Source organism: Nocardiopsis sp. NPDC049922, assembly GCF_040660275.1.
Taxonomy (GTDB): domain Bacteria; phylum Actinomycetota; class Actinomycetes; order Streptosporangiales; family Streptosporangiaceae; genus Nocardiopsis.
In genome coordinates this window covers 1-109,423 of the sequence record NZ_JBFAME010000007.1, presented here as the reverse complement: position 1 = coordinate 109,423, position 109,423 = coordinate 1, and the positions used below count along the sequence as shown (strand labels likewise).

The 109,423-nt window shown below is 72.6% G+C and carries 107 protein-coding genes and 1 pseudogene (1 of these 108 cut by a window edge); 37 read left to right on the top strand and 71 right to left on the bottom strand.

The annotated features are described in order from the left end of the window. On the bottom strand, positions 1-750 hold the 5' portion of the coding sequence (gene urtB / locus AB0I72_RS15125) for an urea ABC transporter permease subunit UrtB (protein ID WP_358567934.1). The gene continues 135 nt to the left of window position 1, outside the view; the window shows 750 of its 885 coding nt (coding positions 1-750); the start codon lies at positions 748-750; the stop codon falls past the left edge of the window. A 98-nt stretch (positions 751-848) separates the two neighbouring features. Next, positions 849-2,069, bottom strand: coding sequence for an urea ABC transporter substrate-binding protein (gene urtA, locus AB0I72_RS15120; RefSeq protein ID WP_358567931.1), 1,221 nt, complete (start codon positions 2,067-2,069; stop codon positions 849-851). A gap of 1,025 nt (positions 2,070-3,094) precedes the next feature. Between urtA and AB0I72_RS15115 the strand changes: the two genes are divergently transcribed. The 5 genes from AB0I72_RS15115 to AB0I72_RS15095 all read left to right on the top strand — a co-directional run bounded on the left by AB0I72_RS15115 (position 3,095) and on the right by AB0I72_RS15095 (position 9,582). Beyond that, positions 3,095-5,446: a phosphoketolase family protein gene (locus AB0I72_RS15115; RefSeq protein WP_358567928.1), complete on the top strand. Its 2,352-nt coding sequence runs from the start codon at positions 3,095-3,097 to the stop codon at positions 5,444-5,446. After that, positions 5,446-6,516 carry an acetate/propionate family kinase gene (locus tag AB0I72_RS15110; RefSeq protein WP_358568461.1) on the top strand — a complete coding sequence of 357 codons (1,071 nt, stop codon included), beginning with the start codon at positions 5,446-5,448 and terminating at the stop codon, positions 6,514-6,516. The genes AB0I72_RS15115 and AB0I72_RS15110 overlap by 1 nt, the downstream gene beginning before the upstream one ends. Positions 6,517-6,965: 449 nt before the next feature. After that, positions 6,966-7,964 carry a tyrosine-type recombinase/integrase gene (locus AB0I72_RS15105; RefSeq protein ID WP_358567925.1) on the top strand — a complete coding sequence of 333 codons (999 nt, stop codon included), beginning with the start codon at positions 6,966-6,968 and terminating at the stop codon, positions 7,962-7,964. A gap of 29 nt (positions 7,965-7,993) precedes the next feature. Continuing rightward, positions 7,994-8,806 (top strand): exodeoxyribonuclease III, encoded by an 813-nt coding sequence (locus tag AB0I72_RS15100; protein WP_358567922.1) that lies wholly within the window; start codon positions 7,994-7,996, stop codon positions 8,804-8,806. 11 nt (positions 8,807-8,817) lie between these two features. Further along, complete coding sequence (locus tag AB0I72_RS15095) at positions 8,818-9,582, top strand: alpha/beta hydrolase (protein WP_358567919.1); 765 nt, start codon at positions 8,818-8,820, stop codon at positions 9,580-9,582. Positions 9,583-9,648: 66 nt separating this feature from the next. On the opposite strand, the gene AB0I72_RS15090 is transcribed toward AB0I72_RS15095, so the two are convergent. From AB0I72_RS15090 to AB0I72_RS15080, 3 genes are all read right to left on the bottom strand, one after another. Then, positions 9,649-10,410, bottom strand: coding sequence for a class I SAM-dependent methyltransferase (locus AB0I72_RS15090; protein WP_358567916.1), 762 nt, complete (start codon positions 10,408-10,410; stop codon positions 9,649-9,651). Positions 10,411-10,518: 108 nt separating this feature from the next. Further along, positions 10,519-11,175, bottom strand: a complete 657-nt coding sequence (locus AB0I72_RS15085; protein ID WP_358567913.1) for a response regulator transcription factor — start codon at positions 11,173-11,175, stop codon at positions 10,519-10,521. Next, on the bottom strand, positions 11,172-12,443 hold the full coding sequence (locus AB0I72_RS15080) for a histidine kinase (RefSeq protein ID WP_358567910.1): 1,272 nt from the start codon (positions 12,441-12,443) through the stop codon (positions 11,172-11,174). The genes AB0I72_RS15085 and AB0I72_RS15080 overlap by 4 nt, the downstream gene beginning before the upstream one ends. Positions 12,444-12,762: 319 nt before the next feature. Between AB0I72_RS15080 and AB0I72_RS15075 the strand changes: the two genes are divergently transcribed. Continuing rightward, positions 12,763-14,223 (top strand): amino acid permease, encoded by a 1,461-nt coding sequence (locus tag AB0I72_RS15075; protein ID WP_358567907.1) that lies wholly within the window; start codon positions 12,763-12,765, stop codon positions 14,221-14,223. 83 nt (positions 14,224-14,306) lie between these two features. Here AB0I72_RS15075 and AB0I72_RS15070 read toward each other — a convergent pair whose 3' ends face one another. Continuing rightward, positions 14,307-14,708 (bottom strand): ankyrin repeat domain-containing protein, encoded by a 402-nt coding sequence (locus AB0I72_RS15070; protein ID WP_358567904.1) that lies wholly within the window; start codon positions 14,706-14,708, stop codon positions 14,307-14,309. Positions 14,709-14,840: 132 nt separating this feature from the next. Between AB0I72_RS15070 and AB0I72_RS15065 the strand changes: the two genes are divergently transcribed. Next, positions 14,841-15,383 carry a hypothetical protein gene (locus AB0I72_RS15065; protein WP_358567901.1) on the top strand — a complete coding sequence of 181 codons (543 nt, stop codon included), beginning with the start codon at positions 14,841-14,843 and terminating at the stop codon, positions 15,381-15,383. A 16-nt stretch (positions 15,384-15,399) separates the two neighbouring features. Here the strand turns inward: AB0I72_RS15065 and AB0I72_RS15060 are convergent, their stop codons facing one another. Next, positions 15,400-16,827 carry a hypothetical protein gene (locus AB0I72_RS15060; protein WP_358567898.1) on the bottom strand — a complete coding sequence of 476 codons (1,428 nt, stop codon included), beginning with the start codon at positions 16,825-16,827 and terminating at the stop codon, positions 15,400-15,402. Between the two features lie 399 nt (positions 16,828-17,226). Here AB0I72_RS15060 and AB0I72_RS15055 point away from each other — a divergent pair, with 399 nt between their 5' ends. Together AB0I72_RS15055 and AB0I72_RS15050 are read left to right on the top strand one after the other, a co-directional pair. Further along, complete coding sequence (locus AB0I72_RS15055) at positions 17,227-18,498, top strand: GAF domain-containing protein (RefSeq protein ID WP_358567895.1); 1,272 nt, start codon at positions 17,227-17,229, stop codon at positions 18,496-18,498. Positions 18,499-18,656: 158 nt separating this feature from the next. Next, on the top strand, positions 18,657-20,072 hold the full coding sequence (locus AB0I72_RS15050) for a DUF2254 domain-containing protein (protein ID WP_358567892.1): 1,416 nt from the start codon (positions 18,657-18,659) through the stop codon (positions 20,070-20,072). 9 nt (positions 20,073-20,081) lie between these two features. Here AB0I72_RS15050 and AB0I72_RS15045 read toward each other — a convergent pair whose 3' ends face one another. From AB0I72_RS15045 to AB0I72_RS15020, 6 genes are all read right to left on the bottom strand, one after another. Next, positions 20,082-21,308 (bottom strand): integrase, encoded by a 1,227-nt coding sequence (locus tag AB0I72_RS15045; protein ID WP_358567889.1) that lies wholly within the window; start codon positions 21,306-21,308, stop codon positions 20,082-20,084. 80 nt (positions 21,309-21,388) lie between these two features. Next, on the bottom strand, positions 21,389-21,886 hold the full coding sequence (locus tag AB0I72_RS15040) for a hypothetical protein (RefSeq protein ID WP_358567886.1): 498 nt from the start codon (positions 21,884-21,886) through the stop codon (positions 21,389-21,391). A 110-nt stretch (positions 21,887-21,996) separates the two neighbouring features. Next, positions 21,997-22,320, bottom strand: coding sequence for a hypothetical protein (locus AB0I72_RS15035; RefSeq protein WP_358567883.1), 324 nt, complete (start codon positions 22,318-22,320; stop codon positions 21,997-21,999). A gap of 151 nt (positions 22,321-22,471) precedes the next feature. Then, positions 22,472-26,059: a TM0106 family RecB-like putative nuclease gene (locus AB0I72_RS15030; RefSeq protein ID WP_358567880.1), complete on the bottom strand. Its 3,588-nt coding sequence runs from the start codon at positions 26,057-26,059 to the stop codon at positions 22,472-22,474. Between the two features lie 251 nt (positions 26,060-26,310). Next, positions 26,311-27,096 carry a septal ring lytic transglycosylase RlpA family protein gene (locus tag AB0I72_RS15025; protein WP_358567877.1) on the bottom strand — a complete coding sequence of 262 codons (786 nt, stop codon included), beginning with the start codon at positions 27,094-27,096 and terminating at the stop codon, positions 26,311-26,313. A 156-nt stretch (positions 27,097-27,252) separates the two neighbouring features. Further along, a complete protein-coding gene (locus tag AB0I72_RS15020; RefSeq protein WP_358567874.1) occupies positions 27,253-28,416 on the bottom strand; it encodes a protein phosphatase in 1,164 nt (387 codons plus the stop codon). A 226-nt stretch (positions 28,417-28,642) separates the two neighbouring features. On the opposite strand from AB0I72_RS15020, the gene AB0I72_RS15015 reads away from it, so the two are divergent. The 3 genes from AB0I72_RS15015 (at position 28,643) to AB0I72_RS15005 (ending at position 29,972) form a co-directional block, all read left to right on the top strand. Next, a complete protein-coding gene (locus tag AB0I72_RS15015; protein WP_358567871.1) occupies positions 28,643-29,107 on the top strand; it encodes an SRPBCC family protein in 465 nt (154 codons plus the stop codon). Next, a complete protein-coding gene (locus tag AB0I72_RS15010) occupies positions 29,104-29,442 on the top strand; it encodes a metalloregulator ArsR/SmtB family transcription factor (RefSeq protein WP_358567868.1) in 339 nt (112 codons plus the stop codon). The genes AB0I72_RS15015 and AB0I72_RS15010 overlap by 4 nt, the downstream gene beginning before the upstream one ends. 89 nt (positions 29,443-29,531) lie before the next feature. Beyond that, positions 29,532-29,972 carry an SRPBCC domain-containing protein gene (locus AB0I72_RS15005; protein ID WP_358567865.1) on the top strand — a complete coding sequence of 147 codons (441 nt, stop codon included), beginning with the start codon at positions 29,532-29,534 and terminating at the stop codon, positions 29,970-29,972. Between the two features lie 97 nt (positions 29,973-30,069). On the opposite strand, the gene AB0I72_RS15000 is transcribed toward AB0I72_RS15005, so the two are convergent. Genes AB0I72_RS15000 through nirB form a run of 4 tightly spaced genes read right to left on the bottom strand, consistent with a single transcriptional unit; the run spans position 30,070 to position 34,779 of the window. Beyond that, positions 30,070-30,762 carry a CbiX/SirB N-terminal domain-containing protein gene (locus AB0I72_RS15000; RefSeq protein WP_358567862.1) on the bottom strand — a complete coding sequence of 231 codons (693 nt, stop codon included), beginning with the start codon at positions 30,760-30,762 and terminating at the stop codon, positions 30,070-30,072. Then, entirely contained in the window at positions 30,759-31,910 is a 1,152-nt protein-coding gene (locus AB0I72_RS14995; RefSeq protein ID WP_358567859.1) for a uroporphyrinogen-III synthase, read from the bottom strand. The genes AB0I72_RS15000 and AB0I72_RS14995 overlap by 4 nt, the downstream gene beginning before the upstream one ends. Then, positions 31,907-32,275: a nitrite reductase small subunit NirD gene (nirD, locus tag AB0I72_RS14990; protein ID WP_358567856.1), complete on the bottom strand. Its 369-nt coding sequence runs from the start codon at positions 32,273-32,275 to the stop codon at positions 31,907-31,909. Before nirD ends, AB0I72_RS14995 begins: the two co-directional genes overlap by 4 nt. Continuing rightward, on the bottom strand, positions 32,272-34,779 hold the full coding sequence (gene nirB, locus AB0I72_RS14985) for a nitrite reductase large subunit NirB (RefSeq protein WP_358567853.1): 2,508 nt from the start codon (positions 34,777-34,779) through the stop codon (positions 32,272-32,274). The genes nirD and nirB overlap by 4 nt, the downstream gene beginning before the upstream one ends. A 194-nt stretch (positions 34,780-34,973) precedes the next feature. On the opposite strand from nirB, the gene AB0I72_RS14980 reads away from it, so the two are divergent. The 3 genes from AB0I72_RS14980 (at position 34,974) to AB0I72_RS14970 (ending at position 36,939) form a co-directional block, all read left to right on the top strand. After that, the gene (locus AB0I72_RS14980) at positions 34,974-35,363 is read left to right on the top strand and encodes a type II toxin-antitoxin system RelE/ParE family toxin (RefSeq protein WP_358567850.1); all 390 of its coding nucleotides are present in this window, start codon (positions 34,974-34,976) and stop codon (positions 35,361-35,363) included. After that, a complete protein-coding gene (locus tag AB0I72_RS14975) occupies positions 35,360-35,689 on the top strand; it encodes a helix-turn-helix domain-containing protein (RefSeq protein WP_358567847.1) in 330 nt (109 codons plus the stop codon). The genes AB0I72_RS14980 and AB0I72_RS14975 overlap by 4 nt, the downstream gene beginning before the upstream one ends. 119 nt (positions 35,690-35,808) lie before the next feature. Next, entirely contained in the window at positions 35,809-36,939 is a 1,131-nt protein-coding gene (locus AB0I72_RS14970) for a hypothetical protein (RefSeq protein ID WP_358567844.1), read from the top strand. Positions 36,940-37,012: 73 nt separating this feature from the next. Here the strand turns inward: AB0I72_RS14970 and AB0I72_RS14965 are convergent, their stop codons facing one another. The 3 genes from AB0I72_RS14965 to AB0I72_RS14955 all read right to left on the bottom strand — a co-directional run bounded on the left by AB0I72_RS14965 (position 37,013) and on the right by AB0I72_RS14955 (position 43,531). Beyond that, positions 37,013-38,611, bottom strand: coding sequence for an OmpA family protein (locus AB0I72_RS14965; RefSeq protein WP_358567841.1), 1,599 nt, complete (start codon positions 38,609-38,611; stop codon positions 37,013-37,015). A gap of 159 nt (positions 38,612-38,770) precedes the next feature. After that, the gene (locus tag AB0I72_RS14960) at positions 38,771-40,537 is read right to left on the bottom strand and encodes a S8 family serine peptidase (protein ID WP_358567838.1); all 1,767 of its coding nucleotides are present in this window, start codon (positions 40,535-40,537) and stop codon (positions 38,771-38,773) included. A 120-nt stretch (positions 40,538-40,657) separates the two neighbouring features. Further along, positions 40,658-43,531 carry an AAA family ATPase gene (locus AB0I72_RS14955; protein WP_358567835.1) on the bottom strand — a complete coding sequence of 958 codons (2,874 nt, stop codon included), beginning with the start codon at positions 43,529-43,531 and terminating at the stop codon, positions 40,658-40,660. Between the two features lie 199 nt (positions 43,532-43,730). Between AB0I72_RS14955 and AB0I72_RS14950 the strand changes: the two genes are divergently transcribed. Both AB0I72_RS14950 and AB0I72_RS14945 read left to right on the top strand, forming a co-directional pair. Then, positions 43,731-44,216, top strand: coding sequence for an anthrone oxygenase family protein (locus tag AB0I72_RS14950; RefSeq protein ID WP_358567832.1), 486 nt, complete (start codon positions 43,731-43,733; stop codon positions 44,214-44,216). A gap of 160 nt (positions 44,217-44,376) precedes the next feature. After that, positions 44,377-44,931, top strand: a complete 555-nt coding sequence (locus tag AB0I72_RS14945) for a DinB family protein (protein ID WP_358567829.1) — start codon at positions 44,377-44,379, stop codon at positions 44,929-44,931. A 71-nt stretch (positions 44,932-45,002) separates the two neighbouring features. Here AB0I72_RS14945 and AB0I72_RS14940 read toward each other — a convergent pair whose 3' ends face one another. The 8 genes from AB0I72_RS14940 to AB0I72_RS14905 form a co-directional block, all read right to left on the bottom strand. Then, the gene (locus AB0I72_RS14940; RefSeq protein ID WP_358567826.1) at positions 45,003-46,463 is read right to left on the bottom strand and encodes an FAD-dependent oxidoreductase; all 1,461 of its coding nucleotides are present in this window, start codon (positions 46,461-46,463) and stop codon (positions 45,003-45,005) included. Between the two features lie 67 nt (positions 46,464-46,530). After that, a complete protein-coding gene (locus AB0I72_RS14935) occupies positions 46,531-48,624 on the bottom strand; it encodes a molybdopterin oxidoreductase family protein (RefSeq protein WP_358567823.1) in 2,094 nt (697 codons plus the stop codon). Continuing rightward, positions 48,621-50,024: a nitrate/nitrite transporter gene (locus tag AB0I72_RS14930; protein ID WP_358567820.1), complete on the bottom strand. Its 1,404-nt coding sequence runs from the start codon at positions 50,022-50,024 to the stop codon at positions 48,621-48,623. The genes AB0I72_RS14935 and AB0I72_RS14930 overlap by 4 nt, the downstream gene beginning before the upstream one ends. 198 nt (positions 50,025-50,222) lie before the next feature. Next, complete coding sequence (locus AB0I72_RS14925; RefSeq protein ID WP_358567817.1) at positions 50,223-50,399, bottom strand: hypothetical protein; 177 nt, start codon at positions 50,397-50,399, stop codon at positions 50,223-50,225. A gap of 115 nt (positions 50,400-50,514) precedes the next feature. Then, a complete protein-coding gene (locus AB0I72_RS14920; protein WP_358567814.1) occupies positions 50,515-51,075 on the bottom strand; it encodes a hypothetical protein in 561 nt (186 codons plus the stop codon). A 190-nt stretch (positions 51,076-51,265) separates the two neighbouring features. Then, positions 51,266-51,892 (bottom strand): maleylpyruvate isomerase N-terminal domain-containing protein, encoded by a 627-nt coding sequence (locus tag AB0I72_RS14915; protein ID WP_358567812.1) that lies wholly within the window; start codon positions 51,890-51,892, stop codon positions 51,266-51,268. 118 nt (positions 51,893-52,010) lie between these two features. Then, the gene (locus AB0I72_RS14910; protein WP_358568458.1) at positions 52,011-52,610 is read right to left on the bottom strand and encodes a Uma2 family endonuclease; all 600 of its coding nucleotides are present in this window, start codon (positions 52,608-52,610) and stop codon (positions 52,011-52,013) included. Positions 52,611-52,811: 201 nt separating this feature from the next. Beyond that, complete coding sequence (locus AB0I72_RS14905) at positions 52,812-53,288, bottom strand: peroxiredoxin (protein ID WP_358567809.1); 477 nt, start codon at positions 53,286-53,288, stop codon at positions 52,812-52,814. A gap of 159 nt (positions 53,289-53,447) precedes the next feature. Between AB0I72_RS14905 and AB0I72_RS14900 the strand changes: the two genes are divergently transcribed. After that, on the top strand, positions 53,448-54,257 hold the full coding sequence (locus tag AB0I72_RS14900) for an NAD(P)H-binding protein (protein ID WP_358567806.1): 810 nt from the start codon (positions 53,448-53,450) through the stop codon (positions 54,255-54,257). 35 nt (positions 54,258-54,292) lie between these two features. Here the strand turns inward: AB0I72_RS14900 and AB0I72_RS14895 are convergent, their stop codons facing one another. Further along, on the bottom strand, positions 54,293-55,054 hold the full coding sequence (locus AB0I72_RS14895; RefSeq protein WP_358567803.1) for a MerR family transcriptional regulator: 762 nt from the start codon (positions 55,052-55,054) through the stop codon (positions 54,293-54,295). Between the two features lie 136 nt (positions 55,055-55,190). Here AB0I72_RS14895 and AB0I72_RS14890 point away from each other — a divergent pair, with 136 nt between their 5' ends. Beyond that, a complete protein-coding gene (locus tag AB0I72_RS14890) occupies positions 55,191-56,000 on the top strand; it encodes a thioesterase family protein (RefSeq protein WP_358567800.1) in 810 nt (269 codons plus the stop codon). A 22-nt stretch (positions 56,001-56,022) separates the two neighbouring features. Here the strand turns inward: AB0I72_RS14890 and AB0I72_RS14885 are convergent, their stop codons facing one another. From AB0I72_RS14885 to AB0I72_RS14870, 4 genes are all read right to left on the bottom strand, one after another. After that, positions 56,023-56,205 (bottom strand): hypothetical protein, encoded by a 183-nt coding sequence (locus AB0I72_RS14885; RefSeq protein ID WP_358567797.1) that lies wholly within the window; start codon positions 56,203-56,205, stop codon positions 56,023-56,025. A gap of 91 nt (positions 56,206-56,296) precedes the next feature. Further along, positions 56,297-57,184, bottom strand: coding sequence for a metal ABC transporter permease (locus AB0I72_RS14880; RefSeq protein ID WP_358567794.1), 888 nt, complete (start codon positions 57,182-57,184; stop codon positions 56,297-56,299). Next, complete coding sequence (locus AB0I72_RS14875) at positions 57,175-57,918, bottom strand: metal ABC transporter ATP-binding protein (protein WP_358567791.1); 744 nt, start codon at positions 57,916-57,918, stop codon at positions 57,175-57,177. Before AB0I72_RS14875 ends, AB0I72_RS14880 begins: the two co-directional genes overlap by 10 nt. Before the next feature lie 9 nt (positions 57,919-57,927). After that, entirely contained in the window at positions 57,928-58,872 is a 945-nt protein-coding gene (locus AB0I72_RS14870) for a metal ABC transporter substrate-binding protein (RefSeq protein WP_358567788.1), read from the bottom strand. A gap of 160 nt (positions 58,873-59,032) precedes the next feature. Here AB0I72_RS14870 and AB0I72_RS14865 point away from each other — a divergent pair, with 160 nt between their 5' ends. Continuing rightward, positions 59,033-59,992 (top strand): exonuclease domain-containing protein, encoded by a 960-nt coding sequence (locus AB0I72_RS14865; protein WP_358567785.1) that lies wholly within the window; start codon positions 59,033-59,035, stop codon positions 59,990-59,992. Between the two features lie 18 nt (positions 59,993-60,010). On the opposite strand, the gene AB0I72_RS14860 is transcribed toward AB0I72_RS14865, so the two are convergent. Beyond that, complete coding sequence (locus tag AB0I72_RS14860; protein ID WP_358567782.1) at positions 60,011-60,667, bottom strand: helix-turn-helix domain-containing protein; 657 nt, start codon at positions 60,665-60,667, stop codon at positions 60,011-60,013. Positions 60,668-60,777: 110 nt separating this feature from the next. Here AB0I72_RS14860 and AB0I72_RS14855 point away from each other — a divergent pair, with 110 nt between their 5' ends. Continuing rightward, positions 60,778-61,728, top strand: a complete 951-nt coding sequence (locus AB0I72_RS14855) for a saccharopine dehydrogenase (protein WP_358567779.1) — start codon at positions 60,778-60,780, stop codon at positions 61,726-61,728. Positions 61,729-61,768: 40 nt separating this feature from the next. Here the strand turns inward: AB0I72_RS14855 and AB0I72_RS14850 are convergent, their stop codons facing one another. The 4 genes from AB0I72_RS14850 to AB0I72_RS14835 form a co-directional block, all read right to left on the bottom strand. Beyond that, positions 61,769-62,413 (bottom strand): response regulator transcription factor, encoded by a 645-nt coding sequence (locus AB0I72_RS14850; RefSeq protein ID WP_358567776.1) that lies wholly within the window; start codon positions 62,411-62,413, stop codon positions 61,769-61,771. Then, the gene (locus AB0I72_RS14845) at positions 62,401-63,663 is read right to left on the bottom strand and encodes a histidine kinase (protein WP_358567773.1); all 1,263 of its coding nucleotides are present in this window, start codon (positions 63,661-63,663) and stop codon (positions 62,401-62,403) included. The genes AB0I72_RS14850 and AB0I72_RS14845 overlap by 13 nt, the downstream gene beginning before the upstream one ends. Before the next feature lie 190 nt (positions 63,664-63,853). Then, complete coding sequence (locus AB0I72_RS14840) at positions 63,854-64,810, bottom strand: NAD(P)/FAD-dependent oxidoreductase (protein WP_358567771.1); 957 nt, start codon at positions 64,808-64,810, stop codon at positions 63,854-63,856. A gap of 46 nt (positions 64,811-64,856) precedes the next feature. After that, positions 64,857-65,522 (bottom strand): class I SAM-dependent methyltransferase, encoded by a 666-nt coding sequence (locus AB0I72_RS14835; protein ID WP_358567769.1) that lies wholly within the window; start codon positions 65,520-65,522, stop codon positions 64,857-64,859. A 47-nt stretch (positions 65,523-65,569) separates the two neighbouring features. On the opposite strand from AB0I72_RS14835, the gene AB0I72_RS14830 reads away from it, so the two are divergent. Next, positions 65,570-66,169 carry a helix-turn-helix transcriptional regulator gene (locus AB0I72_RS14830; RefSeq protein ID WP_358567766.1) on the top strand — a complete coding sequence of 200 codons (600 nt, stop codon included), beginning with the start codon at positions 65,570-65,572 and terminating at the stop codon, positions 66,167-66,169. 74 nt (positions 66,170-66,243) lie between these two features. Here AB0I72_RS14830 and AB0I72_RS14825 read toward each other — a convergent pair whose 3' ends face one another. Then, complete coding sequence (locus AB0I72_RS14825; RefSeq protein WP_358567763.1) at positions 66,244-67,380, bottom strand: hypothetical protein; 1,137 nt, start codon at positions 67,378-67,380, stop codon at positions 66,244-66,246. A 263-nt stretch (positions 67,381-67,643) separates the two neighbouring features. Here AB0I72_RS14825 and AB0I72_RS14820 point away from each other — a divergent pair, with 263 nt between their 5' ends. Further along, on the top strand, positions 67,644-68,510 hold the full coding sequence (locus tag AB0I72_RS14820; protein ID WP_358567761.1) for a helix-turn-helix domain-containing protein: 867 nt from the start codon (positions 67,644-67,646) through the stop codon (positions 68,508-68,510). Between the two features lie 49 nt (positions 68,511-68,559). On the opposite strand, the gene AB0I72_RS14815 is transcribed toward AB0I72_RS14820, so the two are convergent. Then, a complete protein-coding gene (locus tag AB0I72_RS14815; RefSeq protein ID WP_358567758.1) occupies positions 68,560-69,003 on the bottom strand; it encodes a MarR family winged helix-turn-helix transcriptional regulator in 444 nt (147 codons plus the stop codon). 77 nt (positions 69,004-69,080) lie between these two features. Here AB0I72_RS14815 and AB0I72_RS14810 point away from each other — a divergent pair, with 77 nt between their 5' ends. Then, complete coding sequence (locus tag AB0I72_RS14810; protein ID WP_358567755.1) at positions 69,081-69,512, top strand: PaaI family thioesterase; 432 nt, start codon at positions 69,081-69,083, stop codon at positions 69,510-69,512. Between the two features lie 124 nt (positions 69,513-69,636). Beyond that, entirely contained in the window at positions 69,637-70,971 is a 1,335-nt protein-coding gene (locus AB0I72_RS14805; RefSeq protein WP_358567752.1) for a dicarboxylate/amino acid:cation symporter, read from the top strand. Between the two features lie 43 nt (positions 70,972-71,014). Here the strand turns inward: AB0I72_RS14805 and AB0I72_RS14800 are convergent, their stop codons facing one another. Together AB0I72_RS14800 and AB0I72_RS14795 are read right to left on the bottom strand one after the other, a co-directional pair. Beyond that, complete coding sequence (locus tag AB0I72_RS14800) at positions 71,015-71,863, bottom strand: alpha/beta fold hydrolase (protein ID WP_358567749.1); 849 nt, start codon at positions 71,861-71,863, stop codon at positions 71,015-71,017. 23 nt (positions 71,864-71,886) lie between these two features. Then, positions 71,887-73,161, bottom strand: a complete 1,275-nt coding sequence (locus AB0I72_RS14795; protein ID WP_358567746.1) for an MFS transporter — start codon at positions 73,159-73,161, stop codon at positions 71,887-71,889. A 501-nt stretch (positions 73,162-73,662) separates the two neighbouring features. Between AB0I72_RS14795 and AB0I72_RS14790 the strand changes: the two genes are divergently transcribed. Together AB0I72_RS14790 and AB0I72_RS14785 are read left to right on the top strand one after the other, a co-directional pair. Next, complete coding sequence (locus tag AB0I72_RS14790; protein ID WP_358567743.1) at positions 73,663-75,285, top strand: alkaline phosphatase D family protein; 1,623 nt, start codon at positions 73,663-73,665, stop codon at positions 75,283-75,285. Positions 75,286-75,491: 206 nt separating this feature from the next. After that, positions 75,492-76,667, top strand: coding sequence for an FAD-dependent monooxygenase (locus AB0I72_RS14785; protein ID WP_358567740.1), 1,176 nt, complete (start codon positions 75,492-75,494; stop codon positions 76,665-76,667). 154 nt (positions 76,668-76,821) lie between these two features. Here AB0I72_RS14785 and AB0I72_RS14780 read toward each other — a convergent pair whose 3' ends face one another. The 3 genes from AB0I72_RS14780 to AB0I72_RS14770 are packed head-to-tail and all read right to left on the bottom strand — an operon-like array spanning position 76,822 to position 77,982. Continuing rightward, the gene (locus AB0I72_RS14780) at positions 76,822-76,998 is read right to left on the bottom strand and encodes a DUF397 domain-containing protein (protein ID WP_358567737.1); all 177 of its coding nucleotides are present in this window, start codon (positions 76,996-76,998) and stop codon (positions 76,822-76,824) included. 10 nt (positions 76,999-77,008) lie between these two features. Continuing rightward, complete coding sequence (locus AB0I72_RS14775; RefSeq protein ID WP_358567734.1) at positions 77,009-77,179, bottom strand: DUF397 domain-containing protein; 171 nt, start codon at positions 77,177-77,179, stop codon at positions 77,009-77,011. After that, positions 77,176-77,982 carry a helix-turn-helix transcriptional regulator gene (locus AB0I72_RS14770; RefSeq protein WP_358567731.1) on the bottom strand — a complete coding sequence of 269 codons (807 nt, stop codon included), beginning with the start codon at positions 77,980-77,982 and terminating at the stop codon, positions 77,176-77,178. Before AB0I72_RS14770 ends, AB0I72_RS14775 begins: the two co-directional genes overlap by 4 nt. 373 nt (positions 77,983-78,355) lie before the next feature. Here AB0I72_RS14770 and AB0I72_RS14765 point away from each other — a divergent pair, with 373 nt between their 5' ends. Then, positions 78,356-78,823 (top strand): ATP-binding protein, encoded by a 468-nt coding sequence (locus tag AB0I72_RS14765; RefSeq protein WP_358567728.1) that lies wholly within the window; start codon positions 78,356-78,358, stop codon positions 78,821-78,823. A 37-nt stretch (positions 78,824-78,860) separates the two neighbouring features. On the opposite strand, the gene AB0I72_RS14760 is transcribed toward AB0I72_RS14765, so the two are convergent. Further along, a complete protein-coding gene (locus tag AB0I72_RS14760) occupies positions 78,861-80,042 on the bottom strand; it encodes a DUF418 domain-containing protein (RefSeq protein WP_358567725.1) in 1,182 nt (393 codons plus the stop codon). Positions 80,043-80,167: 125 nt separating this feature from the next. On the opposite strand from AB0I72_RS14760, the gene AB0I72_RS14755 reads away from it, so the two are divergent. Then, the gene (locus AB0I72_RS14755; protein WP_358567722.1) at positions 80,168-80,800 is read left to right on the top strand and encodes a TetR/AcrR family transcriptional regulator; all 633 of its coding nucleotides are present in this window, start codon (positions 80,168-80,170) and stop codon (positions 80,798-80,800) included. Between the two features lie 100 nt (positions 80,801-80,900). On the opposite strand, the gene AB0I72_RS14750 is transcribed toward AB0I72_RS14755, so the two are convergent. Further along, complete coding sequence (locus AB0I72_RS14750; RefSeq protein WP_358567719.1) at positions 80,901-81,599, bottom strand: metal-dependent transcriptional regulator; 699 nt, start codon at positions 81,597-81,599, stop codon at positions 80,901-80,903. A gap of 168 nt (positions 81,600-81,767) precedes the next feature. Here AB0I72_RS14750 and AB0I72_RS14745 point away from each other — a divergent pair, with 168 nt between their 5' ends. Then, positions 81,768-82,211, top strand: coding sequence for an SRPBCC family protein (locus AB0I72_RS14745; protein WP_358567716.1), 444 nt, complete (start codon positions 81,768-81,770; stop codon positions 82,209-82,211). A gap of 27 nt (positions 82,212-82,238) precedes the next feature. Here the strand turns inward: AB0I72_RS14745 and AB0I72_RS14740 are convergent, their stop codons facing one another. Continuing rightward, on the bottom strand, positions 82,239-83,168 hold the full coding sequence (locus AB0I72_RS14740) for an alpha/beta hydrolase (RefSeq protein WP_358567713.1): 930 nt from the start codon (positions 83,166-83,168) through the stop codon (positions 82,239-82,241). Between the two features lie 127 nt (positions 83,169-83,295). Between AB0I72_RS14740 and AB0I72_RS14735 the strand changes: the two genes are divergently transcribed. Further along, on the top strand, positions 83,296-83,625 hold the full coding sequence (locus AB0I72_RS14735) for a helix-turn-helix domain-containing protein (RefSeq protein WP_358567711.1): 330 nt from the start codon (positions 83,296-83,298) through the stop codon (positions 83,623-83,625). Between the two features lie 53 nt (positions 83,626-83,678). Here the strand turns inward: AB0I72_RS14735 and AB0I72_RS14730 are convergent, their stop codons facing one another. Further along, positions 83,679-83,885 carry a hypothetical protein gene (locus AB0I72_RS14730; protein WP_358567709.1) on the bottom strand — a complete coding sequence of 69 codons (207 nt, stop codon included), beginning with the start codon at positions 83,883-83,885 and terminating at the stop codon, positions 83,679-83,681. A 111-nt stretch (positions 83,886-83,996) separates the two neighbouring features. On the opposite strand from AB0I72_RS14730, the gene AB0I72_RS14725 reads away from it, so the two are divergent. Both AB0I72_RS14725 and AB0I72_RS14720 read left to right on the top strand, forming a co-directional pair. Continuing rightward, the gene (locus AB0I72_RS14725) at positions 83,997-84,908 is read left to right on the top strand and encodes a LysR family transcriptional regulator (protein WP_358567707.1); all 912 of its coding nucleotides are present in this window, start codon (positions 83,997-83,999) and stop codon (positions 84,906-84,908) included. A 282-nt stretch (positions 84,909-85,190) separates the two neighbouring features. Then, entirely contained in the window at positions 85,191-86,990 is a 1,800-nt protein-coding gene (locus AB0I72_RS14720) for a 5'-nucleotidase C-terminal domain-containing protein (RefSeq protein ID WP_358567704.1), read from the top strand. Positions 86,991-87,097: 107 nt separating this feature from the next. Here the strand turns inward: AB0I72_RS14720 and AB0I72_RS14715 are convergent, their stop codons facing one another. Further along, on the bottom strand, positions 87,098-87,718 hold the full coding sequence (locus tag AB0I72_RS14715; protein ID WP_358567701.1) for a TetR/AcrR family transcriptional regulator: 621 nt from the start codon (positions 87,716-87,718) through the stop codon (positions 87,098-87,100). A gap of 123 nt (positions 87,719-87,841) precedes the next feature. On the opposite strand from AB0I72_RS14715, the gene AB0I72_RS14710 reads away from it, so the two are divergent. Further along, positions 87,842-88,507 carry a DUF998 domain-containing protein gene (locus tag AB0I72_RS14710; protein WP_358567699.1) on the top strand — a complete coding sequence of 222 codons (666 nt, stop codon included), beginning with the start codon at positions 87,842-87,844 and terminating at the stop codon, positions 88,505-88,507. Positions 88,508-88,583: 76 nt separating this feature from the next. On the opposite strand, the pseudogene AB0I72_RS14705 reads toward AB0I72_RS14710, so the two are convergent. The 15 genes and pseudogenes from AB0I72_RS14705 to AB0I72_RS14635 all read right to left on the bottom strand — a co-directional run. Then, positions 88,584-88,916 (bottom strand): annotated as a pseudogene (locus tag AB0I72_RS14705) (VOC family protein); the annotation flags it as partial. Between the two features lie 124 nt (positions 88,917-89,040). Continuing rightward, entirely contained in the window at positions 89,041-89,646 is a 606-nt protein-coding gene (locus AB0I72_RS14700; protein ID WP_358567696.1) for a DUF4291 domain-containing protein, read from the bottom strand. A gap of 97 nt (positions 89,647-89,743) precedes the next feature. Further along, complete coding sequence (pabB, locus tag AB0I72_RS14695; RefSeq protein WP_358567693.1) at positions 89,744-91,774, bottom strand: aminodeoxychorismate synthase component I; 2,031 nt, start codon at positions 91,772-91,774, stop codon at positions 89,744-89,746. 252 nt (positions 91,775-92,026) lie between these two features. Next, on the bottom strand, positions 92,027-94,540 hold the full coding sequence (locus tag AB0I72_RS14690) for an OmpA family protein (protein WP_358567690.1): 2,514 nt from the start codon (positions 94,538-94,540) through the stop codon (positions 92,027-92,029). A gap of 18 nt (positions 94,541-94,558) precedes the next feature. Further along, the gene (locus AB0I72_RS14685; RefSeq protein ID WP_358567688.1) at positions 94,559-94,969 is read right to left on the bottom strand and encodes a pilus assembly protein TadG-related protein; all 411 of its coding nucleotides are present in this window, start codon (positions 94,967-94,969) and stop codon (positions 94,559-94,561) included. After that, positions 94,966-95,421, bottom strand: coding sequence for a TadE family protein (locus AB0I72_RS14680; protein WP_358567685.1), 456 nt, complete (start codon positions 95,419-95,421; stop codon positions 94,966-94,968). The genes AB0I72_RS14685 and AB0I72_RS14680 overlap by 4 nt, the downstream gene beginning before the upstream one ends. Next, positions 95,418-95,798, bottom strand: coding sequence for a TadE/TadG family type IV pilus assembly protein (locus AB0I72_RS14675; RefSeq protein WP_358567682.1), 381 nt, complete (start codon positions 95,796-95,798; stop codon positions 95,418-95,420). The genes AB0I72_RS14680 and AB0I72_RS14675 overlap by 4 nt, the downstream gene beginning before the upstream one ends. Before the next feature lie 4 nt (positions 95,799-95,802). After that, on the bottom strand, positions 95,803-95,985 hold the full coding sequence (locus AB0I72_RS14670; RefSeq protein WP_358567679.1) for a hypothetical protein: 183 nt from the start codon (positions 95,983-95,985) through the stop codon (positions 95,803-95,805). A gap of 30 nt (positions 95,986-96,015) precedes the next feature. After that, entirely contained in the window at positions 96,016-96,918 is a 903-nt protein-coding gene (locus AB0I72_RS14665; RefSeq protein ID WP_358567676.1) for a type II secretion system F family protein, read from the bottom strand. Further along, complete coding sequence (locus tag AB0I72_RS14660; RefSeq protein WP_358567673.1) at positions 96,915-97,799, bottom strand: type II secretion system F family protein; 885 nt, start codon at positions 97,797-97,799, stop codon at positions 96,915-96,917. The genes AB0I72_RS14665 and AB0I72_RS14660 overlap by 4 nt, the downstream gene beginning before the upstream one ends. Next, a complete protein-coding gene (locus tag AB0I72_RS14655; protein ID WP_358568455.1) occupies positions 97,787-99,106 on the bottom strand; it encodes an ATPase, T2SS/T4P/T4SS family in 1,320 nt (439 codons plus the stop codon). Before AB0I72_RS14655 ends, AB0I72_RS14660 begins: the two co-directional genes overlap by 13 nt. 41 nt (positions 99,107-99,147) lie before the next feature. Continuing rightward, complete coding sequence (locus AB0I72_RS14650; RefSeq protein ID WP_358567670.1) at positions 99,148-99,894, bottom strand: hypothetical protein; 747 nt, start codon at positions 99,892-99,894, stop codon at positions 99,148-99,150. After that, the gene (locus AB0I72_RS14645) at positions 99,894-100,571 is read right to left on the bottom strand and encodes an SAF domain-containing protein (RefSeq protein WP_358567667.1); all 678 of its coding nucleotides are present in this window, start codon (positions 100,569-100,571) and stop codon (positions 99,894-99,896) included. The genes AB0I72_RS14650 and AB0I72_RS14645 overlap by 1 nt, the downstream gene beginning before the upstream one ends. A gap of 26 nt (positions 100,572-100,597) precedes the next feature. Beyond that, positions 100,598-101,461 (bottom strand): hypothetical protein, encoded by an 864-nt coding sequence (locus AB0I72_RS14640; RefSeq protein WP_358567664.1) that lies wholly within the window; start codon positions 101,459-101,461, stop codon positions 100,598-100,600. After that, positions 101,455-101,982 (bottom strand): hypothetical protein, encoded by a 528-nt coding sequence (locus AB0I72_RS14635; RefSeq protein WP_358567661.1) that lies wholly within the window; start codon positions 101,980-101,982, stop codon positions 101,455-101,457. Before AB0I72_RS14635 ends, AB0I72_RS14640 begins: the two co-directional genes overlap by 7 nt. 271 nt (positions 101,983-102,253) lie before the next feature. On the opposite strand from AB0I72_RS14635, the gene AB0I72_RS14630 reads away from it, so the two are divergent. Continuing rightward, positions 102,254-102,676 (top strand): hypothetical protein, encoded by a 423-nt coding sequence (locus tag AB0I72_RS14630; RefSeq protein WP_358567659.1) that lies wholly within the window; start codon positions 102,254-102,256, stop codon positions 102,674-102,676. 106 nt (positions 102,677-102,782) lie between these two features. Here the strand turns inward: AB0I72_RS14630 and AB0I72_RS14625 are convergent, their stop codons facing one another. Together AB0I72_RS14625 and AB0I72_RS14620 are read right to left on the bottom strand one after the other, a co-directional pair. After that, the gene (locus AB0I72_RS14625; protein WP_358567656.1) at positions 102,783-103,043 is read right to left on the bottom strand and encodes a hypothetical protein; all 261 of its coding nucleotides are present in this window, start codon (positions 103,041-103,043) and stop codon (positions 102,783-102,785) included. Positions 103,044-103,475: 432 nt separating this feature from the next. After that, entirely contained in the window at positions 103,476-104,258 is a 783-nt protein-coding gene (locus tag AB0I72_RS14620) for an SDR family oxidoreductase (protein WP_358567653.1), read from the bottom strand. A gap of 52 nt (positions 104,259-104,310) precedes the next feature. Here AB0I72_RS14620 and AB0I72_RS14615 point away from each other — a divergent pair, with 52 nt between their 5' ends. Beyond that, positions 104,311-104,655 carry a metalloregulator ArsR/SmtB family transcription factor gene (locus AB0I72_RS14615; RefSeq protein ID WP_358567650.1) on the top strand — a complete coding sequence of 115 codons (345 nt, stop codon included), beginning with the start codon at positions 104,311-104,313 and terminating at the stop codon, positions 104,653-104,655. A 235-nt stretch (positions 104,656-104,890) separates the two neighbouring features. On the opposite strand, the gene AB0I72_RS14610 is transcribed toward AB0I72_RS14615, so the two are convergent. From AB0I72_RS14610 to AB0I72_RS14595, 4 genes are all read right to left on the bottom strand, one after another. Next, positions 104,891-105,652: a DeoR/GlpR family DNA-binding transcription regulator gene (locus tag AB0I72_RS14610; RefSeq protein WP_358567647.1), complete on the bottom strand. Its 762-nt coding sequence runs from the start codon at positions 105,650-105,652 to the stop codon at positions 104,891-104,893. A gap of 172 nt (positions 105,653-105,824) precedes the next feature. After that, complete coding sequence (locus tag AB0I72_RS14605; protein ID WP_358567644.1) at positions 105,825-106,358, bottom strand: DeoR family transcriptional regulator; 534 nt, start codon at positions 106,356-106,358, stop codon at positions 105,825-105,827. A gap of 426 nt (positions 106,359-106,784) precedes the next feature. Further along, positions 106,785-107,078 (bottom strand): hypothetical protein, encoded by a 294-nt coding sequence (locus tag AB0I72_RS14600; protein WP_358567641.1) that lies wholly within the window; start codon positions 107,076-107,078, stop codon positions 106,785-106,787. 104 nt (positions 107,079-107,182) lie between these two features. Further along, positions 107,183-108,106, bottom strand: coding sequence for an ADP-ribosylglycohydrolase family protein (locus AB0I72_RS14595; RefSeq protein ID WP_358567638.1), 924 nt, complete (start codon positions 108,104-108,106; stop codon positions 107,183-107,185). 176 nt (positions 108,107-108,282) lie between these two features. Between AB0I72_RS14595 and AB0I72_RS14590 the strand changes: the two genes are divergently transcribed. Beyond that, positions 108,283-109,320, top strand: coding sequence for an IS256 family transposase (locus tag AB0I72_RS14590; protein ID WP_358567635.1), 1,038 nt, complete (start codon positions 108,283-108,285; stop codon positions 109,318-109,320). Positions 109,321-109,423: the final 103 nt, after the last annotated feature.

Genomic DNA, 109,423 nt, shown 5'->3' with positions numbered 1-109,423 from the left:
CAGGGCGAGGGCGGCCAGGACGGTGCCGCGTAGGTGGCCGAGGCCGCCGATGACGACGACGAGGAACGCGTCGACGATGTAGTTGGTGCCCAGGGTGGGGCCGGTGGGGCCGGTGAGGGTGAGGGCCACGCCCGCGATGCCGGCGAGGCCGGAGCCGATGACGAAGGTGGTGGCGTCGACGCGGCGGGTGTTGATGCCGGAGACGGCGGCCAGGTCGCGGTTGTGCAGGACGGCGCGCATCTGTCGTCCTTGGCGGGAGTGGTGGAGGTGGTGGGTGAGGGCGGCCACGGCGATGACGGCCAGGGCGAGGATGAACAGGCGAGCGTGGTGCAGGCGGATGTCGCCGGGGAGGGTGATGCCTCCGGTGAGCCAGTCGGGTGTGGGGACGTCGACGTTGGGTGCGCCGAAGATGTCGCGGGCGGCCTGTTGGAGGATCATGCCGATGCCGAAGGTGAGCAGGAGGGTGTCGAGGGGGCGTCCGTAGAAGTGGCGGATGAGGCCGCGTTCGAGGAGCCAGCCGAGGGCGCCGGTGACGGCGAAGGCGGTGGGGAGGGCGAGGAGGAGGGCTGGGGTGGGGCCGAGCCAGGTGTTGAGGACGTAGGCGGTGTAGGCGCCGGTCATGATGAACTCGCCGTGCGCCATGTTGATGACGCCCATCTGGCCGAAGGTGAGGTTGAGGCCGAGGGCGGCCAGCAGGAGGACGGCGCCGATGGACAGGCCGACGGGGAGTTGGGTGAGCAGGGCGTCCACCGGGGCTCCTTTCGGGGGTGGTGGGGGCGGCCGGGAGGGTGCGGGTCCCGGCCGCCGGGGGAGGTGTCGCGTCGGGGCGCTCCCCGGGTGAGGGCGGGTCAGCCGGTGAGGTCGGCGGCCCAGTCGTACCCGGTCAGGTAGGGGTCGGGGGTGATGGGTTCGGGGGAGGCCCAGATCTCGTCGATGAGGCCGTCGGCGTTGATCTGGCCGATGCGCGCGGTCTTGATGACGTGTTGGGTGTCGCCGTCGAGGGTGATGGTGCCTTCGGGGGCCTGGACGGTGATGCCGTCGAGGGCGGCGCGGACGGCGTCGACCTCGAAGCTGTCCGCCTCCTCGACGGCGGCGCGCCACAGGTAGACGGCGTTGTAGGCGGACTGCATGGGGTCGGAGGTGACGCGGTCGGCGCCGTAGGTCTGGGTGAACGCCTCGACGAAGCCGGTGTTGGTGTCGGTGGTGTGGTAGTAGTTCCAGGCCGTGAGGTGTCCGGCGATGTTGTCGGCGCCGATGCCCTCGATCTCCTCCTCGGCGACGCTGACGCTCAGGACGGGGGTGTCCTGGGCGGTGACGCCGGCGGAGCGCAGCTGTTGGAAGAAGCTGACGTTGGAGTCGCCGTTGAGGGTGTTGAAGACGGCGTCGGGTTGGGTGCGGGCGATGTCGTTGGTGATGGTGGAGTACTCGGTGTGGCCGAGGGGGGTGTACTCCTCGGCGGTGATCTGCATGTCGTGGGCGTCGGCGTAGGCGTTGATGATCTGGTTGGCGGTGCGTGGGAAGACGTAGTCGCTGCCGACGAGGTAGAGGCTGGTGTGGCCCTGTTCGCGCAGGTAGTCCAGGGCGGGGATGATCTGCTGGTTGGTGGTGGCGCCGGTGTAGACGATGTTGGGGGAGGCTTCGAGGCCTTCGTACTGGACCGGGTACCAGAGCAGGCCGTTGTTGCGTTCGAAGACGGGGAGCATGGCCTTGCGGGAGGCGGAGGTCCAGCCGCCGAAGACGGTGGCGGCCTGGTCGGCCTGGAGGAGTTTTTGGGCGCGTTCGGCGAAGGTGGCCTCGTCGGAGGCGCCGTCCTCGATGACGGGTTCGATCTGGCGGCCCAGGACGCCGCCGTCGGCGTTGATCTCGTCGATGGCGAGTTGGACGGCGTCGCGGACGGTGACCTCGCTGATGGCCATGGTGCCGGACAGGGAGTGGAGCATGCCGACGGTGACGGTGTCGTCGTCGACGCCGGTGGGGTCGCCGTTGGCGCAGGCGGTGGTGGTCAGGAGCAGGGCGCAGGCGGCCGCGGTGAGGGTGGTGGGCAGGGCGCCCAGGCGTGTGCGTGCCACGCCACCTCCTTGGGGGTCGGTGTCGGGGGACACCTAGGAGGCTGGGGGCGGGGTGTTTCGCTGGGCGCGTTCGGTTGTTGCGTATACATGTCGGTATCCGGCGGGGTGTTAATTCGGGTGTGGGGTGGGGGCCGGGAATCGTTTACTTGACATAATGTGCATTATCGGTGATGCGGGATCCCTTGTGGGGTAGGGGTTTCGGGTGTGTTCGGTGGTGGGCGTCGACGGTGCGGGTGCCGCGCGGCGGCCTCTGGGCGGGGTCGTCGATCCGGGTGTGCGGGGTCGGTGCGATCGCGTCGGCGCGTCGGTCGTGGCCCGTGGAGGCGGCCGGTGGCGACCGGGCTGGGCGGCGGTGTGCGGGAGCCGCTCGCGCCTGGTGGCCTGTGGGCCGTGCCGGTGGACGGCGGGGTTTCGCCGGTGGGCGTGTGTGGATCCGCTGAGTCTGGCCGCGGGTGTCGGGGTGGGTGCGCTGGCCAGTGGTGCGGCCGGGTCACTGGCTGCTGTCGTGGCGTGGACGCGGGCTGGCTCCCCCCTGGTGCGGACGGCTCCGGTGCGGTGTCCGGCTGCGGGATCTGGGGGTGCGGTCGCAGGGCGTCCCCCGGCGGGTGGGGTTCCTCCCCTGTCGCCATGTTTGATGCATAAACGATGTTATGCATGCTTTTGTCATCTTTTGAAGTTGTATGCGTGGCTTGTGGTGGTGTGCTGGCCGGGGACCCCGCCGCGAGGACTGACCTCGCACGGTCCCCCGGGGCGTCTCCCCTGCGCGTGGGGGCCTCGGCGCTCCCCCTGTATGGCGCCGGGCCCCCACTCCCCCGGTTCGCCCCTGACCCGCCGACGACACGATCGCGAAGGGTTGTTGACCTTTTACTTAATGTGATGGTTCGGGCTCCTCCCCCGGCACGTCGTCTGGAGCTCCCCCACTCCCCCGACTACGGTGACCGGGACGGCGCCGCCTCCCTCTGACCGCCCCGGGCCGGGTCCCCTCCACCAACGCGACGGACGACGACTCCGGGAGGACCACGGCCATGGCCAGCATCGATGACGACGAACTCGCCCGTGTGGACGCCTACTGGCGCGCGGCGAACTACCTGTCGGTGGGCCAGATCTACCTGCTCGACAATCCGCTCCTGCGCGAGGAACTGCGGCCCGAGCACGTCAAACCCCGACTCCTGGGCCACTGGGGCACCACCCCCGGGCTGAACTTCTGCTACGCCCACCTGAACCGGGTGATCCGGGCCCGCGACCTGAACATGATGTACGTGCTGGGGCCCGGGCACGGCGGCCCCGCGGCCTTGGCCAACGCCTGGTTGGAGGGCACCTACAGCGAGGTGTACCCGCACGTGTCCCTGGACGGGGAGGGCATGCGGCGGCTCTTCCGGCAGTTCTCGTTTCCCGGCGGTGTGCCCAGCCACGTGGCGCCCGAGACCCCCGGGTCGATCCACGAGGGCGGTGAGCTGGGGTACTCGTTGGCGCACGCCCACGGCGCGGCCTTCGACAACCCCGACCTGGTGGTGGCGTGTGTGGTGGGCGACGGCGAGGCCGAGACGGGACCGCTGGCGGCCAGTTGGCGCGCGACCTCGTTCCTGGACCCGGAGCGCGACGGCGCGGTCCTGCCGATCCTGCACCTGAACGGGTACAAGATCGCCAATCCGACGGTGCTGGCACGGGTGCCCGAGGCGGAGCTGATCGCCTTCCTGGAGGGGGTGGGTTACCGTCCGCTGCTGGTGAGCGGTGACGATCCGGCGGTGATGCACCGGCGGATGGCGCGGGTGTTGGACGAGGCGCTGGACGCGATCGCCGACATCCAGCGCGCGGCGCGCGGTGCGGGTGTTCGGGAGCGGCCGGTGTGGCCGGTCGTCGTGCTGCGCTCCCCCAAGGGGTGGACCGGGCCCGTGGAGGTGGACGGGGTTCCGGTGGAGGGGACGTGGCGTTCCCACCAGGTGCCGTTGGGGCGGGTGCGTGAGGACGCCGAGCACCGGGGGTTGTTGGAGCGGTGGATGCGGTCGTACCGGCCGGAGGAGTTGTTCGACGGCGCGGGGGCGCCGGTGGGGGCGGTGCGGTCGGCGGCGCCCGGGGGTGGGCGGCGGATGAGCGGCAGCCCGCACGCGAACGGGGGGTTGTTGCTGCGGGATCTGGATCTGCCGGACTTTCGGGACTACGCGGTCGGCGTGGACGGGCACGGTGTGCGCACGTGTGAGGCCACCCGGGTGCTCGGGGGGTACCTGCGTGACGTGGTGCGGGCCAATCCGGACCGGTTCCGGTTGGTGGGGCCGGACGAGACGGCGTCGAACCGGTTGTCGGCGGTGTTCGAGGTCTCGGATCGGGTGTGGGAGGAGGAGGTGCTGTCGACCGATGAGCACCTGGGGCGGCACGGTCGGGTGATGGAGGTGCTCAGTGAGCATCTGTGCCAGGGGTGGTTGGAGGGGTATCTGCTGACGGGGCGGCACGGGTTGTTCGGGTGTTATGAGGCGTTCGTGCACATCGTGGATTCGATGTTCAACCAGCACGCGAAGTGGTTGAGGGTGTCGCGGCGGCTGCCGTGGCGGCGGCCGATCGCCTCGTTGAACTACCTGTTGACGTCGCATGTGTGGCGGCAGGACCACAACGGGTTCACGCACCAGGATCCGGGGTTCCTGGACGTGGTGTTGAACAAGCCCGCGGAGGTGGTGCGGGTGTATCTGCCGCCGGACGCGAACACGTTGTTGTCGGTGGTGGACCGCTGTCTGAGGTCGCGGGACCGCGTGAACGTGGTGGTGGCGGGGAAGCAGCCGGAGTTGGTGTACCTGTCGATGGACGAGGCGGTCGCGCACTGCGCGCGTGGGATCGGGATCTGGGAGTGGGCCGGTACCGAGGGTGGTGCCGATCCGGACGTGGTGTTGGCGTGTGCGGGGGACGTGCCGACGTTGGAGACGTTGGCGGCGGTGGATCTGCTGCGGGGGGAGTTTCCGTGGTTGCGTGTGCGGGTGGTGAACGTGGTGGATCTGGTGCGGTTGCTGCCGGAGGGCGAGCATCCGCGCGGGTTGCCGGACGCCGAGTACGACGCGTTGTTCACGGTCGACAAGCCGGTGATCTTCGCGTTCCACGGGTACCCGTGGTTGGTGCACCGGTTGACGTACCGGCGTCGGGGCCACGGGAACCTGCACGTGCGCGGGTACCGGGAGGAGGGCACGACGACGACGCCGTTCGACATGGTGATGCTCAACGATCTGGACCGGTACCACCTGGTGATGGACGTGATCGACCGGGTGGAGGGGTTGGCGGAGGGGGCCGCGCACGTGCGGCGGCGGATGGTGGACGCGCGGGCGCGGGATCGGGCGTACACGCGGGAGTTCGGTGAGGATCCGGCGTGGATCCGCGAGTGGACGTGGCCGTACTGATGCGGGTGCTGGTGGTGAACGCGGGGTCGAGCAGCCTGAAGTTGAGCGTGGTGGACGGTGAGGAGGTGGTGGAGGAGGTCGCGGTGCCCGCTGAGCGTGGTGTGTGGAGGCGGGGCGCGTTGGAGGAGGCGGTGGCGGGGTTGCCCGAGGCGGACGCGGTGGGGCATCGGGTGGTGCACGGTGGGCGGGAGTTCGTGGCGCCGGTGCGGTTGGACGCGGCGGTGGTGGAGCGGTTGCGGGGTTTGGTGGGGTTGGCGCCGTTGCATCAGGTCGCGTCGTTGGCGGGGATCGAGGCGGTGGGTCGGGTGTTGCCGGGGGTGGCGGCGGTGGCGTGTTTCGACACGGCCTTCCACGCGGGCTTGCCGGGGGTGGCGGCGACGTACGCGGTGCCGGAGCGGTGGCGGCGTGAGTGGGGGGTGCGTCGGTACGGGTTCCACGGGTTGTCGCACGCCTACGCGTCGCGTCGGGCGGTGGGGTGGACCGGTGGTGAGCGGGTGGTGGTGGCGCACCTGGGGTCGGGGGCGTCGTTGTCGGCGGTGCTGCGGGGGCGGTGTGTGGACACGACGATGGGGTTCACGCCGTTGGAGGGGCTGGTGATGGCGACGCGGTCGGGCAGCGTGGATCCGGGGTTGGTGGTGTGGTTGCAGGAGCATGCGGGGCTGTCGGTGCGGGAGGTGAGTGAGGCGTTGGAGGAGCGGTCGGGTTTGTTGGGGTTGGCGGGGACGGCGGATATGCGGGAGGTGGTGGGGCGGGGTGACGCTGAGGCGGAGTTGGCGTTGGGGGTGTACGTGCACCGGTTGCGTGCTGGGGTGGCGGCGATGGCGGCGGCGATGGGTGGGGTGGACACGTTGGTGTTCACCGGTGGTGTGGGTGAGAACTCGGCGCAGGTGCGGTGGCGGGCGGCTCTGGGGTTGGGGTTTGTGGGTGTGCGGGTGGATCCGGTGGTGAACGCGGGTGTGCGGGGTGAGGGTGAGGTGAGTGCGGCGGGTGCGTCGGTGCGGTCGTTGGTGGTGCGGGCGCGTGAGGACGTGGAGATCGCGCGTGGGGTGCGTGCGGTGTTGGGTGGTTGAGGGGCGCCCGGGCTCCTGCGCGGTGGTGTGACGTCGTTGGCCCTGTCGGCGCGCGGGCGGCGCACCGCTGATCGTCGGGTTGTCTGGTGGGACGCCGTCCTGGGCGGTGGCGGTGTCCTCGCGTCCTCTCCCCCTGGCGGGCCGCCCCGACGCTGTGTTCGTGGGTGCGCTGGCTGGTGGTGTGCGGTCGGGGCGGTGTCGCGGGTGGGGCCCTCCCCCGGTGTGGTGACGTCGCGGTCCCCGTGATCGGTGTGGGTGCGGCTCTTCACGTGGGCGGGCTCCCCGTCCGGTGCCGCGGCGGTGTTCGATCGCTGCTGTCTGACCGCCGTGGTGGCCCCCCGCTCCCCCGCTGGCCTGGTTCGGGTGCGGTGCTGAGTGGTGTTCGATCGTGTTCGATTCCGGGTGGGTTCCGGGTGTGGGTGTGGTGCGCGGTCGGGGATGCTGTGTGCATGAGCGGTGAACTGGCGGGGCTGGGGGCCCTGGAGGCGGTGGAGCGGTACCTGGTGGCGCGGCGGGCGGCCAAGCCGTCTCCGCACACGGTGGCGGCCTACCGGCGTGACCTGCGTGGGGTGTTGGGGTGTGTGGCGCGGGCGCGTGGGTGCGGGTTGGACGAGGTGGGGTTGGCCGAGTTGGACGCGGGGGTGTTGCGGGGGGCGTTCGCGGAGTTCGCCGGGGAGCGTGCGGCCTCCAGTGTGGTGCGGGCGTGGTCGACGTGGAACGGGTTCTTCGGGTTCTGGGTCTCGGAGCGGGTGGTGGCGGGCAATCCGATGTCGGCGGTGCCGCGGCCTCGGGTGCGGCCGTCGGGTCCCAAGCCGTTGATGGGTGAGGACACGCCGGAGCGGTTGTTGGAGGCGTTGGCGCGGGGGGCGCGTCGGGCGAGGGATCCGTGGCCGGAGCGGGATCTGGCGGTGTTGGCGTTGGCGTTGCTGACGGGGATGCGGTCGGCGGAGATGTTGGCGCTGCGGGTGGAGTCGGTGGGGGGCCGTGCGGGTGAGCGGCGGATCCGGGTGGTGGGCAAGGGCGGTGGTGAGCGGGTGTTGCCGATCGAGGCGCCGTTGGAGGCCTTGTTGGAGGCGTATCTGGTGTCGCGGCGTGGGCGGTTCGGGGTGGAGGTTCGGGGGGCGGATCCGTTGTTGGTGGACAACCGGGGGCAGGGGTTGCGGCGGGGTGGGCTGCAGTATCTGGTGCGGCAGTGTTATCGGCACGCGGGGGTGCATGACCGGGTGGCGCGGGGGACGTTGGTGCACGCGTTGCGGCACACGTTCGCGACGCGGTTGGCGGAGGACGGGGCGTCGGTGAGTGAGATCATGCACCTGTTGGGGCATGCGTCGGTGGCGTCGTCGCAGGCCTATATCGAGGTGACGGCGCGGGCGCAGCGGGAGGCCGCGGGGTCGAACCGGACGTATGGGGTGGTGCGTCGGTTGGTGGGTGAGCGTGGGGACGGGTGAGGTCGGGGGTGGCTACTCTGTGGCCTGTGATGAACGGTTTCGAGGTGTCCACGGTCAACGTCAATGGTCTGCGTGCGGCGGCGAGGAAGGATCCGGGGTTCGTGGGGTGGTTGGCGGCCACGAGCGCGGACGTGGTGTGTCTTCAGGAGACGCGGGCGGAGCGGGACCAGTTGGCGGCCGAGGTGATCGCCCCGCCGGGGTGGCACGTGGTGTTGGCTCCGGCGGCGGCGAGGGGTCGTGCCGGGGTGGCGGTGTACACGCGGGTGGAGCCGGATGAGGTCCGGGTGGGGTTCGGTGCGGCGGAGTTCGAGGATTCGGGTCGGTATGTGGAGGTGGACCTGGGTCCGGTGACGGTGGCGAGTCTGTACCTGCCGTCGGGGGATGTGGGCACGCCGCGGCAGGAGGAGAAGGAGCGGTTCATGGAGGCGTTCCTGGCGTACCTGGTGAAGCGGCGTGAGGAGGTGGAGTCGGGGGGCCGTGAGCTGGTGGTGTGCGGTGACTGGAACATCGCGCATCGGGAGGCGGATCTGAGGAACTGGCGGTCCAACCGGAAGAGCTCGGGTTTTTTGCCGCATGAGCGGGAGTGGATGTCGCGGGTCTTCGACGAGGTGGGGTACGTGGACGTGATGCGGTCGTTGATGCCGGATCGGGAGGGCCCGTACTCGTGGTGGACGTATCGGGGGCGGGCGTTCGACAACGACGCGGGGTGGCGGATCGACTACCAGGTGGCGACGCCGGGGTTGGCGGCGCGTGCGGAGTGGGCGCGTGTGGAGCGGGCTGAGGAGCACGCGGCGCGGTGGTCGGACCACGCGCCGGTGACGGTGCGGTACCGGGCGGGGTAGGAGGAGCGGTCATGGGTGTGCCGATCGTGCTGGTGCACGGGTTGCGGGTGTCGGGGAGTATGTGGCGGCCGCAGGTGGAGTGGTTGCGTGAGCGTGGCCGCACGGTGGTGACGCCGGATCTGCCGGGGCATGGGTCGCGGCGGGGTGAGGTGTTCTCGCTGGGGACGGCGGTGGACACGGTGTTGGGGGCGATCGACGGGGTGGGTGGTCGTGCCCTGTTGGTGGGGTTGAGTCTGGGGGGGTTCGTGTCGATCGCGGCGGCGGGTGCGGCGCCGGGTCGGGTGGCGGGGTTGGTGGCGGCGAGTTGTACGGCCAAGCCCGCGCAGTCGTTGGCGCAGGTGTACCGGATTCCGGCGGTGTTGATGGATCGGTTGCCGGATCGGGGGGCGGCGGTCAATGAGCGGTTCCACCGGTTGACGTTGCGTGATGGTGCGGCGGACGCGGTGTTGGACGGTGGGTTGGCGGTGGAGGCGGCCACGGCGGTGATCGACGAGATCTCGGAGATGGACGCGTTGGCGGCGTTGGGTGCGTATCCGGGGCCGGTGTGGTTGATCAACGGGTCGCGTGATCATTTCCGGATCCATGAGAAGAAGTTCTTCGACGCGTGTGTGGACGGTCGGTTGGTGAACGTGCCGCGGGCGGGGCACATGGTGAGTCTGGATCAGCCGGAGAACTTCTCGCGGATCGTGGCGGATGCCGCTGATGTGGTGTGGGTGCGTGAGCGTGGTCTGTCGGATGGGGGTGCGCCCGGTCAGGTGGGTGCTGGGGGTTCCTAGCGGGGCGGAGGCCCAAAGCAAGCACGGCCGGGGCGGTGGTGGTTCCACCGCCCCGGCCGTGTTGTGTCAGGGGGTGTGGGTGCGGTGGTGGTGGTCCAGGGGTGCGGTGGGGCGGTGTGGGGCGGGCTGGCGGAAGTAGATCATCGGGTTGCGGTGGCCGGGGCGTACGGGGGTGTGCAGGTCGAGTTCCTTCTTCAGGTCCTGGATGGCTCGGTGTGTGTGGGGTGCGCGGGCGGCGGAGGCGGTGAAGAAGGGGGTGGTGTTGTTGGCGAGCCATTTGAGGACGACGGCGCCTTCGGTGAAGGGCAGGGCGCGGCGTTGGTGGAAGACGTCGTGGACGCTGACGGGGGTGTGGGGGGCGAGGGTGGGCAGGAGGTGGTGGGTGTACCAGCGGGCGAAGCGGCCGTTGTGGGCGGCGTCGATGAACAGGTAGTCGATGTGTGGGGGCAGGTGGTCGGTGCGGGTGCGTACGTCGCCCTTGGTGAAGGTCCAGCGGTCGGCGGACAGGTGGTCGGGGACGTGGTGGGGGGCGTGGTCGACGATGTCGAAGGAGTGGAGGTGGCCGGTGCCGTTGTCGCGTAGGGCGGACAGGATCCAGGTGGTGGACCAGCCGTGGTAGGTGCCGATCTCGACGACGTGGGCGGGGGTGGTGTCGCGGAGGAGGAGGTAGGTGATCTCGGCTTCGATGTCGTCGAGTTGGGGGGTCATGGTGGGGTCGGCGTGGGTGTGGTGGTCGCGTTGGTGGTCGCGGACGCGCGCCAGGTCGTCGCGGTGGGTGCGGTACAGGTGGCTGATGTGGTCGAGGTCGATGGCTGGCGCGGTCGGCATGGTCGGTCCTGGTGGTCGGCTGCGGATGGTGGCTGCTGACCGTAGCAGTGGTGTGACTGACCGTGGGGTGGGTTGGGTGTTTGTGGTGGTGTGGGTGTGTCGTGGTGCTTAGGGGTGGGTTCCGGGGTGGATGAGGCCGGAGTCGTAGGCGGCGATGACGGCTTGGGTGCGGTCGCGGACGCCGAGTTTGGCCAGGGTGTTGGACACGTGGGTCTTGACGGTCTGCAGGCCCAGGTGCAGGTGGGTGGCGATTTCGGCGTTGGTGTGGCCCTGGGCCATGAGGGTGAGGGTTTGGGCTTCGCGTTCGGTGAGGGTGGCCACGGCGCGGGCGGCGGGTGTGGGTGCGGCGGGTTGGGTGGCGGCCAGGGCGCGCAGGGCGGTGGGGAAGAGCAGGGTCTGGCCGCGGTGGGCGATGCGGATGGCGGCGAGGATGTCCTCGGGTGGGGTGCGTTTGAGGAGGAATCCGGTGGCGCCGGCGCGTAGGGCGCCCCAGACGTGGTCGTCGTTGTCGAAGGTGGTGACGACGATGACGCGGGGTGGGTGGTCGAGGGTCTGGGTGAGGGTGTGGGTGGCCTGGATGCCGTCGAGGGCGGGCATGCGCACGTCCATGAGGATGACGTCGGGGCGGGTGCGGCGGGTCAGGTCGGGGACGTCGGCGCCGTCTTCGGCCTGGCCGACGACCTCCATGTCGTCCTCGGCGTTGATGAGGGCGGCCAGTCCGGCGCGGATGAGGGCTTCGTCGTCGACGAGGGCGATGCGGATCACGGGTGTGCTTTCCAGGTCAGGTGGAGGGTGAGGCGCCAGTGGGTGGTGGTGGGTCGGGCGGTGAGGGTGCCGCCGAGGAGGTGGGCGCGTTCGCGCATGCCGGTGATGCCGCGTCGGCCGGTGCGGCGGCGGGTGCGGCCTGGGGGCAGGGGGTTGGTGGCGGTGAGGGTCAGGGTGGTGGGGGTGATGTCGAGGGTGAGGGTGATGGGTTGGTGGGGGGCGTGGCGCAGGGCGTTGGTGAGGGCTTCTTGGGTGATGCGGTAGGTCTCGCGGGAGAGCAGGGCGGGTACGTGGGCGGGGTCGCCGGTGAGGGTGCAGGTCAGGTCGGTGCCGGTGTGGCGGGTGGCGGTGGCCAGGTGGGCCAGGCGGGTCAGGTCGGGTGGGGGTGTGCGGGGGGTGGGGGTGTCCTCGCGGAGGACGCCGAGGGCGTGGTCGAGGTCGGCGGTGGCGGTGCGGGCGGCGTCGGCGATGTGGGTGAGGGCTTGGCGGGCGAAGTCGGGGTCGGTGTCGATGAGGCGGGCGGCGGTGGCGGCTTGGACGGTGACGACGGACAGGGCGTGGCCGAGGGTGTCGTGGAGTTCGCGGGCCAGGCGGTTGCGTTCGGCGAGGGTGTCGGCGTGGGCTTGGGCGGCGGCGAGGCGTTCGGTGGGTGAGGGGCCGAGCAGGTGGGGTGCGGTGCGGGCGAGGAGGTGGCCGGTCAGGGCGATGGTGTAGGTGAGGGCGGCCAGGAGGGCGAGGCCGAGGAGGGGGCCGATGAGGCGTTGGTGGCGGGGCAGGTCGTGGATGGTGGTGAGCAGGTGGGAGCTGCGGGTGAGGGGTTGGGGGCCGTCGGGGATGAGGGGGGCGATGGCCAGGAGGAAGGCTTCGGTGAGGCCGATCATGGTGGCCAGGCAGACGAGGAGGCCCAGGACCATGTGCAGGCACAGCCACAGGCTGGTGCGGGCGGTGGTGCGGCTGGCGGTGGGGGGTGGGGTGGGGTGGTCGGTGAGGGGGCCGCGTAGGAGGGTGCGGGCGAGGTGGAGTTGGGCGGTGCGCACTCCGGGGATGTAGGCGGTGGCCGCGACGGGGGCCAGGGTGAGGGCGATGGTGGCGGCCATGGCTTGGGGGGTGGTGTCGGTGGTGTCGGTGTGGCCGGTCAGGACGCTGGTGAGGACGAGGGCGGCCATGGTGTAGGGGGTCAGCAGGGCGCCGCCGATGATGAGGTAGACCCAGCGGCGGTGGGTGTGGGCGCTGGTGAGCGGGCGGGTGAGGAGGGCGAGGGTGCGCACGGGGGTGATCGTGGCACAGGTGGGTGGGGGTGTGCCTCCCTCTGGTGGGTGAGTGGGGTGTTTCTCAGTGGTGGTGGGGATGGTGTGGGGGGTGGTGGTGTGTTGCAGGGGTGGTGCCATCTCGTGGGTCGGGGTGGGGAGTCGTCGCCGGTGTATGACTCACGTCACATTGTGCTGGTTCGGTGTGGTTTACCGGGGTCAGTGGAAAATGTGATGAACCTTTCGTCCTATGGTGGGGCAAGTGACACGTAGTTCGACGCCGCCACAAGCGGCACACACGACCGAGTCGGGGCTGGCCCACACGCTGCGCCGCCGGCACATGGCACTGATCGCGATCGGTGGTTCCGTGGGAGCGGGGCTGTTCATCGGGTCGGGGGCGGTCATCCACACCGCCGGTCCGGCCGCGGTGTTCTCCTACGCCCTGGCCGGGGCCCTGGTCTTCCTCACCCTGCGGGCGTTGGGCGAGATGGTGGTCTCCGTCCCGGCGGGCGGGTCCTTCTCCGACTACGCCCGGCTGGCCTTCGGGCCGCGCGCCGGTTTCACCATCGGCTGGATCTACTGGTGGCTGTACGCGGTGCTGGTGGCCGCCGAGTCGGTGGCCGGGGCCAGCATCCTCGGCCAGTGGGTGGATCTGCCCCAGTGGCTGCTGGCCCTGCTGGTGCTGCTGTCGATGACGGCGGCCAACCTGATCTCGGTGCGGGTGTTCGCCGAGACCGAGTCGTTCTTCTCCCTGGTCAAGGTCGGCACGATCGTGGCGTTCCTGCTCCTGGGCGGGCTGTGGGCGCTGGGGCTGTGGAGCGGCTCGGAGGGCTCGCACGTGGCCAACCTGTGGGCGCACGGCGGGTTCGCCCCCAACGGGTGGGTCGCGGTGCTGGCCGCGACCGTGGTGGTGCTGTTCGCCTTCGGCGGGGTGGAGATCATCACCATCGCCGCGGGTGAGAGTTCCGAGCCCGAGCGCGGGGTGGCCTCGGCCATCACCAACGTCCTGTGGCGGATCGGCCTGTTCTACCTGGCCTCGATCCTGGTCGTGGTGATGGTGGTGCCCTGGAACACCACCGACCTGGAGCGCAGCCCCTTCGTGGTGGTGATGGAGACCGTGGGTGTGCGCGGCGCGGCGGTGATCATGGAGGTCGTCGTGCTGGTGGCGGTGTTGAGCGTGCTCAACGCCGCGATGTACACCACCTCGCGGATGCTGTTCGCGCTCTCCCGCCAGGGGGACGCTCCCCGGGCGTTGAGCCGGACCACCAGGCGGGGCGTGCCCGCGCGCGCGATCCTGCTGGGCACCGTGGTGGGGTACGTGGCCGTGGTGGCCGAGTACCTGCTGCCCGGTCGGGTGTTCGGGTTCCTGGTGGCCTCGATCGGCGCGATCCTGCTGGTGCTGTTCGTGACGATCTGCGCCTCGCAGCTGGTGGTGGGCGCCCGTGTGCGTCGGCGCGCCCCTGAACGGCTGACCCTGCGTATGTGGGGGTTCCCGTACCTGACGTGGGTGGTGTTGGCCGGGTTGGTCGCGATCGGTGTGGCGATGGCCGCCCTGCCGGACCAGCGGCAGGCCCTGCTGGCCAGCCTGGGGTCGGTGGCGGTGGCCGTGGTGGCCTTCGAGATCCGCAGGCGGTGGGGGTCGACCCCGGTCAGTGAGACGGTGCTCGGTGTGCGGGGGCGCACCAGCCCCGAGGAGTTGGCGCGGGTGGCCGGTTCCGCCCGTGTGGCCGAGCGTGCGGCCGCCGCGAAGGACTCGGCCCGCACCGGTGAGGCGGGCGAGCGCGAGCCCGACCCCGCCTGAGGCCTCTCCCCCGCCGTGTTCCCTCGTCCGTCGTGGCGTCGTCCCCGTCTGTGGGGGCGGCGCCACGGGCGTGTTCGGGCGGGTCAGGGGGTGTCGAAGAGGGTGAGCAGGTCGCTTTGGTCGAACATCAGGGCGGTCTCGCGGGCGGTGGGCGTTCCGATGTCGGGGTCGGCGCCGTGGTCGGCCAACACGCGTGCCACCTCGGTCTCGCCCTGGAAGACCGCTCCGGCCAGCGGTGACTGTTCGTGGTCGTTGAGGCGGTCGGGGTCGGCGCCGCGGTCCAGCAGCAGGGTGACGGTGTCGGCGTGGCCGTGGTAGGCGGCGAGCATGAGCAGGGTGTCGCCCTTGTCGTTGGTGAGGTCGACGGGGACGCCGGCGTCCAGGTAGGTGGCCAGGTCCTGGGTGTGGCCGTGGCGGGCGTGGTCGAAGACGCGGCTGGCGAGGGCGACGACCTCGGGGTCGGGTTCGTGGCGTTCGTGGCTCATGGTGGCTCAGCGTAGTGGGGGCTGGTCGCGGCGTGGTGGTCGACGCGGTGTCCGCTACGCGAGTGTGGCGGTGTTCGTGCCGAATTTCCGTTATGGCGCTAGGGTGCTCCCAACCCCGAGAGGAGCATCCCCGTGCGACATCTTGTCGGCTTCCTGTCTGGTCTGGTCCTGGGTCCGGTGCTGGTGCTGTCCTGCGGGTGGGTGTGGTCCCATCTGCGCGGACTGCACGCGTCCGGTCTGGACGCGCTGTCGGGCACCGGCCCCGTGGCGTTGGCGGTCCTGGTGGGGGTGGGTCTGCTGGTGGCGATGGTCGCCGTCCCGCCCCGGCTGACGCCCCTGCTGCCGCTGGGCGCGGCGTTGGTGCTGGGCGCTGTGAGCGCTCTGGCGTGGGTGCGCGAGGGTTGGCTGGAGCGGGTGCCGGACGTGCCCGGGCTCGACGGCGCGCTGGTGCTGCTGCCGCTGGGCGTGTTCGTGCCCCTGGCGGTGGTGCTCATGGCGCCGGTGCTGGTCGGTGGGCGGTGGCGGCGCCTGGACGAGGAGGACCAGGTCACGCCCGAGGAGTACTTCGAGGGCCTGTACGAGGAGGCCGAGGAGCGTGACGGCGACGAGGACGGGCGCGGTCGCGCGTCGACGGGTGTGTTCTCCGCGCCCTCGGGTCGGCACGCGATGAGGTAGGGCCGTTCGGGTCGCGTCAGCGCCAGTTCGGGCCCCAGGAGGAGCTGCGCGAGACCCCTGGCGGCAGCGGTGGCAGCATCGCCGCGCCGGGGGCTCGACCCGTGTCGTCCTGGGGTGCGGGGGGCTCCTCGGCGGGGGTGGTCGCCGTCATCTGGGGGGTGATGATCGGGATGAGCGTGGTCGGGGCCACGGCGTCCTCGCGTGGTTCGGGTTCGGCCGGGGCGGGGTCTGGTTCGGTTGTGGGTTCCTCGGGTCGCGGTGTGGGCGCCGGTTCGGGTTCGGGGGCGGTGTCGGTGGGTGGGACGAAGCCGCGCACGCGTTCGGTCCCCTCGTCCGTCGAGGTCAGGACCACGGGTTCGGGGATCGGGGTGGGTTCGTCGTCGGGGCTGGGCAGGGCGGGCTCGGCCGGGGCGATGCGGGTCCACCACCGTTCGGCCTCCTGGGCGGTGAGTTCGGACTCCACCTCCAGCCAACCGTGGACGTGGGGGTGGCGGCGTCCGGCGTTCCAGGAGCGGGGGTAGGGCTGTTCGTCCAGGACCAGGACGCGTTCGCCGTCCAGGGTGGGGATCTCGGCGGGCATGCCCTCGTTCCACACCCAGGTGCCGTCGTGGGCGACCAGGTTCCACCAGCCGCGGACGGTCTGGGCGTGGGGGTCGACGTCGCCGTTGAGGTAGGGGGTGACCCAGCGGGGGTCGGGGCGTTCGCCGTGCAGGCCGTGGTGGTCGGGGCCGATGAGGGCGTCGGCGAGCAGGGTGTGGAGTTGGAAGTTGTCGCCGACGCCGTCGAACAGGACGCGGAAGCAGCGCTGGGAGTGGCGGTCCATGACCAGGGCGTTGGTGGCCTCGGCCATGCGCAGCAGGTTGCGGATGTCGTCGAACTCCCGCAGGTGGTCGCTGAGCTGGTTGGCGATGGCGACGAGTTCGGCGTGCAGGGTGGGGTCGCGGCGGACGTGGGCGCGCACGCTGGTGTGGCCGAGCATGGTGCGGGCGGCCAGGCCGTGTCTGCGGATGGTCCACCAGCACATGGTGGCGCCGGGGGCGTCGGCGCCCAGGTCGGCGGCGACGCGGGTCTCGTCGGCGGCGGTGACGGTGTCGGGGTCGGGGGGTGCGTCGGGTCCGGTGCGTTCCCAGGCGCGGGTGAAGACGATGGCGCCGCGGCCCATGCCGCGGGCGCGGAGCAGGACCTCGATGCCGGTGGGGCCGGGGTCGGTGCCCATCTCGACGAGGGCTCCGGCGACCACGGACAGGTCGGCGATGATGCCGGGGGCGGCCTGGTTGCCGGAGAGCAGGGGGGCCAGGGCCTCCAGGGCGAGTTCGCGTTCGGAGGCGGGGATCTGGGAGGCCAGCACGTAGACCTTGTGGACGGCTGGTGGGAACTGTTGGGGATCGGCGGCGACGGAGGCGTCGATCAGTTCCTGGAATGCGGCGCGAAACTCGTCGACCATGAGACCGTCCCCTTTCTCACGCAACCAACCTAATGTCTGGTCAGTGCTGGATCGAACGTCAACGTGTGCTTTCGGGCGTTATTTAAGGGTTTGTTGACGATTTGAGATCTGGGCACGGGCGTGCGGTCACGGTTGCGGAGGTGCGCGTGGGGTCGCGGGGCGGGCGGTGAGGACCGGGCCCCGCCGCCGCGTCGCCCCTGAAGGGTACCCGTGCTCCGATGGTGGCGGCACGATCGCGCCGGGCCTGGCGCGGGGGGCCGCCCGCCGCTGGGGACCGTCCCGTCCACGGCGTCGAACTGGAATTATGCCAAAGGTGGGGATGTACTGGAGGCAGGGACGTGAGGGGCGCGGCCCGGTGAGTGGGCCGTGCCCGGCGCCCCGCGACCGGAAGAGCCGCACATGGACCAGACCTGGAGAGCGTGGCCCGAGGGGGCCGACCCACGCGAGCTTCGGCGCGCCGTGGCCCTGGCCCGTGAGCGGTTCCTCTCCTCCGGCCGGGCCTCGCCGGAGTTGAGGAGCGTGGTCCGGGAGTCGTGGCTGCGCAGCCTGAACAGCGGGGTCGACCCCGAGGGGGTGTGCCCCCGGCTGGTGCTGCCCCGGGACGAGGTGTGCGAGCGCCGTGACTCCCACGTGCTGCGCGCGGCCCTGCCGGTGATTCGGCGTCTGCTGGTGGACAGCGCCGCCGACAGCGGCCAGATCGCGGCGGTCGGCGACGCCGAGGGGCGGCTGCTGTGGGTGGAGGGCGACCACGCCACGCGCTCCCGCGCCGAGGGGATGCGGTTCGTGGAGGGGGCGTCCTGGAGCGAGCGGGACGCGGGAACCAACGCGCCCGGGGTCGCTCTGGCCCTGGACCACGAGGTGCAGGTGTTCTCCAGCGAGCACTTCGGCCAGGGCGCGCAGGCGTGGAGCTGTTCGGCCGCGCCCGTGCACGACCCCGACACCGGGCGGGTGGTCGGCGTGGTCGACCTGACCGGTGGCGACCAGGCCGCCCAGCCCTACGCGCTGGACCTGGTGCGCGCCACGGCGTTCGCGGTCGAGTCCGAGCTGCGGCTCCAGCGGGTCAGCGGGGTGCTCTCGCGGGCGGGGGCGCCGGGCACTGGTGAGCCCACCCGGCTGCGGGTGCTGGGGCGGGGCCAGGCCCAGCTGTTCCACCGGGGCGGGGCGCGCCGGTTGAGCCTGCGGCACTCGGAGATCCTGTTCCTGTTGGCGGCGCACCCCGAGGGGCTCTACGGGGGTGAGATCGCCAGCCTGCTCCATGAGCACGGGACGCCGTCGGTGACCGTGCGGGTGGAGATGTCGCGCATCCGCAAGGCGCTGGGCGAGGTGGTGGACTCCTCCCCCTACCGGTGGTCGGTTCCGGTGGGCACCGACGTCGACCAGGTGCGCCACTTCCTGGCGGCGGGCGAGTACCGGCGCGCGTTGCGCGCCTACCGGGGGCCGGTGCTGCCGCGGTCGGCGGCGCCCGCGATCGTGGAGGCCCGGGAGGATCTGGCGCACGAGATCCGGCACGTGCTGTTCCGCAACGCCGCCCCCGAGGTGCTGTTGGAGTGGGCGCAGCGGTCCGACGGGCGCCGCGACCCGTTCGTGCTGGAGGCGGCTTTGGGGGCGGTGCCGGTGGGGTCGCCGCGGGCCGAGCAGGTGCGGGCGTGGTTGGACCAGGTCAGCGGGTGAGGTCCGCGGCCGGTCGCGGGTGGTCTGGGGTGGTGCAACGGGGTTGTTACGGGCGGGTGGTTAGCGTGACGCCAGGTTGTGGCACCGACCACAGGGATCCCTGACCCGATCCGAAACGGTGGTAGTACATGCCGGCTGCGACATTGCACAACGTGGGAATGACGGTCCGCCAACGGGTGAGCGAGTACGTCAAGGAGTCGTTCTTCCTCTTCCCCTCCCTGGGGGCGGTGGTGTTCGTCCTCCTGGCGTTGGCCGTCTCCCGTTTCGACACCCCCTTCAGCCTCGTCGACCCCGACGACCAGTCCATGGTGCGCTTCGCCGAGCGCGGGCGCGTGTTGCTCAAGTCGGCGGGGCCCACGATCCTGACCGTCATGGGCCTGATCTTCAGCATCAAGCTGTTGGCGTTGCAGAAGGCGGGCCAGCTGACCCCGCGGGTGGTGGGGCTGTTCACCCGGTGCTGGGTGACCAAGGCGACGCTGACCATCTTCGTGGGCACGTTCATCTTCACGTTCTTCGTGCCGTTCTTCGGTGAGACGCCCCGGGGCGAGGGCGGCAACCTGGTGCTGCTGCTGTCGGGGGTCATCGCGGCGGTGCTGGTGTTCTCCTGCCTGATCGCGTTCTTGCTGTTCGCGCACCGGTCGTTGGGGATGATGCGGCTCACCTCGGTGCTGGACCGGGTGGTGAGCGACTCCCTGGACCAGTTGAGCGCCTTCGACCGGGTGGCGAGCACGGTGTACATGAGCGAGCCCGGGTACACGCACTCGACGGTGCTGCGGCTGGGGCGCGGCCCCGGGATCCTGGTGGGGGCGAACGTGCGGGCGCTGGTGCGCTACGCGCGCCGCCACGACGTGCTGGTCACCCTGCTGCCCAAGATCGGGGACTTCGTCGCGGCGGGGTCGCCGGTGGTGCGGATCGACTCGCACGGGCCGATCACCCCGCCCGATGTGGACGGCATGCTGTGGACGGCCAACAACCGGTCCTCCTACCGGGACCCGGCCTTCGGGCTGCGCCAACTGGTCGACATCGCCACCCGGGCGCTCTCGCCGGGCATCAACGACCCGACAACGGCGGTGCAGGCGGTCGACCGCATCCAGATCCTGGTCACGGCGTTCGGGGTGCGGGAGCTGCGCCCGATCGTGTTCACCGACCGCCACGGGTCGGCGCGCGTGATCCAGCCGCGGCCGACCTGGCCGGACGTGATGGACCTGGCGTTCAGCGAGATCGCCCTGTACGGGGCGGAGTCGCCGCAGGTGACGCGGCGGCTGGTCGCGGCGCTGTCCGACATCGGCCAGACGGTGGGGCCCGAGCGGCGGGGCCAGACCGACCGGTATCTGGAGCACGTGCGCGCCCTGGTCAACGACCGGGTGCCCGAGGCGCTGCGGTCGATGTCGCTTCGGCCCGACCGCCAGGGCATCGGCAGCACGTGCTCCACCCACCCGGTGGCGGGTTCGGGACCGCGGACGGAGTCGGGCGAGCGGGTCTCGGGCGGGCCGGGAGCGCGGCCCGCGGGGTCGCCGCGGGGCGGGGAGCGGTCCTGGACGCAGGTCGACCGGTCCTCCTGGACGGGACGCTGAGGGGGGCGGTCACAGGCCCAGGCGTGTGACGGCGTTGTCCTCCAGGGGGTTGGCGGTGCGGATGTAGTCGTGCACGGTGCGGGGGTTGGTCCAGCGGCCCTGGCGCATGATCTCGCGGTCGGTGGCCCCGCCCAGGGCGGCCTGGGTGGCGAATCCGGCGCGCAGGGAGTGGCCGCCGAAGTCGTCGGGGTCCAGGCCGGCGCGTTCGGCGTAGCGTTTGACCAGTTCGCCCACGGCGCGCCCGGACATGGACCGCTCCCCCACCCGGCCGTGGCGGGTGACGGCGGGCAGCAGGGGGCGGCCGGTGCCGTCGGCCAGGGGGTTGGCGGTCAGGCCCTGGCAGCGGTGGGCGGTGGGAGCCACGGGGGTGCGGGCCCTCTCCAGGTGGGCGCGCACGGCCTGGTCGCCGCCCTGGCGGTGGGCGGCCAGCAGGTCGCACCAGTCGGCGAAGGCGCACACCGGGCAGGTGGTGCGGTGGCGTCCGCGGGGCAGGGCCACGGTCTGGCCGTGGCGGCCCTCCTGGTCGGTCTTGGTGGCGGCCAAAGCGATGACCAGGGCGGTGGCGCCGGTGGCGGCGTCGGTGCGGACGCTGACGTCGTCCAGGGTCAGGGCGGCCAGTTCGGCGCGGCGCAGCGCTCCGGCGAACCCGGTGAGCAGCAGCACGGCGTCGCGTCTGCGGGCGACGCCGCCGGGGTGGCCGTCGTCGGGGCGCACGGCCAGCAGGGCGTCGAGGGTGGACAGGACGATGGGGTCCTTGCGGCGGGGGCGGGCGCGGCGGGTGCGGCGGATGCCGCGCAGGGTCATGCGTACGACGTCGGCGCGGGTGGGTGAGGCCAGGCCGTGGGCGCCGTGGACGGCGGCGATGGCGGCGGCGCGGCGTTCGAGGGTGGAGGGGGCCAGGGCCCAGGCGGATCCGTCGGGGGTGCGGGCCTGGGCGCAGGCGGCCAGGTAGACGGCCACGTCGACGGGGTCGGCGGGCAGGGACTGGCGGTCCTCGGCCAGGCACCAGGCGGTGAAGCCGGTCCAGTCGGCGCGGTAGGCGCGCAGGGTGTTGGGCGACTGGGCGCTGGCCAGGTAGCGGCCCAGGGTGTGGGCCTGTTCGGTGTCGAAGCGGGCGCGGACGCGTTCCAGGGCGCGGGTGTCGACCAGGACGCTGTGGGTGGCGTGTTCCAGGCGGTCGCGGACGGTCGCGGGCAGCGCGGCGGGGTCGTCGTCGGAGGGGGTGGGTGTGCTCACGGTGTTCCATGATGGCGTACGTGGCGGGGTGGGTCCGGCAGCGGTCGTGGTGGGTCGGGTCCGCGTCTGGGGTTGCCTGGCTAGATCGTGGTGAAGTGCGTGACCAGGGCCTGCCACAGGTCGGCGGGCGGCATGACCACGAGCAGGGGGACGGCCGAGACGACGAGCGCGGTGGCGAACCCGATGGCGGCGATCCTGCGGCGCAGGCAGACGGCGGCCACGGCGGAGGCGGCGGGGACGACCAGGGCCGTGACCAGGACCCAGACCAGGGCGTTGCCGACGTCGGTGACCAGGTCGGCGGGGGTGCCGCCGGTGGCCGGGTCGGGGGTCGTGTAAGCGGCCTCCTGGGCGTCCATGACGACGAACGTCAGGTTGACCAGGGCCAGGGGGGTGCCCAGGAGCCACACGAGGGTGAGCACGACCCACAGGGCGGTGACGCGCCGGTCGGGCGGGTCGTCGATGACCACGGGGGTGCGGCTGAGGGTGCGTTTGCGTGGGAGGGCGTCCTCGCCGGTGGCGCGCTCCGCGGCGGGCGCCGGGCGCTGGGGTTTGCGGCGGGTGCGCTTCTTGGGTGACACGGGTGGGTCCTCGGTCGGTGGTGCTCGTCGTCCCTGGTGGGTTCAGGCTAGAGGCTGCGCGGGCTGTTCGCGCGCGGGCGGGACGCGGCCCCGGCCGGTCGGGGCACCGCCTATGCGCCCCACCCGGACAGGTGGATGGCGGACACGAAGACGACGGGCCAGGCCAGCAGGGCCAGCGACCACAGGGCGGCGCGGCGGTCGCCGGCGACGGTGGCCACGGCGGCGGCGAGGAAGGGCAGGCCGACGGCGGCCCCGAAGGCGAGGGTGAACCACTCGGCGGCCGAGCCGTCGTGGGCGGAGGCGCGCACGCCCATGAGGTATCCGGCGGGGCCCAGGACCAGGGCGGCCAGGGCCAGGACGGCCAGGACGACGCGGATGCCGGTGGGGTGGCGGGTGTTGTGGCCGCCGGTGGGTGCGGAAGGTCGGTCAGACACGGGGGCCGTGGTGCCTTTCGGAGCGTGTGGCGGGCCAGGGCGGTGTGGGGGCACGCCGGTGCGGAGGGGGCCCCGGTCGGGTCCGGTGTGCTGTGTAAAACGTACTCCACGTGCGGGGTGTCCGGAACCGTCGTGGATGGGCGCGTGCCGGTCAGGGGTGGGGCCAGGGGCGGGCGCCCTCGGTCAGGCGGGTGAACCCGGCCAGGAGGCGGAGTTCGTCGATGGTTCGGGGGGTGGTGGTGAGCAGGTCGGGTGAGTGGACGACGGCGGCCAGGAGCTGGGCGCGCGAGAGGGCGACGTTGAGGCGGTTGCGGTCCAGGACGAAGGCGGGGCCGCGGCTGGTGTCGGCGGCGTTGGAGGTGGTCATGGAGCAGATCACGGCGGCGGCCTCCTGTCCCTGGAACCGGTCGACGGTGCCCACGCGGATGCCGTCGAGGGCGGGTGTGGTGCGGGCGGCGTCGGCCAGGGCGCGGCGCAGGGCGCGCACCTGGAGGTTGTAGGGGGCCACGACGAGGATGTCGGCGCCGGTCAGGGGGCGTGGGTCGTGGTCGGGGCCGGGGGTGAGGCGGTGGCCGACCAGGGTGGTGGCGATGGCGACCACGGCGTCGACCTCCTCGGGGCTGTGGGTGGTGCGGCCGGTGTGGGTGACGGGGAGGGTGTACACGCCGGGTTCGGGGCCGGTGAGGGTGCGGTGGGTGGTGGTGGGGTGGGCGTGCAGGCGGCCCTGGTAGGAGAGTTCGGAGACGGTGCGGCACACGGCGGGGTGCATGCGGCGGGTCTGGTCGAGGAAGTAGCCGCGTTTGGGGTCGATGATGGGGTCGGCGCCCATGAGGTGTTGCAGGGCGGAGGCGTCGGCGCCCTCGCCGTGGGTGCCCTGGACGACCTGGGGCAGTTGTTGGGGGTCGCCGAGCAGGACGAGGTTGTGGGCGGCGGCGGACACGGCCAGGGTGTCGGCGAGGGCGAACTGTCCGGCCTCGTCGATGATGAGCACGTCCAGGGGGTCGGCGACCATGGCGGCGTTGGTCATGGCCCAGGCGGTGCCGCCGATGAGGACGGGGCGGCCCTCGTCGGTGCGCTGGGTGCGCCAGCGGGCCAGGGTCTGGGGGTTGGTGGGCTGTTCCCAGGGCAGGTCGGGGTCGGCGGCGTCCTTGCCGCGGCCCTTGGCGCGTTTGGCGGCGGGCAGGTCGACTCCGGCGGCGTCGGCGGCGGCCAGGGCGGCGCCCATGACGTTCTCGACGGCCTTGTGGCTGGTGGAGCACACGCCGATGGTGCGGCCCTGGCGGGCCAGGTGGGTGATGAGTTGGGCGGCCAGGTAGGTTTTGCCGGCGCCGGGCGGGCCCTGGACGGCCAGGTAGGAGTGGTCGAGGGCGTCCACGGCGGCGATGGTGGCGGCGATCGGGTCGCCGCCGGTGTCGGCGGCCTCGGGGAGGGGGCCGCCGTGGGTGAGGCGGGGCGGTCGGCGGCGCAGCACGTCCAGGCCGGGGTGGTGGGGCCATTCGGGGAGGTCGTCGACGGCGGTGCGGGCGATGAGTTCGAGGGCGCCGTCCTTGGGTTGGGGGTTGACGGGGGCGCCGGGCAGGACGGCGACGGGCGGGCGCGTGTAGGTGGCGTCGGGGTCGCAGGTCTCGGTGAGGGTGAGGCGGTCGGGGTCGGCGGCGGTGACGGTGGCCGTGGTGGTGGTCGCGGCCTGGCCGGGTGCGCCGGGGTAGAGCAGGTGGACGTCCTGGCCGGTGGTGAAGGGGTGGGGGTGGGCGGTGTCCAGTCGCAGGGCGAGTTCGCGGCGGGACTTGCGTTGGCGGCCGGTGGGTTCGACCCACTCCCCCGCGTGCACGCGCCAGGGCACGGCGCAGTCGGTGTCGGTCTCCAGGTCGGTCAGGGGCGCGTTGGCGCGGCGGTAGTGCTCGCGCCAGGGGGGCAGGGCCTCGCGCTGGTAGTAGCCGACCAGGGCGGCCAGGGTGGCGCGGGCGTGGTGGTGGTCGTCGCGGTCGCGGGCGGTGGTGGGGACCTCGTCGAGCAGGGGTGTGGTCAGGGCGGCGTGGCGGGCCTGTTTCTCGGCGCGTTTGCGGGCGCGTTCGGCGTCGGTCTCGGACAGTTCGGTCTGGATCAGGGGGCGGTCGGTGATGCCCTGGGCGGTGCGGTGTTCTTCGAGCCAGTCGCGCAGGCGGGCGGTGGAGTGGCAGTCGTCGCGGTTGTAGTCGGCGATGGAGGCGAGGATGTGTTCGGCCTGGTCGGTGTGGCCGGCCTCGCGGGCGGCCAGGTGGGCGGCGTAGGCGTCGATGCTGGAGGTGGCGGTGGTGACGTCGCCGCCGCGGGCGGCGGGCAGGTAGAGGGGTTCGAGGTACTTGATGGAGTAGGAGCGCTGGGACACGCGCAGGCTCTTGCGGACCACGGTGTACAGGTCGACGAGGCGGCCCTCGCGCAGGAGCCGGTTGACCTCCTCCTCGCGGGTGGCGTACTCGCTGGACAGGTGTTTGAGGCGGTCGACCTCGTAGGAGGCGTAGTGGTAGACGTGCGCCGCGTCGTCGGCGTCGATGCGGGCGGTGACGAAGTCGACGAAGTCCTCCAGTGCCTGTTTCTCCTGGGCGCGGTCGTGGGCCCAGAAGGCGTGGAAGGTCTCGGCGCCCTCGTCCTCGGTGGTGGCGCCGAAGAGGTATTCGAGGCCGCGGCCGCCGTCGGTGGAGTGGTAGGGGTAGCCCTCCATGTCGAAGAAGACGTCGCCGGGGCTGGGCGCGGGCAGGGTGGCCAGGCCGTCGGGGGCGAAGACCTCGGCGGTGACGGTGCCCTGGGGGTTGTGGCGGGTGCGGGTGGTGTCCTGGCGGACCTGGAGGGCGGCCTGGGCGCGGAGTTGGTCGAAGGTGCGGCGGGGCAGGGTGGTGGGGCGGTGGTCGTCGTCGGCGTGGGCGAGGGCGTCGATGGTGGTGATGCCGGCGTCGGTGAGTTTGGCGGCCTGGTCGGTGCGCAGTCCGGCGACGAGGGTGAGGTGGCGTGCGGCGGTGCGGCCGGTGGAGCACCAGGTCTGGTAGCCGCAGCCGTCGCAGGCGGGGCGGGGTTCGCCCCAGGTGGGGGTGGGCAGGGCGGGGGGCTCGGCGAGGCGGTCCAGGAGGCGGGCGGTGGTGGTGGCGAGGATGGGGGTGAAGTCGGCGGTGGGCAGGGTGTGGGTCTGTCCGTCGCCGGTGAGCAGGTGCATGTGCTCGGGGGCGGTGCCGGTGGCCTGGGCGACGGCGTGGGCGTAGGCGGTGAGTTGGAGGACGGCGCCGGGGCCGGGGCGGCGGGCGAGTTTGGTGTCCCAGGGTTCGTAGGCGGGGGTGGTGGGGGCGGGGGTGCGGGGCCCGCCGGTGGTCGGGTCCAGGTCGGAGCGGATGAGGAAGTCGGCGCGGCCGTGGAAGGCGACGGGGTGGGGGGTGGGGGTGAGGGTGTGGTGGAAGCAGGCCTGGTAGATGACGGGGGCGCCGTCGGCCATGGCTTGGCGGGTGGCGTCGGCGGCGCGGGCCAGGGAGGCGTCGTCGGGTTCGGGGGCCTCGATGTGGGTGACGGCGCCGAACAGGGCGGTGAGGCGGTCGAGTTCGGCCTGTTCGTGGTCGTGGCCGTGGCGGGCGACGAGGGGGTCGATGTCCTGGGGGGCGGGTGCTCCGGGGATGCGGGCGGCCAGGGCGGTCTTCAGGGCGCTGCGGTGGTCGCACTCCAGGGTGTCGACGAGGTCGGTGGGTGAGACGACCCAGCCGGTGGTGGTGCGGAACAACGCGGTGCTCCCTGTGGGTGGTGGTTGTGCTGGTGGTGGGATTGTGCCATGTGCGGGTGACGTGCGCCGGGGGTTGGCGGGCGGGGGCCGGTGGGTGTCGTGCCGATCCGCCCCGGCCCGGGGTTGGCGGGTGTGGTGTGGGACGTCGAGGGCCTCCGGTTGGCGGGGGTGGACGTGGTTGGTCCACACCGCTACCGGAGGCCCTCGTGCGTTGTCTGGGCCGGGTGCGACCGGCCTGGTGATCGGGGCGTCTAGGCCACGACCTCCCAGTTGACGTTGGCCACGCCCGCGCTGGTGCTGGCGATCTGTTCGAAGGCCGCGGTGGACAGGTCCAGGCAGCGTCCGTCGATGTAGGGGCCGCGGTCGTTGATGCGCACGGTGACCGAGGACCCGTTGGCGGTGTTGGTGACCCGGACCATGGTGCCGAAGGGCAGGGTCAGGTGCGCGGCGGTCATGGCGTTGGGGTCGAAGGTCTCCCCGTTGGCGGTGTCGCGCCCGGCGAAGTCGGCGCCGTAGAAGGAGGCCTGGCAGGTGCCGCCCTGTCCGGTGGGCTGGGCGTCGCCACCGCCACCGCTGTCGGAGGAGGAGTCCTCGGGTTCGGTGGTCTCCTCGGGCTCTTCGACGATGTCGGAGCCGGTGGCGGTGGTGCTCTGGCGTGCGCCGGAGGTGGCCTGGGCGGCGCGGTCGGCGGCCGAGGCGTCGGGTGAGGCGGCGGTGTCGTCGGCCACGAGCGGGTCGGGGTCGGCCTCGGGGACCCCGGCGGCGTTGGTGGTCACGGTGGTGTCGGCGCCGGTGACGACGACCGCGGCGGTGGCGGTTCCGGCCACGGCCACGGCCAGCACGGCGGCGGAGCCGATGAGCAGCGCGCGTCTTCTGCGGCTGCGGGCGGCCGCGACCCGGGGTCCCACGGTGGGGGTGTCCTCGGGGGCGGCGGGTGTGTTCTGGGGCTGGTGTTGGCCCACGGTGATGTCCTTCGAACGTCGCGGGATGGGAGCGGCGGCCGCCTCCTGGCGCGTGTTGCGGGTGCCGTCGGGCATGGGTGCGTCGGATGCGTGGCGTCCCGGTCGTGGAGGGGTGGGGCGCGCACGGGCGGAGCCGTGACCGCCGGCGTTGGCATCGCACGGGGTCTGGGCGCTGAGCCTAGGGGTAACGCGGGGGTCACGGTACCGGAAAGTGGTGTTTTGTGGAACTTGTCACCCGTTGACCTGCGGTTTTGGCAGCTCGGGTCGGCGTGGGGGAACCCCGTCGGGGAAGAGCGTGAGGGTCGGGTCGGGCAGGGGCTGGCCGCTGAGTTCGGCGACGGCGCGCGCCAGTGTGGGGTTGTCCAGGTGGCCGCCGACGACGCGGATCATCTGGGTCAGGGTGGGCAGGGCGGGGGCGCCCAGGGCGGTGACGGCGTAGCGGGCGGCCACGGCGGGGGTGCGTGAGGCTCCGGCCCAGCAGTGCAGCAGGACGCGTTTGCCCTCGGCGCGCAGGGTGGCCACGGCCGCGGCGGCCTCGTCGAGTGTGTAGTGCAGGTTCTGGTTGGCGCCGGGCCGGTCGTGCAGCCAGATCCGGACCCAGTCGCGGGCGGGCAGGTGGGGTGCGTCGGTGGGGTGGGTGGCGCACAGGGAGACTGCGGCGTCGGCGCTGTCGGGGTGCTCGCGCAGGTGGTCGAGGTTGGCGAGCAGGACGCCGGGGTCGAGGGGGTGGGCGACGGCGAAGGGGCGCAGGCGCTGGTGGGGTCGGGTGCGCACGGAGGTCTCGGGCCACAGGTGGGGGTGGGGGCCGCGGGCGGTGCGCAGGGCGTCGGCGACCAGGGTGTGGGGGTCGAGGGTGTCGGCCAGGTGTCGCCAGGCGTGGACGGGGATGGCCGAGGCGCCCCACAGGGCTCCGGCCAGGGCGCCGGTGTGCATGGCGGCCAGGTCTCCGGCGGCGGCGGAGGCCCACCAGATGGCGTCGACGAGGTGGGTGCAGGCGAAGGTGCCCGCGGCGGGGTCGTGGTGGGGGTGGGAGGTGCGGGTCAGGGCGCGCCAGGAGGCTCCGAGGGGGTCGTCGGTGGGGGTGTGTTCGAGGTCGGGGACGCGGGTGGGGGCGGTGCCGGTGCGGGCGGCGGTGCGCAGGGTGTGGGCCCAGGCGCGGGCGGCGGGGTCGGGTGGGGGGTCGGGGAGGTCGTCGTCGGCGGCCAGGTCGGTGAGGGCGGTGCGGATCAGGTGGGCCAGGCGGGCGGGGGCGCTGGTGGGGGTGGGGTCGGTGAACTGGGTGGTCAGGGCGGGTGGTGCGCCCACGAGGGCGGCGGCGGTGGCGGCGCCGAGGAGGGCGCCCACGGCGCGGTCGCAGAGGGGGTCGTGGACGTCGAGGGGGGTGGTGGGGGCCATGGGTCTTCCTCACGGACGGGGGTCGGGATACCACCGGTGGTGTTCCCCGTGCGCGGGGGGATGTGCGGGGTTTGCCGGTTGTGGCCACGGGGGCGTCGGTCGGGTTCGGGGTGGGTGGGGGTGGTCCGCCGTCGCACCCCATCTTTTTTGCAACCTTTGGTTGCGCATTCTGGCGGAGTGCCCTAGATTTTCATGCAACCAAAGGTTGCGAAACAAGGAGAGTGCGATGGAGTACGGCAGTATCGAGCGGGAGATCCACGTCGACGCCACGCCCGAGGTCGTCTATCAGGTCCTCAGCAGGCCCGAACACCTGCGGGAGTGGTGGCCGGACGAGGCCGAGCTGGATCCGGTGCCCGGCGCCACCGGGTTCGTCTCCTTCGGTGACGGGTCCACGTCCGAGAAGGAGGTGGCTCCGCTGACCGTGGTGGAGGCCGACCCGCCCCGACGCTTCTCCTTCCGGTGGACCCACGACGAGCACGCCACCGCGACCCCCGCCAACTCGCTCCTGGTGACCTTCGACCTCGTTCCGTCGGCAGGGGGCACGCTGCTGCGCTTCACCGAGACGGGGTTCCGGGAGAGGGGCTGGGAGGCGGCCGTGCTCGAGGAGCGCTACCGCGAGAACACCGCGGGATGGGACCACTTCCTCCCCCGCCTGGTCGACTACGCCACCCGGCTGGTGTCGACGCCGTGAACGCGTCCGTCGACGACGAGCTCTGGTCGGCGGTGGGCGACCCCGTCCGGCGGCGGATGCTCGACCTGCTCCTGGCCGGTGGCACGGGGACCGCGACCACGCTGAGCGAGCGGCTGCCGGTCACACGCCAGGCGGTCGCCAAACACCTCGGTGTGCTCGACCGGGCCGGGCTGGTCCACGCCACGCCCCGCGGACGCGAACGACGCTACGAGGTCGACCAGCTCCAGCTCGCCCGGGCGGTCGCGCAACTGTCGTCGGTCGGGGCCGCGTGGGACGCCCGGCTGCGGCGCGTCAAACGCGTGGCCGAGGCCGTCCAGCGCGCCCAGCGGGACTGAGCGCGCGCGAACCAACGCCGCCGCGCCCGCCGCGGCGGCGTGAGCGCACCCGGACCCGGGTGCCCACACGCACGACGAGAGGTGATCAGATGGCGGACATCGCGCACAGGATCGGCGTGACCTGCACGCCCGAGGCCGTCTACAGGGCCCTGACCACGGTCGACGGCCTGGCGGGCTGGTGGACGCGGGACACCGACGGCGACGGTGACGCCGGGGGTGTGCTCCGGTTCGGCTTCGAGCCCGGCGCGTGCGCCATGAAGGTGCTGGAGACCCGGCCCGCCGCACACGTGCTCTGGGAGACCGTCGAGGGCCCCCAGGAGTGGATGGGAACGCGGATTCGCTTCGACCTCAGCAAGGAGGGCGACTACACGATCGTGCTGTTCCGGCACGAGGGCTGGAGGGAACCGGTGGAGTTCATGGCCCACTGCAGCACCAAGTGGGCGATCTTCCTGATGAGCCTGAAGAGGATGGTCGAAACCGGCCAGGGCGAGCCCGCGCCCGACGACGTCAGGATCAGCGACTGGCACTGACCCGCCCGGTGCGACGGGGCCGGGCCGGGCACCACCGCCCCCGCGACACACGGTCGCGGGGGCTCGGCGTGTGCGCACGCGCCGAGCCCCCGCTCCTTCAGACCGGCAGGGGGATCGCGGCCCGCCGGTAGCGTTCGGCGACGGCGTGGGCGATCGCCGGATCCGGGCACAGCGGCGGCGCGACGACGTCGGCGCCGACGTCGGCGAGCCGGTCGTGGAACAGCCCCGGGGCGAGCAGCCAGGTGGCCACCGCGACCCGCCTGTGTCCCTGGGCGCGCAGGCGGGCGACCTGTTCGGCGACCGTGGGGCCTCCGGTGGCGATGTAGCCGGTGGCCACGGGGGTGTCCAGGCGCCCGGCCAGGGCGCGGGCGCTGTCGTGGAGTTCGGCGCGGGCGCGCGCGTCGGAGGTGCCGGCGCAGGCCAGGACGACGGCGTCGCCGTCGCGGTAGCCCGCGGTGCGCAGACGCCGGTGCGCGGTGGCCACGACGGCGGGGTGGGCGCCCAGGGCGGGGGCGAGCACGGCGTCGGCCCGACCCGCTCTGGCGAGCTGGTGCGGGATGTCCTTGCGCACGTGGTAACCGCTGGCCAGGAAGGCGGGCACGACCACCACCGGGCCCGGGACGCTGGCGGCCACGTCGCCGACGCTGGGCGTGAGCACGTCGGCGAAGGCCAGGTGGGTGGGCAGGCGGGTGATCTCGCCGACCCGCAGGGCCAGGGAGTGGGCGACGGCGGTGCCGTGCGGGTCGCGGGTGCCGTGGACGGCGAGGATGAGTGCGGGCTGGCGGTTCATGGCGTCGCCGCGCAGTCGGGGGTGTCCAGGGCCAGGCGGTAGCCGCGTTTGACGACCGTCTGGATGATGCGGGAGTCGCCCAGGGCGGTGCGCAGGCGGGCCACGGCCGTCTCCACGGCGTGGGCGTCGGCGTCCTCGCCCAGGCAGGTGAGCAGGTGGGCGCGGTCGCGGACCTGGCCGGGGCGGCGGGCGAGTTCGCGCATCAGGCGCATCAGCGTGGGTGAGAGGGTGTGGACGGTGCCGTCGACCAGGACGGCGTGGCCGCGCAGGCGCAGGCGGTGTCCGGCCACGTCCAGGGTGGGGAACCGGTTGGGGAGTTCCTCGGTGAGTTTGCGTACCTGGGCGCCGATGCGGGCGCGCCCCGGCCACACGGTGGGGATGTCCTGGGCCATGAGGGGGCGGGCGGTGACGGGTCCGACGCACATGGCCAGGACGTCGCCGCGCAGGGCCGAGACGAGGGCGTCGGCCTGGCCGTTGGTGCGGGCGCGGGCGAGCAGTCCGGCGGCGGCGGGGGCGCTGGTGAAGGTGACGGCGTCCACTCCCCCGGTGGTGACGGCTTCGATGAGCCGGTCCAGGGGGGCGGTGTCCTCGGGTGGGGTCCACCGGTAGACGGGGACCTCGACGACGTCGGCGCCGGCCAGGCGCAGGGCGGCGGTGAAGTCGGGCAGGGGTTCGCCGTGGAGTTGGATGGCCACGCGCAGCCCCTGGACGCCGGTGGCCAGCAGGTAGTCCAGGACCTCGGCGGAGGACTCGGAGGGGGGTGACCACTCCTCGGTGAGTCCGGCGGCGCGGATGGCGCCCTTGGCCTTGGGGCCGCGGGCGAGCAGGCGGGAGGTGCGCAGGGAGGCCAGGAGGGGTTCGACCGTGCCCCAGGTCTCGCAGGCCTCGACCCAGCCGCGGAAGCCGATGCCGGTGGTGGCCACGACGACGTCGGCGGGGCGGCGGGCGAGTTCGGAGGAGACGGCGGCCAGGCGCTGGTCGTCGCTGAGGGGGACGATGCGCAGTGCGGGCGCGGCCACGACCTCGGCGCCCTTGCGGCGCAGCATGGCGGCGAGTTCGTCGGCGCGTCGGGCGGCGGTGACGGCGACGGTGAACCCGGCCAGGGGCGCGGTGGTGGGTGTGGGTGGTGCGTGCACGGTTTCGGTCACGGGGTTCCCTCACTGGTGTGGATCTGGACGGTGTCGCCGTCGACGCGGACGGGCCAGGTGGTCAGGCCGGTGGTGGGGTCGTCCAGGCTGTGGCCGGTGCGGAGGGAGAAGACGTGCTTGAGCATGGGTGAGGCGACGGTGGGTTCGCCGTCGCGGTCGCCGACGATGCCGCGGGAGATGACGGCGGCCTGGGTGTAGGGGTCGATGTTGTCGACCGCGTACAGGTGGTCGTCGTGGGTGCGGAACAGGGCGGCCTGGCGGCCGTCGGGGAGCAGGACGGCCACGCCGTCCTCGGGGTGGAGGCGGTGGGCGGGGCAGGCGTTGATCCAGGTGCCGGTGCGGGTGGTGTGGGTGGCGGTGGTCATCGGGTGGCCTCCTGCGGTCGGGGGGTGGGCATGCCGAGGTTGAGGGGGGTGCCGGGGACGGGCTGGTCGCGGGTGGTGGTGAAGGTGATGGTGGGGTCGGGGGTGTCGGGGGCGTTGGCGAAGGACACGAACCGGGCGAGCTTGTCGGGGTCGGCCAGGACGTCGGCCCACTCGTCGGAGTAGGCGGCCACGTGGTGTTCCATGGCTTGTTCGAGTTCGGCGGCGATGCCCAGGCAGTCGTGGACGACGACGTCGCGCAGGTGGTCCAGGCCGCCGTCCATGGCCTCGATCCAGGGTGCGGTGCGTTGGAGGCGGTCGGCGGTGCGGATGTAGAACATCAGGAACCGGTCGATGTAGCGGATGAGGGTGTCCTCGTCCAGGTCGGAGGCGAGGAGTTCGGCGTGGCGGGGGGTGAAGCCGCCGTTGCCGCCCACGTACAGGTTCCAGCCGTTGTCGGTGGCGATGACGCCGAAGTCCTTGCCGCGGGCCTCGGCGCACTCGCGGGCGCACCCGGAGACGGCCGACTTGAGCTTGTGGGGTGAGCGCAGGCCCCGGTAGCGCTCCTCCAGGCGGATGGCCAGGCCGACCGAGTCCTGGACGCCGTAGCGGCACCAGGTGGTGCCCACGCAGGACTTGACGGTGCGCAGGGCCTTGCCGTAGGCGTGTCCGGACTCGAAGCCGGCCTGGACCAGGCGGGACCAGATGGCGGGCAGCTGTTCGAGGCGGGCGCCGAACAGGTCGATGCGCTGGCCGCCGGTGATCTTGGTGTAGAGGTTGAAGTCGCGGGCGACCTCGCCGATGACGATGAGCTTGTCGGGGGTGATCTCGCCGCCGGGGATGCGGGGGACGACCGAGTAGGTGCCGTTGCGCTGCATGTTGGCCAGGTACCGGTCGTTGGTGTCCTGGAGGGTGGCCTGTTCGCCCTGGAGGATGTGGCCGCCTCCGAGCGAGGCGAGGATCGAGGCGACGGCGGGCTTGCAGATGTCGCAGCCGCGGCCGGTGCCGTGCCGTTCGATGAGGGCGGAGAACGTGGTGAGGCCGGTGGCGCGGACGATCTCGACCAGTTCGGTGCGCGACTGGGTGAAGTGCTCGCACAGGGCGTTGGACTGGACGATCCCGGCCTGGTCCAGGAGCTGCTTGAGCATGGGCACGCACGAGCCGCAGCTGGTTCCGGCTCGGGTGCAGGCCTTCAGGGCGGGCACGTCGGTGGAGCCGGAGTCGATGGCGTCGCAGATGGCGCCCTTGGTGACGGCGTTGCACGAGCAGATCTGGGCGTCGTGGGGCAGGGCGTCGGCGCCCACGGTCGCGCCGCCGTCGGGGGTGATCAGGGCGAGCGGGTCGCCGGGCAGCGGGGAGCCGGCCAGGGGGCGCAGGGTGGCGTAGGCGGATGCGTCGCCGACCAGGACGCCGCCGAGGAGGGTGGTGGCGTCGTCGGAGAGGACGAGTTTGGCGTAGCGGCCGCTGGCGGCGTCGTTGACGACCACGTCCAGGGCGCCGGGTGTGCGGCCGTGGGCGTCGCCGAAGCTGGCCACGTCCACGCCCAGGAGCTTGAGCTTGGTGGAGGTGTCGGCGCCGGTGAAGGTGGCGTCGCCGCCGACGAGGCGGTCGGCGACGACCTCGGCCATGGCGTTGCCGGGGGCGATGAGGCCGTAGACGGTGCCGCGGTGGTTGGCGGCCTCGCCGATGGCCATGATGTGGGCGTCGCTGGTGGTGCAGGTGTCGTCGACGGCGATGCCGCCGCGGTCGCCCAGGTCCAGGCCGCAGGCGCGGGCCAGGTCGTCGCGGGGGCGGATGCCGACGGAGAAGACGACCAGGTCGGTGTCCAGGTGGCCGCCGTCGTCCAGGACCAGGCGGGCGGCGTGGCCGTCGGGGCCGGGTTCGATGGCGGTGGTGGCGGTGCCGGTGTGCACGCTCACGCCCAGGTCGGTGACGAGGTTCTTGAGCAGGGCGCCGGCGCCCTCGTCGATCTGGGCGGGCATGAGGTGGGGGGCGAGTTCGACCACGTGCGCCTTCAGGCCGAGCAGGCGTAGGGCGTTGGCGGCCTCCAGGCCGAGCAGTCCGCCGCCGATGACGACGCCGGTGCGGGCGGTGGCGGCGGAGGCGGTGATGGCGTCCAGGTCCTCGATGGTGCGGTAGACGTGGCAGCCGGGCAGGTCGTGGCCGGGGATGGGTGGGACGAAGGGGGTGGACCCGGTGGCCAGGACGAGGCGGTCGTAGGGCAGGGTGCGGCCGGTGGAGGTGGTGACGGTGCGGGCGGCGCGGTCGATGGCGGTGGCGCGTTCGCCGACGTGGACGTCGGTGCGGGGGCCGGCGGGGTCGCCGAGGGAGAGGTCGTCGGCGCTGGCGCCGTCGAAGTAGGAGGAGAGGGCGACGCGGTCGTAGGCGGTGCGCGGTTCCTCGCCCACGACGGTGGTGTGCCAGCGGTGGGCGGTGTCGCGGTCACGCAGGGCCTCGACGAGTCGGTGGCCGACCATGCCGTTGCCGATGACGACGAGTTCTTCCATGGGTGTTCGGCTCCTCCGGGCTGCGGTGCGGTCGTGTTTCAGGCAACCCGGGGGGTGTTTCCCCGGCGTCAGACGGTTGTGACGGCTATGTTTCGATGTGCTGTCGCCGCAGGTGGCGGATGAGTGATCGGTGCGGGGTGGTGAGTTCCTGGATTTCCACCACGCGCAGGTATAGCATTTCCTAGACTCCCGGCATGAGTGAACGTGACTGTGTGTGGGACATCTACCTCGTGGATGAGGTACGGGAGTGGTTGGAGAAGCTCCGGGCCGACGATGAGGGAACGTTCGATCTGGTGGAGGGCGCGCTCTTCGCACTGAGTGTCTCGGGGCCGGCCCTGAAACGGCCCTTGGTGGGTACCATCGCGGGCTCGACGATCAGGAATCTCAAGGAGCTGCGGCCGGGATCGACGGGGCGAAGCGAGGTCAGGATCCTCTTCGTGTTCGACCCATGGCGCTCGGCGATACTCCTGGTCGCAGGGGACAAGGCGGGTCACTGGAACCGCTGGTATGACCGGGCCGTCCCGGCAGCCGAACGGAGGTTCCATGACTACGTGGAGCGGCGATCCAAGGAGGAGGAACGATGAGCGGGTACAGCGAGTGGGACCGCGACGGCTACGTCGACCGGGTGGGGGGACCGCAGGAGGCGGAGAAGCGTCGGCGCGCGCTGCTGGCACGGGTGGACGCACAACGGCTCATACGGATCCGCAAGGAGCGCGGACTGACCCAGGCCGCCGTGGCGGAACGCATGGGAGTGACCAAGGGGTGGGTGAGCCAGATCGAACAGGGCGAGGTGTTCACCGTCGACGCGATCGCCCGCTACGTTCACGCGCTCGGTGGCGAGCTCAGGCTCACCGCGGACTTCGACGGGTGCAGTTACACCGTGAGCACGGACCGGTTGGAGGCGTGTTGACCGGGTGAGTACGGCTCCCCCGTGGGAGGGAGGCGGTTCACCCCTGGCGGGGAGGTCGCGGGGCGGGGCCTGGCGGGAGGGTGGAGCCAACGCTTCGGCCCTCGAAGGGAGCCCTGATCATGACCGTCTCCTCGTCCGTTCGACCCGCCGTCCCCGACCGTGGGGGGCCGCGTGCGCGTGTGGCGCCCTGGCTGACGCTGGCCTGGTCGGCGGTGGCCGTCGCCCTGGGGTTGGGGTGGTGGTCGGGTGTGCTGCCCAGGGGTGTGCCCGAGGGTGAGTCGTTCGGGTCGCTGTTCTCCGGCCAGGGGCTGGGGGTGGCCTCGGGTGCGATGGCCGTGTGCGGGCTGGCCGGGCTGGTGTGCTCGGTGCTGTTGCTGCGCCGGGGCGGTGCGGGCGGTCGGGTCGCCGAGGTGGGCGCCTGGCTGATGGCGGTCGCGGTCCTGACGGTGTTCGTCGACGGGTCGCTGCTGGCCTTGCTCGGGTACACGATGATCGTGCCGGTCGCGGGCTGGTTCGTGCCCGGGCTGCCCTCGGCCTATGTGTCCGCCATCCTGGAGCCCACGGCGTTGACGTTGCTGTTCTGCGCCGTCGGCGTGGTCCTGTGGGCGGTGGCGGCGCTCGTCCACCGCGGGGTGGTGCGCGACGCGTGCCAGCGCTGCGGGCGCGAGGAGGACTGGACCCCCGGGGAGGAACGGCGTGTCAGGGCGAGGGCCCTGCGGGTCGGGCGGTGGGCCGTGGGTGTGGGCGTGGTGCTGGCCCTGCTGTACCCGGCGCTGCGGTTCCTGTGGCTGTTCGGTGTGATGCTCGACTTCGGTGAGCAGGAGACCCGGCGGATGCTCACGGACTCCTCCATGCTGTTCACCGGTCTGGCGCTGGGGGCGGCCGGAGCGGTCGGCGCGGTGCTCATGCTGGGTCTGGTCCAGCGGTGGGGCGTGCGGTTCCCCCGGTGGATGGTCGGGCTGGCCGGGCGGCGGGTCCCGGTCGCGCTGGCGGTGGCGCCCGCGAGCCTGGTGGCCGTGGCCCTGGTGGCGATGGGCCGCAGCACCCTGGTGCAGTTGATGACCGCGATGGAGGGGTCGACCCCCGTCACCGAGCCCGTGCACGCGACGGTGTTCCTGTCGATGGGGGCCTGGGGTGTGGCGCTGGGGGTGGCCACGGCCGCCTACGCGGTGCGGCGGCGCGCGGAGTGCGGTGAGTGTGAGCGGGGCCTGCCGGAGGCCGATCCGGTGCGGACCCCGGTGGCCGGGTAGGAACCCGGGGCCCGCGGGTGCGGGCCCCTCCCCCGCCTCGCGCGGCCCCGCCCGGGAGCGGGGCCGCGCGTCGTCAGCGGACGGGCACGTCGACCTGGCCGAACGCGCCCGCGTACAGGGTCATCTCGGTGACGTCCGGGGCGGGAGCGGGGAACACGGCCAGGGCCAGGTACTGCTCGCCGGTGGCCAGCTCGTTGATCCGGTCGGCGAAGTCCTCGTACTCGCCGTCCCCGGTGCGGATGCGGACGACGTACCGGATCAGGCCGGTGTCGGGTTCCTGGACGCGGAAGCCGCCCAGGGTGCCCTGGGTGTACTGGGCGGGGCCGCCGGGGACGGCCGACGCGTCCACGTCCAGGTCCGCCTCCAGGGGTGAGAGCGTGGAGTTCTGCAAGCCCACCATCTGGAACGCGTAGGCGCCGTCGCGCACCATCGGGTAGACGTGCAGGTCGACGTCGTCGTGGATGAGGGTGGTGACGGGTTCGAGCTCGTCGAAGAAGTGGGCGGGCTCGGCGACGTGGCGGCGGGCCGAGGCCAGGCCGTCGGTGTCGGCGGAGCCGTCGGCGCCTGGGGACACCTGGTAGGTGAACTCCACCCGGCGGTTGCGGGCGCGGGCCTGCTCGTCGTCGGGCCCGCCCTCGGTGGCCAGGGGTTCGGCGCTGCCGCGCCCCTCGATGGTGAGGGTGAACTCGCCGTCCAGTTCCCGCTCCAGCAGGGCGCGTGCGGCCTCGGCGCGTTCCTGGGACAGGGTCTGGTTGTGGGTGTCGGAGCCGACGCCGTCGGTGTGGCCGACGATGGTGATCTCCTCGACCCGGGGTCCGATGTGGGAGCGCAGGGTCTGGGCGCCGGCGCGGATGGTCTGCGCGGCGTCGGCGGTGGGTTCGGAGTCGTCGAAGGCGAACATCTCGTCGGCGTGCAGGGCGATGGTCTCCTGGTCGCCGGCGCGGGTGGTGGAGGCGGTGGGGCCGTCGACGAAGCTCTCCATGGTCTGGCGCCTGTCGGCGGTGTCCAGGCCGGGGGGCGGCGGGTTGTCGGGGTACCAGATCTCGTCGGGGAGTTCGGGTTCCTGGGCGAAGGTCTCGGGGTCGATGTACTCGTGGGCGTTGGGTTCGGGGGCGGGGGTGAAGGCGTCGACGCGGGTGAGGGGGATGCCCGGGACGAGGCCGATCCCGGCGCCGGTCAGGGTCAGGTAGTCGACGTCCTGGGTGGGTGCGGGGAAGTAGCGGCGCAGGGTGGTGGGCAGCCCCTCGTGGGTGGGCATGGCGGGGTCGCCGGGGACGAAGTGGGTGCCGTAGGGTTCGTCGCCGCTTTGGGGGTCGTGCAGGAAGCGCAGGACCTCGCCGGAGACGGGGTCGACCAGGCGCACGGGCGGGTTGCGGCCGGTGACGCTTCCGGGCAGGTCCTCCAGGTAGTTGTGGGTCACCTCCAGCATGAGGTACTCGCCGTCGTGTTCGAGGCCGGTGACGGTGAGTTCGAAGGTGACGTCGTTGCCGCCCTCGATGGACATGCGTCCCTGGCGGACGAAGGGCGGTGTGGGGCGTTGTCGCTCGGAGGCCTGCGCGGAGGGCGCGTCGGTGGGGTCGCCGCCGGTGGAGCCGTCGAGAAGGGCGCAGGAGCTGAGCAGGAGGCCCAGGGTCAGGGCCGCGACGGCCGCTGCGGGGGTGCGCGTGGTCATGGTGCGGTTGGCTCCCTCACGGTGGGCGCGGGTGGGTCCGCGGTCACGCGGGTGTGCGTGGTCTTCGACGCGGGGACTGGCGCTGGGGTTCACGTGAGGGGTGTGGGCGTGGCGGCGGCCCCTCCCGGGGGGGAAGGGGCCGCGCGAGGGGGGTGGGGGTTAGGACAGGGTGACCGTCTTGGTGAGCGAGCCGGTGGCGCCGGTCTCGTCGGTGACGGTCAGGACGATGGTGTAGGTGCCCGGACCCGGGTAGAAGTGCCAGGTGGTCTCACCGGTGCCGGTGGTGCCGTCGCCGAAGTCCCAGCTGTAGGAGACGATCGGGGCGTCCCCGGCGCTGGACCCGGAGGCGTCCAGGCTGCAGTAGTAGTAGAACCACGAGTAGCAGTAACCGCTGAATTCGGCGGTCGGCGCGGTGTGGTCCGGGGCGCCCACCGTGACCTCGACGGAGTCGGAGTTGGTGGCGCCGGTGTCGTCGGTGACGGTCAGCGTGACGGTGTAGGTGTCCTCGCTGGCGTAGGTGTGGGTGGTGGTGGCGCCGGTGCCGGTGGCGCCGTCGCCGAACTCCCAGGCGTAGTCGGTGATCTCGCCGGCGGACCCGGACCCGTCGAAGGAGCAGGTCAGCGTGGTGTCGTCGCAGGAGTGCGAGATGGAGGCCACGGGGCCGTCGGGCGGGGTGGTGTCACCGCCGGGGAAGATCTCGGGGTCGCCCACGTCCAGGAGCGGCTCGTGGATCCCGTCGCCGGAGGTGTCGTTCCAGTCGTGGTTGCCCGCGTCGGTCAGGGTCTGGTACATGGCCATGACGTCGGCGCGGTCGGCGGGCTTGGCGTCGCCGGTGGCCAGCAGGGCCAGGCCGCCCGCGGCGTGCGGGGAGGCCATGGAGGTGCCGCTGATGGTGTTGTAGCCGCCGCCGGGCCAGGTGGAGGTGATGCAGGAGCCGGGGGCGGCGATCTCGATGACGGAGCCGTAGTTGGAGAACGTCGACAGGGTGTCGTCGGAGTCTCCGCGGCAGCTCAGGGTTCCGCCGTTGCCTCCGGGCCGGCCGTCGGAGTCGGCCATGGAGGAGACGGTGAGCACGTCGGGGTGGTTGGCGGGGAAGAAGTTGGCCCCGTCGACCCCGTCGTTGCCCGCGGCGACAGCCCAGGCCACACCGGCGTCGACGGCGTTGGTGATGGCCTGGCTCAGGGCCTGGTCGGTGCAGCCGTTACAGCCCAGGCTCATGTTGGCCACGGCGATCTGGTCGGCGTTGGCGGTGACGTAGTCCACGCCCGCGGTGATGCCGGCGAGGGTGCCGCTGCCGCCGGCGGTCAGGACCTGCACGTTCCAGATGTCGGCGCCCGGGGCCATGCCGACGACGCCCTCGCCGTTGTCGATGGCGGCGGCGCTGCCGGCGACGTGTGTGCCGTGGCCGTTGCCGTCGGTGGCGGTGTTGGACACGCAGGTGCCGCTGGTGCAGTTCACCGAGTCGACGACGTTGAGGTCGGGGTGGGCCCCGTCGACACCGGTGTCCAGGACGGCGATGGCCACGTCGGGGACGTAGTCGGGCTGTCCGTTGATGTCCAGGTTGGGGTTGTCGGGGGCGAAGGTGCGGGAGATGCCGTTGGGGGTCTCCTGGTCGAACGCCTCGAGGACTTGGTCCTCCTGGACGTAGGCGACGTCGGGGTCGGAGAGCAGGTCGGCGGCGTCGGCGGCGGTCATGTCCGCGGCGTAGCCGGTCAGGGCGTGCTCGTAGACGCCGTTGGGGTCGTCACCGTTGCGCTGGGCGACCTCGTCGGGGTCGGCGTTGTCGTCGAGGACGACGATGTAGGTGCGTTCGGTGGGGTCGGATGTGTCCAGGAACGCGGGGATCTCCGGTTCGGCGGCGGCCGGGGAGGCTGCCAGGAACGGCAGCACCACGGCGGCCGCGATCGCGGCGCCGATCTTGCGCATGTGGGGGAACCCTTCGATGGAGGGATGCGTGGGTCGGGTGGCCACCCATGTGTCATGCTCCGTCGCGGGGCGTGGTCGAACAATACGTATCTACTACGTAGTTAAGAAGTGATCGGGGCACTACGTAGCGGAGGGAGTCGCGGGGTCGGACAGATCGCGCCGCGAGCGCAGGCCGAGTTTGGCCAGCGCGTTGGCCACGTGGGTCTCCACCGTGCGCGGGGACAGGTGCAGCAGCGCCGCGATCTCCCGGTTGGTGCGTCCCTGGGCGGCCAGCGTCGCGATCTCGCTCTCGCGCGGCGACAGCCGTTGGTCCTTGCGACCGCGCCCGGTGCCGGGAGCCGCGCTCACCCCCTGGGCGCGCAGGGCGCGGCGCACCCGCGCGGAGTCCCAGGCGGCGCCGAGCTCGGTGTAGTCGGCCAGGGCCGCGCGCAGACCCTCCACACCGGCCGACGCGGCGCCCTGGTGGTCGGAGCGGGCCAGGTGGGTGTGGGCGGCCGCCTCGCGGGCCTGGGCGGCGTCGTAGGGGCGCGACATCGCGCGGTAGGCGGTCTCGGCCTCGGCGTACAGGTGCAGTGCCCGGTCGAGGTGGCCGCGGTGGCGGGCGAGGGCGGCCTCGAACCGGGTCAGGGACGCCTCGGCCGCCGGGGCGTGGGCGCCGCCCAACCCGGCGCGGAACCGGGCGCACAGATCCTGGGCCACGGCGCCGCGTCCGCTGTCCAGCAACGCCTCCATGCCGGGGACCAGGTCGGCGGCCCACACCCAGATCCCCTTGCTGGCCACCAGGGACACCAGCCCCTCGACCTGCTCCCAGGCGGCGGCGTGGTCGCCCTGGGCGGTGGCCAGGCGCGCCAGGAGCCCGGCGGCCAGGGCGCGCACGGGCACGGTGTGGTCGGGGGCGGGGCGCGGCCCGGTGTCGGGGTCGGGCTGGACGCGCGCCAGCAGGGCCTGGGCGGTGGCCGGGTCGCCCTGGGCCAGGGCCAGACCCGCGCGCACGACGGTGAGTTCGGCGGTGACCCCGTGCAGGTGGGCCAGGCGCGGGGAGCGCAGGTTGCGTTCGGTCTCCTCGGCCAGCCCCGACCACGTGCCGCGCACCCAGTCCAGAAGCAGGCGCAGGGTGTGGGCGCTCTCCTGTACGTAGGGGGCGTCGGCGGCGACCGACCAGTGCGTGGCGTCGTCCAGGTGGCCGTCGGCGCGTTCGTAGTGGCCGAGCATGACGGCGGCGTCGGCGAGGTTGAGGGAGCCGCGGGCGAACTCGCGGCGGCGGGCCAGGGTGTCGGGGGTGGGGTGGGCGTGGGCGGGTCCGGGGTCGGGCAGGGCGATCCGCCAGGCGCCGGGGTCGCCGATCTGGGCGAGCAGGGTGGCGTGGTTGACCGCGACGATCTGGCCGACGGCGGGGTCGCGGCTGCGGTCGGCGGCGGCCACGGCCTGCCGCATCCACCGGCGGTGGGTGTCGACGGAGTCGGAGGTGTCGCGGGGCACGGCCAGGGCGCACATGGCGCGGGCGGCCAGGTCGGGGCGGGTGGACAGTTCGGCGGTGGCGCGGACGAGTTCGCCGCGCGCGGTGCGGCCCTGGGCGGCCTGGTTGAGCAGGAGCAGTCCCAGTTCCATGCGCAGTTCGCCGCGTTCGGCGGCGCTCAGGCCGGGGGTGGTGAGCACGTCGCGCAGCAGGTCGACGGTGTGTTCGGCGCTGATGCCGGTGAGGGCGGCGCGGCCGAGTTTGAGGGCGAGTTCGCAGCGGCGGCGGGCGGGCAGGCTCTGGCGGGTCAGGGCGTCGCGGAGCAGGGTGACGGCGGTGGTGTCCTCGCCGTGGGCCAGGGCGAGGTCGGCGGCGCGTTCGGCGTGGTCGGTCCAGGCGTCCAGGAGTCCGGCCTCGCGGGAGTGGTGGGCCAGGCGGGCGTGGTCGGGTTCGGTGGCCTCGGCCAGGACGGTCAGGGCGGCCCGGTGCAGGCGGCGGCGTTTGTCGCGGGCCAGGGCGGAGTAGCACACCTGGCGCAGGAGGGGTGTGGCCAGGGCCAGGGTGGCGGGGTCGGTGGTGTGCAGCAGGCCGCGGCGGCAGGCGCGGGCCAGGGCCTTCTCGGCGCGGTGCGGGGTCAGGTCGGCGACGTGGGCCAGGTGGTCCTCGTGGGAGGGGGCGTCCAGGACGGCGGCGGCGCGCAGCAGGCGGCGGGTGTCGCGGTCGACGGTGCGCAGGTGGTGCAGCCACCAGTCGCGCAGGGGTGTGGGGACGGGGGGCGCGGCGGGGACGGGGGGTTCGGTGGGTGGGCGGGCGGCCAGGTGGCGCAGGGTCTCGACGGCGGCCAGGGGTTGGCCGCCGGTCCAGGCGTGCAGGCGGTGGGCGTCCTCGGGGGTGACCGGGGTGGGGGCCAGGATGTCCCGGGCCAGGGCGAGCAGGTCGTCGGGGGTGAGGGGGTCGAGGGTGAGTTCGTGGTGGGTGGTGCTGGAGGGGGCGTGGGCGGCCAGGGCCGCCACGGGGAAGGAGCGGGGCAGCTCCTCGGGCCGGTAGGTCAGGACGAGGGAGAGGGTGGCCGGCAGGCGGGGGGTGAGGTAGTGCAGCAGGTCGCGGGTGGAGGGGTCGATCCACTGCACGTCCTCCAGGACCAGGACGGTCGGCCCCAGGGCGTCCAGGAGTTCGGTGAAGGCGCGGTAGGTGCGGTGGTGGTCGTCGGCGGGCGTGGCGGCGGGGGGCAGGGGCTCGGGCAGGCGGTCGCCGTGTTCGGGTATGAGCGGGTGCAGGGCTCCGCACAACGGGCTGAGCCCGTCGGGGATCGGGGCGTCGCGGAGGGCTTCGATGACGGGGGCGAGCGGGAACGGTTCGGCCCGGGGCGGGCAGTGGCCGATCAGGACGGTGGTGTCGGTCGCCTCGTGGAGTTCGTGGACCAGACGGGACTTTCCCGATCCGGCGGCCCCGGCCACGAGGACGAGGTGTCCGGGGTCTGCCGCCGTGCGCATCTGCCGTCGTTCCCGGGCGCGTCCGACGAGCTGGGGGGAGCACACCTACCGAACGGTATAGCGACACGCCGCCGAGGAAAAGGGGGTGCCGTCATACGGATCCGGTGCGACGGGCGGTGGGAGTGGACAGTCTGCCAATCCCCTCGGGTGCGTCGACCTGGGACGGGAGGGGGTATGGCGGGCGCCGGGCCGATAGTCTTCGCGCGCAAGCGTGGATGGGCGGCGCAAGGGTGGGGTGAGTGGTGTGCAGACGGTGCTCGCGGTCGTGCCGGTGGTGTCGGTGGTGTTGACCGGATTGTTCGCCGGTCTGTTCTTCGCGTTCTCGGTGGCGGTGATGCCGGGGCTGCGGCGTGTGGGTGACCGGGTGATGATCGAGACGATGCAGGGCATCAACGTGGCGATCCTCAATCCCCTGTTCGCCCTGGTGTTCCTGGGGGCTCCGGTGGCGGCGCTGGTCACGGTGGTGCTGTACGCCACCGGCGGGGCGTGGGCGGCGGCCGGGTGGGCGGCGGTGGCCGCGGCGGCCCTGGTGGCGGTCCTGGTGGTGACGTTCGCGGCCAACATCCCGCGCAACAACGCGCTGGAGGAGGCGGGCCCGGCCGAGAACGTCGCCGACCCGGCGGCGGTGCGGGGCGCGTTCGAGACGGTGTGGGGGCGGTGGAACCACGTACGCAGCTGGTTGTCGGCGGTGGCGTTGGTGTGCGGGGTCGTGGCGGTGGGTGTGGGGTAGGCGGAGTACCTCCACCGGGGGCGGCGGTGAGGGGACGTCACCGGCCCGCCGTTGCTTGCGGGGCGAGCGCGCTCGCGGCGGCCGACGCCGGGACGTGGACGCCGTCCTGGGCGAGCGGGGGGCTGTCCACGGCGGGGCCCGATGGGCGAGAATCGCGCCCATGAGTGAGCTGAACAAGCGCGCGGACCTGTTCCTGGAGCCCGGGAGCGACCCACGGATGAACGGGCCGCGGCTGGGTGACGAGCGCGCCACGCTGAGGGAGTTCCTGCGGCTGCAACGGCTGACGTTGGAGATCAAGTGCGAGGGGCTGTCCGCCGGGGAGCTGGCGTGCCGGTCGGTGGAGCCCTCCACGATGTCGCTGCTGGGGCTGGTGCGGCACATGGCGGAGGTGGAGCGGATCTGGTTCCGGCGGCGGCTGTCGGGCCTGGACGCACCGCCGTTGTTCTGCACGCCCCAGGAGCCCGACGCCGAGTTCGACGGGGCGGTCGCCGACCCCGAGGTCGTCGCGCACGCCTGGCGGGTCTGGCGTGAGGAGACGGCGTTCACCGACGACTTCGTGGCCCGGACGCCGTCGCTGGACGCCACGTTCGAGATCGACCGGCACGGGCGGATGTCGCTGCGCGAGGTGCTGGTGCACATGATCGAGGAGTACGCGCGCCACAACGGGCACGCCGACCTGTTGCGCGAGCGCATCGACGGCCGGGTCGGCCAGTAGCGGCGTCGTTGCGGTGGGTCGGCGGTGGGTGTGCCCGCCGCCATGGCCTCGCGGCGGGCACACCCACCGGGTCAGCCGACGCCGGCGGTGTCGGTGTCGTTCAGACCCGACAGCAGGGCGTTGACGTCGCGCACGCACCCGCCGCACCCGGTGGTGGCCCGGGTGGCGCCGGCGATGGCCTCGCGGGTGCGGGCCCCGTCCAGCCAGGCCTGTTCGATGGTCTCGCGGGTGACGGCGTTGCACCGGCACACCAGCGTCCGCTGGCCGCCGCCCTCGGACGCCGCCTCGGGCGCGGCCGTGGGCAGGCCCTGCACCAGCGCGAGGCGGTCGGCGGGCACGGGAGCGCCGGTGTCGAACAGCTGGGACACGGTCGCCGCCGCCTCGGGAAAACCCAGCAGGACGGCGCCGACCACGCGCTCGGCGCTGACCACGAGCTTGGCGTAGCGGCCGCCGTGCGGGTCGCTGACGGTCACCGTCTCCAGGCCCTCGGAGTCCTCGTCGTCGTGGACGCGGCCGAAGGCGGTCAGCTCGATGCCCTCGGCCTTGAGGCGGGTCAGCGGGCTGGAACCGGTGTAGGTGGCGTGCGGTGCGGTCCCGGTGAGCCGTTGGGCGAGCACGGCCGCCTGTTCCCAGCCGGGTTGGACCAGTCCGGCCCCGCCGCCGGGGTGCTGGGCGCAGTCGCCGATGGCGTGCACGCGCGCGTCGGAGGTGGTGAGGGTGTCGTCGACGACGACGCCGTGCTCGACCTCGATCCCCGCGTCCTTGGCCAGTTCGGTGTTGCCGCGCACCCCGGCGGTGACCACGAGCGCGTCGCCGGGCAGGACGCGTCCGTCGTCCAGTTCCAGGCCGGTGCCGGGCACCCAGCGGGAGGCCACCCGCCAGGAGTGCACGGTGACGCCGAGGGCGGCGTACTGGGCGGCGAGGATGCGGGCCGCGGGTTGGTCGATCTGGCGGCGCATGATCCAGGGCGAGGACTCCACGACCGACACGCGCATGCCGCGGCCGACCAGTCCGCGGGCCGCCTCCAGACCCAGCACGCCGCCGCCCAGGACGACGACGGGCGCGCCGGGGCGGGCCAGGGACAGCACGCGTTGGCAGTCGGCCAGGTCGCGCAGGGCGGTGACGCCCTCGCCCGGTCGGCCGTCGGGGGCGGCCACGCCGGTGACGGGCGGGAAGGCGGCGCGGGCGCCGGTGGCCAGGACGAGTTCGTCGTAGTCCAGGTGGGTGCCGTCGTCCAGGGTGAGGCGGCGCCGTTCGGTGTCCAGGGCGGTGGCGGCCACGCCGGTGCGGACGGTGACGCCGGGGGTGTCGGGGACGGGCAGGCGGATCTGGTCGGGGGTGTAGGAGCCCGCGACCACGCCGGAGAGCAGGACCCGGTTGTAGGCGGCCTGGTCCTCCTCGCCGACGACGGTGACGTGGACGCGCTCGCCGGCCGGGTCCAGGCGGGCGGTCTCCTCGGCGAAGCGGGCGCCGACCATCCCGTTGCCGACGACCACGATCTGACGCGGGGAGGGTCCCTGCGTGGTGCTCATCTGCGGCCTCCTGGTGGTGGTGTGGTGTCCCGGGCGGCGGTGGCCGGGGTGGGCGGGTGGGAGCGGGTCACGGGGTGGGTTCGGGCTCCAGGCGGACCGCGCTGACCTTGAACTCGGGCATGCGGCTGGTGGGGTCCAGTGCGGGGTTGGTGAGGTTGTTGGCGGCCTGGGCTCCGGCGAAGTGGAAGGGCACGAACACGGTGTCCAGGCGGGCGGTGGGGGTGAGGCGTACCCGGGCGCGGGTGTGGCCGCGGCGGGAGGTCAGGCGGGCCCAGTCGCCGTGGGCGAGGCCGGCGCGGGCGGCGGTGTCGGGGTGGACCTCGACGTAGGCCTCGGGTTCGGCGTCGGTGAGTTCGGGGACGCGGCGGGTCTGGGCGCCGGACTGGTAGTGGCCCATGAGCCGTCCGGTGGTGGCGATGAGCGGGTAGTCCTCGTCGGTGGTCTCGGCGGGTGGGCGATGTGCGACGGGGACGAGGCGGGCGCGGCCGTCGGGGTGGGCGAAGCGGTCCAGGAACAGGCGGGGCGTGGGCTCGCCGTCGGCGCGCACGGGCCAGTACAGGGCCTCGCCGTCGGCCAGGCGCTCGGGGGTGGCGCCGGAGTAGTCGGAGGGCGCCCCGGCGGAGGCCCGGCCGAGTTCGGCCAGGACGGTGTCGGGGTCGGTGGGGAAGCGTTCGGCGGGCTGGCCCAGGCGGACGGCCAGGTCGGCCAGGACCTGGAGGTCGGTGCGGACGCCCTCGGGGGGTGCGGTGGCCTGGGCTCGGCGCAGGATGCGGCCTTCGAGGTTGGTCATGGTGCCCGATTCCTCGGCCCACTGGGCGACGGGCAGGACCACGTCGGCCATGGCGGCGGTCTCGGACAGGACGAAGTCGGCGGCCACGAGCAGGTCGAGGGAGGCCAGGCGGTCGCGGACGCGGTCGGCGTCGGGGGCGGACACCACCGGGTTGGAGCCGAACAGGAGCATGGCGCGGGGGCCGCCGTCGGCGCCCAGGGCGTCGAGGAGTTCGAAGGCGCTGCGGCCGGGGCCGGGCAGGGTGTGGGGGTCCACGCCCCACACGGAGGCGACGTGCGCGCGGGCGGCCGGGTCGTCGATGCGGCGGTAGCCGGGGAGCTGGTCGGCCTTCTGGCCGTGTTCGCGGCCGCCCTGGCCGTTGCCCTGGCCGGTGATGCAGCCGTACCCGGAGCCGCGGCGGCCGGGCAGGCCCAGGGCGAGGGCGAGGTTGATCCAGGCCGAGACGGTGTCGGTGCCCTTGGCGTGCTGTTCGGTGCCGCGGCCGGTCAGGATGTAGGCGGAGCGGTCGCGGGCGGCCTGGCCGAGCAGGTCGGCGGCGTGGCGGAGGCGGGCGGCGGGGACGCCGGTGACCTGTTCGGTGCGTTCGGGCCACCAGGCGGCGGCGTGCCGCCAGGCGTCGTCGAAGCCGTGGGTGCGGGCGTCGAGGTAGTCGGTGTCGGTCCAGCCCTGGACGTGGACGGCGTGCAGCAGGCCCAGGGCCAGGGCCAGGTCGGTGCCGGGGCGGGGGGCCAGGTGCACTCCCCCGTTGTCGAGGGCGGCGCGGGCGGTGCCCGACTGGCGCGGGTCGATGACGACGAGGGTCGGCGCGGACAGGTGGCCCATCATCGGCGGCATGGTCTCGGCGGGGTTGGCGCCCGCCAGGAGGACGACCTGTGCCTCGGCCACGTCGGTGAGGGGGAAGGGCATGCCCCGGTCCAGTCCGAAGGCCTTGTTGCCCCCGGCGGCGGCCGAGGACATGCAGAACCGGCCGTTGTAGTCGATCTGTGAGGTGCCCAGCGCCAGTCGGGCGAACTTGCCCAGGGTGTAGGACTTCTCGTTGGTCAGTCCACCGCTGCCGAACACCGCGACCGCGTCGGGTCCGGACTCGGCGCGCAGCGCGCTCAGGCGTGCGGCGACGAAGTCCAGTGCCGTGTCCCAGTCCACCTCGGTGAGTTCGGCGTCCCGGTCCTTGCGCATGAGGGGCCGGGTGAGGCGGTCGGGGACGGTGAGGACCTCGGTGGAGGTCCAGCCCTTGCGGCACAGCCCGCCCCGGTTGGTGGGGAAGTCCGCCGGTCGGGCGGTCAGGCGTCCGTCCGGTCCGGTGTCCAGGTGCATGGCGCACTGGAGCGCGCAGTACGGGCAGTGGGTCGTGGTGCTCGGGCCGTGGGTCATCGTGCGACGGTCTCCGTGGTGCCGGTGGCCGGGGTCGGGGCGCCGGGGCTGGCGGCCGTGGTCGGGGTGCGCATGTAGACGGTGTAGGTGACGGCGGCGCACACGGCGTAGAAGGCCAGGAAGGCGACGAGTCCGGGGGAGGCCGACTCGGTGGCGCGGAAGGACTCGCGGAAGACGAGGTTGATCGCGACGCCGCCGAAGGCTCCCATGGCGCCGATGAGGCCGAGCATGGAGCTGGCGATGCGCTTGTTGTAGGAGTGGGCTTCTTCGGCCGGGGTGCCCGCGGAGATGGCGCTCTGGGCCTTGGCGGCGTAGAGGGACGGGATCATCTTGTAGACGGAGCCGTTGCCGATGCCGGTGAGGACGAAGACGACGGCGAAGACGCCGATGAACAGGGCCAGGTTGTCGATCTGGATGGAGGCGACGGCCAGGCTGGTGGCGACCACCATCGCGATGAAGTTCCAGAAGGTGACCCGGGCGCCGCCGAGGCGGTCGGCCATCTTGCCGCCGACGGGGCGGATGAGGGAGCCGATGGCGGGGCCGAGGAAGGTGACGGAGGCCGCCTGGAGGGGTTCGAGTCCGAACTGGTTCTGGAGCAGCAGGCCGAAGGCGAACCCGAAGCCGATGAAGGATCCGAACGTGCCGACGTAGAGGAAGGACATGATCCAGAAGTGCCGGTCGCGGGTGGCGGCGATCTGGGCGGACACGTCGGTGCGGGCGCTGGTGAGGTTGTTCATGCTCCGGAAGGCGATCCAGATGGCCAGGAGGATGAACGGGGCGTAGAACAGTGGGACGACGTGGCCGGCGCTCGCGGTGAACAGGGCGATGACGGCCAGGCCGACGAGCTGGACGGTGGCGACCCCGATGTTGCCGCCGCCCGCGTTCAGGCCGAGCGCCCAGCCCTTCTCCCGCTCGGGGAAGTAGAAGTTGATGTTGGCCATGGAGGAGGAGAAGTTGCCTCCGCCGACGCCCGCGGTGGCGCCCAGGACCAGGAACAGCCAGTAGGGGGTGTCGGGGTTCTGGATCAGGTAGAAGGCCAGCGCCGTGGGGATGAGCAGCAGGGACGCGGAGATGATCGTCCAGTTGCGGCCGCCGAAGATCGGCACGGCCAGGGTGTAGGGCACGCGTAGGATCGCGCCGACCAGGGCGACGAGCGAGACGAGCAGGAACTTCTGTTCGGGCGCCCAGTCGAACCCGGTGGCGGGGGTCATGAACAGGGCGAGCACGGACCAGATGCTCCAGACGGAGAAGCCGATGTGCTCGGACAGGATCGACGCCCACAGGTTGCGCTTGGCGATGGGTCGGCCGGTCTCCCGCCAGAAGGCGGGGTCCTCGGGGTCCCAGTGGGTGATCCAGGACCGTCCGGTCCGCTGGCTGGGTGAACTGGTCTCGGGGGCCACGACCAGGCCTTCCTACTCGACGGTGGTGACGAAACCGAAGGTAGGAAGTGCGCGTTGCCTGGACGTGTCGCGTCGTAACACTCGGGAAACAGTGGGCTCACCCCAGGCCCGTGACCTCGGTGAGAACCGCGTAGTAGCAGGTGGTGCGGGGTGAGCGGGGGCGCGGTTGTGGTGTGTGCCACTTTTGCGCGGTGGGGGTCAGTCCCGGGTGTGCGACCTGCGGGTCTGGGAGGTGTTGAGCGCCAGGCCGAACGCCAGGCCGAGGGCGATGCCCAGGGCCGGGTTGTCCATGGCCACGCCGAACGCGACCCCGGTGCCGAGCCCGACGGCCAGCCACGGGCTGGTGCAGAACGTGATCGCGCGGTCCTTCGTCATGGCGTCCCCTTCGTGTGGCGTGGTCATGGATGGGACGTGTCGGGCGTGTGTCCGGTTCCCCGGCGGCCGTTGACCGGTGCGGGCGATCCGATCGGCCGCCCTCGTTCACGCGCTCCTAGGAACGCCGTTCGGCCAGGGTCGCCAGTTCCGCGAGGGAGCCCACGCGTGCGCACTCGGCCTCGGTGAGCCGGTTGACGAGGTGGCGGGTGCGTTGGGCCTGGGGTGTGGAGGGCAGCTCCCCCGCGTACAGGTGGGGCAGACACAGCTGGGAGCTGCACGCCGCCCGGAAGGTGTGCCGGTGCGGCGCGCGGCTGACCGACCAGGCCACGCGCACGGCGTGCTCGTTGCCCGGCGGGACGTCCGGGCGGTCCGGTTCCTGGGCGGCGTAGCGGTAGCCGTCGGCCAGGTCGCAGGGCCCGCATCCGCGCTCGCCCGATCCCAGGGGGTGGGCGCATTCCGGGCAGGGCTGCCGGTCCAGGGCGGCGTCGACCACCCGCCACGGGAAGCGGTGCGGCTCCTCGGTCACCATGCGGGCCAGGTCCCGCTCCTCGGGCGTCCCCGGCAGGACCTCCCACGCCTGGCACAGCCCTGACCACGCCGCCTCGACCTCGCCCGCGATCGCCGCCATGGTGCGGGCCAGCTCCGGGCTGCGCCACCGGCGCTCGTGGGTGTCCATGCCCGGCACGGTAGCCGGAGGCCGGAGAATCGGCCACGGGTTGTTCCCGACCGGTCTCCCGTGCCCTCCCGCCGGTCCCGCGCCGGTGGCGGTCGCCGCGACGCGGGGGCGTGCGGCGCCCGTGGTCGCACCGGGATCGAGCCGGATGCCGCCGCGGGTGCGGAGACAACGGACGGTCCGCTGGGTCAGGTCACGCGCTTGCACCGCCGAACACGCTGAACCCGACAGGCAGCGGGGCGCGTCCGGTGAGGGCGAGCAGTACCTCGCCCAGGCGGTCCGAGGCCAGAGCCCCGGCCAGGTGCAGCGCCGACCGCGCGGCCGGGGCGGGCGGTACGGGCCGCTCACCCAGCGCGGCCGCCAGGTCGCAGGTGTGCACGACGAGCTCGAAGGTGCGGGTGGGCAGGTACTCCGCGAGTGTCATCACCCCGAACGGCGTACCGACCAGCGCGTCGTCGGGTGCCTCGTCGATCCGGCTGAGCACGCGGTCCACCAGGTCCGCCACGGCCCCGGCCGGGTCGACGCCGAGTTCGACCCCGGCGGCCCGGCCGCGTTCGGCGATCGCCGCGGGATCGGCGGTCGACCCGGCCCGGAGGTAGTCGGCGGCCGACGCCACCTCCACCGCTCCGGTGGCGCCGAGGTAGGAGGCGACGGTCGAGAGGGCCCGGCTCGTGTGTCCGACCAGGTCGCGGACCGACCACTCACCCAGTCCCGGGGCGTCGAGGTGGTCGGCGGCGCGTACGGTGACGGACTGGTACCACCGCGCGGCCGCGGCGTGGTTCGCGCGCCACTCGGCGCTGGTTTCCTTGAGCGTGTTCACGGGGTTCACCGCCGGCGGAGTGGGCCGAGCCGCCGATCACGCGGATGGCGTGGTCGGCGGCGGGGACCAGGACATCCTGGCGCATGGCCCGGCACGGCCGTCGACGGGGGTGTTCGTGTCAGCGGGCGAACCGCTTGAGCGCGTCGGTGTCCAGGGTGATCCCGAGTCCGGGGAGTTGCACTGTCTCACCGTAGGGGTGCTCTGACCGGTCCATGTAGCGGCCGTTCACGGGGCGTGAGTGCACCACGACGGTGTTGGCGTCGCGGTCCACCATCAGGTAGACGCCGATGTCGGTCTCGGCGTAGGCGGCGGGCTTCTCGACGCGGTCGCGGGCGTGGGTGTCGGCGTCCCAGGAGGTGACTTCGACGACGGCGAGGACCCCGTCGGGGTCGGGGTAGTCGCCTTGGCCGGTGAAGTGGTCGACAGGAACGAGGACCCCGTCCGGAAGGGCGCGGCCATTGCGGTAGGCGCCGATCTTCAGCCCCTGCCCGATGGGCATGTCCAGGTCGGGGCGGTGTGCGATGAACTGGCGGAACATCCACGACAGGATCGCGGCGTGGTCGCTGTCGGTCACCGATTCGACCCAGACCTTCCCATTGATGTATTCGAGTTTGACGTTTTCCTCCCTGCCCGCGAGGTGGGCGATTGCCTCGAACAGTTCGGGGCTCATCGGAAGCGACAGGGTTTCGAGCGGTGGGTGGCGTTCGGCAACGGTCATAGGCTCCCCTGGAGGGCGTTGCTGCTGGCGTCCTGGACAGCCTGCCACGTCCCGACGACGGTCCGTGGGCGTTCGGCGTATCGGGTGGTCTTCCGGGGTGGAGTCGGGCATGGGCGGGTTCCTCGGCTGTCTGGGCGGCTCTGAGTCAAGGGTAGGTCCGACCTCCGTCCTGAGCCGGGACCCGCCCAGGGCGCGACGAGGTCAGTCGGACTGTCCGTCCTGGAGGCTCCGGACCACCTCCAACGCCTCCTCGACGTGCTTGTCGATGACCGTCATCGAGTTGAAGACGTGGCGGACCGTGCCCTGGCGGTCGATCACGTAGGTGACCCGGCCGGGGAGCAGACCGAGCACGCTCGGCACGCCGTAGCTCTTGCGGACCTTGCTCCCCTGGTCGCTGACCAGGGTGAACGGCAGCCGGTGCCGTTCGGCGAAGGCCGCGTGCCGGTCCGCGGAGTCGGAGCTGACCCCGATCACCTCGGCTCCGGCGTCGGTGAAGACCTCGTGGCTGTCGCGGAAGGCGCACGCCTCGGCGGTGCACCCGGGGGTGTCGTCCTTGGGATAGAAGTAGAGCACCACCGTCCGCTCGCCGAGCCGGTCGTACAGCCGCACCGGGTCGCCGGACTGCGACGGAAGGGTGAAGTCGGGCGCCGTGTCGCCGACCTGGATGCCTCGGGCCATGGTGTGCGCTTCCTTCGGGTGGATGGTCGGGGCGGGGAGGCCGTGACCGTCACCGGCTCCCCGCTCCAGCATCGCACCGGCCGGTCCGGGCGAACGCGCCGCGGCCCGGTTGGCGGCGCGCCTGCGGGGATTGTCGGCGTCCGGTGGTGGAGTGGTCGCATGACTCGACGACCGATTCTGGTCCTGGGCGCCACCGGCTCCACGGGACGGCGGGTGGCCGCACTGCTGGGTGAGCACGGGTATCCGGTGCGGGCGGCGTCGCGGCGCGGCCGTGTGCGCTTCGACTGGGCCGATCCCTCCTCGTGGGAGGGGGCGGTCGACGGGGCGGCGGCCGTGTACCTCATGGCGCCCGACGGGGTGCCGATCGACGCGGAGTTCGTGAAGTTGGCCGTGCGTCGGGGTGTGCGGAGGATCGTGCTGCTGTCGAGCGGGGCGATCGAGGAGATGGGCGACACGCGGCTCCTGGAGGCGGAGCGCGTGGTCAAGGGATCCGGGGCCGAGTGGACGGTGCTGCGGTGCGACTGGTTCGACCAGAACTTCGACGAGGGCTTCCTCGTGGAGGCGGTCCGGGCCGGGGAGATCGCGCTGCCGGTGGGCCAGGTGCGGCAGGCGTTCGTGGACGCCGACGACGTCGCCGCGGTGGCGGTGGCCGCGCTGACCGGGGACGGGCACGCCGGGCGGGTGTACCGGGTGACCGGTCCCGAGGCGCTGTCGTTCGGGGAGGTCGCCGGGGTGATCGGGCGTGTGGCGGGGTATCCGGTGCGCCACGAGCCCGACCCCGAGGCGTTCGTTCGGGCTCAGGTCGCGGCGGGCCTGCCCCGGCAGGCGGCCGAGGGCGCGGTGGCGGCGTTCGCCGCGCTGGCCGCGATGGGCGACGCCGTCCCCAGCGACGACGTGCGCCGGGTGACCGGCCGCGCCCCCAGGCCCTTCTCCGACTACGCCGCCCGGGCCGCGCCCGCGTGGGCCTGACCCGGGCTCCGCCGCGCCGGAGCGGTCCTAGGCGGTCAGTCCTCCAGTCGGTCGGCGTTGGCCGCGAAGACGTCGCGCAGGTAGGCCGACAGCCCCTCGCGGTGGGGGTCCACGGCGGCGGTGAAGCGCGCGTCGTTCGCGTACAGCTGGCCCAGGCCCCGGTGGATCTGGGGTGTGCAGTCGTAGAACCATCGGGTGATGTGGTCGCGGTGGCGCTCGGCCAGGTCCATGGCGGCGGGGCTGTCCGCCGGGACGCCGTCGGCCATGGCCTGGGCCAGGTCCCGGCAGATCCGCTCGCCCTCGGCGTGGAGGCGTTCCCAGTCCTGCTTGGTGTAGCGGTTGACCCTGCGCTGGGACTGGGCCCAGGCGTCGGTGTGGCCCCAGCGGTGTTCGGCCTCGGCGGTGTGGGCGTCCACGTCGAAGTCGCCGAAGAGTTCGAGCCGTTCCTGGGGGGTGAGGTCGAGTCCCACGGTGTCTGCCTTCATCAGGAGTTCGAGTGCGTGCGCCATGGCACGCAGGCGGTCGATGCGTTCGGTCACCAGCCGGTGCTGGCGGGCCAGATGGGCGCGGGTGTCGATCGCGGGGTCGTCGAGCAGCGCCGCGATCTCGTCGAGGCCGAAGCCGAGTTCCCTGTAGGTGAGGATCTGCCGCAGCCGTTCGAGGTCGGCGTCGCCGTAGCTGCGGTAGCCGGAGGCGGTCCGCTCGGCCGGGACGAGGAGTCCGATCCGGTCGTAGTGGTGCAGGGTGCGGACGGTCTGGCCGCTGATCCGGGCGACCTCGCCCACGGTGAGGCCCATCCGTCCCCCGTTCGCCGTCGCTGGTGGTGCCGTGGTTTCGACGTTAGGGCCTGACGTAGCGTCAGGGTCAAGGCGGCCGCGCGGACGGGGCGCCTCGGGTGCCACCACCCAACCTACTGGCGGGTAACATAGCCGTATGAGCCTTGACCACACCGCCGCCGGCTTCGAGTACGACCGGGACACCCGGGTCGACAAGACCGCCGACGGAACGTTCACCGCCACCATCACCGACGGATGGACCACCTTCACCACGCACCCCAACGGTGGTTACGTCCTCGGCACCGCGCTCAACGCGCTCGGCCAGACCCTCAGCCAGCCCGACCCCGTGGCCGTCTCCGCCTTCTTCCTGCGCCCCGCCGCACCCGGCGAGGCGATCGTGCGCACCGAGACCGTGCGCGAGGGCCGCCGCACCGCGACCGGCCAGTTCGTCCTGGAGCAGGGCGGCAAGGAGGTCATGCGCGCCACGGCAACCTACGGCGACCTGTCGCCGAACGGCGGACGCGAACTCCACCTGGAGGGCCCGCCCGACCTGCCCGCCCCCGACCAGTGCCCCGTGCCCACCGAGTTCGACCGGCCCGAGGGCGTGAGCATCGCCCACCGCCTGGACTACCGCTACCCCGAGCGTCCCGGGTGGTTGGACGGCCGCACCGACGGCCGCCCCCACGACGAGTTCTGGCTGCGCTTCGCCGACGGCCGCCAGGCCGACACCCACAGCCTGCCCGCGATGGTGGACTTCGCCGTGCCCGCCGTGCTGAACATCGGTGAGTTCAGCACCATCACCGTGGAGCTGACCGCGCACGTGCGCGCCCGCCCCGCCCCCGGTTGGCTGGCTTGCCGGGTGTTCACCAAGCACGTGTCGGGCGGCTACCACGAGGAGGACATGGAGATCTGGGACAGCCAGGGCACCCTGGTCGCCCAGGCCCGCCAGCTGGCCATGCTGCTGTAGGCCCCGCCGGGCCGCGCGGCCCCTACCGGAAGCCGCGCGGCCCGGGCCGGAGGGTGATCTCCCCGGCCTGGGCGTCGCGGGGCAGGTCCAGGGCGTCGACCACGGCGGAGCCGATGCCGCCGGTCGCGCCCGTGACCACGACCCCGTCCATCGTGCCGCCGTGGGTGGAGCGTCCGACCGGCCCGGTTCCCATCGCTGGTGTCATGCGGTGCATTCTCGCACCGACGATCCGCGTCACCCGGCCCGGTCGAACGCCCCGGGTGTTCCCCGCGTGTCCCTCCTCGCGGGGAACACGGTCAGGCCTGGGCGCGGGCGCGGGCCCGCAGCGCCCGCGCCCCCCGTCCACGCCAGAGCACGCCCTGTCGGGGCGAGAACAGGTACGCCAGGGCGAACGCGCTCGCCTGGGCCAGCACGATCGACCCGCCCGTGGACACGTTGACGTGGAAGCTGACGAACACGCCCACGAACGCCGCGAGCACCGCGACCGAGGCCGAGATGACGAGCATGCGCTCGAACCGGTCGGTGAGCAGGTAGGCGGTGGCGCCGGGGATGATGACCATCGCGACCACGAGGATGATCCCCACCGCCTGGAGGGCGACCACGACGGTGACCGACAGCAGCCCCAGCAGCAGCGTCTCCAGCAGGCGCGGGTTGATGCCCAGCGCGTGCGCGTGGACCGGGTCGAACGCGTACAGGGTCAGGTCCCGGTGCTTGTACCAGACCACGGCCAGCACGATCGCGGCCAGGACCACGACCTGCCAGATGTCGGCGTCGGAGACTCCGAGCACGTTGCCGAACAGGATGTGGCTCAGGTCGGTCTGGCTGGGCACACGGGAGATGAGCACCAGCCCCAGGGCGAACATCGCGGTGAACACGACCCCGATGACCGCGTCCTCCTTGACCCGCGAGGTGCGGTTGACGACGCCGATCAGGGCCACCGAGCCGCCGCCGAACACCAGAGCGCCCACGGCGAAGGGCGCGCCGAACAGGTAGGAGAGCACCACGCCCGGGAGGACGGCGTGGGAGACGGCGTCGCCCATGAGCGACCAGCCCACCAGGGTCATCCAGCAGGACAGGACCGCGCACGCCACACCGGCCACGACGCTGACCAGCAGGGCGCGCTGGACGAACTCGAACTGCATCGGTTCGGTGAACCACTGGGTCAGGGCGGTGATCACGTCCATGCTGTGGCTCCCTCCGTGGGACGTACTCCGAAGGCCTCCAGGAGGACGTCGGGGCGCAGGACCTCGTCCGGGGTCCCGTGGGCGAGCAGGCGGCGTTGCAGCAGCGCCGCCTCGTCGCACAGGTCGGGCACCTGGGCCAGGTCGTGGGTGGACACGAGCAGGGTGGTGCCGTCCTGGCGCAGGGAGCCCAGCAGGTCGACGATGGTGGCCTCGGAGCGCTTGTCGACCCCGGCGAAGGGTTCGTCGAGCAGGAGCACGTCGGCGCCTTGGGCGATGGCGCGGGCGACGAACGCGCGCTTGCGCTGGCCGCCGGACAGGGCGCCGATCTGGCGGTCGGCCAGGTCGGTGAGGTCGGTGCGGTCCAGGGCGTGGTCGACGGCCTGCCGGTCGGCGGCGCGGGGTCGGCGGCGCGGCCCCATGTGTCCGTAGCGGCCCATCATCACCACGTCGCGCACGCGGACGGGGAAGGCCCAGTCGACCTGCTCGGACTGGGGGACGTAGCCGACCAGTCCCTCCCTGCGGGCGGCGGTGTGGGTGCGGCCCAGGATCCGCACCTGGCCCTGGTCGGCCGCGACCAGGCCGAGGATGGACTTGAACAGGGTGGACTTGCCCGATCCGTTGGTGCCGAGCAGGCCGCAGACGCGGCCCGGACGCACGGTCAGGCTCACGTCCTCCAGGGCGAGGACGTCGCCGTAGCGGACGGTCGCCCCGGTGACCTCGATGGCGGGGATCATGTCGTCTCCTTAGCCGGCGCTCAGGCCCTCGACGATGGCCTCGGCGTCGTAGCGGATCAGGTCGAGATAGGTGGGGACGGGCCCGCCGTCCTCGGACAGGGAGTCGACGTAGAGGGTGCGGCCCATCTCGGCGCCGGTCTCGCGGGCGACCGAGCGCTGGGTGCTGTCGTTGACCGTGCTCTCGCAGAACAGGGAGGGGACGTCGTTGTCGCTGACGAACTCGGTCACGGCGGCGGTCTGCTGGGGCGTGGCCTCGCCCTCGGAGTTGACCGACCACAGGTACATCTCGGTCAGACCGGCGTCGCGGGCCAGGTAGGGGAAGGCGCCCTCGCAGGTGACCAGGGCCCGGCTGGACTCGGGGACCTCGGCCAGTTCGGTCTCCAGGTAGGCGCCGACGTCGGCGATCTCGGCCTTGTAGGCCTCGGCGGCCGCGTCGTAGCCCGCCTCGCCCTCGGGGTCGAGTTCGACGAGGGCGTCGCGGATGTTGTCGACGTAGATCTGGGCGTTGTCGGGCGACATCCACGCGTGGGGGTTGGGCTCGCCCTCGTAGTCGCCGGAGGCGATCGGGATGGGCTCGATCCCGTCGCTGATGGTGGCGGTGGGGGCGTCGATGCGTTCGGTGAACTGTTGGAACCAGGCCTCCAGCCCCATGCCGTTCTCCAGGATGAGGTCGGCGTCCTGGCCGCGGGCCAGGTCGTCGGGGGTGGGTTCGTAGACGTGGATGTCGACGCCGGGCCGGGTGATGGAGACGACCTCGACCCGGTCGGCGGCCACGTTGCGGGCCATGTCGGCGATGACCGTGAAGGTGGTCAGGACCAGGGGGCGCCCGTCGTCGGAGGTGTCCTCGGCGGACGTGGAACCGGCGGAGCAGGCGGTCAGGGCGAGACCGGTCGTGGCCGCGGCGAGCGCGACCGGCAAGGACCTTGAGGGGGTCTCATCTCTAAAGTTCGGCACGCCTAACTTTCTATCACAACCCGGCCAAACTCAACCATGGGGCGTCGGCCCCGCCCCGACGGATCGGCTCACCGTTCCACCCGTTCGGCCCGCACACGCGGCGCGGTACCGGTACCCTCCAACCGTTGACAGGCGGACAGTGACGAGCGGGAGGTACGCGGTGGCCGACACCTGGACCGCGATCGACTTCGAGACCGCCAACCAGGACCGCGGCAGCGCGTGCGCGGTCGGGCTCGTGCGCGTGGTCGACGGCGTGCCGGTGGAACGCCACTCCACCCTCATCCGGCCGCCCGACCCCGTCCGCCACTTCTCCCACCACAACGTCGCCGTCCACGGCATCACCGCCGCCGACGTCGCCCACGCCCCGACCTGGGGCGCCGTGTGGCGGCGGATCCTCGACTTCGCCGACGGCGGCGCCCTGGTCGCGCACAACGCCCCCTTCGACATGGGCGTCGTGCGCCGGGCGTGCGCCCACACCGGGCTCGGCCACCCCGCGATCGACTACGCGTGCACGCTCGCCCTGTCCCGCCGCACCTGGCGCGCCCTCGCCGACCACCGCCTGCCCACCGTGTGCGCGCACATCGGACACCGCGTCACCCGCCACCACCGCGCCGACGCCGACGCCGAGGCGGCCGCCCGGATCATGATCGCCGCCATGTCCGAGCACGGCACCACCTCACTGGCCGAGCTGTCCCGCGCCGCGGGACTGCGCCTGGGCCGCCTGGACGCGGTGGCCGTACCGACCTCCGTCACCGCGCCCTCCCCCGCCGCGCCTGCCACCGACCGGTTCGACCGGTGGCGTCGGGCCGCCGAGACCGCGATGCCCGAGGCCTCCCCCGACGCCGACCCCTCCGGCCCCCTGTTCGGGCGCACCGTGTGCCTGTCCGGCGACCTGGCCGCGATGGACAAGCCCGAGGCGTGGCGGCGCGTCGCCGAGGCGGGCGGCCACCCCGCCAGGAACGTCACCAGGGCCACCGACGTGCTCGTCGTCGGAGCCCACGCGGGGGCCGGGAAGACCGCCAAGCACCGCCGTGCCGAGACCTACCGCGAGCGCGGGCAGCGCATCGACGTCATCACCGAGGCCGAACTGCTCTCCCGGCTGGGCATGACCGGGGCCTGAGCCCTCGGCGCGGCCCGCTCAACCCGCCTCCGGGGCGGGCGCTGAGGCCAGGTCGGTCAGCTGACGCAGCAGGGCGTCGGCGGCCCAGGCGCGCCAGCGGTCCACACTCCAGCCGCACCAGACGGTGTGCAGGGTGAACACCTCCGGGCTGAGCAGGGCGAGCGCGGTGTCGGCGGCCTCGTCCACGGTCAGCCCCGGCCGCAGTGCCCCGCGTTCGGCGAGCCGCTCGGCGAACGCGCGCTGCACGGCCCCGCGCTGGTCGACGTTGGTCCGCCACAGGGTGCGGAGGTCGTCGTCGGAGTCGGCCGCGCCCCGCACGACCTCCGACAGCGGCGCCACCCGCTCCATGATCGACGCGGTCCCGGCCACCTGGAGCCGGATCTGCTCGCGGGCGCCGGGGGCGGTCAGCGCCTCCCTCACCCAGGGTCGGTCCAGCGTGGCCACGGGTTCGGCGTCCCCCGCGACCGCCTGGTCCAGTGCCTCCTTCAGGACCGCCGCCTTGGTCCCGAACGCGTTGTAGACGGTCTGTGCGGCCACCCCCGCCTCGGCGGCCACGCTCTGGATGCTGGTGGCCGCGTAGCCCCCGGTGGTGAACAGCCGGGCGGCCGCCTCGGCGACGCGGGCGCGGGTCAGTCGTGTTCGCGCGAGGCGCCCGTCGGTGCTCGGTGTGCTCATGGCCGCCGTCCTCCGATTTGACTGTAGTGACACTCCACTTATCTTAGTGGATCATCACTACAGAAACATGCGGAGCCGCCGCGTGCGGCACCGTGTCAGGGGAGGATGACATGCGAGTCCTGGTACTGGGCGGCTACGGAGCGGTGGGAGCCCTCGTCACCGAACGGCTGCGCGCGGACGGCCACACCTGTTGGGCCGCCGGACGCGACCCCGGGCGCGCCGACCGCGTGGTGGACGTCGGTTCACCGGAGTCGGGCGGCTTCCGGGACGCGGTGGAGGACGTCGACGCGGTGGTCAACGTCTCCGGCGCGGAGGACCCGGCCCTGGTCGCCATCGCGACGGAGCGGGGAGCCGCCTTCGTCGACGCCACCGCCACCCACGCCTACGTCGCGGCCGTGGAGCGGCTCTCCCCCCGTGCCCCCGTCCTGCTCAACGTCGGGCTCGCGCCCGGGCTGACCAACCTGCTCGCCGCCGACGCGCACCCGCACGCTCCCGCCGGAGCGGCGATCGACCTCGCCGTGGTGCTGGGCGCGGGCGAGGCGCACGGCGCGGCGGGCGCGGCCTGGGCGTACGGGCTGCTGGGGCGTACCTTCCCCGACCCGGCCACGGGGACGCCGGTGCGCAACTTCACCCGGCCCTCGGTGTTCGCCCTGCCCGGCCAGGGCGGGCGGCGCCTGTACCGTGCCGACTTCTGCGACCAGCACGTGCTGACCCGCGACCTCGACCGCCCGGTGCGCACCTACTTCGGACTCGACTCGCGACCGCTCACGGTGGCCCTGGCCGGACTCACCCGGATCCCGGGGGCCCGCCGCCTCCCCACGGGACTCCACCTGCCCGGGTCCGACGCCTGGACGGTGCTCGCCCGCGCCGGGGAACGCGTGCGCTGGGCGCGCGGGCACGGCCAGTCACGCGCCACCGCCGCCCTGACCGCGTGGGCCACCGCGCTGACGGACCGGTTGGAGGCGGGCGTGCACCACCTGCACCGGGTGGCGGCCCTCGACGACCTGCCCGAGGACATGCCCCTGACCGTCGGACCCGCGTCGAGGTCGACGGTCCGGTGACCGCCGCTGACGAGTCCGGGCCGGTCGGACCGGGCGGCCCTCAGGAGCCGAGGTAGCGCAGCACCGCCAGCACGCGGCGGCTGTAACCGGCGGTGTGGGCGATCCCCAGCTTGTCGAAGATGGCGTTGATGTGCTTCTCCACCGCGCTGACCGACACGTGCAAGCGTTCGGCGATGGAGGTGTTGGCCAGCCCCTGGGCCATGCGCTCCAACACGTCGCGCTCGCGCGGGGTGAGCGCCGCCAGCGGATCGACGTGGGTGTTGCGGGCCAGCAGACGCCGCACCACCTCGGGATCGAAGGCGGCGCCGCCCGCGCGCACCCGCTCCAGCGCGTCGAGGAACTCCCCCACCTGCGACACCCGGTCCTTGAGCAGGTAGCCCACGCCCCCGGAGGGCCCGGCGAGCAGTTCGGCCGCGTACCGCAGCTCCACGTACTGCGACAGCACGAGCACCGCCACGGCGGGGTGCTCGGCGCGCACGCGCAGGGCCGCGCGCAGTCCCTCGTCGGTGTGGGTCGGGGGCATGCGCACGTCCACCACGGCGGCGTCGGGCGTGTGCTCGGCGACGGCGCGGAGCAGGGTGTCGGCGTCCCCGACCGCGGCCACGACCTCGTGCCCCTCCTCCTCCAGGAGCCGCACCAGCCCCTCCCGCAGCAGGACCGAGTCGTCGGCGATCACCAGGCGCATGTGGGCTCCGTGTTCGTGGGTGCGGCGGGTGGGTCGGTGAGGGGTACGTGGGCGCGGACGACCGTGGGGCCGCCGGCGGGGCTGTGCACGGACAGGGTCCCGTCCAGGGCCCGCACGCGGCGGAGCAGGCCGGTCAGTCCCTGGCCGCGCGGGTCGGCGCCGCCGGGCCCGTCGTCGGTCACGCTGAGTTCGACGCGGGTGTCGTCGGCGCGCACCCGGACTCGCACCCGGTGGGGGCGGGCGTGCTTGACGGCGTTGGTGATGGCCTCGCGCGCCACGAAGTAGACGGCGGTGGCGGCGGTGGGCGGGAGTGGATCGGGCAGGTCGCACTCGACAGTGACGGGCAGCGGGGCGCGTTCGGCGATCTCGTTCAGGGCCGACTCCAGCCCGAGCGTGTCCAGCGCCGTGGGGTAGACCCGCCAGGCGACCTCGCGCAGTTCGTCCAGCAGGACCTGGGTCTGCTCGTGTGCCTGGCCGACCAGGCGGGCTGCGCGTTCGGGGTCCTCGCCCCGCCGTGCCCTGCCGAGCAGCATCGCCAGGGCCACCACGCGCTGTTGGACGCCGTCGTGCAGGTCGCGTTCGATCCGGCGGCGCTCCTCGTCGACGGCACGGACGATGCCCGAACGGCTCTGGGACAGTTCGTCGATGCGTCGGGTGAGCAGGTCCTCGGTGCTGGGGCCCAGGATCCGACGGGCCAGCGACCGGTCCAGCGCGGTGACCCCGGCCAGGGCGCCCCACAGTCCCAGGAAGGTGGCGAGGGCGAACGCGGCGCCGAGGGAGACCGTGGACGTGTACAGGCTCACCCCGGGCAGGATGATCCACACGTCCGACCCCGTGCCGGTGAGCATCCCCCACACCGTGCCTCCGGTGAACAGCACCAGCAGACCGCCCACCACGAACAGGACGGCGGCCGTCAGCGCCGCCACCGCGAGCCGCACCCCCAGGTACAGCACCCGTGGCGCCACGCCGGGGACGGCGTGCGGCTCCAACCCCGCCCAGCGCGTCAGGCGGCGCAGTTCCAGCTCGGCGATCCACAGAACGCCTGCGGTGAGCGCGGGGACGACCCGCCGCCGGGCACGGGGCCAGACCAGGGCGGGCAGCGCGACCACCGCCAGAACGGCTCCGACAGCGGTCAGGGCGGCCGTGCCCAGTCCGGCGATCACCGCGACCAGGACACGCGCGCGTCCGAGCACGAGCGCCGACCCCGCTCTGAACCGGGCCCGGAGATCCCGTCCCGTCGCCGCTGCCACCGTGCTCCTCCCCGCCCCGCCGACCGGTCGTCGGCACGGCACGACGACTGTAGCGGGCCTACCCCGGCCGGGCCCTGGGGTGCGCCGCCGAGGCGGCTGCGGGCACCCTCCGGTGGCGGGGTGGGGTTGACCGCAGGGTGCCCCCGCACGGCAGGGTCGGTCTCCGGGGCGGCGGGCCGGGAGGCGGCGCTCAGGCGACGGCGTACCGTTCGGCGCGGGCCCGCATCGCCGTGTCCGCGTCCTCGGCGACCAGGTCGGCGTTGACGGCGGTGGCGGCCGCGACTCCGGCGCCCTCCGCCGCGGCGACCATCGCCGCCAGATCGCTCGTGTTCCCGGCGGCCCAGACACCGGGCAGGTCGGTCCTGCCCATGGGCCCCGTGGCGACGAACGCGCCCATGGGGTAGGCGGTGAGCGTGCCGCCGAGCTGTTCGAACAGGTCCGAGCGGGCCACGAACCTGGGCGTGACGGTCACCGCGTCCACCGGGAACTCGTGTCCGTCGGCCAGGACGACCGTCCGCAGGACGCCGCGGTCGGTGCGCAGCATCCGCACGAGGCCGTCCACGACCTCGACGCCCAGTCCGGCCAGCCGCTCCCACGCGTCGTCGTCGGGGTCGGGCATGGTGTGGACGAACAGGGTGACGTGCTCGCTGAGCTGGCGGAACATCATCGCCTGGTGGACGCTCATGGGGCTGGTCCCCAGAACGCCGATCCGTCGCCCGCGCACCTCCCACCCGTGGCAGTAGGCGCAGTGCAGCACACTGCTCCCCCACAGCTCCCGCACCCCGGGCACGTCGGGAAGTTCGTCGACCAGCCCCGTCGCGAGCAGCAGCCGACGCGCGTGCACGACCGTGCCGCCCGCGAGGACCAGCTCGAACCCGCCGTCGTGCCGACGCGCGGTGACCGCGCGGTCGTCGTGGAACAGCGCACCGTACTCCTGCGCCTCGCGGCGGCCCGCGGCGAGCAGGTCGCGCGGTGCGATCCCGTCCTGCCCGAGCACGTTGTGCGCGCCCTCGGCCGGGGCGTTGCGCGGTTCGCCGGCGTCCACGACGGCCACCGAGCGCAGCGATCGGGCCAGCGTGACGGCCGCGCTCAACCCCGCCGGGCCGCCGCCGACGACCGCGACGTCCATCGTCTGATACGTGTCCACTGGGCATCCCTCCGTGTCTGGTCGTGTCTGGCGTGGCCGCGCCCGGTCAGACACGGCGTGCCGCCCAGGCCGTCCTGCTCCCCCGTACCGCCAGGTCGCCGCGGTGCGTGAGCGCGTGGGGTCCGTCGTCGGCGAGCAGGCGGCCCAGGTCCCCGATCTCGTGGCAGCGCTCCTCCAGTCCGGGGCACCCGATCCCGAGGTCCTCGGGCAGGAAGCGCGGCGGTGCGTCCATCTCGACCACGACGAGCAGGCCGCCGGGCCGGAGCGCCGCGTGCAGGTCGGCGAGGAGCCGGTCGGGGTCCGTGACGTGGTGCAGCGAGGAGGCGGCCCACGCGAGGTCGACCGTGCCGACGCGGGGCCAGGCCGCGTCCAGGTCGGCCTCGACGACGCGCACCCGCCCGCCCATCCCCCGCTCCCGAGCGGTCTCGCGCAGGCGGTCGAGCATGACCGGTGACCGGTCGACCGCGACGATGTCGGCCTCCGGGAAGCGCCGGGCGAGTGCCATGGCGCCCGTGCCGGTTCCGGCGCCGACGTCGGCGATGAGGCGGGGCGCCGCGTCCGTGTGCTCGTCGACCCACGCGGTGAGGTCGTCCAGGTACGGCCCGAGGGCCTCGGCGTCCAGGTCCAGCAGGTCGGCCATGCCCGCCTCGTGGTCGTGCGTGCCGTGGCCGTGGTGGGTGTGGTGACCGTGGTGTTGAGCGTGTCGTTCCATGTCTTCACGCTAACCGCGCCCTGCTCGGTGCGCATACCCTCTTGCCTATGGAGCAAGAACTCGATCTGGACACCGTGATCCGCCAGCGCATCCGTGGTCTGCGGCTCGCCCGCGGCTGGACCCTGGACGCACTCGCCTCCCGCTGCGACATCAGTCCGTCCAACCTGAGCCGCATCGAGACCGGGCGCCGCAGGATCGCCCTCGACCAGTTGGTTCCCATCGCCCGCGCCCTGGACACCACCCTCGACCAGCTGGTGGAGTCCGCCGACGACGAGGACGTGGTGATCCGGCCCCAGCCCTGCCAGACGAGGGGGCTGACCAGCTGGCTGCTCTCACGTGAGCGCTCCCTGCACGGCGTGACCGTGGCGAAGATGCGCATCACCCCGGACCGGCCGACCGGCCCCGAACACCTGTGCGTGCACCCCGGCCGCGAGTGGTTCACCGTGCTGTCCGGCACCGCCCTGCTGCGTCTGGGCGAGCGCACCATCCTCGTCCAGACGGGCAACGCGGCCGAGTTCTCGACCATGACCCCGCACGTCGTCGGCGCGCACGAGGGGCCGGTGGAGATCCTCACCATCCTCGACCACGACGGCGAACGCACCCACCTCCACGACGCCCACGGACACCCGGCGCCCCAGGCGCCGTGAGTGCGGGACACGACCTGACCGCGCCGCCACCGCCTCCTGGCACCGCGCGGCCATGCGGTGCCAGGAGGCGTCGCTCAGGTGTGGCTGGCGTAGCGCAGGATGGCGCCGCTGTCCCCGCTGGGCTCGCCGTTCTCGCGCAGCTCGGTGAACCCGGAGTCCGACATCACCGCCGAGCGCAGCATCAACGCGCTGGCCGGGGCCCGGAAGGCCGACTCGGGGTCGTCCATGTCGCCGCGGTGCGAGCTCACCAGGATCGGCTCGGTGGGCGATCCCCACAGCTGGGGTTCGCGGTCCCGCGCGGCGCCGAGCAACAGCGTGCGCACCCGGGCCTCGGACAGCATCGGCAGTGTGGGCTCGGTGCCCGACACCGCCTGGTCGTGCGCGAGTTTGCGGTGGTACTCGGCGGCGACGTGCTCCTGCCCCTGGACGACGAACTCCCGCAGCGCCTCGGCTGCGGCCTCGTGCAGCCGCTCCTCGGCGTCGGGGCCGCCGCGCCCGCCCGCGACGAGCAGGATCGGCACGTCCACACGGCGTTCGCACAGGTTGTCGCGCAGGTAGGAGATGGCCTCCTGGTCGCCGCCCACGAAGATCACCGCGGCGTCGACCTCCGCGACCGCGTCCCGCACGTGCTGGGCGACCTTGGCGGTGTTGTCCCGCCACATGTCCTGGGCGACCGACTTGCCGGGAAAGCGTCCGTTGTAGCCGCCGAGGTTGCCGGGGCCGCCGCGGCTCATGACGTCGATGCCGTGCAGGCTGTCCCCGGTCACGTCACGCTCCGAGGCCGGTCCCCGGTTCGGGTACGCGGGGTAGGCGGTCACGTGCGCGTTGACGCGGTCGAGCGCCACCAGCACGAAGGGCTGGTGGCGGCCCCGGTCGACGGCCACGGGAAGGACGTCGGGGACGGGCGACCACGTGGCGCGGTCCTGGCGCGGGGGTTCGGTGAGCGTGTGGGAGGACAGCAGCCGTCCCTCGGAGGCGAACAGGGACTGGCCGTGCGTGCCGAAGGCCTGGGAGTCCCCTCCGCCCACGGCCTCCTCCAGGACGTTGAGCGTGGCCTCGTCCGTGCCCAGGGTGGTCAGCTCCTCCCGCAGGTGGCGCCAGCGCAGCTCGATCTCCTTGTCGGCGTCCCTGTTGCCGCGGCTGGTGTCCAGGTGCACCGAGGCCACCGGGGCGCCGCTCTCGTACAGCGGACGCAGAAAACCAAGGTCCATGATCCGCGGGGCGCGTCTCCCCCGCCCCGCCCACCTCCTTCTCAGGGTCGGCCGTCAGGCCATCCTGGGTTCCATGGTGCTCTCGACCGGCGGTCGGCGCGTCGGTCCAGACGCGCTCCTTGCCCAAGGATGTCCTGGGCTTGCCCGAGACCGGAACCGCGGTGCTCGGACCCGCGCGCACCCGACCGGAACGGACCCGCGACTGTCGGGTGCGGCCGGTGGCCGGGCTCCTAACGTCGTGCGTGCGAGAGGGAGGTGGGACCGTGTTGGACCGGCTGAACCAGGCGCTGGAGCGGATCGAGGAGGACCCGGGAACCCCGGTGGACGTGGCGGCGATGGCGCGCGAGGCGCTCACCACCGAACACCACTTCCGTCGGCTGTTCTCGGCGCTGGCCGGGATGCCGCTGTCGGAGTACGTGCGGCGGCGCCGGTTGACCCTGGCCGCGGCGGAGGTGCTCGACACGCGCCGCACGCTGCTGGAGGTCGCGGTGCGCCACGGCTACGGGTCGGCCGAGGCCTTCGCCCGCGCGTTCCGCGCCCTGCACGGGGTCGGCCCGGGCGAGGCCCGGCGCACCGGCGCGGTCCTGCGCTCCCAACCGCGACTGACGTTCCGTCTGACCGTCGAAGGAAGTGGTGACATGCGCTATCGCGTCGTGGACCGGGAGTCGTTCCGCCTGGTGGGACACAGAGCACGCGTTCCGCTGGTGTACGAGGGGCCGAACCCGGCCATCGAGGAGTTCGTCCGGGGGCTGGGCGAGGAGGAGCTCGCCCGGTTGGCCCGGCTGAGCGACCAGGAGCCGAGGGGCGTGCTGTCGGTGACCGACGGCATCGACCCCGACCGCCGGGAGGGCGGCGAGCTGGACTACTACCAGGCCGCCGCCACGTCCGCGCCCGCCCCCGAGGGCTTGGACGTGCTGGAGGTGGCGGCCGGAACGTGGGTGGTCTTCCCGTTCGGCGTCTCCTCCGAGGGGATGCCGGTGGCCGTCCAGCGGCTGTGGGCCGACGCCTACGCGCAGTGGTTCCCGTCGAACCCGGCCTACCGCACGGTCGAGGGGCCCGAGATCCTGTGCGTGGAGTACGGGCGGGCCGGAGCCGAGGGTGAGCTCTGGGTGCCCGTCGAACGGGTGTGATGAGCGTGGGGGCGCCGCACCGTCGGCGCCCCCACGCCCCGGCACCGCGTTACGGCTGCGTCCCGGCCTCCGGATCCCAGTGGGCGAGTGCGTGCAGGGCGGCGTTGGTCTGCGCGAACCCCTGGTCGCCCAGAAGGTCCCGCATCTGGCCGTTGAACCGCTCGATCTCGGGCTGGGCGGCGCGGAGGGCGGCGGCGCCGTCGTCGGTCAGCTCCAGGACCACGGCGCGGTGTTCGCTGGGGTGTGCGCGCTTGGCGACCAGCCCCGCCTTGACCAGGCGGGTGACCAGCGCGGTGACGGCGGACTCGCGCAGTCCCAGGACCTGGGCGAGTCGGCGCTGGGTGGTGCCCGGATCGCCGCGCACGGCGAACAGCGCGCCGAGCTGCGTGGTGGTGATCCCGGCCGCGGCCTGGAGGCGGCGGTCGGCTGTCGTGCGCAGCTGGTGCGCGGCCCGTTGGAGGAGGAAGTACAGGCGTTGGTCGGGCTCGGACATGTGTCGATCTTGACAGAGGCGCCGCGGACGCGACATTGTCACTTCACCAGTGAAGTGAACATGGATCGAGGTGTGCCGTGAACGAGACCCCGGACCTGGCGATCGCGCGCAAGGTGCTGGAGGCCCAGCCGTTCAGCGTCCTGCTCGGCGCCCGCCTGACCGCCTTCGGCGACGGCGCCGCCACTCTGGAACTGGACATCCGGGATGACCTGCGCCAGCAGAACGGGTTCGTGCACGGCGGTGTGCTCAGCTACGCGGCGGACAACGCGCTGACCTTCGCCGCGGGCACCGTGGCCGGGCCGCGCCTGGTCACCGCGGGCTTCTCCGTCGACTACCTGCGCCCCGCGCGCGGCGCCCTGGTGAGCGCCCGCGCACGGGTGGTCCGGGCCGGGCGTACCCGGGTGGTGTGCCGGTGCGACCTGTACACCGTGGACGAGCGGGGCGAGGAGACCCTGTGCGCCGTGGCCCAGGGCAGCGTCGCGGTGCCCGAGGCCCCGGGACGCCCCTGAGCCCCGCGTGGGGACGAGGGATCGGGGTCACTGTGTCACGGCCGGATACCCGATCGTGACGTGTGGTCGGCGTCACGCTTCGGTATGAACCGACCACCCGTTCCCCCATCGCGTAAGGACGACGATGTCCACGACCTCCCACGAGGAGTCGCGCTCACTCTGGCGGCGCTACCTCGACATCCCCCTCATCTGGAAGATGGCCGTCGCCCTGGCGGCCGGGGTGTGCTTCGGCCTGGCGGCCAACGTCCTGGGCTGGCAGGACTGGGCCCTACCCGTCCTCGAACCCCTCGGCGAGCTCTTCCTGCGCCTGCTGCGGATGCTCATCTTCCCCCTGATCATCACCACCCTGATCACCGGCGTCGCCTCGCTCTCACCGCAGCGGCTGGGCCGCATCGGCCTCAAGGTCCTGGCGTTCTACCTGGTCACGTCGGCCGTGGCGATGACCGTCGGACTGTCGCTGGCCCTGGCGGTCTCCCCCGGCACCGGTCTCGACGTCCCCGAACAGGGCCAGGAGGCACCGGAGGCGACCTCGGTCTCCGACGTCCTGCTCAACATCGTCCCCGCCAACCCCTTCCAGGCCCTGGCCGAGGGCAACGTCCTGGCCGTGATGTTCGGCGCGATCGTGACCGGTCTGGCCCTGGCCTTCATGCTCGGCAGCGGCGACGACCGCGTCCAGGGGCTGGGCGTGCTGCTCAAGCGTGTGGTCGACGGCGCGGTCGAGCTGGTCTTCAGGGTCGTGCGCGGCGTCCTGGAGTACGCGCCGGTCGGTGTGTTCGCGCTGATCGCCGCCGTGCTCGCCGACACCGGCACCGAGGTGCTCCTGCCCCTGGTGCGGCTCACGGCCGTCGTCTACGGCGCGATCGCCGTCCAGATCATCGCCTACGTCCTCATCCTGGCGCTGTTCCGCGCCCAGATCGGACGGTTCTTCGCCGCGGCCAAGGACCCGATGCTCACCGCGTTCGTCACCCGGTCCAGCAGCGGCACCCTTCCGGTCACCACGCAGGCCGCCAAGCGGATGGGCGTGCGTGAGGGCGTCTACGGCTTCAGCCTGCCCCTGGGCGCCACCGTCAACATGGACGGCACCGCGATCTACGTCGGCGCGGCCACCGTGTTCGTGGCCAACATCGCCGGGGTCGAGCTCACCGTCGGCCAGCTGCTCACGGTCGTGCTGGTCGGTGTCCTGGCGTCGATCGGCACGGCCGGGGTCCCCGGCGCCGGACTGGTCATGCTGTCGATGGCCGTCACCTCGGTCGGTCTGCCCCTGGCCCCCGTGGGGTGGGTCGCCGGGATCGACGCCATCCTCGACATGGCCCGCACGATGTGCAACGTCACCGGTGACCTGACCGGCACCCGGGTCGTGGCCGGGACGGAGAGGGGCATGCTCGGCGATCCCGACGCCCCGGAGGATCCGCCGGGCGGCCCCGACACCGGCACCGGGGCCGCCCCCGACCGGGAGTGACCCGCGCGGTGTGCCCCGGGCCGGGCACCCAGGGCACACCGGTTCAGGCCGACCGGCTCCGCACGCGGGTGCGGTTGCGCTCCAGGAACCGGCGCAGGGCCTCGTTGAACCGCTCCGACCGCTCCAGGTTGGGCAGGTGGGCCGCCCCCTCGACGATCTCCACCGCCGAGTCCGGCACCAGCACGTGCATGCTCTCGGCCAGATCCGGCGGTGTGAAGGGGTCCTCCCGCCCCGCCACGAGCAGGGTCGGACAGGACACCCGAGGCAGCAGCGGCACGTGGTCGGGGCGCTTGGCCCGGCCACGGAGGGCGGCCGCGGCCCCCTCCGGCGGCGCGGCGCACATCATGGCACGCACGTGTGCGGCGACCTCGGGCATCTCACGCACGTTGGCCGGGCTCATCATGCCCACGAGCATCTCGTCGGCGTACCCGCCCATGCCCTCGGCCACCAGCCGCGCCGCCGCGCGCTGGCGGTCGCGTCGGCCCCGCTCGGTCTGGGGGTGCGGTGTGGTGGCCGCCAGGGTGAGCGTGTCGACCCGGTCGGGGAAGAGCCGGTACAGCTCCAACGCGACCTCGGCGCCCATGGACAACCCGACGACCCCCACCACGCTCAGGTCCAGATGGTTGAGCAGGGCCGCCAGGTCGCGCGCGAACGTCTCCAGGGCGGTGGTCCCGGGGACGACCGAGCTGCGCCCGTACCCGCGCAGATCGGGTGCGATGACCCGGTAGCCGCGCCCGGCCAGCGCCCGGACCTGAGGGTCCCACATCGTACGGTCGAAGGGATGGCCGTGGACCATCAGGAGCGGGTACCCGGCTCCACGGTCGGTGTAGCTGATGTCGATCCCGCGCACGGAGGCAGTGCCCGGGCTGTCGGTGTTCGCGGTGTTCGTCATCTGATATCCCACGGCTACCGATGCTAGAGCCTCGCACACGACCTGTCTCGGGTCCGTCGCGCACCGGAACGCGCCCACAGCGCCGACGCCACGAGGTAGGGGGCCGCGAGCAGGGCGAACGTCCCGGAGTGTCCGAGAAAGACGAACGCGCCCGCGTACACCGCGTAGGTGGTGAGGATGGACAGGTCGGTGCCCAGCTGGGCCAGGGACGTGACCGTCGCCCGGCTGGGGCCCGTGATGGCGGCCTGGAGCCGGGCGTCGGCGAGCACCTCCATCGTCTGGCACGCGCCGAAGCCCACACCGACCAGGACCCAGCCGACGGGCCCGCCCAGCACGGCGCCCGCGGCCAGGGCGACCCCGGCCACCGCGAGCAGGACCGGTCGGGCGCGCTCGGGCAGGCGTTCGGCCCACCCGGCGGCGAGCCCTCCGACGGTGGCCCCGATCCACGCCACCAGGACGACCAGGGGTACCAGGTCCTCCGGGGTCCCGGCCTCGACCGCCAGCAGGGGGACGTACTCGTCCAGCACGCCCCAGAACGTGCTGACCACGACCACGAGCAGGATCGCCGCGCGGACGGGCCGGTTGGAGCGGGCTTCGGCCAGACCGGCGCGCAGCGCGACGACGTAGGCGGACGGGGTCTCCGCGTCGGGGGCGTCCGGGTCGCCGCCGGTCGGGTCGTCCTTCGCGTCATCGGCGGTGGACGCCGACACGGCCGCGCGGTGCTCGGGCAGCGCCAACGCCGCCACGGAGCACAATACGCACGCGGCGACGCTCGCCGCGCCGATCGCCGGGTAGCCGCCCGCCGCCATGACGGGGACCGCGAGCAGCGCCGATCCGCCGACGGCCGCCACCCCCAGCGCCCGCGTCACACCCATGACGCGGGCGTAGCGGTCGGCGGCGCCCCGGTGGTCGAGTTCGGTGTGCACCAGCGCCTCCAGGGCGCCGGAGGACAGGGCGCCGCCCGCTCCCCACAGCACGAAGCCGAGCGCGAACGCCCAGTAGGAGGGGACCACCAGCCACAGGGTGAACGCCGCGGCGGTCAGCAGCGGGGCCGCCGCCAACAGGAAACGGCGCGGGACCACGTCGGCCCAGACCCCGGCGGGCAGGCCGAGGACGACGCCCGACGCCGACCACAGGAAGAACAGGGAGCTGATCTGGACCACCGACAGGCCGTGGTCCTGGAACAGCAGGGCGTACAGGGGGTAGAGGAGGACGAACTCCTCGGTCGCCGCGTAGGCGTACAGCGGCAGGGTGAGACGGGACGTGCGCGCGCCGGGCGCACGGGAGTGGGTTCGCATCGAGGTCTTTCGGTCGCACGACAAGGGACACCGGGGATGGGGCGCACCCGGTGGACCTCGAACGCGTGCCGTGGACCGGCCTGTGGCGGAGGATCAATGTCGCTTGCGCATGCCCACACCCTATATTTCGCGCGCGGGCCGGATCCAGGGTCGGCGATGGTTCTCCGCGCGCGGACGCGATGCTCGGCTCCCCGCTCGCCTCCGGGAGGCGGTCTACCGGCCGTCGTCGCCGGGCGCTCCGGACTCCGGGCGCCGCGACTCCCCGAACGACACGCCGGGAATGTCACCGCGCGTCGTCACATGAGTGCGTATGGTGGCGATATAGCAGTGTCGCTACCGAGTGGACCGACATGGCGACAGATAGTCGTCTGATCGTTACTCTCGAGCGACCAACGTTCACCGTCCGCTGGTTGGGGCGTACCGGATCGCGTGGCCGGATAGGGGACGGCACCTCTCGCCCCTCCCCAGGGTGCGAACCGCCCCCTATCCCCAGGAGCCCGCATGTCCGGAACCCCCACCCCCCACTCCCCCGCGCTCCTCACCTCCCCGGTCCTGGCGTCCTCGGCCCCCCTCCACGCGGCGACCCGCCGCCAGCTGCTGGTGGGCGGTGCGGTCGGGCTGAGCGCCGCCGCCCTGGGCACCTTCGGCGGCGCCCAGGCCCTCGCCGACACCACCTCCCGCGCGAGCCGGATCGCCGAACCCTTCACCCTGGGCGTGGCCTCCGGCGACCCGCTCCCCGACAGCGTGGTGCTCTGGACCCGCCTGGCCCCCCGGCCGCTGGCCGACGACGGTCACGGCGGCATGCCGGACTGGCGCGTCCCCGTCCAGTGGCAGGTCTCCGAGGACGAGCGGTTCCGCCGGATCACCGCCACCGGCACCGTGGTGACCGAACCCGACCAGGCGCACGCCGTGCACGTGGAGGTGGAGGGCCTGCGCCCCGGCGCCGAGTACTTCTACCGCTTCCGCTGCGGCCGCGAGATCAGCCCGGTGGGCCGGACCCGCACCGCCCCGGCGCCCGGCGCGCGGGTCGACCGGTTCGCGTTCGCCTTCGCCAGCTGCCAGAGCTACACGAGCGGCTACTACACCGCGCAGGCGCACCTGGCCCAGGAGGACCTGGACCTGGTCGCGTTCCTGGGCGACTACATCTACGAGACCGGTGACCAGGGCGAGATCGGGCGCGGCCACCATCCGCCCCGGGAGATCCGGACCCTGGCCGAGTACCGGCTGCGGCACGCCCAGTACAAGTCCGACGGCGACCTCCAGGCCGCGCACGCCGCCTTCCCCTGGGCCGTGGTCTTCGACGACCACGAGCTGGAGAACAACTGGGCCGACGACCACTCCGAGGACGGGGACGTGCCCCCGGAGGAGTTCCTGCGGCGGCGCCAGGCGGCGTTCCAGGCCTACTACGAGCACATGCCGCTGCGCCGTGCCCAGCGTCCGACCGGCCCCGACCTGCGCCTGTACCGCAGACTCCGGTTCGGTGACCTGGTGGACATGCACCTGTTGGACACCCGCCAGTACCGCGACGTGCAGGTCCCCGACGTCGATCGCGGCGACCCGAACCGCACCCTGCTCGGCGTCGAGCAGCGCCGGTGGCTGCTCGACGGACTGACCGACTCCCAGGCCCGCTGGAACGTCCTCGCCCAGCAGGTGTTCTTCTCCCAGCGCGACTTCGCCGACGGGGACGCCGTCAACGTCAGCAACGACGCCTGGGACAACTACCGCGTCGAGCGCGACCGCGTCCGCGACCACCTGGCCACGGTCGACAACCCCGTGGTCATCACCGGCGACGTGCACGCCAACTACGTCGTCGACGTCAAGGCCGACTTCGACGACCCGACCTCGGCCACCGTCGCCACCGAGCTGGTCGGCACGTCCTTCACCAGCGGCCGGGACGGGGTCGAGCAGAACCCGACCGACGCGATCCAGCTCCGGGAGAACCCGCACATCCACTTCATCAACCGCAGGCGCGGCTACGTGCGCAACGTCGTCACCCCGACCGCGTGGACCGCCGACTACCGCGTGGTCGACTACGTCTCCGCGCCCGGCGCCCCCATCACCGACCGCGCCCGCTTCGTCATCGACGCGGGCACGCCCGGGGTGCGGGCGCGGAACCGGGGCTGAGCCCCGCCTCCGGTCCCCTCCGGTCGCCGCCCCGCGGTGGCGGCCGTTCGACGGCTCGGGGCTGGGACCACCGCGCCGCCGGTCGGCGCGGGAGACACCCTCGGACCAGGCCGAACGGTCGATCCCCCAACCCGGTGTCCGCTCCCCCGAACCCGCATGTACTACAAACTGTAGTAGTACACATTGTCGCGAATGTGGGGTCGGGTATGCGCGTGCTCATCGTCGGGGCCGGAATCGCGGGAACGGCGGCGGCCAGGGGCTTCCTCGCCGCGGGACACGAGGTGACCGTGCTCGAACGGGCACCCGCGCCGCGCGACACCGGCTGCGCGATCATCCTGTGGCCCAACGGCACCGCGATCCTCAACGACCTCGGCGTGCGCCTGGACGGAGCGGGTGAGCACATCGACGCCCTCGACGTCCACAGCGCACGCGGACGCCCGGTGATGTCCGTGGACACCCTGCGGCTGGGGGAACGGTTCGGCGCCCCGACCCTGGGGATCACCCGACCCACCCTGCTCGCCCGACTCGTCGAGGGGCTGCCCCAGGAGATCTTCCGCTTCGGCGCCCGCTGCGCACGCGTCCACGACGACGGCCCGGCCGTGCGGGTGGAGACCGAGGACGGCGCGGAGTACACGGCCGACCTGCTCATCGGCGCCGACGGCGTCAACTCCCGGGTGCGCACCGCGCTCTTCGGCTCCGAGGACGCACCGGCCGCGCGGCCGACCGGCGTGGCCACCTGGCAGGGCCTGATCGAGGCGCCGTTCGACCTCGCCTCGCGGGCCCGGATGTACCTCGGGCGCGCGGGCGGGATCGGGATCAACCCCGCGGGCGAGGGGAAGGTCAACTGGCTCATCGACCTGCGACTGCGCCAGGAGGACAGCCAGGCCGGACCGGAGGAGGCGCTCGCCCTGCTCCGGAACCGGTACCGGGCGTGGGCGCTCCCCGTCACCCTGCTCCTGGGCGCGTTGACGGACAAGGACCTGGAACTCTTCCCCCACCGGCGGCACCGGGCCCCGCTGCGGTGGTCGAGCGGCAGGTGCGTCCTCATCGGCGACGCCGTCCACGCGATGCCCCCGATCCTGGCCCAGGGAGCTGGCCAGGCGCTGGAGGACGTCGCGGCGCTGCTAAGCGCCCTCGACGGCGTCGGAGCGACGCCGGGCCTGACGGCGGCCCTGGGCGCGTACGGATCCCGTCGCGACCGGCAGGCCACGCGGGCCGCCGACATGGCCACCCAGGGCATCGCGACGTCGGGGCCGCGGACCCTGCTCCAGAGCGAGACGGCTCTGCGCGGTGCCGTCCTCATGCCCCGGGGCGCGGCGACCCGGATGTTCGAGAGGATGCTCGGCGGGGTCAGCACCAGACTCTCGTCTCCTCGATCCTGAGGGCGGGCGGAACCGCCCCGACGCGGACGCCGACGGCTGGCCCGGCAAGACCTCCTGGAACCAGCTCCGCGTGCCCAAGAGTTAGGGGTTGCTGTGCGAACCGGTGCGGCCGTGACCGCACCGGTTCTGTTTCCCAGCCCGCAGGGCTTTCACATCACAGTGCCCAGGCGGTCCGGACCGAGTTCAGGAGCGCCGTCCACTCGCGAGGCCCGAAGCCGAGGTGGCCGAGTTCCCGGTGCCGGGTGTCGCGGACCAGGACTCGTTCCCCCTCCCTGACCTCGACGCACTCGCTACGGGCACCGCTGTAGGTGGACTTGTGCCACTCGCTCATGAGACTGCCCCTAGCGGGTTCGGACGGAGACCAGGAGCGCCGCCCATTCGGCGGCTGGGACCTCCAGGTGGCCGAGCTCCCGGTACTGGCTGTCGCGGACCGCCGTATGCACACCCTCCGACACCTCAACGCAGTTACCACCGGTTCCATCACTGTAGGTGGACTTGTGCCACTCGTTCATACCGCCAACTGCTCCTTCGCATGGTGGATCATCTCAAGGGTTGACCTGGTCGTGAGGGCCTCAGCCTGCATCGCGCTGAACAAGGTCGACATTTCGGCAACCGGGTCTGCCTTGTCCACGATCTCACCCCCTCGTGCGGTATCCAGGTAGAGTGCTGATCTCTTGTCTTCCAACGTGACGATCCGGTACGGCGCGCACAATCCCGGATGGTTGTCAAGGGGTAGGACCTGGAGTCGGATGCTACCGCTTTCTACCAGGTTGCTGATCTGAAGGAGCTGCTCGCGCAGGATCCGTGGAGAGCCGATGGGGCGCGACAGCACTATCTCGTCGAGTACGAACCACAGGACGACGTTGCGCTCCTTCAGCTCACCGATGCGCATTATCCGTGCCGTCACGAGTTCTTCGACTTCGTCATCGCTGGCAAGAGGGAGTCGAGCTCGGATCAGGGTTCGCGCATATTCGCTGGTTTGTACCAAACCGGGCACCAGGATGGACTGGTATTCCCTGATCATCCGCGCTTTGCGTTCCATCGCGAGGGCGTCACGAAACTCGTCGGGGACGCGCCCCTCGCGCATCGTGTCTTTCCAAAAGGCCAGCAGCTCGCCTCCAGTTGCATAGAGCTGCTCGAATTTGTCCACATGATCCCTTTTGGGAGGGCGGACGGCGCGCTCGAAGTTGCCCACCTGTGCTCCGGTGACTCCGAGTCGCTTGCCCACGTCTGCCAGAGAAAGCCCCAGCTCCTTGCGCAGGCGGCGCAGTTCCTTGCCGAAGGGGACCCACTTCTTCTTCTCGTCGAGGGGCATGCTGACACATTACAACTTTGTGCAACATGCTGCTACCGAAAACTTATTTCTCGAACAGTTTCGACGTTGCTATAGACCCTCTGACCTGCGGTTGTGCATAGTCGTCATCAGCACCTCACGGTGCTCACCCGGCCCAGCCCCCTTGGGTCGGGCGCGCGCCACCGAGCGAACCGGCGATGAACCGGCTCCGGGGGGACGGTGGCGCGGGCCGCCTCGCCTGAGAGAGGGCGAGGCGGCCACCACCGCCTCCGCTTCGCCCTTCGGTGGGGAAGGGCGAAGCGTAACAAAAGAGACAAAGCCAGAAAAGCCCCGGCGTCGATTCGACCGACCCGGGGCGCGGTCCCACTTCCAGCGAAACAGAAAGGAAAGACAAATGCACTGTACCGCCCCGATCCCCGAACCGCCACGGCTCCCCAAACGCCAGTGCGGAACCTCGACGATCTCCCGTCTCGTGGTCGGCTCCGAACCCGGCGACGTCGCCGTCGCACGACGCTGGTCCGCCCAGGTGTCGCACGCCGGAGTCCGCCTGGCGCGGGACGTCGCGACGGTGGTCTCGGAACTGGTCACGAACTCGCACCGGCACACCGCCTCGGGGCTGCCCGGCGGAAGCACGCGCGTCGAGATCGAACGCACGCCCTTCCAGGTGGTCATCCGCGTGAGCGACGACGGACCCCGACCCGGTGAGCAGCACATCCCCTTCCCCCGGATGACCGACCCCGAACCGCTCGCGGTCGGCGGGTACGGCCTCCGCATCGTCGACACCCTGGCCCTCTACTGGGACTGGGCGGGCGACGCCGGAGGACCGCTCACCGTCCGAGCGGTCCTCGACCGGAGCCCCTAGCCGCCCGGTGCGTGTGCGGCACCTCGGTCGTGGGAGGTCAGGCCCGGCCGTAGGTGAGGCGTCGGAGCAGCCACTCGGCGGGGCCCTGGCGGTCACCGGCCCGGCGCATGAGGTCGGCGATGACGACGGTCACCAGCCACACCGCGGCGCCGACCCCCACCGCCTGCGCGTCGGAGAGGGACCCCATCACCCCGAGCGCGTAGCTCGGCATGAGCACAGCCCAGGCCACCGACTGCAACAGGTAGCACGTCATGGAGCGGCGGCCGGTCGCGGCGAGGGCGTTGACGACCGGTCCGCGCCGCTCCCCCAGTCGGCACGCGACCAGCGCGATCAGCGCCGCGTAGCCGAACCCGCCGAAGTAGCCGACCAGCAGGTGCAGCCAGAACACGAACGGCTCCGCGGCGGCGGGCGCGTTCCAGACCTCGATGTTGATCAGCGCCTGCGGGAGCGCGCCGAGCACGGCGGCCGTGATGCCTCCCGCGGCGAGACGGCGCAACAGGGAACGGTGGCGGTCGGGCTCCTCCAGCAGCCGGCGTCGGGCCGCCCACACACCGATCATGAACGGGAAGACCGAGATCACGACCAGCAGCGGCCCCAACACCGCCCAGGAGACGACGCGTCCGACGGCGTCCGTGAGCGGGGTCGCCGGTCCGGCGGCCGCGCCCTGCTCGGCGAAGGCGGAGAACACCGCCGTGTTGACGAACGCGTACACCAGGCTTCCCACGGTCATCCACGTGAACGCGTGCGTGAGCAGCCGCCGATCGGTGAACCGCAGCACGGCGGTGAACAGCAGTGCGATCAGCCCGTAGACGGCGATGATGTCACCGAAGAAGACGAGCACGGTGTGCGCCAGGCCGATGGCGACCATCCAGCGCCCGCGACGGCGCAGCAGTCGGCGCACCCACGGCCACTCCCGGCCCTCGGCGGTCCGGCGCAGGTAGATCCAGGTCAGTCCGTAGCCGAAGAGCGCCGCGAACATCGGGTAGCCGCGGTTCTCCGCGAACAGCGCCATGGCGGCGGTGACGACGACGTCCAGCGGCCCGTCGAGGGTGAAGGAGGACGACCCGTCGGCGGCGAAGCGGAACAGATGAGCGTGGACGGTGGCGATGACCAGCAGCATCAGACCACGGGCCAGGTCGGGGGCGAGGGAGCGGGAGGAGCCGGATCGGGGCGCTCCGCCCGGGGGCGACACGGGGTCGACGGTGGTGGGGTCGGACATGGCGGCCTTTCGGGACGAGGGGGTGGGCGCGCGGAAGACACTCACACGCGTTTGAGATACGGAACCGTATCTCAACTTCGGAGTGTAAGATACATGAGCGTTTCTAAGAAAGGGTGTGGGGCCGCATGGGTGACCGGAACCGGCCAGCGTCAAAGGACTCGGAGGGGAACGCGCCGCCGCGCGCCACACGCCGCCGCGGTGAGGACCTGCTGAACGCGATCTTCGCGGCCGTCATCGCCGAGACGGCCGAGGTGGGTTTCGAGGGCCTCACCATGGAGGGCGTCGCGCGTCGGGCCGGGACGGCCAAGACCTCGCTCTACCGCCGCTGGTCGTCGCCGGAGGACGTCCTGTTGGCCGCGCTGTACCGCGTCTACCCGGTGGAACAGGCCTCCTTCACCGCCGACGACCTGCGCGGCGACCTCGTTCGGGCGCTACGCCTGATGCGTGACGAGATGATGTCCAGGCCCGATCTGGGAGCGGCGGTGGGGTCGGTCCTGGAGGCCGCCCGACGCCGCCCCGAACTGCACAAACGCCTGTACGAGGAGGTGTTCGACGCTCGCGGCGGGCGTTTCACCCGCACCGTGCTGACGCACTACGCCGACCACGGGCGGGTCGACCCCGCCAAGCTCACCCCTGTGGTCGTGGACATCGGGGAGGCGCTCCTGCTCAAGCGCGCCCTCGACGCCATGGAGCTGCCCGACGACGACTACATCGACGCCATCGTCGACCAGGCGATCCTGCCCGCGCTGGGTGCCTGAGCGGATCGGACGCGAAGAACCCGACCGGGCTCCAGCCGATGCGGTCGTGCCGAACGGTCCTTCTCGCCGCGTCGGCGTTCGGGGCCAGCGCCTCCACCCTCTACTTGGCGTCCGGGGAGATCCACAGCGCCTCGGCCGCCACCAGGCCGAGGGCCTGGGAGCGCTCGGGCAGCTCCTCACCGGGGCGCACGGTGATCTGGATCGACCCGGCGAACGGCTGGCGCTCCACCACCTCGACGGACATGCCGATGCCGATGTCGATGTCGGCCAGGTACCGCAGCAGGTCGGGATCGTTGTCGTTGACCCGGACGATCGCCCCGCGCGTGCCCTCCTCGGCGTCCGACAGCAGCAGCGACTCGCGCTCGACGATGTCGCCGTCGCGGGTGGGGATCGGGTCGCCGTGCGGGTCCACGACCGGGTCGCCCAGGTGGGCGGCGATGCGGTCGACGAACTTGTCCGAGACGACGTGTTCGAGGATCTCGGCCTCGTCGTGCACCTCGTCCCAGGAGTAGCCGAGCTCGGCCACCAGGTAGGTCTCCAGCAGCCGGTGCCGCCGCAGCACCGACAGCGCCGCCTTGGTCCCGGCCTCGGTGAGGCTCACCGCCCCGTACCGCTGGTGCTCGACGAAGCCGAGTTCGTTGAGCTTGCGGAGCATCCCCGACACGGACGAGTTGGACACCGACAGCCGCTCGGCCATCCCGGAGATGGTCACCGGTCCGGTGCCGCGCTCCTGGAGGTCGTAGATGACCTTCACGTAGTCCTCGGCCGAGGTGGACGGCCTGGTCGGTGTGTTCCCCATATTCGTCACCGTATCGCGGTCGGTGCCCGGGTGCCCACGTCCACGCGCGGCCTGTGGACGACGGGGGGCCGCCGGGTCGGCACCAGGCCCGCCGCCTGCCGGGAGACGACGTGTCGGCGCGGTAGGTTGGGGGCGTCGAGCCAGGCCTCTGCCGAGGGGGACCCCGCCGTGGTGGACGTGCTGACCGAGACGGTGATCGACCGGCCGCGGGAGACCGTCGCCGCGTACGCGGCCGATCCCGGCAACGCTCCCGAGTGGTACGCCAACATCGAGTCGGTGGAGTGGCGGAGCCCGCCCCCGGTCGCGGTCGGCTCCCGACTCGCGTTCGTCGCGCACTTCCTCGGCAGACGGCTGGCCTACACCTACGAGGTGGTCGAGCTGGTGCCCGGGGAGCGGCTGGTGATGCGCACGGCGCAGGGGCCCTTCCCGATGGAGACGACCTACACCTGGGCCCCGGAGGGTGCGGACCGCACGAGGATGACCCTGCGCAACCGGGGTGAGCCGAGCGGGTTCGCCAAGGTCACGGCTCCGGTCATGGCGGCCGCGATGCGCCGCGCCAACACCAGGGATCTGGCCCGCCTCAAGGAGCTGCTCGAACGGCGAGGCGGGTGACCCGGCGGCGCGTCGCGGCCGCCCGTGTCAGTCGAGGAAGGCGGTCAGGGCCTCGATGACGGCGTCGGGCTGTTCCTCCGGGAGGTAGTGGCCGCACTCGCTGATCTCGACCACGGTGACGTCGGTGCCCTTCGACGGCATCGTGTCGCGGAGCATGGCGTGGTTGCTCTCGTCCCCGCCGAGGGCCAGGAGCGGTACCGTCAGCGGCTCGTAGGTGGCCTCGTCCGCGATGTCCTGGTTGAAGGCCTGGTACCAGGCGTTGCCCGCCCGGATGGCGTCGGCGTCGTCGTAGGCGCGGGCGTAGACCTGGCGGGAGTGCTCGTCGATGCTGGCCGGGTCCTTGGTCATGTAGTCGAAGAGCCAGTCGATCAGGAGCCGGGCACGGCCGTCGAGCAGCCGCTCGGGAAGGCCCCGGACCTGGTTGAAGGCGAACCACCACAGGTAAGTCTGCGCGCCGGCCGCGATGTCGGAGCCGACGTGCTGGTCGGGGGCGGGGAGCAGGCTGAAGGAGGACCAGCCCGCGTCGGGGTGGGGGACGTCGAGGAGGGCGATCCCGGTCGTGGCCTCGGGGTGGTTGGCCGCGAAGGCGTGGGCGACCATCGCGCCGATGTCGTGGCCCGCCACGCTGACGGCGTCCAGACCCAGGTGGCGGACGAGGGCGTGGAGGTCGTTCGCCAGGGTCTTCTTGTCGTAGCCGTCCGCGGGCTTGGCGGAGCCGCCCATGCCGCGCAGGTCGACGGCGATCACCCGGTGGCGGCGGGCGAGCGCGGGCATGACCTTGTGCCACTGCCACCAGGTCTGCGGCCATCCGCCCAGCAGGACGAGGGGCTGTCCGCTCCCGCCCTCGACGTAGTGCAGGCGGGTGCCGTTGACGTCGGCGTGGTGGCTGGTGAAGTCCCCGTCGAGCGAGCGTGCGAGGGCGGCGTCGTCCAGCGGTGCGTCGGGGCGTGTGTTCATGGGCATCCTTAAAGTTCGTATGTACGAATTTTTCGTACAATCGGACAGTACGAGATCTTCGTACGATCATGGAAGGCCTGTCAAGTCGAGGCGGCGGCCTTGTACGAAAATCGCGTACAGTTGCCTCGTGGCCGTAACGCACCATCCCGCAGCCGGAGAGATCGAACTCGTCGACGTGCTCGCCGCCCTGGGGCATCCGGTCCGCATGGGCATCGTCCGGGAACTGGCCTCGGGCGAGGAGAGGTTCTGCGGCGAGATCATGCCCGACGTGCCCAAGTCGAGCATGACCCACCACTGGCGGGCCCTGCGGGAGAGCGGGGTGATCCGCCAGCGCCGCGACGGGCGCAGGCTCTACCTCACACTGCGCCGCGCCGACCTGGAGACCCGCTTCCCCGGCCTGCTCGACGTCGTCCTCAGCGGGGAGCCGGAGGCTGAGCCCGCCCGGGAAGGCGGGTAGCGCCGGTCCGGCTCAGGCACTCCACCGACGATGCGCTCAACGGGCGCCGCCCGTCAGGTCGAGCAGCGCGAGGAGGCTCCGTCCGGGCTCGGCCGCCCGCGCGAGACGATCCGGACGCCGCTCGCGCCGATCTCGCGGATCTGCACCGAACCGCAGGCGCACCGAACCCACACGGTCATCCCCGCGGCCGTGGCGTGCCTGGACACCACGCTGTACGGCTGGGAGTCGGGCCATCCGCAGTGGGGGCAGTGCGTCGTCATCGGGCACCTCTCGCGTCGATTCGCCGTTCGTCGGTCCACGTCCAGCATCGACCCACCCGAACATCAAGGTCCAGGTTGTGTTTCCGAACGGAACCTTGAAGAATCAGCTACATGATCGACCTCAGGCGCCTCCGCATCCTGCGGGCCGTGGCCCACTACGGAACGGTCACCGCCGCCGCGCGGGCCCTGCACTTCACCCCCTCCGCCGCCTCCCAGCAGATCCGCCAACTCGGCCGCGAACTCGACGTCACCCTGCTCGAACCCCAAGGGCGGGGCGTGCGCCTCACCCCCGCAGCACGGACGCTGCTCGCCCACGCCGACGCCATCGAGGCGCGCTGGGAGCTCGCCGAGACCGACCTGCGCGGCCGGACCGACGAGCCCGCGGGATCGCTGCGGGCCGCGGCCTTCCCCGTCGCGCTCTCCCGACTGCTCGCCCCCATGGCCAAGGCCCTGCACACGGCCCACCCCCGTCTGGCCGTCAGCCTGACCGAGGCCGATCCTACGGAGTGCCTGAACCTGCTCTTCCAGGGCGCGGTCGACCTCGCCGTCATCGAGGCCGCGCCCAGCATCCCCCCGGTCACCGACCGCCGGTTCGACCAGGTGCCCCTCCTCGACGACGTCCTCGACCTCCTCGTCCCCGACGACCACCCGCTGGCCGCGCGCGCCACGGTGCCGCTGGCCGAGGCCGCCGAGGAGCCGTGGGTCCTGCCCGTCCCTGGCACGACCTGCCACGCGCACGCGATGTCGGCGTGCGGGGCGGCGGGTTTCAGTCCGCACGGCGCGCACCAGGTCCTGGACTGGGGCGCGATCGCGAGCGTCGTCGCCCAAGGGCTCGGGGTGGCGCTCGTCCCCCGCCTGGCCGAGTTCTCCCCGGGCCTGCCGGTCACGCGCGTGCGCCTGGAGGGCACGCCCGCCCCGGCCCGCAAGCTCCTCACCTGCACGCGCGAGGGCGGGCGCGCGCGCCCGGCCGTGGCCGCCGCGGTCGCCGAACTGGAGCGGATCGCCCCGGCCGTGGTCGCCTAGGCACTCCGTCGACGTGTTCCGGGCGCCCCCGTCGTCCGGGGGTGAGGGCTCCGGCGACCAGCGGCATCGGCCGTCGCGCAGGGCCGCGGAAGCCTGGTCGCGGGCCTGGCCCATGGCGGTCGCGAGTTCGAGGCCCCTTCCGACCGTCCATGCCCAGCGGGGCGCGTGCACGCGACGGGTGCCGAACGTGCACCGATCGTTAACACGCGCTCGCTTCCACACCACTCCCGGCGTCCCTACCCTGGGTGCCTCCCGAGCCCCCACACCCCGGAGGTGCACCCCATGGCCGAGGACCCCCGTATGTCCCGACGCGGCGCCATCGGCGCGCTGAGCGCCGCGAGCGCGCTGGCCGTCGCCGGATGGCCCGACACCGCCGCCGCCTCCTCGGCCAGGGACGCCCTCATCACCGTGATGGGCACGTCCGACCTGCACGGCTACTGCCTCAACTGGGACTACTTCCGCGACGCCGAGTACGCCAACGGCGCCGGTGACCACATCGGCATCGCCAAGGCGTCCAGCCTCATCGAGCGGATCCGCTCCGAGCGCGGCCGGAGGAACACGCTCCTGTTCGACTCCGGCGACACCATCCAGGGATCGTCCCTGGCCACGTACTACAACACCGTCGAGCCGTTCACCGAGACCGGCGAGGTCCACCCGATGGCGCGCGCGATGAACGCCGTCGGATACGACGCGGTGGCCCTGGGCAACCACGAGTTCAACTACGGCATCGACCACCTGGCCGCCTGGATCGAGCAGATGGACGCCCCGGTCCTGGGCGCCAACGCCGTCCACCACGGGACCGACGAACCCGCCTACCGGCCCTACGTCCTCAAGCGCATGCGTGTGGACTGCGCGAACAGGCGCGGGAGGATTCCGCTGGTGGTCGGGGTGCTCGGACTGACCAACCCCGGTGCGATCCTGTGGGACAAGCGCCACGTCGAGGGCAAGCTGGAGTTCCGCGACCTGGTCGAGTCGGCGGCCCACTGGGTGCCGATCATGCGGGCGCGCGGCGCGGACGTGGTCGTGGTCAGCGCCCATTCCGGCGACAGCGGCACCTCCTCCTACGGAGACGACCTGCCGGTCGAGAACGCGTCGGCGATGGTGGCCGAGCAGGTGCCCGGGATCGACGCGATCCTGTTCGGACACGCCCACCGGGACGTCCCCGAGCGGTTCGTGACCAACCGCGTGACGGGCGAGCGGGTGCTCATGTCGATGCCGTCGTACTGGGGGCGGCGGCTGTCGGTGATGGATCTGGCGCTGCGCCGCGAACGGGGGCGCTGGCGGGTGGTGGCCAAGAGCGCGGTGGCGCTCAACGCCAACACCGTGGAGGAGGACCCGCGGGTCGTGGCGGCGGTGGAGGCCCAGCACGCCACGACGGTGGCCTACGTGAACCAGGTGATCGCGACGTCGGTGGAGGAGTTGAGCGCGGCCGAGGCCTGCTGGCGGGACACCGCGATCCTCGACTACATCCAGCACGTGCAGATGGAGACGGTCCGTGCCGCCCTGCAGGGCACCCCCGAGGGTGACCTTCCGGTCATCTCGATCGCCGCGCCGTTCAGCCGGTCGGCGGTCTTCCCCGCCGGGGACGTCTCGATTCGCGACATGGCCGGTCTGTACATCTACGACAACACGCTGCTGGCCAGCGAGCTCACCGGCGCTCAGGTCCGCGACTACCTGGAGCACTCGGCGCGGTACTTCGCCCGCCTCGCCCCGGGCGAGGCCGTCGACCCCGAGGCCATCACCAACGCGGGCGGGACCCCCGACTACAACTTCGACCAGGTCGCGGGGCTGGAGTACGAGATCGACATCTCCCGTCCGGAGGGCGAGCGGATCACGTCGCTCACCCTGAACGGGCAGGAGGTGGCCGACGACCAGCGGTTCGTGATGGCGGTGAACAACTACCGGCAGTCCGGGGGCGGGAACTTCCCGCACATCGCCGCCGCGCCGGTGGTCTACAACCGTCAGGCGGAGGTGCGCCAGGCGCTGATCGACTTCGCCACCGCGAGCGGGACCATCGACCCGGCGCAGTTCCACGCCGTCAACTGGCGTCTGGTGCGGGAGGGCGTGCCGGTCTTCGACTAGCCTCCTCCGCTCGACCCCTCGGCACCGCCCCGCACGGGTGGGTCCGTGGACCGTTGAACCGGGGCACGGGCCGACCCGCACACCCGCCTGGGGTGTCCGGCGAGCGGTCAGCGGTAGGCGCCGAGGAAGGCATGGACGCCAGCGGTGGCGTAGCGGTCGAGGTCAGCCTGGGTGTGCTGGGGGGCGCCGTGGAACATGGCCTGGTTGACGGGGATCCACAGCAGCAGTCCGGAGAAGTGGTTCGCGGCCAGGAGAGGGTCGTCGATCCGGAGCAGTCCGCGGTCGGCCAGGCGCTGGAAGGTGGTCGCCAGGGTGGCCAGCACCCGCTCGAACCCCCGCTCGTACCAGGCGGCGCCCAGCTCGGGGAAGATGTCGGCGTTGGCGATGATCAGGCGTCGCAGCTGGAGGACCTGGGGCTGGGTGAGGGTGCTCAGGAACCGGTGGGCGAGCCGGGTCAGGTTCTCCTCCAGGGTGTCGGCCTCGGCGGGGATGTCCGCCACCAGGTCGATCATGGCGTCGACTCGGTCCGTGGTGGACAGGACGACCTCGGAGAACAGCTTCTCCTTGTCGGTGAAGTGCTTGTAGACGGTCTGCTTGGACACTGCGGCCAGCTTGGCGATGTCGTCCATGCTGGTCCCGGGGTAGCCCTTCGCCATGAACACCTCGGTCGCGGCCGTCACGATCGCCTGGTGTTTGCGTGCTGACCGGCCCTGGGCGGTGTCTGCCACGTTGCCTCCCTCAATTTGAGTACTGGACAGTCTAGTTCTTGTTCGGGTACCGTACCGTCCAGTTCCCAATGAGTACTGGACCGTCCAGTACCAAGCGAGCTTCTCTCGTCAGGAGGACCCCGCATGTCCCAGACACCCAACGCCCCGGAGACCCCCGCTTCCACCCCTGTTCCCGCCCGTTCCCCGCAGCGGTTCCTGCTGGCGGGCGGTGTCGTCGCGGGTCCCCTGTTCCTCGGGGCGGGCCTGCTCCAGGGGCTGACGCGTGAGGGTTTCGACTTCGGCCGCAACGCCCTCAGCCAGCTCAGCCTGGGCTCCCTGGGATGGATCCAGATCGGGGTCTTCCTGGTCACCGGCGCGCTGCTCATCGTCGGCGCGGTCGGAACGCGGCACGTGCTGCGCGGAGCGCCCGGCGGCACCTGGGCGCCACGGCTGATCGGTGTGTTCGGCGCGTCGTTCCTGGTCGCCGGGGTCTTCACCGCCGACCCCGGCGCCGGGTTCCCCGTCGACACACCCGAGACCGCGGTTCCCGTCCTGAGCGCGCACGGCGCCGTCCACATGTTCGCCGGGATGATCGGCTACCTCGCGCTGTGCGCCACGTTCCTCATCCTGGCCAGGTACTTCTCCGCCCGCCAGGAACGACGCTGGGCCCTCGCGTGCCGCCTGGTGCCGGTGGCGGTCATCGCCGGGTTCGCAGCCTCCGGCGCCAGCGTGGCGGCCTTCACCGCTGGAGCGGCGATCGGGCTGCTCTGGCTCAGCGCTGTCCTCGTCCACCTGTCCCGGCGACCGTAGCCGCCCCCGCCCGCCAGGACGTGCCCGACGACCCTCCCCCGCATCGGGTCGGCACGACTCCGCGTCAGGCCGGGGTGAGGACGCGGAACTCGTTGCCCTCGGGGTCGGCCAGGACCGTCCACGGCACATCGCCCTGGCCCAGGTCGGCGGGCGTCGCTCCGAGATCCGTCAGACGCGCGACCAGCTCCGTCTGATGAGCCACGGAAGTGGTGGCGAGGTCGATGCGCACACGGTTCTTCACCGTCTTGGGTTCTGGGACGGCGACGATGTCGAGGCAGACGGCGACCGGGTCCGGATAGACGAAGCCCTCGGGTTCCAGGTTGGTCACGCCGGGTCCCTCGCTGGAAACACCCCAGCCGAACACCTTCGCCCAGAATCCGCCGAGCGCGGAGTCATCCTGAGCGCTCATATGAATGTGGACAAGCCGAGTCGCCATGCCGCCGAGCCTATGCCCGCGCGGATCAGGAAACCTATCCGCATCCACCGATGATCCCTGCCCGGCGGCTCGTGGCGGCCCCCAGGGAATCGGCCGGTCACCGAACCGAGGCGGGGGTCAGATGGTCCAACAGGCGGCCGGGCGCCGGGTAGGGGCGCTCCTCGGGCAGCAGCGCGGCGGCGTCGTCCAGGTCGCCCGCGCGCACCAGGGCGTGGACCTCGTGGGCCAGCGGTGTGACGTCGGTGATGCCGACGATCCACCCGTCGGCGTAGCGGTGGGAGGCCTCCCCCGACAGCCCCAGCTGGAGGGACCGGTGGTCGAGGGGGCGGAGACGGAGGTCGCGCTCGGGGTCCCACTGCACGCGCGCGGGGCTCGCGCGCAGCCGCTCGCGCCAGGCGTCCTGGTCGGCGTGTACCCGAGGGTCGTGGTGGGACAGGCAGGCGTTGCGCAGCGCCCACTCGAAGCCCTCGCGGGAGATCTCCACCGCGAGGACGGTCTCCTGGTTCTCCTTGAGTCCCCACCCGCAGCGGTACATCATCCACAGGAACGAGGGCTTCACCCAGGTCATGCGCCCCCGCTTCCAGGAGGCCGGGAAGCGGCCCTCGCGGGCGGCGGGCACACCGATGGAGGGGTGGTAGGCCTGGTAGACGGTGACCGTCGTGTCGGTGCACCGGGCGCGGATCTGGTGCCGGGGAATCTGCATGGCCGACAGCTTCGGGGGTGTCCGCCCACCGGGGCAAACCCTTTTTCGGCTCAGCGCACGACCAACGTCGACACCCGGTCTGGCACGGCCGCGCGGGTCATCGGCCGCGCGCCGGGACGGCGGCCTTGAGCAGCATCTCCTCGTACTCCTCCTCCGGGTCGGAGTCGAGCACGATCGCGCCGCCGGCCCCGATCGTCAGCTCCCCGTCGGCGCGCACGGCGGTGCGGATGACGATGCTCAGGTCGGCGGTCCCCGAGTGGGACAGGTAGCCCAGCGCCCCCGAGTACACCCCCCGGGCCGAGGCCTCCAGCCCGTCGATGATCTCCATGGTGCGCAGCTTGGGCGCACCGGTCATCGACCCGCCCGGGAAGCAGGCGCGCACGGCGTCGAGGGTGCTCACGTCCGGCCGCAACCGTCCCCGGACGGTGGAGACCAGCTGGTGGACGGTGGCGTAGGACTCGGTGTACATGAACGCGGGCACCTCGACGCTGCCGACCTCGCACACCCGCCCCAGGTCGTTGCGCAGCAGGTCCACGATCATGAGGTTCTCGGCGCGGGTCTTGGCCCCGGTGCGCAGGTGTTCGGCGGCGCGGCGGTCGGCCTCGGGGTCGGCGTGGCGGGGGGCCGTGCCCTTGATCGGGCGGCTCTCCGCCACACGGTCGGCGTCCACGCGCAGGAAGCGTTCGGGTGAGGCGCTCAGCACGCTGACGGGGCCCAGCCGCAGGAGGGCGGCGTAGGGCGCGGGGCTGGCGGCGCGCAGCCGCCGGTACACGTCCAGGTCGGGGTCGGCGGAGTCGGGGAGCCGAACCCGGTTGGTCAGGCAGATCTCGTAGCTCTCCCCCTGGGTGAGGTGGCCCAGGCACTCCTTGACGTCGGTGACGTAGCCCTCCCGGGGCCGCTCCAGGTGGGCGTCCAGGTCGACGGGCGGCGCGGCGGGGGCGGGCGGGGGCAGTGCGGGCAGGGCGGTGAGCGCGTCGAGGGTGTCCCGGGCCCACGCGAGGGCGTCGTCGGCGTCGTCGTGCACCACGTAGGTGCGGTTCGCGGCGTGGTCGACGGCGACGAACCGGTCGCAGCGCATCCACACGGCGTCGGGGGTGGGCGAGGTGTGGGCGGTGGCGGCTCCGCAGTCGGCCTTGAGTTCGTAGCCGAAGTAGCCCACGTAGCCGCCGGCGAAGTCGAACGGCAGGCCGGTGGGGGCGGTGGGGCGGGTGCGGCGTTCGAGCGCGTCGAAGACGGTGCCGGGCTCGCGGTGCTCGGCGCCGTCGGCGTCCCGGACCCGGACGGCGCCGTCGCCGACGCGGTAGGTCAGGGTCTCGCCGGTGGCCGCCCCGAGGAAGGAGAAGCGCGCGGGCCCTTCGGGGCGGGAGCTGTCCAGCCAGAACGCGTACTCGGCGTCCCCGTACAGGTGGGCGAAGGCGGCCTCGGTGTCCACGGCGCGGTCGAGGACGTGGGCGCGCGGCGCGGGACGCTCGGGGGTGGCGGGTCCTCGTTCCGGGGCGGTGCCGGTCGGGACGGGCGGCGCGGCGGGTGTGCCCGTGGCGGCCGTCGCGTGGGGGCGGGCCAGACGGAGGAAGTTGGCGACCAGGTCGGCTCCGGCGTCGCTGGCGACCGACTCGGGGTGGAACTGCACGCCCCAGCGCGGCAGTTCGCGGTGTTCCAGACCCATGACCACGCCGTCCTCGGCCCAGGCGGTGGCGGCCAGGTGGGCGGGGAGCGGTTCGGGGACGGCCAGCGAGTGGTAGCGCACGGCGGTCAGGTCCTGGGGCAGTCCCTCGAACAGGCCGCGACCGGTGTGCCGGACCCGGGTGAGGTGGCCGTGGCGCGGGACGGGCGCGGCGGTGACGTCGGCTCCGGCCAGGTGGGCGATGGCCTGGTGACCGAGGCACACGCCCAGGACCGGCAGGTGGGTGTGGGCGAGGAGTTCGGGCACGCGGCCCAGGTCACGGGCGTTGTGCGGGCGGCCGGGGCCCGGGGAGACGACGACGGCGTCGAAGGCGCGGGGGTCCAGGTCGTCCCAGCGGGCGTCGTCGTTCGTGACCACCTCGGGGGACTCGCCCAGGACGCGCGCCAGCAGCTGGGAGACATTGAAGGTGTAGGAGTCGTGGTTGTCCACGAGGAGAACGCGCATCCCGCCCTTTCCTTCCGGATCGCGACTCCCCAGGTTACGGCGGTTCCTGGAGCGCTCGACGACGGCCCCCGGGGCCGGTGGGGTCCGGTCGAGGGGCCGTGCGCCACCGGCGGCCGCGATGGGGTTCGCCAGTAGAAGGGACGAACGCCCCGATTTCTTCCGCACCCGTCGGCCGCCGCGCGTCCGCACCCCGTACGAGGCCCGGGGCTTCGGCACGCCAGGGCGCGACGTCGTGGCCGGTCTCCTCGGCGGTCAGGCGTTCTCCTTCGGACGCCAGGTCCGGCCCCGGCCCGCCTTCCTCGGTTTGCTGGGCAGGGGACGGCTTCCCGACGTTTCGGTGTCCGGGTCGCTCGCCACCGGCTGCGGTTCCGGCTGGGCCGGAGCCTTCTCCGTCTGCTCCGCCTGGGGCACCTGGGGTGCCCGGGAGATTGTCCGGGTGGCGTGCGGAGAGCGCCGTTCCCTGGCGCCCGCCCGTGCGCGCCGGCGGCGGGCAGCCGGTGTCTCACTCTCGTCCGTGCCCGTGTCCGTCCCGGAGCCGCCGTTCTCCTGCGCGGGCGCCGGAGTGGGACGCTCCTCCGGTGGGTTCAGACTGGAGAAGTCCGGCGTGCTCTGGGCGGACTCGGCGTCCGGTTCGGATGTCACAGGGTCCGGTGTCGGATCCTGCGTCCGCGCCGACCTGGCGAGCCGAGGCGCCTTCCTCCGACGCGACACCTGTGAGTCGCGGATCTGCGACCCGCGCTCCCGCCTGGGCAGCGGGTCGGGGGCCTCCTCCACGGGGACGTCCTCCTGCGAGGGAGCGTCGTCGGCCGACGTGTCCGCCGTGGCGGTGTCGATCGTGACGGCGTCGCGATCGGAGCCCTCCTCCCAGAAGCCGTCGTCCACGGACATGTGATCCCAGAAGGAGCTTTCCCCGGTGACCTCCTCCCAGAAGGCCTCGGCCTCGGCGCGGGCGTCGCCGACGCGAACGGGTGCGGGCCGGCCGTCCTCACCTCGGGCGTGCTCGGTGTTCCCGGTGTTCTCCGCGGGCGCGGAGTGCCGGTAGGCGCGGATCGCCTCGGTCACCTCGTCGGCCTCGCAGCCCGGCCACGCGTGGTGGGCGAGCGGGGCGAGGGGGGTGCTGGTCTCGGTGATGAGCCCGTCCTCCTCGACCACCAGACTCCCTCCGAGCGGCCACCGCCCGAGCACCACCGCGCTGATGCCCCGGTGCTGACCGTGCAGCAGCAGGGAGGACAGCGCCGTCTCGTGCTCGGGGGCGGCCGAGGTGACCAGGACGAGCGGTGTCGGACCGTCCGTCAGCAGGGCCTCGTCCGCCCGCTGGTGCAGCTCGTTCTGGAGCTCCCCAAGTGCCCGCTCCATCGTGCCGACCATCCGGACGGGCTCGCACGGGTGCTTCCTGAGCAGGTCACGCCCCTGCTCACCGATCAACCGCACGGTGTCCGCCTCGGTGATGACCACGCGGGCGGTCTGCTCGTCCGAGGTGTCGAGCGCGTTGAGGAGCAGCCGTCGGGCGGCGCCCGTCGCCCCCCTGCCGGTGACGCCGACGCCCGGGACGTGGCCCAGTTCCACGCTGACCCGTTCGTCGATGTCGTCGCCGGGGGCCGGACGGGGGTCGGCGGGTGGAAGGGCGAGGGGCTTGCGGCGCGGTGGGGGCGGGAGTCGGCGCGGCAACGACAGCACCACCCCGGGAAGCCGGACACCGCGCTTGCCCAGGACGTATCCGCCGAGGAGGCCCGCGAAGGCGAAGGAGATCCCGACGGCGCCGTCGGGGATCTCCAGGACGATGACGTGGTTCTCGTCCAGGTCCCGCTCGCCGCCCGAGGCCGCTTCCGTGTCGCCGGACGCCGACATCGTCTCGACCTCGACCGTCTCCACCTGGACGACATCGGCGGGCTCGGTCGTCTCAGCCGGGTCCGTGGCCTCGGCCGACTCCGAGGTCTCGGCCGTGCCGGTGGGATCGGTGGACTCCGTCGTCGCGGACGGCGCCGGTTCGGTCGTGACCGCGTACACCAGCTCGACTCTGCGCTGCGCCGCGTGGTCCCCCTCGCGCGGCTCCCCGGACCCGGAGCCGCGCACCACCGTCTCGGGCGCCGTGTCGCCGAGCTCGGCGGTCAGGTGGTCGGCGACCACCCGGGCCCGCCGCTCGGACAGCTCCAGGTTGTACTCGTCGGTTCCCCGGGGGTCGGCGTGCCCGGTGATCTGGATCGGGGAGCCCGGAGCACCGTGGTCGCGGACGAGCTCGACCACGGGCGCCAGGTCCTCGCGCATCTGGTCGGTCAGTTCCGCCGAGTCCGTGGGAAAGCCCGCGACCGTGCGCTCCCGTTCGACGCTCCGCCCCGCCTGGGTCCCGTCGGACACGGGCACGGGCGGCGGCGAGCCGTCGTCGTCCGTGGGCGCCTCCTCCGCCTCCTCCTCGGCGGCGGTGTCCGCGAGCGCGTAGGTCGGGGTCAGGACCGCCGTGCCGACCGCCGTCGCCGCGACCGCCTGCGTCGGACCCAGGCGGCGGAACAGTCCGGGCGTCCCGCGCAGCCGTGCGGCCGCCTCCACGACGATCCCGGCCAGGTACAGACCCCACAGCGTCCACAGCAGCACGATGAGGACCGCGGTCGGCAGCCCCGGAGGGATGCTGAGGCCCCGGAGGTGGACGAGGGCGCCGGCCCACGTCAGGTCGAGCCGCGGCCACTCCAGGTGCCACAGGAGCGCGTACGGGATACCGAGCAGGACCGCCGAGGCGAGCAGGACCGCGCTCGGCGTGCGGAAACGAGACATGGCGGCCTCACAGGACGTCTAGGGAGCGGGTCGCGTGTACGGGCGGGCGCTCGCGGTGGACTCGACCGTGGTGGAACCCAGGGGGAGAAGGACGAAGTCGTAGGACATCCGGGAGGTCACGGTCACGGTGTCCCCGTCCACGGTGACGGTCCCCGATCCGCCGGACTGGGAGAGGAAGGTCTGGGCCGCGGCCGCGGCGGCAGCGGGGTCCAGTCGCACCGTGTCCGTGCCCGCCCGGTAGGCCGCCCAGTCGAGTTGCCGTGTGCCGACGCGCGCGGCCTCCTGGGCCAGCGCGATCGCCTGGGTGTGGGCGCGCAGCAAGCCGCCGCCGTCGTAGACCAGGCCCAGACAGAAGACGAACGCCGCCACCATGACCACGGTGAAGGCGGTCGCCTGGCCGTCGTCGGGCCCGAGGCGGTCACGATTCACGCGTCCCCCCGGAAGGAGTCCACGGCCACGGTCGAACTGCCCGAGATGGTGACGGTGCTCGGCACGTTGAGCCCGGCGAGGTCGTTCAGACCCACGTGGCACTCGAGTGTGGCGGTGACGAAACCACCGGGGGTGAGTCCGTTGTGGTCCAGGGTCAGGGTGTGGCTGGAGCAGGTCAGGCCCTGCGAGGCCAGGCTCGCCGCGGTGATCCGCCGCGCCGCCGCCTCGGCCTGGGGGACCTGGCGTTCGAGCGCCGCCGCGCGCGCGGCGGCGTGGGCGACCTCGTCGGCCGTGGAGCCCGCTCCCACCACTCTGCCCGCGAGGATCATCAGCAGCGCGAACATGATCAGCAAGGGTGTGAGCAACGCCAGTTCGACAGGGGCGGACGCCCGGTCGTCGCCATGGCGCGGCGCCGTTCCCCCCTTGGCCGGGCGCTCGCCGGTCGGGGTCATGGCGTACCTCCGGGGGGTACGAAGCGTTCCACCGGCACGGTCAGCTCGTGCCGCACCGGGAAGGTCAGGCCCGGGATCAGGGACCGCACCCGTGCCTCCACCACGGCCGTGGCCTCGGTCGGGCCGCGGACGACGGACACGGTGCGGTCGATCAGCAACGTGCCGCCGAGCTCGTCCGCGATGGCCTCGGCGTTGGCCTGGCCGCCCGCGCCCTCGACGGTGCGGGCGGCCTCCGCCGACTGCCGGGCGATGCTGGCGGCCACGTGGTCGGCGTGCGTCCACAGCGCCGCCTGCACCACGAACAGCACGAGCAACAGGAGCAGCGGGGCCGCGACCGCGAGTTCGGCGCTGCCCCGGTCATCGTCGGAGGAATGCACGCGGTCAGCCCAGGGAGATGGAGTTGACCCTGTTCATCACGGCCAGCGACAGGGCCGTCACCGCGGCGATGCCCATTCCCACCAGCAGGGCGATGACCACGACGGCCTCGGTGGAGTATCCGTCATCGCCCAGGTCGCCCTTATGGATGCCGAGAGCGATGCGGACGAAGGTGGCGATGCTTTTCATGGAGGGTCTCCAGGGGATGCGTGATGAAGTTCAGAGGCTGAAGAGGACATGACTGAGAGCCGGGTAGCCGAGCATGACGAGGAAGCCGCCGAAGAGCAGGACCACCGGCAGACTCATCCGCTCGGTGTCCGACTGGGCGTTCGCGTCGAGCTCGGACAGGAACTGGGTGCGCAGGGTCTTCGCCTTGGCCGCGAGTGAGGAGCGGATGCGCGCTCCGTCGGCGCCCGCGAGCTGGAGGCTGGCGGCGAGTTCGTCGAACTCCGGGGTCCCGTAGCGCTCACCGAGTCCGCGCAGCGCCGTCCACGCTGGCTCGCGTCGCAGCGACGCGTCGCGCAGCGCCTCGCGGATACGCGTCATCGCCCAGCCGTCGCTGGCGGAGCTGGCGTCGGAGAGCGCCCCGTTCACCCCCGCGCCGCCGGCGAGGGACACCACGACCAGGTCGGCGAACCCGGCGAGGGTGTGGCGCATCCTCTCGCGTCGCTTGCCGGCCTCATCGCGCAGGGACAGGTCCGGTGCGAACCAGAACGTGAGCCCGAACAGCACCCACACGGGGACGGTGACACCCAGGGGCGGGCTGACACCGGCCAGCGCGAGGATCGCGCCCAGGATCGGGGGCGCCGTCAGCGCCAGGACCAGACCCGTGGTCTTCTCGGCCAGGTAGGAGGCCGCGTCGCGTTCGCACACGACCAGGTCGCGGCGTGTGCGGGGGCCCGGGAGGCCGAACGCGGACAGCAGCGGCACGCCCACCCCGCCGAGCCTCGCCGTCAGTCCGGTGGTGTCCCCGCCACGCGACCGAAGGGGTGCGACGGGTTGGGGTGCGGCGAGGCGTTCGGCGAGGCTGGGCCGGGCGAAGCGCACGGCCAGCACCAGCCACACGGCGAGGCCGACGAGGGCGCCGCCCACGATGGCCAGCAGGGGGGTGTCGGCGGTCACGCGGCCACCTCCGTCTCACGGGTGTCAGGGGTGAGCACACGCGGTCCGAGTCTGGGTCGGGACAGCCGGACCAGCCAGAACATGGCGGTCGCCCAGATCGCGCCGATGGCGCCGAGCACGACCTGTCCGACGAACCCGTCGAAGGGGTCCAGGTACTCGGGGCTGAGCAGCATCAGGAGCACGGCCATGCCCAGGGTCACGGCGATGATGATGCGGGTCGAGGTGCGCACGCGCGCCCGGCTCGCCGCCGCCCGGACCAGCATCGCCGCCTGTTCGCGCGCGGCCTCGGACAGGCTGCCGAGCAGGACGCCGAGGTCGGTCGCGTGCCGGGACGTGGCGCTGCTGAGGGCGGCGGCGACCAGGTCGGCGGTGGGGTTGTCGACCTCGTCGGCGAACACCCGCAACGCCTCCCGGGGCGGTGTGCCCTGGCGCAGCCGTTCGGCGAGCCGGGCGACCTCGGCGCGGACCGGTTCGGGGGCGATGGGGACGGTCGCGGCGATGGCCTGGTGCAGACCGGCGGCGCCGGCCATCAGGTCACGCAGCATCTCGGTCCACGCCGCGACCGCCTCCACACCGGCCACCTGGCGCTGGTGGGCGCGGTCGGGGCCGAGCATGGTCGGCGCGAACCACGCGCCGACGCCGATGAGCACCCCCGCCACCGGCCAGCCGGTGACGACCCAGACCACGACGCCGGCCGCCACGCCCGTGGCGAGCAGGACGACGTCGCGTCGGCTGGGCAGCGCGGCGAGCGACGCACGAGACCGCTGTCCGGGCCGGGTCCCGGGCGTGGGAACGAGGAGCGAGGCCACGGCGATCCAGATGCCCGCGCCCGCGAAGGCTCCGCACGCGGCCAGGAGGAGGACGGCGGTCACGTCGGCCACCCCCCGACCTCCACGTCGGCGTGCAGCAGGGCGGGGTCGAACCCGGCTTCGAGGAGTGCGTCCAGGGTGTCCGGGCTGGGCGACGCCGCGGGGAGCCGCTCACCCGAGCGGCTCCTGCGGTAGAGCTCGTTGGAGATGACGTTCTGTCCCTCCGCGCCGACCACCTCGCGCACGCTGGTGACCATGCGGCCGCCCGTCGGCAGGGCCGAGACGTGCACGACGAGGTGCACGGCGGCGGCCACCAGGGCCGCGGTGGCCTCCAACGGCAGGCGTTCGCTGGACTGGGACGCGTAGGCGCCGAGCTTGGTGAAGGCGCCCGCGGAGTTCGCGGCGTGCAGTGTGGTCAGACTGCCGTCGTTGCCCTGACTCATCGCGTTGAGCAGGGGCACGGTCTCCTGGCCCCGGGTCTCACCGACGATGACCCGGTCGGGCGACATGCGCAGGGCGGCGCGGACGAGGTCGGCGATGGCGATCTCACCGACGCCCTCGACGTTGGCGGGCCGGGCCTGGAGCGCCACGCAGTCCGGGTGGGCGTCCACGTCGCGGTCCAACCCGAGCTCGAAGACGTCCTCGATGGTGACCAGGCGTTCGGTGGGCGGGATCTCGGCCGCCAGGGCACGCAGCAGCGTGGTCTTGCCCGCTCCGGTGCCGCCGGTGATCACCATGTTGCGCCGGGACAGGACCGCCGCCCGCAGCAGCTTGACCAGGACGGGGTCAAGGGTGCCCAGCCGACGCAGGCGCTCCAGGGAGGTGCGGCTGTGGCGGTGGCGGCGGATGGACACCGCGGGGTCGCGGGCGACCTCCATGACGGCGTTGAGCCGTTCCCCGCCGGGCATGGTCATGTCCAGGATCGGTGCGCCGGGGTCGAAGCGCCGTTCACCGGTGGCGGACTCGGCGGCGATGCGTCGGACGAGGGCGATCAGTTCCTCGGGGTCCTCGAACAGCGGCGGGCGTTGTTCGCGTCGGCCGTCGGCGTAGCGGATCCACACGCGCGAGCCCGTGACGTTGATGTTCTCGATCTCCGGGTCGTCCAGGAGCGGCTGGAGCGGTCCGAGCCCGCTCACCTGGGCGAGGGCACGGCGGCCGATCATCGCCTCGGTCGCGGGGGCCAGGACCGACCGACCCGCGGCGAGCGCCTCGCTGGCCGCCTCGTCGAGGATCCGCGCGATGACGCGCTCGGCCTCCCGGCGGTACTCGGCGGGGCCGTACTCGCCGTTCTCGCGCAGCAGCTCGCTGAGCCGCCGCGTGGCCTCGGTCGCGGTCCACGTGACCCAGGAGTCCTCGCGGGCCGCGCGACCGGCGTCGATGAACTGGTTGGGGTCGTCGTCGAAGGTGGCGTCGATCTCGGTCACAGCGGGACCTCCATCCGCACCTGCTGGGCGGCGGCTTCCCGGACCACCGCTCGGGACAGGGACGCCACCGCCCGGAAGAGGGGACGGCGCTCGGGACGGCGCAGCCCCGTCTCGCCGCGGAGGAAGGCCACGCTCCGGTCGTCGTCGGGCACCCTTCCCCACACGCGCAGGCCGACGGCGCCGGCGATCTCGGCGGTGGAGCCGCTGCCCCCGACGATGACGGTCCAGGCCCGGGGAAGCGTCTCGAACAGGTACCGCGCCGACTCCTGGAGACGGCGCAGCTGCGCCAGGTCGTCACGGACCAGCAGGAGCGCGACGTCGGCGCGCGCGGCCAGGTGCGCGGTCGCGGAGCGGGGGGCGAGCCGTCCCAGGTCGAGGACGGTCGCGTGGCCGCTCGGGGACAGCAGGGAGGAGGCGTTCTGGGCCAGGAGCCGTACCGCGCCGTCCGCCCGGTCCGCGGAGGCGGGGGCCGGGCAGACGGGCAGCCCTCCGTCGAGGACCTGCGCGTGTTCGAGCGGGCCTGCCCCGGTCCCGTCGGATCGCTCGTGGCGGGCGGCGGCGGCCAGGTCGGTCAGTCCGGGCGAGACGAACAGCCTGCGCCAGGTGCCGATGTCGCCTCCCGAGGCGTCGGCCTCGATCAGGAGTGCCCCGGGCTCCTGTTGCCAGGAGGCGGCCAGGGCCATCGCGGTCACGGTGACCCCGGGCGCGCCGCCGAGGGAGAGGACCGCCACGGTGCTCGGCATCACGAGCCTCCCCGGGTCGGGACCTGCACCACGGTGATGCGGTCGGTCGCGGCGGCGGAGGAGATCTGGGCGGCGTCCAGTGCGCTGACGGCGAGTTCGACGATCACCGAGCCGTCGCCGGCGGCGGCCTCCACGCTCTGGACCCGCGCGGGAAAGGCCTCGGCACCGGCCTCCTGTTCGGCGACCTGGCCGGTGTCCTCGGGGATCACCACGACGGAGACCGCCGATCCGGGCTGGACGGAGGCGGGGAAGCGCCCGGGCATCAGGGCGGCGCCCACGACGGCCTCCTGGGCGGGCGGGTAGGCCGCGTCCGGTCCGAGCGCCGTGCCGGGCAGGATCGCCCCGTCGGCGACCGGGACGGTCAGCGTGCGCCCCAGTGCCTCCTCCAGGTCCTGCTCGCCGATGACGGAGACCCCGTCGCCCACGGTGATCTGGGCGATGCGCAGGTCGTCCGTGGTCACGACGTGACCGGCCGGAAGGTCGCGGTCCGCCACGAGGACGCCCTGCCGCTGGTCGAGGCGGTCGACCGCGGTGACCCCGGCCAGGGCTCCGGTCGTGGCCATCGCCAGTCCCAGGACCAGCCATCGCCAGCGTCGGGGCCCTTTGCCCAGGAGCCGTACCGGTGGTGTCCCGCCCTGGACCGTCGCGGGCGCCGGGCCCGTGGTCGTGCCCACCATGCTGCCTCCACTGCTTCCTTGCGCTGTCAGCGGCCCGAGTCGGAGACCAGACCCTGTGCTTCGTCGACCGCGACCTCGACCTCGGACGTCGTCGTGACGGAGTCGCGGGCGCCGGCCGTGCCGTCGGAGAACTCCCAGGCGATGTCCCAGACGACGCCCGTGGTGAGGGTGTAGGTACCGCCCTCCCGCGCCACGGAGGCGCGGGTGTAGGCGTGGCCGCAGTCGGGGGACGCGGACTCGGGGTCGTGCCGCTCCGGGTCGAACGCGGTGCCCGGTCCCTCGCAGACGACCTCCTCGCCGTCACCCATCGCCCAGCGCGACTCCCGGGGGGTGGCCGTGATGGTGAGCGACCAGCCCGGGATCTCGGCGGTCGCGGTCACGGGAGCCCACGTCTGGTCGTCGATCCACAGCCACAGGGGGGTGTTGACCAGGACCAGGGAGCCGTTGCCGGGTGAGGTCGCGATCTGGGGCGGGGGGAGTTCGAAGGAGGCCAGGGACTCCTGGATCAGCGTCACGGGGTCGGTCGGGGCCGTGGCCTCCTCCCCCTCCTGGCCGCCGTAGTCGACCGCGTCCCAGTCGATGGCGTCCCAGTCCACGGAGTCCCAGTCGACCGCGCTCCAGTCCACATCGGCGTAGGGGTCGTGGGGATCGCCCGTGGTGGTGGACGCGGCGCCGGTTCCCGAGGTGCCCTCGGTGCCGCCCGTGGTTTCCGTGTGGCTCAGCACGACCGTGCATCCGGAGCCGCCCCCGCTGCCGCACTCGACCTCGGTGAGGACCGGGGTGGATCCTGCGGCCGTGGGCCCGTCCGCCGTGTCCGCGTTCGCCGGGGGCGCCGCCCCCAGGACCACCGCGGCGACCGCGAGCGAGGTGGCGCCAGTGCGTCTCAACATGATCCCGGCTCCCAGATCCGAAGGTAGGACACGCGCCAGGCGAGTCCGTCGTGTACGAGTTCGGCGTCGACTCGTCGGGGGGCCGCGCTCCCCGCCGCCGCGGGCGCTCCGATGTTCCACTCCGAGTCGTCCACGCAGTCGGCGACGACCGCGTGGGTGGAGTCCTCCAGGGTCAGTTCCGGGGTGAGCACCGGCTCACCGGTCACCTCGCTCCCCGATGCGACGACTCCTTCGAGGGCCTGCCGCATGAGGGCCAGGGCGCCCTCGGTCGCGTGGTCCTCCAGTCCGTCCGGGGTGGCGGAGCCCTCGTGGGAGGCTTCGACGACCACGGTCCACATGCCGGTGTAGGCGGCGAGCGCGGCCTCCGCGTCGGAGGAGGCCCCCGACGTGGCGGGCGCGGAGGCGGAGGGTTCCCCGGCGGGCTTCCCGTCCGCCGGTGTGCAGGCCGTGACCAGGGCGAGTGCCACCGCGCATCCTGCGGCCACCGTGCCCTTGCGGGCGGTCGAGGCCGTCGATCTCATCGCGGCTGCCTTCCGTTTGGCAGTACATGTGAATGCAATTGGTTTTGGGTGAGTTTATAGAAGGGTTGAGTGGCAATCAACCCGCATGCGGCCAGAAGAGCCGCTGAACGCACACGAAGCCACACGAGGCAAAATAGCGGATCATGGGATGTATTGCCCTGGAGGAGTGTGCGGATCCGTGCCCGGACCGACCGTGCGGGGTGTGGTCGCTGGGGGCGTAGCGGTTCCAGGTCCCTCCCGCCTGGGCAACGACTCGGGTGGTGGTCTTGTCATGGAAGCCCAGCGCCCAGGCGATGACCGGAGCGGAGGCCTGGAGCACGAGCTGGCGCAGCGCGGAGGTGCGCACCGCTGGTCGTCGATGGCGGCGAGCCACTGCTCCAGCCAGAGCTCGAAGAAGACCAGGTGCCGGTCGCGGCGGGGCGAGCCGGTTCAGCCCCTCATGGGTGAGAGGGGTCTGACCCCGGGCGAGCAGAAGCGGTTCCTGCGCGCGGTGGAGAAACGCCCCCTCGCCCGCGACCGGGCGATCGGGCGGCTGCTGTCCTACTCCGGGCTGCGCGTGAGCGAACTGGTCGCCCTCGACGTCGACGCCGACGTGGTCGACGAGCACGGCCGCGCGGCGCTGTCGGCGCACACCCTGCGCCACACCTTCGGCACCAACCTGACCCGCAGCGGGGCCGCCGAGCTCACTCGCTGACCAGGGCGGCTGAGCGGCCCTCACCCTCCCACGGTTTCTCCCGGTCTCCGGCCGGGGCGGTGACCACGGGCAGAACGAAGTCCCTCGGCGCGAGGTTCGGAGAACCTCATGCCGTCACACCGGAGTGCCGGTGTATCCGTATGCCGGTGCTCTCAGCGTTGGGGGCGTCCCTTGCGGCCGGGGTGCGCTTGGCGTCGCTGCGCTGGGGACGCTCCGGCTCGGTGGACTGCGCGGGCCGGGACGCCTTCGTCTTCGGCGCTGGCGTGGGCTCGGCAGCAGGGTCCGCCTCCGGCGGGGTCGTCGGTTCGGCCTTGGGGAGTTCGGGTTGTTCGGAGCGCGGGTGCTTGAGCAGGGCGCTGACTGCCATGCGCCTCGTGCGGCGGAGCATCCACACGTAGTGGGAGACCGGCGGTCCACGAGGGCACGACCACGCCCGAGCCCACCGACTTCGACGCCTGGAGCCACGTCGGTGTGGCGAGCACGCACCGCTACGCGGTCACCGCCTACCCGCGGTCGGGGCTGCTCCAGGGATCGGAGGCGTACCTCGGGTGCCGTGAACGAACGTGGCACCAGCCGTGAACGAGAGGGACCCGCCGTGATCGTCCTGCTCGCACATGCCTCCACCACGCTGGAGCCCCAGGGGACGACAGATCGAGTACCACCACAAGCAGATCCGCGACCTCCTGGACTTCCGGGTGTGCGGGGTCACCGACGCCGACTAGCTCACCGGCTGGCTGGCCACAGGCGTCGCCCACGCCGAGCGACCCCGCTGGGGGACACGTGTCCCCCGCCCTGCGCCTCAGGTGAGGTCCAGACCGCCGTCGATGGTGAGGACCTGGCCGGTGAGCCAGGTGGTGCCCGGGTCAGCGAGCCGGAGGATCCATTCGGCGACTTCTTCAGGCTCGCCGCGGCGGCCCAACGGGATCTGCTGAGCTTCTGTCTCCTTGATCTGGCGCACGGTGGCCTCGGGCAGCCCGGCGGCCGACAGCGCCTCGCTCTCGGTGGGGCCCGGGGCCAGGGCGTTGACGCGCACGCCCTCAGGCGCGAGTTCGAGGGCCCACGAGCGCGTCAGGTGCTCGATGGCGGCTTTGGAGGCGGCGTAGTGGGCGGCGCCGGGCAGCGGCCGGTGGCCGTAGGTGCTGGAGACGTTGACGATCGTGCCTCGCTGAAGGCGCAGATGGGGCAGGGCTGCGGCGGCCAGCAGGCTGGGAGCGGTGACGTTGAGCGCGAACAGGTCGGTGATGCGGGCGGCCTGGGTGTCGGCCAGCGGCATCATCGCGGTGGCGCCAGCGTTGTTGACGAGCAGGTCGATGCGGCTCCAGCGGGACACGGCGGCCTCGGCGACCTCGGCGGGCACCTGGGGGGAACGCAGGTCGGCGGGGTGGATGGCGATGCCGGGGTGCTGGGCGGCGGTCTCCGTCAGTGCGTCACGGCGCCGACCCACACCCAGGACGTGGGCTCCGGCGCGGGCCAGGGCGATCGCGGTGGCGCGGCCGATGCCCGATCCCGCGCCGGTGACGATCGCGACCCGCCCGCTGAAGCGCTCCCGCTCATGCTGCTGGTGCTGTGGTGGTGTGGTCATCCCGCCTCCTTGTTCGATGTTCGTTGAACATCGAACAAGCTAGCATGGGGGCATGAGGAAAGCACACCATCCGGCGACCGAGGACGTGGCGTTGCCCGAAATCATGGGGGCGCTCAGTGACCCTCTGCGCATCGGGCTGGTACGGGTGCTGGCCGATGGCGGCGAGCGCGGCTGGGGCGAGCTACGGGTGCCGGTCGCCAAGTCGACGCTCAGTCACCATGTGCGGGTGCTGCGCGACGCGGGCGTGATCCGTACCCGCCAGGAGGGCACCCGCTGCTTCGTCCGGCTGCGCCGCGAGGACCTGGAATTGCGTTTCCCCGGCCTGATCGAGGCCGTCCTGGCAGCGGCCCACACCGACGGCGTGGGCAACGGTATCGGTCTCGTGCCCGGCGCGTGACTCGTTGACGGTGAGTACGCCCGGGGCGGCGGCCCCGTCGGGGAGTTCGCCTCGGTCGGGGGGAAGCGTTCGTGCCGTGTGTAGTGCTTCAGCGGCGGCGCGGGCCCGCATGCCCGCCGTCTGTCGTCCCCTGGGGCTCCAGCGTGGTGGAGGCATGTGCGAGCAGGACGATCACGGTGGGTCCCTCTCGTTCACGGCACCCGAGGTTCCGCCTCCCCTTCAGGGAGGGGAGCAGTCAAACGGTGGTGACGCGCGGCCCGAGCGCGGCGAGCTCCTGGGCGAGGCCGTCGGCCAGGCCGGTGTCGGTGATGACGCAGTCGACCTCCTCGACGGAGGCGAAGCGGGCGAAGTGGTCGTTGCCGACCTTCGTGTGGTCCGCCAACAGCACGGCACGGCGAGCCGAGCGGATCATCGCGCGCTTGACCAGCGCCTCCGAGGGGTCGGGGGTGGTGAGGCCGCGCTCGGCGGAGACGCCGTTCGTGGCGATGAACGCGACGTCGACGTAGGTCTCCTCCAGCGCCTGGAGCGCCCACCCGTCGACGGTGGCCTGGGTGCGGGTGCGCAGACGTCCGCCGAGCAGCATCAGGTTGATGTTGCCGCGCGGAAGGAGGGTCAGCGCGATCGGCGCGGAGTTGGTGACGACCGTGAGTTCGCGGTCGGCCGGGAGCTGCTCGGCGAGCCGTCCGGTGGTGGAACCCGCGTCGAGGAGGATGGCGCCCTCCGCGGGCAGCTCGGCCAGGGCCGCCCTGGCGATCCGCTCCTTCTCCTTGGTCATGACGGTGTCGCGCTGGGTCAGCGTCGGCTCGAAGCCGAGCCGTTCGACGGGGATCGCGCCGCCGTGCACGCGCCGCAGGACTCCGTGTCGCTCCAGAGCGGTCAGGTCGCGCCGGATCGTCTCGTAGGTGACGTCGTACTCGGCGGCGAGCTTGGCGACGTCGACCCTCCCCTCCCGGCGCGCACGGTCGAGGATGAGCCGCTGACGCTCTTCCGCGTACATGTGGGATCACCTGTGTTTCACTGTGGCAGTCGTTGAGGCCGTGGCGGCGACGTGCCTCAGGAGTCAACCATATGGTGGTGGTTCCCTGTGGCATGGTGTGGGATCCGACCCGGCGCAGGCCCCGCGTTCGCGCCCGGAGGCGGTCACGGCGGGGCCGTGCGACTGGTGGAGATCAGACGCGCAGCAGTCGCGGAACGCGCGCGCGGAGGCGTTCGGCCGCCTCCTCGTGGAGGCCGGTGTCGGTGATCAGGCAGTCGACGTCCTGGAGCGCGGCGAACCGGGACAGGCGGTCGTCGCCGATCCTGGTGTGGTCGGCCAGCGCGACGACGCGCCGTGCGACGTCCATGACCGCCTTCTTTCCGCTGCCCTCGGCGGGATCGCAGCTGGTCAGGCCGCGGTCGAAGGAGACTCCCCCCGGCACGACGAAGGCGACGTCCACGGTGAGCCCGTCCAGCTCCCGGGGACCGGGCAGGGTCGCGCCGGCCCGGCGGTGCAGTCGCCCGCCCATGAGGTGCACGGTGATGTCGGTGCGGGCGGCGAGCGCCAGGGCCACCGGGATGGAGTTGGTGATGACGGTGTGGCCGTGGTCGACCGGCAGGTGGGCGGCGAGCCGTTCGGTGACGGTACCGGCGTCGAGGATGACGACGCCTCCCTCGGGGAGCTCGGTGAGCGCGGCCTTGGCGATCCGCTCCTCCTCGGCGGTCAAGCTCGCCGTCCGGACCCGCGACTCCGTCCCCGGTCCCCTGTCGGATCGCCCCGTGTCACCTGCGCCACCAGGCACGTCGGCCTCCCACTCTTCCTCGGTCGGTGACGCGGAAATCGTTATTCGAGGGTTATTCGCCGCATCGACGCACAGGCCAATTCACGATTCCACACGCCACCCGATGCCACCCGGATGCGGATTTCTACCACGATTTCCTGTGGGGTGGCAATATCGGGACGTATCGAACGCCGTTCGAAAGAACACGCACGACCTCGAAACAACCTCTTCGGAGAAAGTTCGGACGGCCGAAAGCGGTGTTCAGCGCCAGGGTGAGGCGGAGTCCGTGGTCGCCAGCGAAACGGTTTCCCATCGATTCGGGGCAGGGCCCTCATTGGAGACCAGAAAAAACCGTGGGAGGGTGAGGGCCGCTCAGCCCAGCCCCGTCACCAGCGCCCGCGGTCTGGCCACTCCGTGGAGCCAGCGCCGCAGGCCCAGGGCTTGGGCGGAGCCCAGAGCCGCCCCTTCCACCAGGCCTCCCGCCAGGATGAACGAGACCACGGCGGAGACCTGCCCTGCGCCGCTCGGATCCCCGAACAGCGCTGCGGACACCGCGACCGCCTCCGCGGCGGCGCAGAGCAGCGTCCACCGAACCGCGGACGGCGGTCCGACCGTGTTCGTGCACCCCTGGTCCCGGCTGCGTCGCGGTTGTGCCCCGTTGCCCATGCCGGCCTCCTGTGACCAGCGTCTTTCGGTGTGGGGCGGGGGCCTAGGACCGAAGGTCACCTTTCGGCCGCCGATGGCGGGGATACCGGAATTCGTGGTGCCTGTCAGTCCAGGGCCCATCCCGGCAGCGCCTCCGTGCGCCCGCCCCACTCCGGATCGACCGCCCCGGCCGGGCCCGCGCCCAGCACTCCGCCCACGATCGCGGCCACGGTGTCCATGTCCCCGCCTGGAGTGACCGCAGCCCACAGCGCCGACTCCAGTGTTCCCCGCAGGTGCTTGGCCGCCACCCACAGGGCGAACGGCACCGTGTCCAGGGCCCGCACCCGCGACCCGTTCCCCAGCCGGTGGGCGGCCCCGACCGGTTCGGGCACGATCAGCAGGGCCCGCGCGGCGCGCACCCCCTTCCGCAGCGCCCCCTCGGGCAGGTGGTCGGCCACCCGGCCCAGGAACGTCCCCGGTGCCTCGGCCTCGCCCCGTGCCACTAGGGCGGCGGCCACCGCCACCGCGACCGCCCCGTCCACCGCTTCGGGGTGGGTGTGGGTGATGCGCGCGCTCACCGCCGCCCGCTCGGCGGCCGCCACCGTGTCGTCGGCGAAGAACGCGCCCAGCGGGGCCACCCGCATCGCGGCCCCATTGCCCCAGGAGCCGGAGCCGTCGAACAATCCCGAGGCCAGGTCCCGGTGATCGGCACCCTCGCGCACCAGTCGCAGTAGGCGGCCCGTCGCGGGACCGTAACCGCGGTCGAAGTCGTGGCGGTCGGCGAAGGAGGCGGCGAGCCGGTCGGCGTCCACCTCCCCGTGGCGGACGACCTCCCGGTACACCGACGCGGCCATTTCGGTGTCGTCGGTCCACTCCCACACTCCCGGGGGCAGTTCCCGGGCACAGTGCCGGGATCGGTTGTCGGGGACGAAGAACTGGGAGCCGAAGGCGTCACCGACGGCCAGGGCGGACAGGCTGGAGAGGGCGCGCCGGGCGTTCTCGGACGGGATGGAGGGAACGAAAGAGGAAAAAGAGGAAGAAGTGCTCATTGCCCGTCATCCTGCCCCGGAGGCACCGCTGGCGTCTATACGAGGGCCCGGCGCGAGCAATGCTCATGACTTGTGGATCGACTTCGGGACGGACGCGAAGGGCGTACCTTCCCGAGTGATCGACTTCTAGTCATCGAGTAGGCCGACGTTGCACCGTCGGTCAGGAAGGCACGCCCGTGCTCACCGTAGTGAACGCCAACGGCTCCACCGAGTCCGGCTCCCTGATCGACGAGATCGTCCGCGAGGGCGCCCGGCGGATGCTCGCCGCGGCGCTGGAAGCCGAAGTCAACCAGTACATAGCCGAGTTGGCCGCCGAAACGGACGTGGCCGGGCGCCGCCTCGTGGTCCGCAACGGCCGCCACCGGCCCCGCACCGTGATCACTGCAGCAGGATCCGTCGAGGTCACGGCCCCGCGCGTGAACGACAAGCGGGGGGACGCGGCCACTGGTGAGCGGATGCGGGTCTCCTCGAAGATCCTGCCGCCGTGGTGCCGCAAGTCGCCCAAGGTCCGGCTCGGGCAGGCGCACTCCTGTGTCCTGGCGCTGATGGGAGTGCGCCTGGACGGCACCAAGGAGCTGATCGCGCTGGCGGAGGGGCTGCGCGAGTCGACCGAGTCGTGGGCGGATCTGCTGCGCGACTGCCGGCGCCGGGGCATGCGCGATCCCGAGCTGGTTGTCGGTGACGGCGCGATGGGCCTGTGGAAGGCGCTCGCCGAGGTCTTCCCCACTGCCCGGCACCAGCGGTGCTGGGTCCACAAGGCCCGCAATGTCACGAACGCCCTGCCGAAGTCCGCACAGCCGGGCGCGACGAAGGCGATGCAGCAGATCTACAACGCCGAGAACCGCACGCACGCCGGGAAAGCGACCGAGGCGTTCGCGAAGACCTACGGCGCCAAGTACCCCAAGGCCGTCGCCAAGATCACCGACGACCGCGACGAGCTGCTGGCCTTCTACGACTTCCCAGCCGAGCACCGGATCCACCTGCGGACCACGAACCCCATCGAGTCGACCTTCTCCACCGTCAAGCTCCGAACCAAGGTCACCCGCGGCGCCGGCAGCCCGGCCGCCGCCCTCGCGATGGTGTTCAAGCTCGTCGAATCCGCCCAGGCCCGCTGGCGCGCAATCCGCGGAGCCCACCTCGTCGCCCTGGTCCGCGCTGGCGCCACGTTCGAAAACGCCGTCCTGGCCGAGCGCCCTGAGCCCCTGGCCGCGTGAGTGACATCATCCAATCGAACAAATTTGACAGTATCCGGCCGCCGACGGAGACACTGACCGGATGATTGTCGTGCAGCGAGTCGTTACGCACTGGACCAAGCAG

What these genes read in the sequence shown, in the direction of transcription:
- AB0I72_RS15115 (WP_358567928.1), top strand. Translation starts at nt 3,095, where the DNA reads ATGGCCAGCATCGATGACGACGAACTCGCCCGTGTGGACGCCTACTGG.
- AB0I72_RS15110 (WP_358568461.1), top strand. Translation starts at nt 5,446, where the DNA reads ATGCGGGTGCTGGTGGTGAACGCGGGGTCGAGCAGCCTGAAGTTGAGC.
- AB0I72_RS15105 (WP_358567925.1), top strand. Translation starts at nt 6,966, where the DNA reads ATGAGCGGTGAACTGGCGGGGCTGGGGGCCCTGGAGGCGGTGGAGCGG.
- AB0I72_RS15100 (WP_358567922.1), top strand. Translation starts at nt 7,994, where the DNA reads ATGAACGGTTTCGAGGTGTCCACGGTCAACGTCAATGGTCTGCGTGCG.
- AB0I72_RS15095 (WP_358567919.1), top strand. Translation starts at nt 8,818, where the DNA reads ATGGGTGTGCCGATCGTGCTGGTGCACGGGTTGCGGGTGTCGGGGAGT.
- AB0I72_RS15090 (WP_358567916.1), bottom strand. Translation starts at nt 10,410, where the DNA reads ATGCCGACCGCGCCAGCCATCGACCTCGACCACATCAGCCACCTGTAC.
- AB0I72_RS15075 (WP_358567907.1), top strand. Translation starts at nt 12,763, where the DNA reads ATGGCACTGATCGCGATCGGTGGTTCCGTGGGAGCGGGGCTGTTCATC.
- AB0I72_RS15070 (WP_358567904.1), bottom strand. Translation starts at nt 14,708, where the DNA reads ATGAGCCACGAACGCCACGAACCCGACCCCGAGGTCGTCGCCCTCGCC.
- AB0I72_RS15060 (WP_358567898.1), bottom strand. Translation starts at nt 16,827, where the DNA reads ATGGTCGACGAGTTTCGCGCCGCATTCCAGGAACTGATCGACGCCTCC.
- AB0I72_RS15055 (WP_358567895.1), top strand. Translation starts at nt 17,227, where the DNA reads ATGGACCAGACCTGGAGAGCGTGGCCCGAGGGGGCCGACCCACGCGAG.
- AB0I72_RS15050 (WP_358567892.1), top strand. Translation starts at nt 18,657, where the DNA reads ATGACGGTCCGCCAACGGGTGAGCGAGTACGTCAAGGAGTCGTTCTTC.
- AB0I72_RS15025 (WP_358567877.1), bottom strand. Translation starts at nt 27,096, where the DNA reads ATGCCCGACGGCACCCGCAACACGCGCCAGGAGGCGGCCGCCGCTCCC.
- AB0I72_RS15020 (WP_358567874.1), bottom strand. Translation starts at nt 28,416, where the DNA reads ATGGCCCCCACCACCCCCCTCGACGTCCACGACCCCCTCTGCGACCGC.
- AB0I72_RS15015 (WP_358567871.1), top strand. Translation starts at nt 28,643, where the DNA reads ATGGAGTACGGCAGTATCGAGCGGGAGATCCACGTCGACGCCACGCCC.
- AB0I72_RS15005 (WP_358567865.1), top strand. Translation starts at nt 29,532, where the DNA reads ATGGCGGACATCGCGCACAGGATCGGCGTGACCTGCACGCCCGAGGCC.
- AB0I72_RS15000 (WP_358567862.1), bottom strand. Translation starts at nt 30,762, where the DNA reads ATGAACCGCCAGCCCGCACTCATCCTCGCCGTCCACGGCACCCGCGAC.
- nirD (WP_358567856.1), bottom strand. Translation starts at nt 32,275, where the DNA reads ATGACCACCGCCACCCACACCACCCGCACCGGCACCTGGATCAACGCC.
- nirB (WP_358567853.1), bottom strand. Translation starts at nt 34,779, where the DNA reads ATGGAAGAACTCGTCGTCATCGGCAACGGCATGGTCGGCCACCGACTC.
- AB0I72_RS14980 (WP_358567850.1), top strand. Translation starts at nt 34,974, where the DNA reads ATGAGTGAACGTGACTGTGTGTGGGACATCTACCTCGTGGATGAGGTA.
- AB0I72_RS14975 (WP_358567847.1), top strand. Translation starts at nt 35,360, where the DNA reads ATGAGCGGGTACAGCGAGTGGGACCGCGACGGCTACGTCGACCGGGTG.
- AB0I72_RS14970 (WP_358567844.1), top strand. Translation starts at nt 35,809, where the DNA reads ATGACCGTCTCCTCGTCCGTTCGACCCGCCGTCCCCGACCGTGGGGGG.
- AB0I72_RS14965 (WP_358567841.1), bottom strand. Translation starts at nt 38,611, where the DNA reads ATGACCACGCGCACCCCCGCAGCGGCCGTCGCGGCCCTGACCCTGGGC.
- AB0I72_RS14960 (WP_358567838.1), bottom strand. Translation starts at nt 40,537, where the DNA reads ATGCGCAAGATCGGCGCCGCGATCGCGGCCGCCGTGGTGCTGCCGTTC.
- AB0I72_RS14945 (WP_358567829.1), top strand. Translation starts at nt 44,377, where the DNA reads ATGAGTGAGCTGAACAAGCGCGCGGACCTGTTCCTGGAGCCCGGGAGC.
- AB0I72_RS14940 (WP_358567826.1), bottom strand. Translation starts at nt 46,463, where the DNA reads ATGAGCACCACGCAGGGACCCTCCCCGCGTCAGATCGTGGTCGTCGGC.
- AB0I72_RS14935 (WP_358567823.1), bottom strand. Translation starts at nt 48,624, where the DNA reads ATGACCCACGGCCCGAGCACCACGACCCACTGCCCGTACTGCGCGCTC.
- AB0I72_RS14925 (WP_358567817.1), bottom strand. Translation starts at nt 50,399, where the DNA reads ATGACGAAGGACCGCGCGATCACGTTCTGCACCAGCCCGTGGCTGGCC.
- AB0I72_RS14920 (WP_358567814.1), bottom strand. Translation starts at nt 51,075, where the DNA reads ATGGACACCCACGAGCGCCGGTGGCGCAGCCCGGAGCTGGCCCGCACC.
- AB0I72_RS14910 (WP_358568458.1), bottom strand. Translation starts at nt 52,610, where the DNA reads ATGACCGTTGCCGAACGCCACCCACCGCTCGAAACCCTGTCGCTTCCG.
- AB0I72_RS14905 (WP_358567809.1), bottom strand. Translation starts at nt 53,288, where the DNA reads ATGGCCCGAGGCATCCAGGTCGGCGACACGGCGCCCGACTTCACCCTT.
- AB0I72_RS14900 (WP_358567806.1), top strand. Translation starts at nt 53,448, where the DNA reads ATGACTCGACGACCGATTCTGGTCCTGGGCGCCACCGGCTCCACGGGA.
- AB0I72_RS14895 (WP_358567803.1), bottom strand. Translation starts at nt 55,054, where the DNA reads ATGGGCCTCACCGTGGGCGAGGTCGCCCGGATCAGCGGCCAGACCGTC.
- AB0I72_RS14890 (WP_358567800.1), top strand. Translation starts at nt 55,191, where the DNA reads ATGAGCCTTGACCACACCGCCGCCGGCTTCGAGTACGACCGGGACACC.
- AB0I72_RS14885 (WP_358567797.1), bottom strand. Translation starts at nt 56,205, where the DNA reads ATGACACCAGCGATGGGAACCGGGCCGGTCGGACGCTCCACCCACGGC.
- AB0I72_RS14880 (WP_358567794.1), bottom strand. Translation starts at nt 57,184, where the DNA reads ATGGACGTGATCACCGCCCTGACCCAGTGGTTCACCGAACCGATGCAG.
- AB0I72_RS14875 (WP_358567791.1), bottom strand. Translation starts at nt 57,918, where the DNA reads ATGATCCCCGCCATCGAGGTCACCGGGGCGACCGTCCGCTACGGCGAC.
- AB0I72_RS14860 (WP_358567782.1), bottom strand. Translation starts at nt 60,667, where the DNA reads ATGAGCACACCGAGCACCGACGGGCGCCTCGCGCGAACACGACTGACC.
- AB0I72_RS14855 (WP_358567779.1), top strand. Translation starts at nt 60,778, where the DNA reads ATGCGAGTCCTGGTACTGGGCGGCTACGGAGCGGTGGGAGCCCTCGTC.
- AB0I72_RS14850 (WP_358567776.1), bottom strand. Translation starts at nt 62,413, where the DNA reads ATGCGCCTGGTGATCGCCGACGACTCGGTCCTGCTGCGGGAGGGGCTG.
- AB0I72_RS14835 (WP_358567769.1), bottom strand. Translation starts at nt 65,522, where the DNA reads ATGGAACGACACGCTCAACACCACGGTCACCACACCCACCACGGCCAC.
- AB0I72_RS14830 (WP_358567766.1), top strand. Translation starts at nt 65,570, where the DNA reads ATGGAGCAAGAACTCGATCTGGACACCGTGATCCGCCAGCGCATCCGT.
- AB0I72_RS14825 (WP_358567763.1), bottom strand. Translation starts at nt 67,380, where the DNA reads ATGGACCTTGGTTTTCTGCGTCCGCTGTACGAGAGCGGCGCCCCGGTG.
- AB0I72_RS14815 (WP_358567758.1), bottom strand. Translation starts at nt 69,003, where the DNA reads ATGTCCGAGCCCGACCAACGCCTGTACTTCCTCCTCCAACGGGCCGCG.
- AB0I72_RS14805 (WP_358567752.1), top strand. Translation starts at nt 69,637, where the DNA reads ATGTCCACGACCTCCCACGAGGAGTCGCGCTCACTCTGGCGGCGCTAC.
- AB0I72_RS14800 (WP_358567749.1), bottom strand. Translation starts at nt 71,863, where the DNA reads ATGACGAACACCGCGAACACCGACAGCCCGGGCACTGCCTCCGTGCGC.
- AB0I72_RS14795 (WP_358567746.1), bottom strand. Translation starts at nt 73,161, where the DNA reads ATGCGAACCCACTCCCGTGCGCCCGGCGCGCGCACGTCCCGTCTCACC.
- AB0I72_RS14790 (WP_358567743.1), top strand. Translation starts at nt 73,663, where the DNA reads ATGTCCGGAACCCCCACCCCCCACTCCCCCGCGCTCCTCACCTCCCCG.
- AB0I72_RS14785 (WP_358567740.1), top strand. Translation starts at nt 75,492, where the DNA reads ATGCGCGTGCTCATCGTCGGGGCCGGAATCGCGGGAACGGCGGCGGCC.
- AB0I72_RS14780 (WP_358567737.1), bottom strand. Translation starts at nt 76,998, where the DNA reads ATGAGCGAGTGGCACAAGTCCACCTACAGCGGTGCCCGTAGCGAGTGC.
- AB0I72_RS14775 (WP_358567734.1), bottom strand. Translation starts at nt 77,179, where the DNA reads ATGAACGAGTGGCACAAGTCCACCTACAGTGATGGAACCGGTGGTAAC.
- AB0I72_RS14770 (WP_358567731.1), bottom strand. Translation starts at nt 77,982, where the DNA reads ATGCCCCTCGACGAGAAGAAGAAGTGGGTCCCCTTCGGCAAGGAACTG.
- AB0I72_RS14765 (WP_358567728.1), top strand. Translation starts at nt 78,356, where the DNA reads ATGCACTGTACCGCCCCGATCCCCGAACCGCCACGGCTCCCCAAACGC.
- AB0I72_RS14760 (WP_358567725.1), bottom strand. Translation starts at nt 80,042, where the DNA reads ATGTCCGACCCCACCACCGTCGACCCCGTGTCGCCCCCGGGCGGAGCG.
- AB0I72_RS14755 (WP_358567722.1), top strand. Translation starts at nt 80,168, where the DNA reads ATGGGTGACCGGAACCGGCCAGCGTCAAAGGACTCGGAGGGGAACGCG.
- AB0I72_RS14750 (WP_358567719.1), bottom strand. Translation starts at nt 81,599, where the DNA reads ATGGGGAACACACCGACCAGGCCGTCCACCTCGGCCGAGGACTACGTG.
- AB0I72_RS14740 (WP_358567713.1), bottom strand. Translation starts at nt 83,168, where the DNA reads ATGAACACACGCCCCGACGCACCGCTGGACGACGCCGCCCTCGCACGC.
- AB0I72_RS14730 (WP_358567709.1), bottom strand. Translation starts at nt 83,885, where the DNA reads ATGACGACGCACTGCCCCCACTGCGGATGGCCCGACTCCCAGCCGTAC.
- AB0I72_RS14725 (WP_358567707.1), top strand. Translation starts at nt 83,997, where the DNA reads ATGATCGACCTCAGGCGCCTCCGCATCCTGCGGGCCGTGGCCCACTAC.
- AB0I72_RS14720 (WP_358567704.1), top strand. Translation starts at nt 85,191, where the DNA reads ATGGCCGAGGACCCCCGTATGTCCCGACGCGGCGCCATCGGCGCGCTG.
- AB0I72_RS14710 (WP_358567699.1), top strand. Translation starts at nt 87,842, where the DNA reads ATGTCCCAGACACCCAACGCCCCGGAGACCCCCGCTTCCACCCCTGTT.
- AB0I72_RS14700 (WP_358567696.1), bottom strand. Translation starts at nt 89,646, where the DNA reads ATGCAGATTCCCCGGCACCAGATCCGCGCCCGGTGCACCGACACGACG.
- pabB (WP_358567693.1), bottom strand. Translation starts at nt 91,774, where the DNA reads ATGCGCGTTCTCCTCGTGGACAACCACGACTCCTACACCTTCAATGTC.
- AB0I72_RS14690 (WP_358567690.1), bottom strand. Translation starts at nt 94,540, where the DNA reads ATGTCTCGTTTCCGCACGCCGAGCGCGGTCCTGCTCGCCTCGGCGGTC.
- AB0I72_RS14680 (WP_358567685.1), bottom strand. Translation starts at nt 95,421, where the DNA reads ATGACCCCGACCGGCGAGCGCCCGGCCAAGGGGGGAACGGCGCCGCGC.
- AB0I72_RS14670 (WP_358567679.1), bottom strand. Translation starts at nt 95,985, where the DNA reads ATGAAAAGCATCGCCACCTTCGTCCGCATCGCTCTCGGCATCCATAAG.
- AB0I72_RS14650 (WP_358567670.1), bottom strand. Translation starts at nt 99,894, where the DNA reads ATGCCGAGCACCGTGGCGGTCCTCTCCCTCGGCGGCGCGCCCGGGGTC.
- AB0I72_RS14645 (WP_358567667.1), bottom strand. Translation starts at nt 100,571, where the DNA reads ATGGTGGGCACGACCACGGGCCCGGCGCCCGCGACGGTCCAGGGCGGG.
- AB0I72_RS14640 (WP_358567664.1), bottom strand. Translation starts at nt 101,461, where the DNA reads ATGTTGAGACGCACTGGCGCCACCTCGCTCGCGGTCGCCGCGGTGGTC.
- AB0I72_RS14635 (WP_358567661.1), bottom strand. Translation starts at nt 101,982, where the DNA reads ATGAGATCGACGGCCTCGACCGCCCGCAAGGGCACGGTGGCCGCAGGA.
- AB0I72_RS14630 (WP_358567659.1), top strand. Translation starts at nt 102,254, where the DNA reads ATGGAAGCCCAGCGCCCAGGCGATGACCGGAGCGGAGGCCTGGAGCAC.
- AB0I72_RS14625 (WP_358567656.1), bottom strand. Translation starts at nt 103,043, where the DNA reads ATGGCAGTCAGCGCCCTGCTCAAGCACCCGCGCTCCGAACAACCCGAA.
- AB0I72_RS14620 (WP_358567653.1), bottom strand. Translation starts at nt 104,258, where the DNA reads ATGACCACACCACCACAGCACCAGCAGCATGAGCGGGAGCGCTTCAGC.
- AB0I72_RS14615 (WP_358567650.1), top strand. Translation starts at nt 104,311, where the DNA reads ATGAGGAAAGCACACCATCCGGCGACCGAGGACGTGGCGTTGCCCGAA.
- AB0I72_RS14610 (WP_358567647.1), bottom strand. Translation starts at nt 105,652, where the DNA reads ATGTACGCGGAAGAGCGTCAGCGGCTCATCCTCGACCGTGCGCGCCGG.
- AB0I72_RS14600 (WP_358567641.1), bottom strand. Translation starts at nt 107,078, where the DNA reads ATGGGCAACGGGGCACAACCGCGACGCAGCCGGGACCAGGGGTGCACG.
- AB0I72_RS14595 (WP_358567638.1), bottom strand. Translation starts at nt 108,106, where the DNA reads ATGAGCACTTCTTCCTCTTTTTCCTCTTTCGTTCCCTCCATCCCGTCC.